This is a genomic window from Candidatus Pantoea symbiotica (assembly GCF_056491525.1).
Map to the genome: position 1 here is coordinate 2,295,622 of NZ_JBSZHR010000002.1, position 112,484 is coordinate 2,408,105.

The window sequence follows — 112,484 nt, forward strand, 5'->3', positions numbered from 1 at the left end:
CAGCGAAGTGGAGAAACGTCTGGCGCGCATTGCGCACTACGGCGAGCAGATCGCCAAAGACCGTCAAACCTGGCAGCAGCTGGCGTTTGATGCGCAAACCAAACCGCTCAGCCAGCAATTCATCACCCATCTCGACGGCTGGCAAAGCGCGCTGAAAGATGCCGGTGAATTGCTGAAGGGCGGCAACCCATCCGGCGCGCTGGTGGTGATTGAAACCCGTCTGCGCAGCGGCAGTCAGCTGCTCCAACAGGATATCGATCAACTTGATGCGCTGATGCGTCAGCATGCGGAACTCACCTATCAGCAAAGCAATAGCGATTATCAGTTGGCGCGTAACAGCCTGATTATCATTTTGCTGGCCGGGCTGAGCGTGGCGCTGGTTTTCGGCTGGCTGTTGATCCGCTCAATCAACCGTTCAATTGGTCAGGCACGCGAACTGGCCGAATCGATTGCAGCCGGTGAACTGAATCATGATATTGGCAGCGTTTCGCGCGATGAGATGGGCGAACTGATGCAGTCGCTATTGCGCATGGATGTGCGTCTGGCGGAGATCGTGCGTGAAGTGGGCGAAAGCGCCAGCGCGCTGAGTGATGCGGCGCGTCAGATGGCCGACGGCAATGACGATCTCTCTGAACGCACCCATTCGCAGGCCAGCTCGCTGGAGCAAACCGCTGCCAGCATGGAGCAGATGACCGCCACGGTGAAACACAACGCCGATAACGCCGCGCAGGCCAACGAACTGGCCACCGATGTGCGTCATCAGGCCGAACGCGGCAGCAGCGTATTGCGTGATGCGGTCAGTGCGATGGAGGAGATCGAATCCTCCAGCAAACGCATCGCCGATATCAACCGGGTGATTGATGAGATCGCCTTCCAGACTAACCTGCTGGCGCTCAACGCGGCTGTAGAAGCGGCACGCGCAGGCGAACAGGGACGCGGCTTTGCCGTGGTGGCGTCCGAAGTGCGCCAGTTGGCACAGCGATCCGCCGGGGCCGCGCACGAGATCAAAGCGTTGATTGATGCCAGCGTCGGTAAAGTGGAAGCCGGCAGCGCGCTGGTGCAGCGTTCTGGCGCGATGCTCAATGACATCAATCTGGGCGTGGCGCGCGTGGTGGATATTGTCGGTGAAATCGCCGTGGCTAGCCGCCAGCAATCCAGTGGCATTGAACAGGTCAACACCGCAGTAATTCAGATGGATGGCGCGACGCAGCAAAACGCCTCGCTGGTGCAGGAAGCCAGCGCCGCCAGCCAGACCGTCAGCGAACATGCCGGATTGCTGGTGGAGAAGATGGCCTTCTTCCGCCTGCAACAGCGCTAAGGAGCGACATGATGCGTAAACTTCTCGCGATGTTACTTGCCACGCCGCTGCTGAGCCACGCTGCGACCACGCTGAATATCGCCACCATCGCCAACGGCGATATGACCATCATGCAGCAGCTCGCCACGCGCTACGAACAGGAGCATCCGGACGTCAAACTGCAATGGCATGTGATGGATGATGGCGCACTGCGTCAGGCGGTGCTGTCGGCGATGAACAGCGGCCAGGCGCAGTTCGATGTCATCACCGTCGGCACCTATGAAGCGCCGCTGTGGGGCGAAAAAGGCTGGCTGGCGCCGCTGAATAAGCTGCCTGCCGATTACGACAGCGATGATCTCATCGCGCCGGTGCGCAAAGCCCTATCGTTCCAGCAAACGCTCTACGCCCTGCCGTTCTACGGTGAAAGCAGCATGACCTACTACCGCAAAGATCTGTTTGCGCAGAAAGGGTTAACCATGCCCGATAATCCCGACTGGACCGACATCAAAAACTTCGCCGCCAAACTCACCGATGCGCAAAAAGGGATTTACGGCCTGTGCCTGCGCGGCCAGCCTGGCTGGGGCGATAACGTGGCGTTCATGACCACCATGGCGAATGCTTATGGCGCGCAGTGGTTCGATGAAAACTGGCAGCCCACGCTCAATTCGCCGGAGTGGCGTGAAGCGTTGGGTGATTATCTGCAGGTGGTGAAGCAGGATGGCCCGCCGGATACGGTGAAAAACAGTTTCGGCCAGATTCTGCGCCTGACCGCGCAAGGCAAGTGCGCGATGTGGATCGACAGCACGGTAGCAGCCGGTTTGCTGGTTAATCCGCAGATCTCATTAGTCGCCGATAAGCTGGCCTTTGCGCCTGCGCCGGGCGGCATCACGCGTAATGGTTCGAACTGGTTATGGTCGTGGGCGCTGGCGGTACCGGCCAACACGCCGAATCGCGAGGAGGCGATAGCTTTTATTAGCTGGGCGACATCCAAACAGTACATCCAGCAAGTGGCCGATACCGTCGGCTGGGGCGCGGTGCCGCCGGGCAGCCGCAACTCCACTTATCAGCAGGCGAGCTATCAGCGTCTGGCGCCCTATGCCGCGCAGGTACGTGCGGCGATTGATTCCGCTACCGTCGAGCAGCCCACGCTCAATCCGGTGCCTTATCAGGGCGTGCAGTACGTGAGCATTCCTGGATTTGATCAGATGGGTAACGCCGTCGGGCAGAATCTGGCGGATATGCTGAGCGGCAAATTGACGCTGGATGAAACGCTGGCGAAGAATCAGCAAGACGTCGCGCGGATTTATCAGCAGTTGCATTGATGTTGTGGTCGCCATAAATGGCGACCCTACGAAACCTGTAGGGTGCGCATTAATGCGCACCTGGTTGCCACGAATATCGATCCAACAGCTGAATCCTGACAACACAGCTTGCGCGCGTTACACTAGCGCGCAAGTTGATATGCAGGAACACCGAATGAAAACCCCAGAAGAGTATTACGCTCAGGCACGCACGATGTTTTTCGCCGCCCACCCCGATTTACAATCCGCATTGGATGAACTGACCGAAAGCGATGCACGCCAGGCGAATTTGTCATTAGCGCAGTTACGGGCCTGGCATGCTGAACGTATTTATGCCGCGTTTTTACGTCAAAAGAAGCTGGACGGCATGCTGTTTTCCATTCAGCTGGCAGAACCCGACAAAGCCGTCGCTGCCGATGCCATTGAAAAGTATCTGAAATCTCACGCGGAAGCGTTAGGAATGACGTGGGAAGAGTTCTGCATCAAGAACGAGCTTTAAGTGCAACGCATTGAAAATGCATCAAAGATACATCTCCAACCACACAAATTGTTCAGGAAAAAGTTGTACAAGTCGATCGAACTTGTATAACTTACTCATCACGACGTAAGTCGTAGATTGTCCTTGAACGAATGGTGCTGTTGCACCGCCTCTGGAAGTGTTGCTGGATTTCCACTTCCAGAGGTCATATTTTTTCTACCCTTCTCGCTCGATCCCTTTCACTTCGATATAACTTGCCACCGCCAGCAGACGATTGACGTGGGTAAGCAGCAGATCCACATCCGACTGTAGAAATTCCTGCGATGCGCGTGAAGCGGTCACAATCGCCTCCTGCACCGTATCGGAAATGGTCAACGAGTTGTTCTCTTTCGCCTGAATCAGCAGCGCCGCAATCAATAATGACTGCGCCTCAACCTGCGCCACCAACTCCTTTGCTTCCACATCCATTTTTGCCATTTTCAATAAGATATCGATAACCAGTTGGCGCATATTTACCCCTGTTTTTATTTACAGTACTATATCGCACCCGATCCAATGAATGGAACGACCCTGATGTTTGTGGAGTTGATTTACGATAAGCGTAACGTGGCCGGATTACCGGGTGCACGTGAGATGATTTTGCAGGAGTTGGAAAAGCGTGTACAGCGCGTCTTTCCCGATATTGAGGTGCGCGTCAAACCAATGGAACGTAACGCGATAGATACCGATTTGAGTAAGAACGATAAAGCGACGGTTGCGCGGATTGTAGAAGAGATGTTCGATGAGGCAGAAATGTGGCTGGTGGCCGATTAGGCCACCAGTGCGTTGAACGCTTAGCTTTCCTGCTCAGCATGGTTGATGGCGATTTCCAGATCCTGAATCGCCTCATCAATGTCATCCAGCAGCTTGCCCTGTTTATTCAGCAAGGTATCGAAGCGTCCCGCATATTCTGTGTCTTTATACTCACCCGCATCAAAAGCCAGCCAGTGGGCAGACAGCGTCTCAGTGTTGGTCTGCGCGTAGTGGCGCATCTCTTTAAGCTGGGAGGTGACATCACGCAGGTAGTCAGTTTTGGTTTTTACAGTTTCTGTATCACTCATGCTATCTTCCTTTTCGCTTAATAAGACGATTTAAATAACGCTTGAATGATTAAAGGTAGTGCAAAATATCGAAGCTGCCTTAGGAATAATCGGAAGTGACTAAAACCTGTGAGTAAACAGGGGACATCCCGGTCCCCAATGGTGCGTCGTCAGGCACTACAGATATTTCCTCGCCAGCTCAATCAGCTCATCCTTCGCGGCATCACCCAGTTTGATCACGCCCTGCTCGACAAAGTTAAACGCGCGTCCGAAATCCTTCACGCCTTCTGAGAATGCCTGACTGGCGTCATGGCTCTGCGCCGCTGCGGCGGCTGGCGGCGCTTCGGCTGCAATGGGAGCAGCGGCTTCCGGTACGCTGGGCGGCGCAACCTCGGCTGCAGCAACGGGCGCAACCTCCACAAGCGCTGGTGTTATCGCCTCAGATGTAACAGCCGGTGCCGCTTCAGGTACCGCTGCGACTGCGACTGGCGTAGCCACTTCGTTGGCGAAATCTTCCGCAGGTGACGATGCGATGGTAGTGGTTGGATTGATAACAGTTTGATCGCTCATAATGCTCTCCTTCTTACTGAATAAAGACCGCAGTCGGGTAAGAGTGGCTGCAATCCACGTGGTAATTCGCATGCTGACCTCCTTAACGCTTGGGTTGAGGTGGCGATTTATCTCCTTCAGCCGGTTTCCCCTTATCAGCCGGATTGCTGATTGGGTGCTTCGCTATCCCATCGAGTTTGTTCTGCAGCGCCACCAACTGGCTGGTGAGTTCCGCCACGCGCGCTTCACGTCGTTCTGAGATCGTTCGATATTGCTGTCGAATCTCTTCAACGCGCTGATTGGCGCTGTTACTCACAAACAAAAACAACACCGTCATCGCCACGCACATCAGCGACAGCATCAGCAGAAAGCCGCCGAAGAACAGTTGGCGTCGATGGTTTTTCACTACGTACTCACTGTTTATCTGCATCATCACGACTCTCCTCCAGAGTGGTAATCAGTTGATTCACTTGGCTGCGAAACTTATCGCTATGTTCGGTTTCGGTGGTCGCCAGTAAAATACTCAGGGCGTTTTTGATCAGCCGCAGATCGGTTTCCAGCGAAGAGATTCGCCGCAGGTTTTTGTCATGTCGGACGCGTAACTCATCGTTTTCCTGACGCATCAAGGCATGACCTTCTTTGAGCAGCATCACCTGTTCTTTGTAGCTGGTGATGATCTCCCCGCCGGCACGATTGCTGGTGACGATAGCGGCGATACCCGCCATTAACGGTTTCCAGAACACAGCTGCTGCGCCGCCGCCGAGAAGCAACGCACCTACGCTGGTGACTAAACTACTTTCCATGCTTTACCTCTCACCCCTGGCAAGGGTTGTGCCCCATAAGCACGCTGACCACCCTTGCCAGCTTCGCGGTCAACGCCTGAATTTAAGTTTACTTTAACTTATGAATTTAAGTATACTTAAGTCGTTCCTTCAGGAGATGTCAAGATGATGAAAAAAGAATCTTCCGGTGAGCGCATCCGGGCACGACGTAAAGCACTACAGTTAACGCAGCAGGCGCTGGCGAAGAGCATCGGTGTATCGCATGTGGCTGTATCGCAATGGGAAAAAGAGGAAACCGTTCCGCGCGGCGAGAACTTACTGCGGCTGGCGGAGTGGCTGCAATGCACAGCGGCGTGGATTATTGATGGGGACGGCGAAGTGTTTGCCACCCACGCCAAAGCCGCGCCGGTTATGGCGGTTCCATTGATTAGCCTGGCGCAAGCGTCAATGTGGTTGGGCGAGCAGCGGTTGTTACTGAAACAGCAGGCAACACGCTTTCTCTACAGTGAAAGTCAATTGGGCGATGGCGCGCTGGCGGTCACGGTGGAAGACCATGCGATGCAGCCCGATTACCGGCCCGGAGACAGTGTGATCTTTGATCCAGACGTTCAGCCACAGCCTGGCGATGTGGTTTTGGCGCTGGTCGATGGCGTGGCGCTGGTGCGAATTTATCGTCTGCAAACGCAGCAGCAGGATGAGAAAATCTTCACATTGCGCGCGCTCAATGATGATTTTCCTCAGCTGCATTCTGAGGAAATTTCTCTGCAAATCATCGGCACGTTAATGGAGTTGAGGCGTTACCGAGGCGGCTAGCCGCTTCGCTTAAGCCATTATTTTAAAAAAAGTTTAGGCTGAGCGCGGGAAGCTATGGACAGACCCCGCTGTAAGCCTGTTAATCTAGCCGCAAAATAATAATTTAGCCGGACAATCGCCATGCTCACCACCATCCTTTATCGCAGCCATCTGCACGACCACGTGCCGATTAAAACGCTCGAAGATATGGTTGCTAAAGCCAATCGCAAAAACAAAAACTCGGATGTCACCGGCATCCTGCTGTTCGACGGCCTGCACTTCTTCCAACTGCTGGAAGGCCCGCGCGACGCGGTGCAAGGCATCTATCAGCGTATTTGTCAGGACGCACGCCACCACAATCTGGTGGAGTTAATGCACGACTTCGCGCCAGAACGCCGTTTTGGCAAAGTCGGCATGGAGCTGTTCGATCTGCGCGAGCATGACAAAGACACTGTGCTGCAAGCGGTACTGGATAAAGGCACCTCGCGTTATCAGCTCACCTACAAAGATCGTGCGCTGCAGTTTTTGCGTACTTTCGTGGTGGCGCGCGACAAAGAGAACTACTTTGAGATCCCACCCGCCAGCACCTGGGAATTTATTCCCGACGATGAATGGCTGAATGAGCTGGATGACCTTGATCAGAGCGTGCAGGATTGCCGCTTTGCCTTTCAGCCGATCATCGATCCCTTCGCACGCCGCGTGACCTCACTTGAAGCGCTGATTCGTACGCCGAACGGCGGCTCGCCGGAAGAGTATTTCTCTGCGTTTGGTGGTGAGGCGATTTATCACGCGGATATTCAGTCGAAACGCCTGGCGTTTAACGTGGCGAGCAAACTGGGGATTGGCGAGCATCGCCTGTCGATCAACCTGCTACCGATGTCGCTGGTGACGGTGCCAAACGCGGTGGATTTCCTGCTGGCCGAGATCAAAGCCAGCGGGCTGGTGCCGCAGCAGGTGATCGTCGAAGTGACCGAAAATGAGATCATTTCGCGCTCAGATGAATTTGCTGCCGAAGTGAGAAAGTTGAAAGCGGCGGGTATCAGCCTGGCGCTGGACGATTTTGGTGCCGGTTTTGCTGGCTTGTCGCTGTTATCGAAATTCCAGCCGGACAAAATCAAAATCGATCGCGAGATTATCCGCGATGTGCATAAAAGCGGCCCGAAGCAGGCGATCATGCACGCCATCATTAAATGCTGCGCATCGCTGGAAATCGCGGTGATTGCCGAAGGTGTGGAACAAGCCGAAGAGTGGATGTGGCTGGAAGCGGCGGGCATTAGCCAGTTCCAGGGTTTCCTGTTTGCGCATCCGCTGTTGAATGGATTCCCGGCGGTGGCGTGGCCTGAGATTAAATAGTGTGGCGGTCGCCATAAATGGCGACCCTGCAACTAATAATACGTAACCTCGATATTGCCATACTGCTTATCAACCACCTCGCCCGCCGCGTCGGTGGTAATAATGTCGCAATAATAAGGAACAGCGTTTTTATATTTGCAGACATTGCTGACGGTTTTAATTTGGTCATTACGCTTCACCGTGGTGACCACGTCAGAAATCTTTTTCTTATCTTCTGCCCGCACTGCTGTAGCACGCGACACTTCCGTTCCGGCCTGAGTAATACTCAATACCGCCATTTCACCCGCGCTGTTATAGGCGAGGTGAAACGCTGCATCGGAAGCAGGCGATGAGATCTGCTCCACCAAACCCTGTTTGTTGTAGGCAATATCTACCGTCATGCTCGGCGTGACTTTCTTCACCATGGCGCAGTTTTTATCCAGCGTCACCACCACGTCCTGACCGTTTTCGCTGCCTTTTAATGCGTCGCCGTCGCGCGCAACCTCAATCACTTCGCCCTCTTTGCCCACCGACTTAACATGCGTTGGACAGCCGTTGCGGTCGAAATCGACGTTCACTTCGAAGATTTGCTGACCGTCGGCGGTAAACAGCGTTTGATGGGTATTTTTGACTTTTCCAGGCAGCGCTTCGAATTGATACAGATAGGCAAAGTTTTTCATTTGCGGGTAATACGTCGCTTCATCCTTGTCACATCCTGCAAGCAGAACGATGGCGATTAAAAACAGCAGGGTTTTCTTCACGTGAGAATCCTCTTCTCAAAATAAGGCAGCGCGTTGGGCGGTGTATTCACTGTGATGCAGCAACCTTCCCGCCTGAGATAAAACCATCACCGCGCTGAACTATACTCGAAAGAAATACCCGAAAGAAAGCCGAAAGAAACTACACCTGCATACTCATAATATCGGTATACGCCGACACCAGTTTGTTACGCACCTGCACGCCCATCTGCATGGAAATAGAGGATTTTTGCAGATCGACCATCACATCGTTTAACTGGATGCCCGGTTTACCCATTTCAAAATCCTGCGCTTGCGCGCGCGCCGTTGTCTGGGTTTCGCTGATCTTGTCGAGTGCTGCTTTCATGGTGGCACTAAAATCGACCTGATTGGTGGATTCCGCCTGCTTACCGCTGGCCTGCAGAGACGTCATCTGCAGCTGCTGCAGCACACCCTCAATCGCCTGAATTGACATTGCCTGACCCCTAATGAAGAAGTGATTAAATTTTCACGATGAGAAAGTTAACACACTGTCAATAGGACAAAGGCGCTAAATGACCGCAAAAAACCCGGCTTATCCACCCATCGATGTGACCCGAATCATCAAATAATGCCTGCCAATAAGTGGAATTTAATTTTCCTCCCCCCTGAATTTGGGGGAAGTCTTCAGGGAGTTCGTTTTGTCACCACTAATAATTTCAGGCAGGAATCGGTCATGAATGCGAGTGCAGCCGCTACACCAGAGACAGCAAAGAAAGGCTTCAGTGACCTTCTCGCCCGCCTGCGCGCCAATCCGCGAATTCCTTTAATTATTGCTGCCGCTGCGGTTATCGCAGTGGTGTTTGCGTTGGTGCTGTGGGCAAAAGCGCCAGACTATCGCGTCCTCTATAACAACCTCTCCGATGAGGACGGCGGTGCGATTGTCACGCAGCTGACGCAAATGAACATCCCTTACCAGTTCGCCGATAACGGTGGAGCACTGATGGTGCCCGCCGATAAAGTGCATGAGCTGCGTCTGCGTCTGGCGCAACAAGGTCTGCCGAAAGGCGGCAACGTTGGCTTCGAACTGATGGACAAAGAGAAGTTCGGTATCAGCCAGTTCAGCGAACAGATCAACTATCAGCGTGCGCTGGAAGGTGAACTGTCGCGCACCATCGAAACGCTCGGTCCGGTAAAGAGCGTGCGCGTGCATCTGGCGATGCCAAAACCAACCTTGTTCGTGCGTGAGCAGAAAGCCCCTTCCGCTTCGGTAACGCTGAATCTGCAACCTGGCCGCGCGTTAGATGAAGGCCAGATTCAGGCTATTCAGCATATGGTCTCCAGCAGCGTGGCCGGTTTACCGCCGGGCAACGTTACCGTTGTCGATCAGGCCGGTCGTCTGTTGACCCGCTCCGATAGCGAAGGTCGCGACCTGAATGATGCGCAACTGAAATATGCCTCTGAAGTGGAAGCCCGCTTCCAGCAGCGCATCGAAGCGATCCTCAATCCAATTGTTGGTCAGGGCAATGTGCATGCGCAGGTGACGGCGCAGATCAACTTTGACCGCAGCGAGCAGACCGACGAGAAATACCAGCCGAACGCCAATCCAGGCAATACCGCCGTGCGTTCTCGCCAGACCAGCAACTCCGAACAAAATGGCAGCCCATATCCTGGCGGCGTGCCGGGTGCGTTGTCGAATCAGCCTGCGCCAGCCAACACCGCGCCGGTGACCAATCCGCCAGCTAATAACAACAATAATGCCAATGGTCAGAACGCTAACGCGCAAAACGCCAATGCGCAGAATAACGGCAGCACCACCAGCACCGCACAACCTTCTGGCCCGAGCAGCTCGACGCGCAACGACACGGTTAACTACGAGCTGGATCGTACCATTCGTCATACCAAGCTCAACGTCGGCGATGTGCAGCGCCTGTCGGTTGCCGTGGTGGTGAACTACCGCGACGACGGCAAAGGCAAAGCGGTGGCGCTGAATGATCAGCAGATCAAGCAGATTGAAGATTTAACCCGCGAAGCGATGGGCTATTCGCAGACCCGTGGCGACAGCGTCAATGTGGTGAACTCGCAGTTCAACATGACCGAGCCAGCCGGTGGCGACCTGCCATTCTGGCAGCAGCAATCGTTCTTCGATCAGATGATGACTGCTGGTCGCTGGCTGCTGGTGGCGTTGGTTGGCTTCATCCTCTATCGCAAGCTGGTACGTCCACAGCTGATGCGTAAGAAAGAGCAGGAGAAAGCAGCAGCGGAAGCGCTGGCGGCACGTGCTGCGGCAATGGAAGAGGAAGAAGCCTTTAGCGTTCAGCTCAGCAAAGACGAGCTGGATCAGGAGCGTAAATCTACTAACCGCATGAGCGCCGAGGTGATGAGCCAGCGTATCCGCGACATGTCTGAAAACGATCCGCGCGTCGTCGCGCTGGTTATCCGCGAATGGATGAGTAAAGAACTATGAGTCTGACCGGTACAGAAAAAAGCGCCATTCTGATGATGACCATCGGCGAAGAGCGCGCGGCGGAGGTGTTCAAACACCTCAACCAGCGTGAAGTTCAGCACCTGAGTGGCGCCATGGCCAACATGCGCCAGGTTTCACACAAACAGCTGACCGAAGTGTTGCGTGAGTTCGAAATCGATGCGGAACAGTTTGCGGCGCTGAGCCTCAACTCCAACGATTACCTGCGTTCAGTGCTGATCAAAGCGCTGGGCGAGGAGCGCGCCTCAAGCCTGCTGGAAGATATTCTCGAGAAAAACGAGACCACCAGCGGCATGGAAACGCTCAACTTCATGGAACCACAGGCCGCCGCCGACCTTATTCGCGACGAGCATCCGCAGATTATCGCCACCATTTTGGTGCACCTCAAACGTTCCCAGGCGGCAGATATTCTGGCGCTGTTCGACGAGCGTCTGCGTCACGATGTGATGCTGCGTATCGCGACGTTCGGTGGTGTCCAGCCGGCGGCGCTGGCGGAACTGACCGAAGTGCTCAACGGCCTGTTGGATGGTACCAACCTCAAGCGCGCGAAGATGGGCGGCGTGAGAACCGCAGCAGAAATTATCAACCTGATGAAAACCCAGCAGGAAGAAGCGGTTATCGAAGCGGTACGCGACTTCGATGGCGAGCTGGCACAGAAGATCATCGACGAGATGTTCCTGTTCGAAAACCTGGTGGAAGTGGACGACCGCAGCATCCAGCGCCTGTTGCAGGAAGTGGAATCCGAGCAGTTGCTGGTGGCATTGAAAGGTGCCGAGCAGCCGCTGCGCGAGAAGTTCCTCAAAAACATGTCCGCTCGTGCGGCCGATATCCTGCGCGACGATCTGGCCAACCGTGGTCCGGTACGTATGTCGGCGGTGGAGAACGAACAGAAGGCCATTCTTCTGGTGGTGCGCCGCTTAGCAGAATCCGGCGAGATGGTAATTGGTGGTGGCGAGGAAACCTATGTCTGATGCCTTTTCCGCCCGCGCGTGGCAGCGCTGGCAGCCTGATGATTTAGGCAGCCCGTTTGGTGCCGAACCGGAGCCTCAGTTAGAGGAGCCGGAGATCGATGTTGAACTGAGCGCCGAAGCGGAACAGCAGCAACAGCTGGAACGCATGCAGCAGCAGATGCGCAAAGATGCGCAGACGCAGGGCTACAGCGAAGGCTATCAAAAGGGTTTTGCCGAAGCGCAACAGAACGGTTATGACGCCGGATTCCAGCAAGGTTTAGCCGATGCACAGCAGCAGCAAGCGCCGCTGCAGGCACGTATGCAGCAGCTGGTGACCGAGTTCCATCACACGCTGGAAGCGCTCGACAGCGTGATCGCTTCACGTCTGATGCAGCTGGCACTGGAAGCCGCGCGCACGGTGATTGGCCAGGCCACGCAGGTGGATGGCACCGCCCTGCTGCGTCAAATCCAGCAGCTGATTCAGCAGGAGCCGATGTTCAGCGGCAAGCCGCAGCTGCGCGTCCATCCGGATGATTTGCAGCGCATTGAGCAGACGCTCGGTCCCACGCTCGATCTGCACGGCTGGCGTTTGCTGGCCGACAGCACGCTGCATCCCGGCGGCTGTAAGCTCAGTGCGGAAGATGGCGATCTTGATGCGAGCGTGGCAACGCGCTGGCAGGAGCTGTGCCGCCTGGCCGCTCCGGGGACACTGTAATGACCTCCTCACGCCTTTCACGCTGGCTCGGCGCACTCGATGCCTTCGAAGAGCGTATTTCGCAGGTGCAAACCGTGCGTCGCTACGGACGCCTGACGCGCGCCACCGGCTTAGTGCTGGAAGCCACCGGCCTGCAACTGCCGCTCGGTGCTACCTGCATTATTGAACGTACCGATGGCAGCAAGATCACTGAAGTGGAAAGTGAAGTGGTCGGCTTCAACGGCCAGAAATTGTTAATGATGCCGCTGGAAGAAGTGGACGGCATTTTACCGGGCGCACGCGTTTATGCGCGCGTCAGTGGCGACAGCGGGCACAGCGGCAAACAGATGCTGCTGGGCCCGGAACTGTTAGGCCGCGTACTCGACGGCAGCGGCAAACCACTGGATGGTTTGCCGGCACCGGAAACCGGCTATCGCGCCCCGCTGATCACCGCACCGTTTAACCCGCTGCAACGTACGCCGATAGAAGATGTGCTGGATACCGGCGTGCGCGCCATCAATGCCCTGCTCACCGTGGGTCGCGGTCAACGTATGGGCCTGTTCGCCGGTTCCGGCGTGGGTAAAAGCGTGCTGCTCGGCATGATGGCGCGTTACACCAAAGCCGATGTGATTGTGGTGGGCTTGATTGGTGAACGTGGTCGTGAAGTAAAAGAGTTCATTGAAAACATTCTCGGTGCCGAAGGCCGCGCGCGTTCGGTAGTGATCGCCGCACCCGCTGACGTCTCGCCGCTGCTGCGTATGCAGGGCGCGGCGTATGCCACGCGTATCGCCGAAGATTTCCGCGATCGCGGCCAGCACGTGCTGCTGATTATGGATTCCCTCACCCGCTACGCCATGGCGCAACGTGAAATCGCGCTGGCCATCGGTGAGCCGCCAGCCACCAAAGGTTATCCGCCTTCGGTGTTCGCCAAACTGCCCGCGCTGGTGGAACGCGCCGGTAACGGTACGCACGGCGGCGGTTCGATCACCGCGTTTTATACCGTATTGACCGAAGGCGACGATCAGCAAGACCCGATTGCCGACTCGGCGCGTGCGATTCTCGACGGCCACATTGTGCTGTCGCGCCGTCTGGCGGAAGCCGGTCACTATCCGGCGATTGATATTGAAGCATCGATCAGCCGCGCCATGACCTCATTAATTGATGAGACGCATTATGCGCGCGTGCGCCAGTTCAAACAGTTGCTCTCCAGCTTCCAGCGTAACCGCGATCTGGTGAGTGTGGGTGCGTATGCCGCAGGCAGCGATCCGATGCTGGACCGCGCCATCAAGCTCTATCCCGAGATGGAAGCTTTCCTGCATCAGGGCATTTTCGAACGCAGCGACTACGACGATGCCTGTTTGCATCTGCAGGCGATGTTCGGTTAACGCCAAACGAGGTTAAGTCATGAAAACGGCCAGTGCGATCAACAAGCTGCGCGATATGGCGGAGCAGGAACTGGAGAGTGCGGTAATTCACCTCGGCGATATGCGTCGTGGTGTGCAGCAGGCCGACGAACAGCTCAGCATGCTGCTGGATTATCAGGATGAGTATCGCAACAAGCTCAATCAGGATATGTCCGGCGGCATCGCCAGCACGCGCTGGACCAATTATCACCAGTTTATTCAGACGCTGGAAAAAGCCATCGAACAGCATCGCCAACAGCTTTCCCAGTGGAATCAGCGCCTCGACACCGCGCTGAGCAACTGGCGTGAAAAGCATAAGCGACTCAATGCTTATCAAACGCTGATCACGCGCGCTGAGGAAAACGCATTACGACAAGAAAACCGTCTCGATCAGAAACGGATGGATGAATTTGCCCAACGGGCCGCATTGAGGAAAGGCGAATGATTACGCTGCCAACAGTTGCTACGCAAACCTCGGTTTTGGGAGACGCTGACAGTTCAATTTCATCAGATCTTTTGCAGGGCGCAGATAGTCTGCCGCAGGGATTTATTACTGAACTCGGCAACCGCTTGCTGACGCTGGTAAAGCAACAAGCTGTTAACACGCAATCGACTGATCTGACAACAGAAGTTGATGAAAAAGACGTCAGCAAGGCCTCTTTAAGCGCGTTATTGCAGGCGCTGGATAAACCAGATGCGTTAAACGCACTTTTACAGCCGGAAAACACTAAAGCCACGCTGAAATCAGCCGATGATAAAGACAAGAGTGAGGCAAGTTCGTTAACTGCCAGCGACTTACAGAATGTGCAGGCGTTATTCGCCATGTTGCCGGTGGCGGTTGAGAACCGCACCAGCACAGCCACGGTAAGTAGCGGCACAGGCGAAGGCAAAACCGACACTCGCGCTTCGCTTAATTCAGCATTGTTAAGCGGTTCGCTTGAAGGTGCAGTAAAAGAAGAAACAGCACAGCCGGGTAGCACAGCGAAGAAATCCAGCGATGCTGGAACGCTCTTAACGCAAACGGCTGCCAGCACGCAGACCAGCAGCAGCGTCAACACCAGCGCCAGTAACAGCAGCGGCTTGACGCTGGATGAGAGTTTTAAGCAGGTGCTGAATGCGCTGAGTAAGCCGGAAGAGCGCACCGCCGCGCAGAGCAGTGATGACCCGGTGACGCCATTAACCAGCGCACCGCTCAGCGCCACCAGTTCGCTGGTGAGCAGCACTGCTTCGACCAGCACCACGCCGTCGACGCCCATGCTGAATGCGCAGCTCGGCAGCAGCGAGTGGCAGCAGGCGCTGAGTCAGCAGATTGTGATGTTTAGCCGCAACGGGCAGCAGAACGCCGAATTGCGTTTACATCCGCAGGATCTGGGCGCTATCCAGATCAGCCTGACGCTTGATAAGGATCAGGCACAGTTAAGTATGGTTTCCAGCCACAGCCAAGTGAGGGCCGCGCTGGAAGCGGCTCTCCCTCAGCTGCGTACAGCGCTGGCGGAGAGCGGAATAAACCTGGGACAGAGTAACGTCAGCAGCGACGCCTTCGCACAGGGCCAGAGTTATCAGGGCCAGCAGGAAGGACGTCGTGACGGACAGCACGGCAGCTTTACCCTCTCCCAGGACAGTGACAACGAGATAACGCCTATTGCCGTCCCGGCAGCCCTTCAAGCGCGCGCGGCCGGTAACGGCGCTGTCGATATCTTTGCCTGACAGCCGCTAAACGCTGAAGGTAAGCGTAAAACCCGCGTCTTTTCTTCCCATTGTTTGACTTAAGACGCGGGATAATCTGTCCAGGTAAGCCGAGAGGCTTGCCCATAATTCACAGGAAGTAACTGCAAGATGTCTGATAACGCGAAAGCTAAAGGCCGCAAACGTTCATTACTACTACCGGTGTTACTGATTGTAACGCTGGCCGCTTGCAGCGTGGCAGGCTATGCAGTCTGGCGAATGATGAATAAACACGAAGGCAGCCAACCGGACGCGGCGAAAGTCGAGCCACCGGCTGCTCCCGTATTTTTTGCAATGGATACGTTTACAGTAAACCTGGTCAATCCTGACAACGATCCCGACCGTGTGTTGTACGTGGGTTTCACCCTGCGTCTGCCCGATGAGGATACCCGTCGTCGGATGAACGATTACCTGCCGGAAGTGCGCAGCCGTCTGCTGTTACTGCTTTCGCGTCAAAGCGCGACGGCACTGGCAACAGAGCAAGGCAAACAGGCCCTGGTTGAGCAGATCAAACAGGCACTGGCGCCGCCGCTGGTAAAAGGTCAACCGGCTCAGGTTGTCAATGACGTGCTGTTTACCGCCTTCATTTTGAGGTGATTTAATGGGCGATAGCATTCTCTCCCAGGCTGAGATTGACGCGCTGCTTAATGGCGACAGTGACAGCGCGGAAGTAGAGAACAGTTCCAAAGGGACCGATGGCGACATCCGTCCCTATGATCCCAATACTCAGCGTCGCGTCGTACGTGAGCGTCTGCAGGCGCTGGAGATCATCAACGAGCGCTTTGCCCGTCATTTCCGTATGGCGCTGTTCAACCTGCTGCGCCGTAGCCCCGATATTAGTGTGGGTGCGATCAAGATTCAGCCGTACCACGAGTTCGCCCGCAACCTGCCGGTGCCAACCAACCTGAACCTGATCCACCTGAAGCCGCTGCGCGGCACGGCGCTGGTGGTGTTTTCACCGAGCCTGGTATTTATTGCTGTCGATAACCTGTTTGGCGGCGACGGTCGTTTTCCGACCAAAGTTGAAGGCCGTGAATTTACCCATACCGAACAGCGCGTGATTCGTCGCATGCTGAAACTGGCGCTGGATGGTTATAGCGACGCATGGAAAGCGATTTACCCGCTGGAAGTCGAGTATGTGCGTTCTGAGATGCAGGTGAAGTTCACCAACATCACCACTTCACCGAACGACATCGTGGTTAACACGCCGTTCCAGGTGGAGATTGGTAACCTGGTCGGTGAATTCAATATCTGTATTCCGTTTTCAATGATTGAGCCGCTGCGCGAGCTGCTGGTCAATCCGCCACTGGAAAACTCACGCCGTGAAGATAATCACTGGCGCGACAATCTGGTGAAACAGGTGCAGCACTCGGAGCTGGAGCTGATTGCCCACTTCGCCGAAACATCGCTGCGCCTGTCACGTATTTTGCAGCTGAAACCTGGTGACGTCCTGCCCATTGAGAAGCCGGACCGCATCATTGCTCACGTCGATGGCGTGCCGGTGCTGACCAGCCAATACGGCACCATCAATGGCCAGTATGCCCTGCGTGTAGAACATTTGATTAACCCGATTTTGAATTCGCTGAACGAGGAACAGCCCGATGAGTGACAGCAAGAAACCGTCCGACGACGACATCTCCGCGGACGATCTGTGGGCTGCAGCTATGAACGAACAAACCACCACCAGCGCGCCAGATCCGACTGAGAATGTGTTCAAATCGCTGGAGAATCCTGGCATCAGCGGTTCGCTGCAGGATATTGATCTGATTATGGATATCCCGGTCAAACTGACTGTGGAACTGGGTCGTACCAAGATGACCATCAAAGAGCTGCTGCGTCTGACGCAAGGTTCTGTGGTGGCGCTGGATGGCCTGGCCGGTGAACCGCTGGATATTCTGATCAACGGTTATCTGATCGCGCAGGGTGAAGTGGTGGTAGTGAACGACAAATATGGCGTGCGCATCACCGACATCATTACCCCGTCTGAACGTATGCGTCGTCTGAGCCGTTAAGCATGTTAAAGCACACGCAAGCGGAACAACCGGTAGCGAGCCAGCCGGTGGTCTCGACCGGTTCGGTGATTGGCCAGGTCAGCAGCGTGCTGGCGGTGATTGTTCTGCTGATTCTCGGCTGCGGCTGGCTGGCGAAACGTCTCGGCTTTGCCCCGAAAACGGTGACCGGCCAGGCGCTGAAAGTCAGCGCCACCGTGCAGGTGGGTCAGCGCGAGCGTGTGGTGATTGTCGATACCGCCGATGCGCGTCTGGTGTTGGGCGTTACCGCCCAGCAGATTACGCATCTGCACTCGTTACCGCCGCTGCCGCCGGAAGAACTGGCGAATAGCAGCGCTGCCCCGCAGGATTTTCGTCAGCTGTTCCAGAATCTGGTTAAACGTCCCGGAAAACCACAATGATGCGTCGATTACTTGCTCTTCTGCCGCTGCTGTTGCTGGCACCGGTTGCCCATGCGCAGCTGCCAGGTTTAATCAGCCAGCCGCTGGCCAATGGCGGCCAGAGCTGGTCGCTGCCGGTGCAGACGCTGGTTTTCATCACCTCGCTGACCTTTATTCCGGCCGTGCTTCTGATGATGACCAGCTTCACGCGCATCATCATTGTGTTTGGTTTACTGCGTAACGCCCTCGGCACGCCATCGGCGCCGCCAAACCAGGTGCTGCTCGGTCTGGCGCTGTTTCTGACCTTCTTTATTATGGCGCCGACGTTCGACAAGATTTATTCCGACGCCTATCTGCCGTTCAGCCAGGACAAAATCAGCATGGCGGACGCGATTGATAAAGGTGCGCAGCCGCTGCGTGAATTTATGCTGCGTCAAACGCGCGAAGCCGATTTAGCGCTGTTTGCCCGTCTGGCCAACACTGCACCGATTCAGGGTCCGGAAGCGGTACCGATGCGCATTCTGCTGCCGGCGTATGTCACCAGCGAACTGAAAACCGCCTTCCAGATTGGTTTCACCGTGTTTATCCCGTTCCTGATCATCGATCTGGTGGTCGCCAGCGTGCTGATGGCGCTGGGGATGATGATGGTGCCGCCAGCAACGATTTCCCTGCCGTTCAAGCTGATGCTGTTCGTGCTGGTGGATGGCTGGCAACTGCTGGTGGGTTCACTGGCGCAAAGTTTCTACTCGTAACCCGACATTTCCCGAGGAGTGCAACATGACACCTGAATCAGTAATGGTTATGGGCCAGGAAGCAATGCGCGTCGCGCTGCTAATGGCCGCACCGATGTTGCTGGTGGCGTTGATCAGCGGTTTGATCATCAGCGTGCTGCAAGCTGCGACCCAGATTAACGAACAAACGCTCTCCTTTATCCCGAAGATTCTGGCCGTTGCCGCTACGGCGGTGATCGCCGGTCCGTGGATGCTGAATCTGATGCTGGATTACATTCGCACGCTGTTTAGCAATCTGCCGTACATCATTGGCTAATGATTAACCTCGACAGCAGCCAGCTGATCCATTGGGTCGCACAATTCTTCTGGCCGATGGCGCGTTTGCTGGCGCTGTTTGCCAGCGCGCCGGTGCTGAGCGAAAAATCGATTCCCAAACGCGTGAAAATTGGCCTGGCGGTATTAATCACCTGGATCATTCTTCCCGTTCTGCCGCCGGTTGAAGCCACGTTATTTACACCCGCTGGATTTTGGTTGCTGCTGCAACAGTTGCTGATTGGCGTTAGCCTTGGCCTGACCATGCAGTTCGCCTTTGCCGCGGTGCGCATGGCGGGTGAAGTGATTGGTTTGCAGATGGGTTTGTCCTTCGCCACCTTCTTCGATCCGGGCAGCCGCCTGAACATGCCGGTGCTGGCACGTTTTCTCGATATGCTGGCGATGCTGCTGTTTCTTACCTTCAACGGACACCTGTGGCTGATCTCGCTTTTGGTGGACAGTTTTCACACCTTGCCGATCAGCGACCAGCCGCTCAACGCCAATGCCTTTATGGCGTTAGTCAAAGCCGCCGGATTAATTTTCCTTAATGGCATGATGTTAGCGCTGCCCTTAATAGTTCTACTCCTCACGCTAAACATGGCACTAGGTTTGTTAAACCGTGTTTCACCACAGCTCTCAATTTTCGCGGTTGGCTTCCCGATTACCTTAACGGTGGGCATCCTCAGCGTTGGGTTGATGATGCCGCTGCTTGCTCCCTTCTGCGAACATCTGTTCAGCGAAGTCTTTGATTTACTCGCCCAGTTTATGTCAGAACTTTCCCGCGCGAGTTGATTAACTATTCTGTAGACGTTCTTAAGTAATAGTTAAGCAACCAGAAACAGTCTGTGCATTTTTCGAACCATTTTTTCCAGAAATCAACTGAGGAAATTCTGATAAATGCGCATTTTAGGTGAAAATTATTCTTATTAAACCGCGCTTCGCGTATTTTAGTCAGACGATTCCTAAGGGGCTAAACCTTGAGAATTGGTTGATGAAATGCTCAAAGGGCTGTTTTTAAACAAAAAAAATTTCAAAGCGATTTTTCTTGTCTAAATCCCTTTTTTCCGGCATTGTCAACGCTCGCTGAAGCGTCATACTTTCGCTAAACAAATGTTTTTAAGATTTGTCCTATCAGATTTGTCTGTGATCTGCGCGATAGTGACAGGGCTCTCAAAACAGAGCGAATTAAACACTTAATGCAAATCCTCAGCCATCCCTACTATGGCTGGGCTGAGAGTGACGTGGATGTACTAAAAAAAATAACTTCGCAGCACGGTTCAGGGAAGAGTCATGATGGCGCATGGATTTCTATCGCCAATCTGCCGAGCAGAATAAAAAAGTGTCTTTGGAAATTTCTCTCGTACCGCAAACGCGTATTCATCGTTGATTTAAACGGATAACAAATTGGTGAGGGTCGCTATAATGCCAACGATTATTATGGATTCATGTAATTACACACGCCTGGGTTTGTCTGACTATATGTCTGCGAAAGGAGTTAAAAAGAAAAATATTACTCCTGTCTCTGACATCGACCAATTGCAACAAAGATGTGAGCAAATAAAGCCGGGCGTCGTGTTTATCAACGAAGAGTGCTTTATTCACGAATCTGATTCCAGCGATCGTATTCGTGCTATTATTATGCAGCATCCTGATACCTTATTCTTTATTTTCATGGCGATCTCGAATATCCATTTTGAGGAATACCTCTACGTTCGTAAGAACCTGATTATTACGTCAAAATCGATAAAAACTTCGACGCTGGATTCTTTGTTAGGCACCTACCTGCAAAAGAAACTCAACGCTTCGCCACGTATTTCTGCTGGGCTCGACGTGCATCCACTGACATTAAGTCAGACTGAATCAAATATGCTGAAAATGTGGATGTCAGGTCATGACACCATTCAGATATCTGAGAATATGCAAATTAAAGCCAAAACTGTTTCGTCACATAAAGGTAATATTAAACGTAAAATTAAAACCCATAATAAGCAGGTTATTTATCATGTCGTACGTTTGACTGATAATGTTACCTCAGGGATTTATGTTAACGTGCGATAATTTCCTTCAGTGAATAAAGGGGCCAATCCAGCGATTGGCCCCTTTCTCGTTTTGCGAGTTTGATCTCACTTTCCTGCCTAATCCTTTCCCCTCGCCTGCCGATGCTTATTCTCATAACACCTACCTACATGAGAGCAAGGATATGAAAACAGCATCGATTGATGAGCAATATAAGCTCAGCATCTGGCAGAACCTGCGCCTGATGCCTTTGTTCAGTATGATCTTTGGTGGCATTCTGCTGCTTTTTGCCCTGTGCATTGGACTCGCCAGCTACTTTTTGATTCAGAGTAATAACTCACTCAATGATGCCACGGAAGAAATTCAAATCCGCATGGGCATCTCCAACAGTTCTAACCATCTGCGCACTGCACGACTGAATGTGCTGCAATCCGGTGCCGCCGCGCGTATTGGCGAAATGGATGGTTATCGTGCCGATTTAGCACGCACCGAGACGCGTATTAAACAAGCGCGCGAAGGCTTTAAACTCTATATGGATCGCAAGGCGAAAACGCCAGCGGATATTGCCCTCGACGAACCGCTGACCGCCAGCTTCAATGCCTATATTGATAAAGGCCTTAAGCCGATGATTGAATCGGCTAAGCAAGGCAGCTTTGAAGGCATTGTGGCGCAGGAAACTGACGTCACGCGTAAGCTGGATGACGCCTATAACGCCGTGCTGTTGAAGGCGATTAAAATCCGTACCGACCGAGCCGAAGCGATTAATGCCGCAGCGGCACATCAATCGCGCGTCGGTTTTATTGCTATGGCTATCGCATTTGTCGCCGCATTAGTGTTAGTGCTGCTGACCTTCGTATTCCTGCGTCGCGTGGTGATGAACCCGCTGCGCCAATCTGTTGACCGCATCGAACGTATTGCGCAAGGCGATTTGACTGCGCCGGAGCAAGCCTATGGCCGCAGCGAGATTGGTAGCTTGCTGCATAACCTGCAACTGATGCAGGCGTCGCTGGTGCGTACTGTAGGAACGGTGCGTGAAGGTGCGGTGGCGATTTATCAGGGTTCCAGCGAGATTTCCGCCGGTAACACCGACCTCTCATCGCGTACTGAAGAGCAGGCTTCCGCGCTGGAGCAAACTGCCGCCAGCATGGAGCAGCTTACCGCAACGGTGAAACAGAACGCCGAGAACGCGCATCACGCCAGTCAGCTGGCCGCCGATGCCTCTGGTAAAGCGCGCAGCGGCGGCGATCTGGTGAGCGGCGTGGTGCAAACCATGAACAACATTTCTGGCAGCTCGAAGAAGATTGCCGAGATCACCAACGTCATTAACAGCATCGCCTTCCAGACCAATATTTTGGCGCTGAACGCTGCCGTCGAAGCGGCGCGTGCCGGTGAGCAAGGCCGTGGTTTTGCGGTGGTAGCCAGCGAAGTGCGCAATCTGGCACAGCGCAGTGCGCAGGCGGCGAAAGAGATTGAAACGCTGATCGCGGAATCGGTAGGTTTGATTACCAACGGTTCACGCCAGGTCGGTGAAGCCGGTAATACCATGGGCGAGATTGTTGAGGCGGTGCGTCGCGTGACGGACATTATGGCGGAAATTGCTGCCGCGTCGGATGAGCAGAGCCGTGGCATCCAGCAGGTTAGCCTGGCGGTGACCGAGATGGATAACGTGACGCAGCAGAACGCCTCGCTGGTTGAGGAAGCCTCTTCGGCAGCGGCTTCGCTGGAAGACCAGGCTGGCCGATTGACGCAGGCGGTAGCGGTGTTCCGTTTGAATGATGCGCCGGTTGCGCAAGTGGCTAAAGCCGCGCAGTCCGCGTTGCGTACGCCGAATCTGGCGCCGCGTCCGGCATTGGCGACGTCGGGTAATGATAACTGGGAAACGTTTTAAGCGTTGAATTTGCAGAGGTCGCCATGAATGGCGCCCCTACAACTCAGGTGCGCATTTATGCGCACCTGGCATCAAGCCCCTTCATACGGCTCAACAAACACGCCTTCGGCATGATCGCTTTCGTTAAAGAACCAAATTCCCAGCGGGTAATCTTCCAACGCCACCAGATACATGGTGCCCTCATTGAATGCTTCCACAGCCAGCACCGTACCCACACGACGCGGGCCGCCATCGGTTTTAACCGTAACGCGATCGTTAACCTTCATTGATTACTCTCCACAAATTGTCCTGCGACACAGTTTAACGGAAGATAATCAACACTGCCTGATCGCGATCAGCGTCGGGCGATAACCCACACCGCATGAACGATACCGGGAATGTAGCCGCACAGCGTCAGCAGAATATTAAGCCAGAACGCCCCGCCGAACCCGACCTGCAAGAACACGCCCAGTGGCGGTACCAAAATGGCGATGACAATACGTAAAAAGTCCATATTCACTCCCTGATATCACTTAACAATCAATCGCTAAGCATAGACGCTGTTACGCACTGTGCACTTAAAGGCAGGTAAAACTCTGTCAAGATGCGCTTTTTCGCTTTCTTAACGTTTCATAGAGAGACTTTTGACGCGGGCTGCTCGTACACTTCTCCTCACTGCACCAACCCCAAAGGCGCAGTCAACCTAAAAGTAACAAGGATTTTTGCCCGCGCAGCGCGGGCTTTTTTTTGTCTGCAATTTGCCCGCGACGCCCTCTTTTCAGCACCGTCTATACTGTTAATTCATCCAATCGCCTCTGGGAGGGCGCTATGACGACGGCAAAAGAGTACAGCGAGAATGTGCAGCGCGAAGTCAATATTGATGTCGATGCGCTGCTGGAGGCGATTCAGAAAAGAACGTCGGGCGAGATACAAGAGTTTATGGAAGCCGAAAACGCCCATCGCGTCAAAGTGAACGGCGAGGCTTATGACTCTTATACCGATTTAGCGGAAGCTTTCGAACTCGACATTCGCGACTTCGCCATCAGTGAAGTAAACCGTTGAAATCGATTCTAAAAAAATACCCGGCGGGATGGCCGGGTAAAATAAATCAGTAAATTCGTTACACCAGGGAATTCTTAACACCCGGTCAGATTACGCCTTAGTCCGATTAAGACAAGTCTTATCCCTGCATGTAAATCGAACAATTTTGTATAACCATTCATACGAATCGCCCCACGCACCGCGTCACAGCTGGTTTCAGCTGTGCACGAAATGTGCATCGCGCATCCTGTCACCTCTGCTGTTTAAGAATTATCCTGGATGTCGCTGGTCGGGTCGCCGGAAAAAGTGTGATCGCGATTCCGCTATTATACTGATTACTCTTCGCTTTACGGATGCCACTGGCGTAAGGAGTGTGATGATGCTGAGTCCTAACTCTTCCCTGATGATCGTTACCGATCTTGATGGCTCATTACTTGATCATCATGACTACAACTGGGATGCGGCCAGTGAATGGCTGGCGCGTCTGAAACAACATCAGATTCCGCTGGTGATTTGTTCCAGCAAAACGGCGGCAGAGATTATTCCACTGCAAAAGAAGTTGGGCATTGTTGGCGCACCCTTTATTGCTGAAAACGGTGCGCGCGTGATGCTGGGCGGCGAACAGACGCCGCCGACCGAAACCAGCGCCGGCTATCACGCGCTGTGCAAGACGCTACACGCGTTGCAGGCGCGATTCCGCTTTAACGGTTTTCATGAATTTAGCGATGCCGAAGTGGCACGCTTCACCGGTTTAACGCTCACCGAAGCCAGCCAAAGCCGCCTGCGCGAAGCGTCGGAAGTGGTGCTGTGGCGCGATGATGAACACCGTTTGCAGGAATTTCGTGAGGCGCTTGCCGAGCAACATCTGGCGTTAACTCAGGGCGGACGCTTCTGGCATGTGATGCCCGTCGGCACCGGCAAAGGTATCGCGCTGGCGGAAATCCAGCAGCATCTTGCCGCGCAAGAACGAGAATCGCGCATCACCATCGGCCTGGGCGATGGCCCCAACGATGTGCCGATGCTGGAGCGCGTTGATTATGCCGTGGTGATAAAAGGCTTCAGCAAAACGCCGGTTGAACTGCAACGCACCGATACCGAGAACGTTTACCACACCGCGCACGTCGGTCCGCAGGGCTGGCGTGAAGGTCTGGACTATTTTCTTGCGCCGAACGAGTAACGGCCTTTAACCAGAAGGATGAGACGATGAGTGATTTTTACCAGAATGGTGTCATTACTAATTTCCATAATCTCACCCACCGCAGCGTCGAATCGCTGGAAAAGGAGATGGTGCGCTTCTCGCGCAAACGCAAAATGGGGCTGATTTTGCCGTCGCTGTTTTCGGAACTGGAAGGCCCGGCGCTGGATAACATTGTTAACGAACTGGCGAAAGTGCCCTATCTGGATGAGATCGTGATTGGCCTTGACCGCGCCGATCGCGACCAGTTTCTCTTTGCGCGCGAGTTCTTCTCTCGCCTGCCGCAGCGCCATCGCATCTTGTGGAACGACGGGCCGCGTCTGAAAGCGCTGGACGCCGAACTGGATAAAGAGGGTTTGTCACCGAGCCAACCCGGTAAAGGCCGCAATGTGTGGTTCTGTACCGGCTACACGTTGGCTTCCGATCGCACCCAATGCGTGGCGCTGCACGACTGCGATATCGTCACCTACGAACGCGGCATGCTGGCACGTTTGCTCTATCCGCTGGCCAATCCATCATTTCAGTATGAGTTCTGCAAAGGCTTCTACGCGCGCGTGGCCGATGGCAAATTGAATGGCCGTGTTGGACGTTTGCTGGTCGGTCCGCTGCTGCGTTCACTGCAGAAAGTCTACGGCCACTCGGAATATCTCGATTACCTCACCAGCTTCCGCTATCCGCTCTCTGGCGAGTTTGCCATGCGCACGCACGTGCTCAACGGCATCAAGATTCCGGGCGATTGGGGATTAGAGATTGGCGTGCTGTCGGAGATTTATCGTAACTACACCACGCGCCAGACCTGTCAGGTGGAGATTGCCGATAACTACGACCACAAACATCAGCCGCTGGCGGAAGATGATGGCACCGGCGGTTTGAAGCGCATGAGTAATGACATCGTGCAGTCGCTATTGCGTAAGCTGGCGACCATGGGCGTGCCGCTCACCAGCGATTCGTTCCGTGTATTGAAAGCTACTTACTACCGCAATGCGCTGGATATGATGGAGATCTACAACCACGAAGCCACCATGAACGGCCTCAAGTTTGATCAGCATATTGAAGAAGCGGCGGTAGAAATGTTCACCCAGGCGATTCTCGATGCCGGACAAGCTTTTATTGAGCGTCCGAACGAGAAACCGTTTATTCCCAGCTGGAGCCGGGTGCAATCCGCGTTCCCGGATATTCTGCAGCGTATTTATCAGGCCGTCGAAGAGGATAACGACGGCAAGGTTTAATCCGCTGCGCAGACGCGATTGCGCCCGCCGGTCTTCGCCAGATAGAGCCTGCTGTCCGCGCTGGCCTGCAGGCTCTCAGCCTCATAATCGCCCTGCTCTTCGCTGCCGCTGACGCCCGCCGAAAGCGTAATGCCAAAGGTGGTGCTGGCGTTGACCAGGATGGTTTTCGCCTCCAGCCGCACGCGAATCCGCTCCGCCACTGCCTGCGCCTCTGCCAATGTGGTTTCTGGCAGCACAATGCAGAACTCTTCCCCGCCGACGCGTCCAGCGACATCGTATTTGCGTAGCGTGTGGCTGATCACGCTCGCCACGCGGATAATGGCCTGATCGCCCGCCTGATGTCCCCAGGTATCATTAACCTTTTTGAAATGATCGATATCCAGCTGAATCACCGCCAGCGGCGTTTGTTGCTGCTGCCCACGCGCCGCCAGCGCATCAAATTGCTCGAAGAAGGCACTGCGATTGAGCAGGCGCGTCAAACCATCATAATTTGCCCGCCACACCAATTTGGCCGACATATCATTCAGGCGCCGCACCAAACGGAATATCACCTGATGCGCCGCCACCAGCAGCAAGACAAACACCAGCCACATGCCCACCATAAACAGCGCCACGCGGCCTAACTCTTGTGAAAAGCCTTGCTTCAGACTTTGAACATTGGCGATGTAGGCATCAACGTTCCTGAGTTTGCTCCAGGTAATAAATTGCGTTCCGAGGCGCGACACGCCAGCTGGACTCTGCAGAATTTGCTGCTCTAACAAAGCCTTTTGTTCTGCGGTTAATGGCTGGTCGTTGGGTGCAGTCAATCGGGTAATTTCATGCAGTGAGCGATCCAGCAATACCATTTTGCCCTGCAATGAGCTGTTGCGCGCGGATGCAAGCAAGGCATGGATACGCGACTGAGTGAAATCCATCGACAGCACGCCGTACCAATAACCTTCGCTGATAATCGGCGTGCTGACCGTCATCATCAGCCCTTCATCAAATAAGCCCTGATAACCTTCGGTCCAGCGCAGGCGTGCATGCAGCGGATTGTGCGGATCCTGGTCGCGGAAATAGGGGCGCTGAATCATGGTGGCGTAACTCTCTTCCAGCTCCTGCGCATTTTGCGGCGGACGCGAACTGATGTAGAAACCGGCTCGCGAGATGTACCAGAAGCGGGAATGGAAATCCTGTTTGGTATCGCCAAACTGCAGGATAAAGCTGAACTCCAGCGCCGCACGCAGCTCATGATCTATATGGGTATCGTCACGCGATAACAGCGGGTCGCGCGTTAGCCAGCTATCGCCGACGCCGTTTATCGGCATGCTGCGCGGGCTGGATAGCTGTAGCTGCCAGGGATTCTGCTGACGCAGCTGCTGAAAGCGCGCCACCGTTTCGCGCGCGTGATCGGAATCGAGCGGATGAGTCAGCGCGTAGTTGAGCATTTGCTGGTAATAGAGCAGCTCGTCCAGGCTCTCCTGGAACTGGCTGTCGAGGTTTTTCTGCACGTCGGATAACTGCGCGCGTTGACGTTGTTCGTAATTGTTTTTCAGCTCAAAGGCTTCATGCACGGTGAGAAAAGCGGAGAAGAGAAAGACCGCCAGAAAGCAGAGATGAACCGGTATAAATGGACTTTTCCAACGCGATAACTGAGCTGAGTTTGGCATGTGCATCCCTGCTTCGAAAAGAGGCGAATGCGCAAAGTGTAGTCAGTTTGGAAAAAAATTTATAGGCAGGGATCAAAGGTAAATCATTGAGCTACAACTCCATTCGGGACGGCAAAAACCGTCCCGAATGGATTCAACTGGCCAGCTGTTGCGCGCTCGATAAGTGACTGAGTTCGTCACTGTGGAACGCCTCACGTCGCACGCTGTAACCATCATACCAACGACACTCTACCATTCCGCTGGCATAGCCGGTGACCACCATAGTGGGTCCGCCCTGTTTGTGCTGAACTTCGTCACTGATTGCAAAGATCATACCGCACCTCCCTCTTTCATCGTTAAATGACCGAGTTTAGGTATAGCAGCTGTGACCGATTTTTTCCTATACGATAAATCTATTACTTCTACTAAATCAGAATAAGCAGTTAAAAACTCTGTAAATAAAAAAAGCCGACAAGATTTATTGTCGGCTTTGATAGCACTTCCCGAACAGGAAAATTAGATTTTGCAGCCTTCGCAGTCCGCTTCGTCGCTGATATCAGCAGGGACTTCGTTGGCTTTCTCTGCCGCTTTGGCTTCAGCCTGTTCCAGCTGTGCATCGATATCAAATTCAAACATATCGTCGTTCATCATCGTTCTCCTGACCGTGATTAGAAATTTACAGCGCTTTATAACTGCTAGCCGCGCAGCTTAGCAATCAGATTTACGCCTAACAGCACGATCGACCCAATGATAAAGCCGATCACCAGATTGGCGCCGTTGCTCAGCAGCGCCGAGACCAAACCGTTGAATCCGGCGCTGTATTCGCTGATGGCGTGATGTAACGGCGTAATGCCGTGCACCACAATGCCGCCACCGACCAAAAACATCGCGAGGGTACCGACCAACGTTAAGGCTTTCATTAACCAGGGCGCAAAGGCCAGTAACACGCCGCCAATCGCCTGCGCGACGGTAGAGGATTTCTCTTTAAGCCAGAATCCCAAATCATCGATTTTGACAATCATCGCCACGATGCCGTACACGCCGATGGTCACCAGAATGGCGACGCCCGCCAGAATCAACACCTGATTCAGCAGCGGCGCCTCTGAAACGATGCCCAGCGTGATGGCGACAATTTCTGCCGAGAGGATAAAGTCGGTGCGCACCGCGCCTTTGACTTTATCTTTTTCGAACGCACGCGGATCCTGCTGCGCCAGTTTATCGAGACGCTGTTGACGCGCTTCCGGACTCTGCTCAGCCTTATCGTGATTCAGGCTGTGCAGCACCTTCTCCACGCCCTCGTAACAGAGATACGCGCCGCCAATCATCAGCAGCGGCGTAATCAACCAGGGCGCAAAAGCCGAGATCAATAACGCCAGCGGCACCAGAATTAATTTATTGAGAAAGGAGCCTTTTGCCACGCTCCATACAACCGGCAATTCACGGTTGGCTTTGACACCGCTAACCTGCTGCGCATTCAGCGACAGATCGTCACCCAATACGCCTGCGGTCTTCTTTGCCGCAACTTTGCCCATTACCGAGATATCGTCGAGCAGTGTTGCAATATCATCCAGAAGTGTAAGTAAACTGGTTCCTGCCAAAGTGGTATTCCTTATTATTCCGGTTCGTGATCCTGACAACAGGGGCAACGCTCAATCGCCGTCACTGACATATCGGCGATGCCCGCACAGTCCCATTCAACGCGTAATGGCCCCGTCAAATCCCCGGCGTGCAAATACTTGCTCACCGGACTTTCCGTCATGCCGCTGATCTCTTCGGTGGCGACCAGCCGATCGCCAAGATAAATGCGCGCCGTGGCTTGGGTTGTCACCATCCGCTCATCGCGGAGTTGATACAGGCGCTTAACGGTAAGTTTGATGCTGCTCATGGCTCATTCCGCGTCCCAGAGAAAAGGGAGATCTAAACTGTTATGGCGGCTAAAAGCAACAATCTCGCACTATTCAACGCGATAGTGATGCAAGCCCTGATGGTCGATTTCGCTGCTGTCGGTTGCCGCCAGCAGCCACTCTTCTAAACGTTCAATCAGCGCGCTGTCCTCCAGCTGCAGTTTGCCGCGCAGCGCGCACTCCCAAACAATCAGTACTTTCCAGCCTCCTTCGCGTAGTTGTTCGACGTAACGCCGGTCGCGCTCAACGTTACTGTTAATTTTGCCACTCCAGAATTCGGTACGCGTGGCGGGCATCTTAAATAAGTAGCAGTGATGACGATGCCAGAAGCAGCCGTGAACAAAAATAATCGCTTTCTCGGCGGGCAGGACAAAATCCGGGCGGCCCGGTAGCGCTTTATCCTGCACGCGATAGGTGAAGCCGCGATCTTTAAGAATCAACGCAATACGCTGTTCAATCGCGGTATCCTGATTGCGAATGGCGCGCATGTTTTTGCTGCGAATGGCTTGCGAGTGAACGTCTGCCATAGCGTCTCCTTGTATTAGCGCTTCTTCAACTTTAGCGGCTTAGGCCAAAAGCGAAAGCACACCGCACGCCAATTTCCTCGTTGCGTGATGAGTGTTAGCATAGCCGCTTCACTGTTAAGGAAAAACGCATGCTCGCTATCGACCCCGTCTCGCCCTCCCCGTTTACCGCCAATCAGGATGACGCGACGTCGCTGTTACTGCAGGTGCTCGATATCTATGCCGCACGCGATGTGGTTATTACCTTAACCGAAGCCGGTGGCCGCGACTGGAGCGTGCCGCGTTTGAATCGTATTCGCGCCGGTAAAAGTGCCGCGCCGGCGCTCTCCAGCCGCGAAGTCGCCAGCCTGCAGGCCTTGCTGCCGCAGCGTCCGGCGCATTATGACGACGCCAAATTCCAGTTTGTTGATCTGTTTGCCGGTATCGGCGGCATTCGCCGTGGCTTTGAGCAAATTGGCGGACAGTGCGTGTTCACCAGCGAATGGAATAAAGAAGCGGTGCGCACCTACAAAGCTAACCTGTATAGCGATCCGCAGTTGCACCACTTCAACAGTGATATTCGTCTGGTGACGCAGCCGGCAGGCATTAGCGATGAGCAGGAAATTTATCAGCATATCGATCGCACCATTCCCGATCATCAGGTGCTGCTGGCCGGTTTTCCTTGCCAGCCCTTCTCGCTGGCGGGCGTGAGCAAGAAGAATGCGCTGGGTCGCGCGCACGGTTTTGAGTGTGAAGCGCAAGGTACGCTGTTCTTCGATGTGGCGCGCATTCTCGCTGCTAAAAAGCCGCCGTTCTTCGTGCTGGAGAACGTGAAAAACCTCAAGAGCCACGACAAAGGCCGCACCTTCGCCATTATCATGGCCACGCTGGATGAGCTCGGTTATGACGTGGCGGATGCCAACGACAGCAGTTTGCCGGATGCCAAGGTTATCGATGCGCGCCATTTTCTGCCGCAGCATCGCGAGCGCATTGTGCTGGTGGGCATTCGTCGCGACAGCGGGCTCAGCAAAGGTTTCTCGTTGCGCGCCCTGCCCGCGCTCTATCCGCAAAATGTGCCGTCACTTCACAGCCTGCTGGAAACCCAGCCGGAAGCGAAATACACGCTGTCGCCAACGTTGTGGAATTATCTCTATCAATACGCGAAAAAGCATAAAGCCAAAGGCAACGGCTTCGGCTTTGGCCTAAACGATCCGCGTAATCTGAACATTTGTGTGCGTACCTTATCGGCGCGCTATTACAAAGATGGTTCGGAAATCCTCATCGATCGCGGCTGGGATCACGCGTTAGGCGAAACTGATTTCCAGCAGGCTGAGAATATGGCGCGCCGTCCGCGTCGTTTAACTCCGCGCGAATGTGCCCGCCTGATGGGTTTTGAAGCGCCGGGAGAAGCCAAACTGCGCATTCCGGTGTCCGATACGCAAGCCTACAAGCAGTTCGGCAACTCGGTGGTGGTGCCGGTATTTGCTGCGGTGGCGCAATTGTTATTACCGTTGATTGAACAGTACGCCGCGCAAAAGGCGTAGCTATTCAGGACCACAATTTTATTTAGGGCCGCGCTTTATGCTGTTTTCCGCCTAATCGCGCCCGCTGTCACCAAACTGTCACGCGTGCTGCCAATACTCCTGTTTTATTTTTTGGAGGCGTGTGATGTCACTCCTGTCCGTTATCTCTCTGCCGCTGCGGCTGCGCGCGCGGTTATCCCTGAAAATTCCGTTGTGGCTCACCAGTTTGCGTAGCCAGTTTTTGCTGTTTATCGTGCTGTTCTGCGCGCTGCAGTTTGCCGGTGTGCTGCTGCTGAATACCCACGTCAATCAGACGCAAACTTCGCTGCAGCAGGCGAATCAACTGCGTGAACGTCTGGCCCTGCTGGATAAAGCACGTATCGAACTGCTCACCGCCAGCGATAACAGCCATCGCGCCGGCATCTATCTGATGCAGGATCAGCAAAGTGGCTCAGTCGATAGCTGGAAAAGTCTGGCTGCAGCGGCCGATGACTCTTTAAAAAATGCACAGCAACAGTTCGCCGCCTACCACGCCAATGCAGATAGCCCGCTGGCGCAAGGTTTCGCCATGCTGGCGGAAGGATTGCAGGAGCAGCTGAAAGGATTGGCGGCCAATGACATTAACGCCTTTTTTATGGTGCCGATGCAGGCGTTTCAGCAACAGTTTAATGATGCCTGGTTCAGTGAAATCGAGCAGGCTAATCATCAGCTCAGCAGCGTGAATCAGAACACGCTTAGCACCTTGAAGCTGAGCCGCAATATGTCGCTGATTGTCAGCGCGGTGCTGATGGCGCTGTTAGTGCTGGCCTCCAGCCTGCTGATGCGCGGCGTGCTGTTGCCGCTGCGTCGCGCTAACGCGCAGCTGGAACAGATCGCCACCGGTGATCTGGTCGATGCGCAAAACCATCCGCGTCGCCAGTCCCTGGAAACGCGCCAGCTGTTCCAGTCGATTGATACCATGCGGCTCGGCTTGCAACAGATTGTGCGCGACATCAACACGGTGGCAGTCAGCGTCGCCGCCGGTGCCGAGGATATGCAGCAGCACAACGAAAAAGTGATGCAGCAACATCAGAAGCAAAATGCCAGCTTCCATCACTTGTCGCAGCGCCTGGATCGCGTTTCGGAAGAGGTGGAGATCGGTGCACAGTTCTCGCAGCAGGCAACGCAGGAAGCACAATCAGCCGATGCGTTGATGCGTAACTGCGCGGTAGAGGTCGATAAGATGGAAACCCAGATGCAGCAAATTGTCACCGCATCGGATGATATCGCCGGGATTGTGGGCATGCTGGATGACTTGTCGATGCAGACGCGGTTGTTATCGCTGAACGCCGCAATTGAGTCGGCACATGCGGGCGCTTATGGGCGGAGCTTCTCGGTGGTCGCCAAAGAGATGGGCTTGCTCTCGCAGCAAAGCGGTACTTCCACGCGCCAGATTGATGGCTTGATTCAGCATACACAGCAACATGTGCATGATGGCTTCGATAAGGTGAAAGCGCTGGAAGTGTTGTTCGCGCAGATCAGCGCTGCGGTGTCTGGCGTGGTAACGCAGCTGAACGAGCTGCAGCAAAACAGTGCTGCGCAAAGCCATCGGGTGAAAAAGATTGCGCTGGAAGTGGTGGAGATGAGCGGACAGCTACAGCAAAACGAAGTGCTGAACGCCCATCAGGTGCAATCGGCGGTGCAATTGCGCGAGTTATCGGACCGCCTGGCGCAGCGCGCGCAGCAGTTCCGTATTTAATCTGCAGGCATAAAAAAACCCGTCAATGACGGGTTTTTTCGCTTATTTCTTCTTCTTACTTTTCTTCAGCAGCGCACGAATCTGCTTCAATTCTGCGGCGGAGAGCTGATCTTCCACGGCTTCCTGGGTATCCAGACTATCAATGGCCGGTTGCGCACCCGCATCTAAACTGGCCTGCAAGCGATTAACGATCTCCTGACTCATGGAGATTTGGTTATCAGCGGCTAACTGTTTGATGTGCTCTTTCAGTGCCGGGTCAATTTTAATGGTTAAGTTAACGGTCTCGGTCATTTTCATACTCCCTTTTGATTTACAACAACGTAGCGGAAGCAGATGAAAGTTAACAGACTGTCATAAAAATTTAATATTACGAGTGTATAGGGCTGAAATCCCTTAACACCGATTCATCAACCGACGTCAGATTGCCCTGCAACTCAGCGCACAGTTTGCCCATATAGTGCACGAGAAAATCCGCGTTATGTTCCGCTAACAGGCGCCCGGCTTCGGTTTGCATGGTTTGCGGTAAACCCAGCAGTTTTTTCTGGAAGTGATCCAACGTCCACTTCACGTCATCCAGTTCACGCTCTTTTCCTAACGGATCTTCGCTGTCGAACAGCGGACGACCTAACGCGCCTGCCGTGTAGAAAACCCGCGCCAGGCCGATAGCACCTAATGATTCGAGACGATCGGCGTCCTGCACAATTTTCGCTTCCAGCGTTTGTGGCGCGATACGCGCGCTAAAGCTGTGAGCCTGCACCGCGTGAGCGACGGCATCCAGCAGTTCGAACGGGAAGTCCGGGAAATCCTGCTGCAGAATGCGGCGCGTCTCTTCCGCAGCATAGGTTGAGGCTAAATGACGTTCAGGATGGTTTTTCGGCAGGTTAACCACATCGTGAAAGTAGCAGGCGGTCATAACGATCATAGGATCGGCGTCGCTGTGCTGCATGATGCGCTTTGCACTCATCCAGACGCGGCGCAGGTGCGCGATATCGTGGGCTTTGTCGTCATGCAGCCAATTGAGCTGCAGCCAGTTCTCGTAGCGTTGTTGCCAGTGAGTAAGTGACATCGTGCTTCTCCTGTTATTGCTGTTATCTAAGTTCCTGCGGACATCATAGCGGCCTGGTCATGACACTTTTTTTACATCCTTCCAGGATGTGCAAAGCGTAAAAATGAGATCCCGATCTTGTTATAGCGCTGTTAACGTCACTTGCACAGCAGCCATTACGATTTCGGCATTTCCTTAGCGCGTTTTAGTTAAATAACTCTGTTCAACAGGCTTAATATATTCGCGTCATCAACAAATTTCGCTTTAGCGCTAAATTCCAGTTATATGCGCTGATATATGCGGCTTCTTAAGGGCAGATCAACACGGCATTATCTGAAAAGGTTCCCATTCTGGGCTTTATAACGTACTGTATCTGGAAAAATTCTGGCTTCGGATCCCTTGCGAAGTCCTTTTCAGCACACATTTTGCTTATGAACCATTTTTAAAATCTAAAATTGCCAGATTAGCCTGATACTAAGGCGACAAATTATTAAGCAAACTGATTCAAACCCATTATGCTAGCTCTCACATCTACGGATGTTGGGGGATTCTTCGCAGTTTCCGGGTTTGTGACACAATAAGAGGTATGCAATGAAAGAACGGCCGATTCTTTTTTCCGAACAGCGGGTGCGCGCCCTGCTGGTTGGCCAGCAAACGCAGACCCGGCGCATTATGAAAACTCAAGCTTTCGGTCCGGGTCAGGATCACCATGAAGGCGTACACGCGTTTGACGTCAGCGCCAATCATCTGCACGGCTATAAATTGATGTCGATGACCGATGTCAGTTCGCACTGCCCATTTGGTCAGGCGGGCGATGGTTTGTGGGTGCGTGAAACCTGGCGCGGCCCGATTGTGCCGGAAAACTTACTGGCGGATTACGAACGCGATCCCCTGCCGTTCCGCAATGCGGCGTATTGCCAATATCGCGCTGACAGCAATGAGTTGGGACAGCTGGATGAGAATTTGCAGAATGCCGAGCAGTTTGGCTGGCAGACCGCCATTCATATGCCGCGCTGGGCCAGCCGCATCGATCTGCAAATTACCTCGGTACGTGCCGAGAAGATTCAGGACATTAGTGAAGATGACATTATGGCGGAAGGCGTGCAGACCGATTCTCACTTCCTGAATAACTTCTTCACCATGAATATGAATTCTGAATCGCCGAAAGAAGCGTACCGCAAAGCGTGGCAGAAACAGTACGGCGCCACCAGCTGGGAAGTGAACCCGTGGGTTTGGGTGATCGCGTTTCAGCGGGTTGAACGCTAAAGATAAACGCTGCGAAGCATGCAAACGTAGGGTCGTCATTCATGACGACCTTTTTTATTTCCTCACCATGACTTTCCCGCTTTGCCACGCCAATCACAGACAAATCCTCGGCTAACTGGTTGAATAGCCGGCTTTGATTACGCGCTGGTAATTCCTCCTTTGCCGCGCCAGGATACTGTTTTCGTCTGAAGAGTGAGTGACGCAATGTTCAAATGGCCGTGGCATGCGCAAATAGAGACTTCAGTACTGGCGCTTCCCTGGCAACAGGCGCTGGCGCAGCCAATCTTTTCACTGCTCGATCCTGATGAAAAAACCGCACTGGTTACGCTGGCACAACGCTTCCTGCAGCAGAAAAAAATCTCGCCGCTGCAAGGCCTGCAGCTCGACGAACTGTTGCTGACACGTCTGGCGCTGCTGTTTTGTTTGCCGGTGTTGAAGCTTGGACTCGAATGGCTCGATGGCTTCCATGAAGTGCTGATCTATCCCGAGCCGTTCAACGTCGACGATCGCTGGGAAGATGATAACGGTCTGGTGCACCACGCGCCGGCAGTGCACGCCGGACAAAGCTGGACGCAAGGTCCGGTAGTGTTAAACGCGTTGGATATTCAGGATTCACTCGATCTTTCCGGCTTTAACCTGGTGATCCACGAAGTGGCGCATAAACTCGATGCGCGCGGCAGCGGTTACACCAGCGGCATTCCGGTGATGGCGCTACGTGATGTCGCCAGCTGGGAGAAAGATTTGCAGCAGGCGATGGCAGAAATTGAAGCTGAAGTTGAATTAGTCGGTGAACAGGCGGCAACCATCGATCCCTACGCCGCCAGCGATGCAGCAGAGTGTTTCGCGGTGCTGTCAGAGTATTTCTTCAGCGCACCGGATTTACTGGCTAACCGCTTCCCGGTGATGTATCGCCATCTGCAGCAGTTCTATCGTCAGGATCCACTGGCGCGATTGGCGATGCTAACAGCAGAACCTGCTTAAATCGCGATCGCTTTGTACTAATGCTAGCCAGTTGAATACAAATGTGTTTTAAGCTGTTGACACCTGCAAGGGGCGCCATTAATATTCGCCTCGTTCACACGATTCCTCTGTAGTTCAGTCGGTAGAACGGCGGACTGTTAATCCGTATGTCACTGGTTCGAGTCCAGTCAGAGGAGCCATATTTAGAGAAGCCCGCTTAGGAAACTAAGCGGGCTTTTTGCTTTTCTTATATCCTTCCCTACCGTTCATTTTTGAACCTTTTTGGCATAATTTTGCTTGTCTGAGGGTAAAAGAATTACCAATCAATGCAAAAGTATCAAAAATGATACTTTACACTTCTTGATTCCATTTTTTTAGTCGAAATTGCATGAAAACGCGCTAAAGGTTCAAAAATGAACTTTTTAGTATTATATTCAGGAAATGTAGATGCATGCTGCTTAAAAAAATGGGGAAAGTGTCATAAATGAACCTTGACGAAATTAGGTCTCTGCTTAAAAGCCTCTCTCATGCAGACAAGAAGAAATTGCTCGATGAGTGGACATTTGATGTTCAACGTTCCACTGAATTCGCAGCATCCGATAAGCCTACTTTGACTGCCCTTGAGCTTTTATTACTGCCACCCATACTGATCAATGAGTTGAAGCGGCAAAATATCACCTATGAAGAGATGGCGATGCAAATTGGCGTGTCTATCTCAACCTTCAAAAGAATGATCGCCAATCCTGCTGCCGCAAAGGCAATGAATCTTCATGCCTTGCTTAAGGAACTCGGAATAAAAGTATGGCTCGAAAAATAGAGGTGTGGCTCTATGACAAGTCTGTCGGTACCTTGACAGAGGAAGACGTCGGTTTCACTTTCTGTTACCGGGACGATTATAGCGGTCGCGCGATTTCATTAAGTATGCCGGTAAGGCGAGAACCTTATTTTAATGAAGAGCTCCATCCTTTCTTCAAAGGGTTGGCACCAGAAGGTTGGTTACGCAAACGATATTCAGAAATTCAAAAAATTGATGATAAAGATCTATTTGGATTACTCATGCAGAACGGTAACGACTTGCTTGGTGCAGTAGTACTCAAGGAGATAACATCATGAATTCAGCATGCTGCCTGATAAATTTAGCTCAACTCAAAGAATCCGAGCTTGAAACGAACTATTCCCTTAAAGGCATTAAGCATCTGTTTGGTAGTGTAAAAGTTGCCCTTAGATTGCCCTTCACGCGTCGTCAGTTTATTCAGGAACTGCCTGAACGTCAGAAAGGCATGAGTATTTCCGGCTATCAACCCAAGCTGTCACTGCGTCTTGAAAAGGGGGAACTGCAGGTTGTTAGTAATAATGGCACTTATATTCTTAAACCTTCGCCTGAAGAGTATCCACATCTGGCGGAAAATGAGCATGCCACAATGTGCGTCATGCAACGTCTAAAATTTAACGTACCTCCCTTTGGCTTAATCCCCTTTCAGCCTGAAAAAGGCCGACCAGATGAGTTGGCCTTTGTGATCAAAAGATATGATCGCTTAGATGAAGATCTGACCCGATTGCATCAGGAGCAATTGGACGGCGCGATGGGACTCGATGATAAATATGGCAAAATTGATAATAAAAAAGCCATCAGTTATGAGAGAGCTGCCAAATTTTTGAATAGCGCAGTCAGCAATAGTTTAAACAGTAAGCGCGACCTTTTTTTACGCATCGTCTATGCCTATGTGCTCGGGAATAATGATTTTCATCTGCGTAATATCGGGATCATACTTCCCGAAACAGGACCCGCTTACCTTGCGCCGGTGTATGATTTTATCAGCGTGGTACCCTATCCTGCTGCATTTGGCGAGTACTTAGCGCTGCCTCTGCTCGAATGTGAAGAAAATGATGCCGGGAGTGCGCCAGGAATTGATTCATGCTATGGGGAATATGTCGGTGCGGACTTTATCCTGCTTGCTCAGGGTATGGATATTCAACCCGCGCTGGCCCGCAAATGGTTGGTCGATGTGGTGAAAAGTCACTCGCTGATCATTGCTACCTACGCTGAAAGCCATATGCCTGAAGAACAGCGTAACCTCGTACTTGATTATGTCGCACGCAGAATGACGTTATTGGCCGTAACCGAACTGTAACGCGTCTTGCTCGCCTAATCACAGACATAAAAAAACCCGCTGGCCTGGAGCGGGTTCTTTATTCATCAGCGCACAGTTCATTCCAGTAGCTGTAGCGGATCACATGGTGCAGGCGCCTATCTCTCATAATAGCGATACACCGAAGGATGGAACTCAACGCCGTACAGTTGGCTAATGGGAATCAACAGGTCGATATGGTTGCTGAGATCGAATTCGCGTTCTTCTGCGGGTCCAGTCTCGCCATTGATCAGTTGGTTAAACCACTGCTGCAAGAGGTTTTTCATTGTCAGCTGCTCCACAAATGATTGAGGCTGACAGTAAACCGCATGCGCCCCTATAACCAAAACGATTAGTTGTGCGCTTCTTTGCCAAAAATTGCATAAAAGCGTCGCCATTTATGGCGACCTGGCCAATGCGTTATCCCCGACTCTTCGCCATCATCTTGCGATAATTGTTTAGCCATTTGCCGCTGTTGAGTCGCCACCAGAAAAATACGCCGCGCACCGTCCAGTCGAGGAACATGCCGAGCCACACGCCAATCACGCCCATTCCCAGCACAATCCCGAGGAAATAGCCGGCTACCACGCGTGCGCCCCACATGCTGAACATCGACACATACATGGTGTAACGTGCATCGCGCGCGCCTTTCAGGCTGGCGGGCAGCACCCAAGACGCAGTCCAGATCGGCATAAAGGCGGCATTAAGCCAAATCAAATGCTTAGTAACTGAGATGACTTCCGGATCGCGGCTGTAAAACTGCGCAAGCGTGCCGGCGAGCGGCACGGTGATTAGCGCCAGCGAACACAATCCAATCATCGCCAGCCAGAACACGTGTTTGATTTGCCGTTCCGCCTGCATCACCTGATTCAGCCCCAGCCTGCGCCCGGTAATAATGGTCGATGCCGATCCCAACGCGTTACCCGGCAGGTTAATCAGCGAAGCAATTGAGAAGGCGATAAAGTTACCGGCGATCTCATTGGTGCCCATGCCAGCGACAAAAATCTGCGTCAGCAATTTGCCGCCGTTAAACAGCACCGATTCAATACTGGCGGGCACGCCAATGCCCAACACTTCCATCAGAATGTTGCGGTCCCAGCGCCGGAAATAGCTGGCGATGGAGATTTTCAGTGCGGGCGTAATACCGCGATACAGCACGTATATCGCCGCTGCCGCACCGATATAACGCGAGATGGTTAAACCCAATCCGGCACCGACAAAGCCCAGCCCTTCCCAACCCATGCAGCCGTAAATCAGCACGCTACTGATCACGATGTTGAGAATGTTCATGCCGCCGTTGATCAGCATCGGGATTTTGGTATTACCCGCGCCGCGCAGCGCGCCACTGCCAATCAGCGCAATCGCCGCTGCAGGATAGCTCCACGCAGAGGTTTGCAGATAGCTCAGCGCCAGCTCTTTCACTTTGGGATCGGCGCTACCGGCAATCACATCAATGATCAGATGTCCCCAAAACTCGATGGCGATCACCAGCACAAACGCCAGCGCGGTCATCAATCCCAGCGACTGTCGCGTGGCGGCTCGCGCACGTTTGCCGTTGCGTTTTGCCAGGCTGAACGCCACCACCACCGTGGTGCCGAGATCGATGGCGGCAAAGAAGGAGATGATCACCATGTTGAAGCTGTCGGCCAGACCAACGCCAGCCATCGCTTCTTTACCCAGCCAGCTCACCAGGAAGGTACTGAGGACGCCCATCAGCATCACGCAAAGGTTTTCGATAAAGATGGGCACGGCTAATGGGGTGATTTCTCGCCAGAACAACGTACGGTAAGAGCGGCGTTTGGGATACCACGCCGTGTTTCTGACCGCCCGCATCACTGCTACGCCAGGATTTTGCAAGGGATTACCAAATCACTTTGGAGAGGAAGAAGAGTAATAATGATGATAGGCCACTGAGAATTATGCAAAGTGTTTCCCATCACCATTTAATCATTATTACAAACTTTTTGTCGCCACCACCGCAGGATCGGCTGCGCCCCCCAAATAGGCGCTGCGCACTTCATCATTGTTGAGTAGCTCGGCACCGCTACCGCTCAGGCGAATCTCGCCGTTCACCATCACATAACCGCGATCCGCCAGCTGCAATGCATGGCGGGCATTCTGCTCCACCAGAAACAGCGTCATGCCTTGCTGGGTCAACTCGCGCAGGATGCCAAAGATCTGCTTCACCACGATCGGCGCGAGGCCAAGGCTGGGTTCGTCGAGCAGCAATAACTTCGGTCGACTCATCAGCGCGCGAGCAATCGCCAGCATCTGCTGCTCGCCGCCGGAGAGCGTCATGGCGCGCTGCTTGCGCCGCTCCAGCAGGCGAGGAAACAGCTGATACATACGCTCTTTGTCCTCTTTGACAAACCGTTCACCGATGGCGATGGTACCCATCAGCAGGTTCTCTTCCACCGTCATATCCGGAAAGATGCGCCGCCCTTCCGGTGCCTGCGCAATGCCGCTGGCAGCGATGAAGTGTGGCGAGCGCTGGCTGATGGCTTCACCGCGCAAACGAATCTCGCCGCTGGCAATGCGCGGCTGACCAAAGATTGACATCAGCAGCGTGGATTTTCCCGCACCGTTAGCGCCAATCAGCGCCACGGTTTCGCCCTGATTCACCGTCAGCGATACCTGCTTTAGCGCCTGCAAAGGACCGTAAAATACATCGACCTGCTCAAAAGCCAGCATCGGTTCAGCCATGATCGCTCTCCTCTTCCGCGCCGAGATAGGCGGCAATCACTTTGGGATCGTGACGAATCTGCTGCGGCGTGCCCTGAGCAATCACATCGCCATGATCGAGCACCACGATGTGATCGGAAATGCGCATCACCATCGGCATATCGTGTTCAATCAGCAACACGCTGATGCGATGATCGGCGCGCAAACGATGCAGAATTTCGCTCAACGCCTCGGTTTCCACCGGATTCAGCCCGGCCGCCGGTTCATCCAGACAAATCAGCTCCGGGCGCGTACACATGGCGCGCGCGATCTCCAGCCGCCGTTGCTGACCGTAAGAGAGCGTACCGGCCAGGCGGTTGGCGCTGGCGACTAAATCGACGTTTTCCAGCCAGTAGAAAGCGCGATCCAGCGCGCGATTCTCCGCTTCACGGTAGCCGCGCGTGTTCAGCACGCCCGCCAGCAGCTGACGATTGACCTGCATATGCTGCGCCACCAGCAGGTTCTCAATCACCGACATCTCGCGGAACAGCCGAATATTTTGGAAAGTACGCGCCAGCCCGGCGCGGTTCACCAGATGCGCGCCGCCAAACATCTTGTACCAGAGCCGCGAGCCGAGCCGGGTGGGATTGATCCAGTCGCCCGCATGGATTTTCTGCCCCAGCACCTGAATCACATCGGTGCTGCGCTGGTTGGCGTTGAGCACAATGCGACCGCCGGTGGCGCGATAGAAGCCGGTCAGACAGTTAAACACCGTGGTTTTACCCGCGCCGTTGGGGCCAATCAGCGAGGTCACCGAACCGCGCTCCACCGCCAGGCTGACATCATTTAGCGCTTTGATGCCGCCAAAGCGCATCATCAGGTTGTTTACTTGCAGAATGGCATCACTCATGGCGCACTCCTTTTCGCAGCGGCACGCCGACGCGTGCGGTGCGCACCAGCCCGCGCGGCCGCCAAATCATCATCAGCACCATTAACATGCCGAACAGCAGCACGCGGTATTCGGCAAAGCTGCGCAGTAGCTCCGGCGCTACCGTCAGCACAAATGCCGCCAGCACCACGCCAAGCGTCGATCCCATGCCGCCGAGCACCACGATAGCGAGAATCAGCGCCGACTCAAAAAAGGTGAACGAGGTGGGATTGACGAAGCCCTGATAGCTGGCGAAAAACACCCCAGCAATCCCCGCCGTTGACGCGCCCAACATAAAGGCCGAAAGCTTAACCAGCACATGATTGAGCCCCATTGCGCGGCAGGCAATCTCATCTTCACGCAGCGCTTCCCAGGCACGACCAATCGGCATGCGCGTCAGGCGATGCTTGATCCACAGCACCAGCAATACCACCAGAACCAGCACCACATAGATGAAGATAAACTTCATATTTGGGTTGTAAGTGACATGCAAAAACTCGTGATACGGCACGCCGCCATCGCGCGCGCGGCGGGAAAACTCAAGGCCAAAGAAAGTCGGCGACGGCACAGAAACCCCGTTCGGACCGCCAGTAAAGGCCACCCAATTGGTCAGCACCAGACGAATGATTTCACCAAAGCCGAGCGTGACAATTGCCAGATAATCACCGTGCATACGCAGTACCGGGAACCCAAGCAGCGCACCGGCAAACGCCGCCAGCAGCGCCGCCAGCGGCAGCATGCTCCAGAAACCCAATCCGAGATATTGATAGCCCAGCGCCAGGCCGTACGCACCGATTGCATAAAAGGCGACGTAGCCGAGATCGAGTAATCCGGCGAGGCCAACCACAATGTTCAAACCCAGCCCGAGCAGCACATATATCAGGCCGAGAATCGCCACCGTCAGCAGGTATTTGCTGGAGAGGAACGGAAAGGCCAGCGCCACGATCAGCAGCAACGGCAATATCCAGCGCAAACGCGAACGATAGCCGGGCTCACGCACGTAAACACCGTCATCGCTGCTGGCAAACTTGCGCATAATGCGCTGACCAAAAGGCGCGTGCAGAAACACGCTGAACAGCAAGCGCCCCGCCATCACCACCGCCACCAGCAGCGCCACGCGCTGTGGCGACAGTTTGAAGCTGTAACCGTCGAGCACCACGCCAACAATCGGACCAAATACCACCAGCGCCACCAATCCCGCCAGCAGCGTGTCGAGCAGCGCCTGGCGCACAGGACTTTGCGTCATTGCATTCATCGGGGCTTCCTCACACTTTAGCGACCAGCGGTCGTCCCAGCAGTCCTTGCGGGCGGAAGATCAAAATCACCACCAGCAGCGAAAACGAGAACACATCTTTGTAGTCAGAATTCACCATGCCAGCAAACTGCGCTTCCGCGACGCCCAGCAATAATCCTCCGAGCATCGCGCCCGGCAGCGAACCAATGCCGCCGAGCACTGCCGCAGTAAAGGCTTTGATGCCAATGATAAATCCAGCGTAAAAATCAAAGGTGCCGTAATTCATGGTCACCAGCACGCCAGCCAATCCGGCCATCGCCGCACCAATCACGAACACCAGCGAGATAACGCGATCGGTATTGATACCGAGAATCGAGGCCATACGCCGATCCTGCTGCACCGCGCGGCAAATACGCCCGAGTTTGGTGTACTGGATAATCCAGGTCAGCAGCGCCATACCGCAAAATGCGGCGATCAGGATGAAGATTTTGGTCCAGGTGATTTGCACCACGCCACCATCAAACTCCATGCGCAACACGCCGGTGAGCAGCGTGGGAATACCCTGTTGATACGGTCCCTGACTAAGCTGCACATAGTTCTGCAGAATCAGCGACATGCCGATCGCCGAAATCAGCGGTGCGAGGCGCGTCGAGTTGCGCAGCGGCCGATAGGCGATACGTTCAATCGCCCAGCCGTAAGCCGAAGTGACAATGATGGTGAAGATTAAGGTGCCGAAAATCAGTAGCGGGAAGGAGTGAATGCCGAAAAAGCTGAGTAGCGATAAGCCAATGGCACACAGATAGGCGGAGATCATATACACCTCGCCGTGGGCGAAGTTGATCATGCCGATGATGCCGTAAACCATGGTGTAACCGATGGCAATCAGGCCATACACGGCACCGAGCGTTAAACCGTTGATCAGCTGCTGTAAGAAGAAGGCGTCCATAATGTCGTCTCGTACTCAATGGGAGCGCACACCTCGCGCTCAATCGCGAATGGCCCCGCACTGCGCGGGGCCGCGTGGCACATTACAGCTGGTGATACTTGCCTTTGTCGTCCCATTGGTACACGACGTAATCCGACACTTTGAGATCGCCTTTACTGTCCCAGGCTTTTTTGCCCATCACGGTATCGACGCTGTTGGCTTTCAGCCAGTCGCTGGCCTTGGCGTTGTCTTTGCCTGCCGCTTTGTAAGCAGCGGCCAGCGTTTGCACGGAGGCGTAGGCATACAAGGTGTAACCTTCTGGCTCAAATCCACTGGCGCGGAATTTGTCGATCACCGCTTTGCCATCGGCAATGGTGCGCGGGTCATTGCCGAAGGTCATGTAGACGCCTTTGGTGTATTGCGGGCCGCCTGCTGCCGTCACCATCTCTTCAGTCACGATGCAGTCGCCAGAGAAGAAGGCGGCATTAACGCCCTGCTCACGCATCTGGCGCACCAGCGGACCGGCCTCCGGATGACAGCCACCGAAATAGACCACGTCCGGTTTCAGCGCGCCGATCTTGGTTACCAGCGCATTGAAATCTTTCTCGCCGCGCGACAGCCCTTCATACAGCACTTCTTTCACGCCACGCTTCTCAAGCGAGGCTTTGGTGGCATCCGCTAACCCCTGGCCGTAAGTGTCTTTGTCATGAATAATGACCACGTTCTTGGCTTTGAGCTTATCGATGATGTAATCCGCAGCGATAGCGCCCTGCTGGTCATCACGACCACACATGCGGAACATGGTTTTCATGCTGCGTTCGGTAATTTTCGGATTGGTTGATCCGGGGGTGATCGCCAATACGCCGGCCTCATCATAGACTTCCGAAGCGGGCATGGTGGATGAGGAGCAGAAGTGGCCGACCACCGCCATCACCTTATCCTGATCAACCAGACGGTTAGCGACGGATACCGCCTGTTTCGGTTCACAAGCATCATCGCCCTGCACCAGCACGATTTTCTCGCCGTTGATGCCGCCCGCCGCGTTGATATCCTCTGCAGCCTGGCTCGCGCCTTTCCAGTATTGCGCGCCGTACGTCGCATTAGGCCCAGAGAACGGACCGGCCACACCAATTTTAATATCTGCCTGAGCGTAAAAGGCCACGCTTAAACAACCTGCAATCGCCACCTTCATTGGGTGTTTTATGAATTTCAAAGACATGCTTTCAATCCTCAACGGGTCAGGAACGGAGCCATACCACGGCATGGGAGAAATCAATTTCTGAAACTTTGGCAAAACAGCATGCGGCCCACAAACCCGTAGGGTCGCCATTCATGGCGACCTACTTTGAGTTACGGCATCGATTCATTAAGGCCACGGTTGAAAACTAAGCAATAAGCTCGCCAATACCGCGAAGGTAGACGATTTATTACTCGGGCATCGCTCCAGAACAGGAGACACGCGATGTAACATCCCTGCTGATCATAAACATAGCTGTGGTTACGCCACACACCAGCACCGTGATGGTGCAGAATGCGGTCGATCACAGATTCTTCATCGTCACGCAGGGTTTATCCGCTATGCTCTGGTGAAAACGGTCCACGTTTCCTGAAGGAGAACCCATGAATACACAACGGAACGGATTGAGCAGCCAGCAAGCGCTGGACGAATTAGAACGCCTGTACGATGCAGCCGTTGACGCGCTGCGCAACGCCATCCGCGATTTCACCGCCAGCGGGCAATTGCCGGATGAAGCCGCTCGTCAGCAAGGGCTGTTTGTCTATCCGCAGCTGCGCATCACCTGGCTGGGCGAAGGCCCGCAGAAAAATCGTACCCGCGCATGGGGACGTTTTACCCATACCGGCAGCTACAGCACCACCATCACGCGCCCGGCGCTGCTGCGTCACTATCTCAGCGAGCAGCTGCAGATGCTGGAGAAAGAGTACGACGTGCTGATTGAGGTCGCGCCGTCACAGCAGGAAATTCCTTATCCTTATGTGATTGACGGTTTGTCACTGGACCGCTCAATGAGCGCCAGCATCGCACGCCATTTCCCGACCACCGAACTGTCGCAAATCGGTGATGAAACCGCCGACGGCTTGTTCCACGCCAATGCGATTTTCCCGCTGTCGCACTTTGACGCGCTGCGCACCGATTTCTCACTGGCACGCCTGCGCCACTACACCGGCACCGGCGTAGAGCACTTCCAGCCGTTCGTGCTGTTCACCAACTACACTCGTTACGTTGATGAGTTCGTGCGCTGGGCAATTGAGCAAGTGCAGGATCCCAACACGCCTTACGACAGCCTGGCCTGCGCCGGTGAAGTGGTGATCACTGCAGATACTCAAGACCCGACGGCGATGATGTCCGATCTGGCGTGGAAGAAGCACCAAATGCCGGCCTGGCACCTGACATCACCGAATCGTCGCGGCATTACGCTGGTGAACATCGGCGTTGGCCCGTCCAATGCCAAAACCATCTGTGACCATCTGGCGGTGATTCGCCCGCACGCCTGGCTGATGATTGGCCACTGCGGCGGTCTGCGCGAAAGCCAGACCATCGGTGACTATGTACTGGCGCATGCCTACCTGCGCGACGACCACGTACTGGATAGCGTACTGCCGCCAGATATCCCAATCCCCAGCATCGCCGAAGTGCAGCGCGCACTGTATGACGCCACCAAAGCGGTGAGCGGCATGCCCGGTGAAGAAGTTAAACAGCGCCTGCGCACCGGCACCGTGGTCACCACCGATGACCGTAACTGGGAGCTGCGCTACTCCGCTTCAGCGCTGCGCTTCAACCTGAGCCGCGCCGTTGCGGTTGATATGGAGAGCGCCACCATCGCCGCACAGGGTTACCGCTTCCGTGTGCCCTACGGCACCTTGCTGTGCGTATCCGATAAACCGCTGCATGGCGAGATCAAGCTACCGGGCCAGGCAAACCGCTTTTATGAAGGCGCAATCTCCGAACACCTGCAAATTGGCATCTGCGCGGTAGAACTGCTGCGAGCTGAAGGCGACAAGCTGCATTCCAGGAAGCTGAGAACCTTTAACGAGCCGCCATTTAGGTAATCATAATGGGTTCCGGCCCGTAAAGGGCCGGAACAGTGCAGTAAAGCGCGTCATGACATTTTCAAAACGATATTCTGAACAAACCACGCCAGCACCAGAAGGCCGGTCGGTATCATGATTTTCCAGGTTATGCTGTTATTGAAAGCAGCTATTTTATCCTCCAGCTGATTAAATCTTTGGTCAACTCTTTCGAATCTTTCGTCAACTCTTTCAAATCTTTCGTCAACTCTTTCAAATCTTTCGTCAACTCTTTCAAATCTTTGCTCAATTCTTTCAAATATTAGATCAATTTTGTCGAACTTCGGGTTGAGTTGATCCTCCATCCGCTCAAACTTTTTATCGATACGTTGTTCAAGCGCCCCCAGCTCGCCCATAATCTCTACCCGCATTACGCCCTGCTCGGCTCTAACCTTTTCGATATCCGCTTTGGTGGCAAAATGTTCTGAACGCGCCGTTAGCACCGCAACATCTGTCTGAATCTGCTGCGTGGTTTTTTCCAGCTGTTCAACCCGTTTGGTTAATTGTTCCATTTGATGATCTCCTTTGTTTCCAACGTCAAAAATAAGCGGTGGGAACACACGAGTTGTATTGCTAATGGGGTAATCCATCACCGAATCCTCTTCCATCGCGTTGCTCATCTTTCCACCACACCGTTAGTGAAACAGATTTGCGCAGCGTTAACATTCCACGATCCCGCCATTCGCAGCACATTTTTTGCGGGCAGGTTTAAACAACACTCACAGCCTGGGCCGTTTTGAGATTGAAGGAAAGTGAGCATCAAAAAGGATTGCGAGGTGACACGCAGAAAATCAACGAAGGGATGCAACAGCAGACACGGAAGCCCGAGCGGGCTTCCGTTAAGCAAGATTTACGCGCTCAGCCAGCCCAGTTTGATGACAAACAGAATCGACAGAATGATCAGCGCCGGATTGACCTCTTTGGTGCGACCGCTCAGCAGTTTCACCACTGTCCAGGTGATGAATCCGAACGCAATACCGTTGGCAATTGAGTAGGTCAGCGGCATGGTCAGCGCAGTCACGGTTACCGGCGCGGCGGTGGTGATGTCTTTCCAGTCAATATCTGCCAAACCAGATGCCATCAGCACCGCAACAAACAGCAGCGCTGGCGCGGTGGCATAAACCGGTACGCTGCCCGCCAGCGGCGAGAAGAACAGGCTCAGCAGGAACAGAATCGCCACCACAATTGCCGTCAAACCGGTACGGCCACCGGCGCTGACGCCCGCAGCCGATTCCACATAGCTGGTGGTGGTTGACGTACCGAGCAGCGAGCCAAACAGCGCAGCGGCGCTATCTGCGATCAACGCACGGCCCATTTTCGGCACGTTGCCCTGCTCATCCGCCAGACCAGCGCGCTTGGTCACACCCAACAAGGTGCCAGTGTTATCGAACACGTCCACGAACAGGAAGGCGAAGATCACGCTGACCAGGCCAACGTTAAAGGCTCCCGCAATATCCAGCTGCATAAAGGTTGGCGCGATAGAAGGCGGAGCAGAGAACACGCCGCCAAATGGCGTCAGGCCAATGCCCATGGAGATGAAAGTCACCACTAAAATGCCGATCAGCACCGCGCCGGTAACGCGACGCGCTTCCAGCACCACAATGATGAAGAAGCCGAGCAGCGCCAGCAGCGGGCCCGGTTTGGTCAGGTCGCCCAGGCCAACCAGCGTAGCTGGGTTATCCACCACGATACCCGCGCCTTCCAGCGCGATGATCGCCAGGAACAGGCCGATACCGGCACCAATACCGGCACGCAGCGGCAGCGGAATGCTGTTAATAATCCACTCACGAATCTTGAAAAGCGACATGGCAAAGAAGATTACCGCCGACAAGAACACCGCGCCCAGCGCGACTTGCCACGTGTAACCCATATGCAGAACCACGGTATAGGTAAAGAAGGCGTTGAGGCCCATGCCCGGTGCGAGTGCAATCGGATAGTTAGCGATCAGGCCCATTAACACACAGCCAATCGCCGCTGCCAGACAGGTCGCCACGAAGACCGCACCTTTGTCCATGCCGGTTGCACCGAGAATGCTCGGGTTAACAAACAGGATGTAAGCCATTGCCAGGAAGGTGGTGATCCCCGCAATAATTTCTGTGCGAACCGTTGTGTTGTGCGCTTTTAGTTTGAAGAGTTTTTCTAACATCATCATCTCTCATGAGCGGAGTCGGCACGAATGCGCGCGCTCCTTGCCAATGTGGTTTACAGACTTATTGTTGTATTGGACGCAAGGCGTTTAACCTTCCCCTGTCCACATAGCAATAGCTATGCCATCACCCTACGCAATCGATTACGTTTCCGAATAATGCTTCGCTTAGGATAATTCCGAACCAGAATGAGGCGCGATTATGGTGCATTGCACCAGCGCTGCGCAATCGTTTTCCCTCGTTGCGATTGTTTGGCAAAAAGAGTGCGGCACTGCACGCTTCCACACTCTGCCAGGCGATGGCGCTCACGTTTCTGTTGCCGGAATCAGCAGGTAAAAAACATCGGGTTACACTGCTTTTAACCCTTTCGTAACAAAAGAGGCACATCCATGAAGCCCGCGATTTTGGTGGTTGATGATGATCGTGCAGTGTGCGAATTGCTGCACGATGTGTTGAATGAACATGTGTTTACCGTTTATTGCTGCCATCAGGGTAAAGATGCGCTGGCCCTGCTGGCGCTGCACCCGGAAATTTCGCTGGTGATGCTGGATATGATGCTGCCAGACACCAACGGCTTGCTGGTGCTGCAACAGATGCAGCGTCAACGCCCCGACCTGCTGGTGATCATGTTGACCGGCATGGGTTCGGAAGCGGATATGGTGGTGGGACTGGAGATGGGCGCGGATGATTACATCGCCAAGCCTTTCAATCCGCGTGTGGTGGTGGCACGGGCGCGCGCGGCGCTGCGGCGCTGCGGACGACTGGCGCAGCCTGAAGCGTTGCCGGACGAAGGCTGGCAATTTAACGGCTGGCGGCTGGACGATGCGCGCTGTCAGCTGTTCAATCCGCAGCGCGAAAGCGTGCCGCTAACGCAAGGTGAATATACGCTGCTGCGCGCGCTGGTGGCGCATGCGCGCAAAGTATTAACCCGCGATCAACTGCTCGAACTGACGCACAGCGAAAGCCTCGAGGTGTTTGATCGCACCATTGATGTACTGATTATGCGGCTACGACGCAAGATCGAAAGCAATCCGCATCAACCGAGCCTGATCCGCACCATTCGCGGTCTCGGCTATGTTTTTTCCGCAGACGTGATGCGCCCGGCCTCTTCGGCGCGTGAAACACAAATCGCCTGATCCATCCAGCGCTGCATCTCGGCTAATGGCCGCGTGCCGTCCAGCGCGTTGGCGGCATGCAGATTAAAACAGGCGCAGGTGTGCGCCAGCTTCAGCGTTTCCGTCAGCGACCAGCCTTCGTGGCTGGCATAAAGTACACCGGCGCAAAACGCATCGCCCGCGCCAACGCTGCCGACGATCTCTTCCGGCGCTAAGCACCATGCCGGTTGCCAGCGCCCTTCGCCATCATCTTGCTGGCCCCACGCGCCTTCCGGTGCGTGAATCACCACTCGCTGACGTACGCCTTGCTGCATTAGCCAGGTCGCTGCTTCGGCAAAGGCTGCGGGTGCGGCAAGCCCGTGCGGCGTACGCAAACTAACTCCGGTAAGCGATTGCGCCTCCAGTTCGTTAATCACCAGATAATCGAGCCAGCGCAGCGCAGGCACCACCAACGGGCGATATTCGCCCACGCGTGAGACCAAATCGAGTGAGGTGAGATAGCCGCGCTGCTGCATCTGCGCCAGCAACCGGGCGCTGCGCATGCCGTATTCCTCATCCGGCACATCGAGGCTATCCAGCAGCAGCAAATACCCGAGATGGAAGATGCGATGTGCAGTGGAGACGTCGGCGAAATGCGCCAAATCAAGCTTGCCATTGGCACCGCGAGCATGGAAGAAGGTGCGCTGGCCGTCCGGCGTGGTCATCACCTGCGTCATCGCCGTGTTGATGCCTGCGGTGCGCTGCACAAACTGGCGGTCGATGTGATGATCGTCCAGCAGTTGCAGGATGTAGTCGCCGTCGCTGTCCTCGCCCACCATGCCAACGCCCGCCAACGGCAGATTCAGCTGCATGCGCGCCAGTGTAAACAGCACATTGAGCGCCGCGCCGCCGCTGCACTTCTCGCTGTGCTGAATTTCCGTCAGCCAGCCCTGTTCCGGCCAGTGGCTGATGCGCTGCACGTGATCCACCAGCATGCTGCCGGCACCGATGATTCCGTTACGCACCATCCTGTCAGGCCCTCCCGGTGCTGCCAAATACCTGCATCTGCTGCGCCACCACGTTGGCGATGTCGCGCTCCACCGCCATCAGCAATTCGGCAAAGGAGTCGTAGCGCGCATCGCGCTGGGTAATCTGCGCTTCAATCGCGCCGAGCGCCGCCTGCGACATGCCGGTGTAGAAGTTTATTTTGTTGATGCCGAGGCTAACGGCGCGGCGGAAGTCCGCATCGCTAATGCCGGAACCGCCATGCAGCACCAGCGGAATGCCAGCCGTCGAGCGAATCGCCGCCAGCCGGTCGAAGTCGAGTTTGGGTTCGCCTTTGTATTTCCCGTGCGCATTGCCAATTGCCACCGCGAGGCAATCAATGCCGGTAGATTGCACAAAATCAGCGGCCTGCGCCGGATCGGTGAATTTATCGCTGTCGGCCTCGCCAAACAGCGCCCCGCCTTCATCGCCGCCCACCGCACCGAGTTCGGCTTCCACCGAAACGCCAAGCGCGTGACACATCTTCACCACTTCGCGCGTCTGGCGTACGTTTTCTTCGTAGCTGAGCGTCGAGCCATCGAACATGACTGAGGTGAAACCAAGGCGAATCGCCTGCATCACCGCCTCAAAGTGCAGGCCGTGATCGAGATGCAGCACCACCGGAATATCGTGCAGCGCCGCTTCGGTGCGCACGGCGGCGACCAGATGTTCGAGGCTGACATACTTAAAATGCACTTCGGCGATGCTGATGATAAATGGCGAGCGCTGCCGCTCAGCCGCCTGATAGAGCGCGCGCAGAAAATGGGTGTCGAGGACGTTAAACGCGCCGAGCGCGTAGCCGTTCTGTTGCGCATGGGCCAAACCCTGCGCCAGGGAAATCAGTGCCATATCAGGCTCCTTTAGGCCAGCCAGCGGTGATATTCGTTACACAGCAGCCAGCGCGGTTCTTCATCTTCATCAAGCGGATTAAAGCGCGCCAGCGGGGTGAGAAACACGTTGTCATGTTCGTCGTCGTTGGGCATCGAGACTTCGCCCACCAGCACATCGCCGTAGCCCTCTTCGCCCCAAAAGCTGTGCCAGATGCCCGGCAGCAAAGTGACGCTTTCGCCCGGCGATAAACGCAGCTGTGAACCGGCGGCGTGGGTTTGGCGGATGCCATCCAGCGTGACGTTGACGGCCGTCTCGGCCAGCTGATTGCCCGCGCGGTTATGTAGCGTGACGATCAGATTGCCGCCGCCGCGATTGATAATGTCTTCCATCTTTTGCGGGTGATAATGCATCGGCGTGACTTGCCCTTCGCGCACGTGCATGATCTTTTCGGCGTAAGGTTTGGCCCACGGCTGGCCACCGCGCGAACCGTTGCGCAATGTGAACAGGGTTAAACCGGTTTGGTTGAAATCGTCAGCGCCAAAGCTGGTGACATCCCAGCCGAGGTGCAGCGCCAGCAGTTCATCGGCGTCATGTTTATCGAGCGCGCGCCACTGGCTGAGGCCGTAATCGGCCCACGGCGGCAGATGCACATCCTGGCGCATAAAGAATTCGCGGGTGCGTTGTAAGATCGCATTCACTTCAGAGCGTTGCATGAAAGCTCCTCACGTTATGGGGTTCAGGTCGCCATGAATGGCGACCCTACATCTGTGTGGGCTTACTTCACCGTCCAGCCCTTGTAACTGCTAACGCTGTTACGATCGATCATCGTCACCGGAATCAGCACCGGTTTATCTGGCGCGGGTTTGCCCTGCAGGATGTCGTAGCCAATCTCCACCGCTTTCGCCGCCATCACCTGCGGGTCTTGCGCTGGCGTTGCCACGAACAGCGAGCCTTTGCGCTTCAGCGCCTCTTCACCGTCTGGCGATCCATCGACGCCGACAATAAAGAATTCATTGCGCTGCGCCTGTTTCGCCGCCAGATCGGCACCAATCGCGGTTGGGTCGTTAATCGCGAACACGGCATCAATCTTCGGATTAGCCGACAGCAGGCCGGTCATCACTTCCAGGCCACCTTCGCGGCTGCCTTTGGCGTTCTGGTTGTAGGAGAGCAGCTTGATGTCCGGATGGGTTTTCAGCTCGTTCATGCAGCCTTCCACACGGTTCTGTACCGCAGAAACCGGCGGTCCGTTGATGATCACTACGTTGCCTTTGGCTTTCAGGCGATCGGAGATGTATTTGCACGCCATGGCACCGGCGGCGGTGTTATCGGAGGTGATAGTCGCGTTAGCGCCGTCTGCCGCCACGTCGACCGCCACCACTACAATCCCGGCATCACGCGCACGTTTTACCGCGGGCGCGATGCCTTTGGAATCGGCGGCGTTGAGGATGATCATGTCTACTTTGGCGGCGATGAAGTTATCAATCTGCCCCACCTGCTGGCCGAGATCGTAGCCGCTGGAGACCAGCGTTACGTTGACTTTGTCACCTGCCAGCTCGCGCGCCTTCAGCTCCGCACCTTTAGTGATCTGCACGAAGAACGGGTTGGCGAGATCGCCGACGGTCACACCAATGGATTTCAGCTCTTTGGCCTGCACCAATGGCGCGCTCAGAAGCGTAGCCGCCAGCAGTCCGGTTAGAATCGGATTAAAACGCATAGTCGATGTTCTCCTGCTTTTTGGTTTTTATGGTCGCCATAACTGACGCCCCTGCTTACTTGTAGGGTCGGCATTCATGCCGACCTGGTAACAACTCAACCCACGTGATGCCGCGTCCGGTACTTATCGATTAACACCGCGATAATGATCACCGCGCCCTTAATCACTAACTGCCAGAAATAGGAGACGCCCATCAGCGTCATGCCGTTATTCAGCGTGGCGATGATCAGCGCACCAATCAGCGTGCCGGTAATGGTGCCGATACCGCCGACAAAGCTGGTGCCGCCAAGGATCACCGCTGCTATCGCGTCCAGCTCATAGCCAACGCCGAGGTTACCGTTGGCGCTGTAGAGCCGCGAGGCGCTCATCAATCCGGCCAGCCCCGACAGCAAACCGCTCATGGCGTAGACAAACAGCAGCACCACACTGACTTTGATGCCGGTCAGGCGCGCCGCCTGCACGTTGCCGCCGACCGCATAAATGTGCACGCCTAAGGTGGTGCGACGCAGAATGAACCAGCACAGCGCAATCACCGCAAAGGCGATGATGATCAGCCACGGCACCGGCCCGAGATAGCCGTTGCCTATCCACTCAAAGTTGATGTCGGAGTTGATCACCGTGGTGCCGTTCGCCAGCAGATAAGCCGCGCCGCGCATCGCGGTGTAGGTGCCGAGGGTGACAATAAAGGGCGGCAGCCCTGCCCATGCCACCAGAATGCCGTTGAACAACCCCATAATCAGCCCGGCACCTAACGCCGCCGGAATCGTCAGTGAAGCAAACGCCGGATCGAGCGACACCACCATCGCCACCACCGCTGTGGTACCGAGCATCGATCCCACCGACAAATCGATACCGCCGGTGAGAATGACAAAGGTCATGCCCGCCGCCAGCACGATGTTGATCGAAGCCTGACGCGTAATGTTGAGCAGATTGCCCTCGGTGAAGAAGTTCGGCGTGACAAAGCCGAACACCGCCACGATCAGGATCAGAATCGGCAGGATGCCGACGGTTTGCAGCAGGTCACTCATTAACGCGCGCTTTAGCGTTGGACTTTTTACGCGTGCGGATTCACTGGTCATTGCGCTCTCCTCAGGCCTGAACCGGCTGCGCGCCGGTGGCCAGTGTCATAATGTTTTCCTGGCTAATCTCTGCCCCACTCAACTCACCGGCGATGGCGCCTTCACGCATCACATAGACGCGGTCGCTCATGCCGACCACTTCCGGTAACTCGCTGGAGATCATTAAAATCGCCACGCCCTGCTGCGCCATCTGCTGCATCATGCGGTAGATTTCGCTCTTGGCGCCGACATCAACGCCGCGCGTCGGCTCATCGAGAATCAGGATGCGCGGCGCTATCGCCACCCAGCGTGAAATCAGTAGCTTCTGCTGATTGCCGCCGGATAAGCCGCCCGCGCGCACCTGCGCATGCGGCACGCGGATGTTGAGCGCATCAATCGCCTCGCTGGCGATCTTTTGCCCTTTGCGCCGATTTAGCAGGCCGTAGCTGGCATCGCGCTCCAGCGTCGCCATCACAATGTTGTCCTGCGCCGCCAGTTCAAGAAACAAGCCCTGCTCTTTGCGGTTCTCGGTGAGAAACCCGATGCCGCGCGCAATGGCATCGCGCGGCGAGTGAATCTGCACTTTTTCCCCGTCGATCCAGATCTCGCCGCCGCTCGGTTGATGCACGCCAAAAATCAGCTGCGCCAGCTCGCTGCGCCCGGCGCCGACAAGCCCCGCCAGCCCGACGATCTCACCGGCCCGCACCGACAGGCTGCTGGGATGCACTTTGTGTTTGTCGCACAGGTGATTGACGGCGAGACGGATGTCGCCGAGTGGAATGTTGCGATCTTTATTGAACAGATCGCTGAGCGGACGCCCGACCATCATGCGCACCAGCTCACTGGCATTGAGCTGCTCGCGCGTCAGGCTGCCGACGTACTGCCCGTCGCGCAGCACGCTAACGCGATCCGACAGCTCATACACTTCCGCCATGCGATGGCTGATGTAGATGATCGCCATCCCTTCGCTGCGCAGACGTTTGATCAGCGCAAACAGCTGCTCGGTTTCACGGTTCGAGAGTGCGGCAGTCGGCTCATCCATCACCAGAATGCGGCTGTTGCGATGCAGCGCGCGGGCGATTTCCACCTGCTGCTGCTCGGCAATGCTCAGGCGACTAACCAGATCGGTGGCGCTGAACTGTGCGCCCAAACGATCAATCACTCGCTGCGCCTCTTCCGCCATCTGGCGACGCTTCACCAGACCCGCGCGGGTGATTTCACTGCCGAGAAAGATGTTCTCCGCCACCGTCAGATTGGGTGCCAGATTGATCTCCTGATAAATCAAGGTAATGCCCGCCGCCAACGCCTCTTTTGGGCCTTTAATGGTGTACGGCTGGCCGTCGATAAGAATTTCCCCGCTGCTGGCGGTATAAGCACCGGCCAGAATTTTCATCAATGTACTTTTTCCCGCGCCGTTTTCGCCCATCAGCGCATGCACTTCACCGGGCCAGACCGTGAGATCCACCCCTTTTAACGCATAGAAACTGCCGAAGCGTCTGGTGATCGCGCGCATTTCTAATATCGGTGCTGTCGCCATAACGAGGCTCCTGCTGGCAAAGGTTGCAGCGAGTAAAGCCTCCTTAGATAAATGGAAAATGTCAGCGGCCATTCACATTTGTCATATTTCGCCCCGATCGCGCTTCTATACTCGCCAGCAGTTGAGCGGTAAGGAGTGGCAGCCATGAGTCACAGTCTGCACTGGCACGCGGGCGCGCGCAGTCGCCTGCTGCTGTTTAACCTGCTGGTGATGTCGGTGACGCTGGCGGTGAGCCTGGTAGCAATTTTTGGATTTCGCCACGCAGGTCACATTCAGGAACAGGCGCAAGCACAAACGCTGGCCGATATGAACGGCAGCCTGGCGCTGGCGCGCGATACCGCCAATGTGGCAATCGCGGCGGTGCGTTTATCGCAGGTGGTCGGCGCGCTGGAGTATCAGAGCGAATCGGCGCGCCTGCAGCAAACGCAGCAGGAGCTGCAACGGTCGCTGAGCTTGCTGGCGAATGCGCCACTGGCGTCGCAACAGCCGCAGCTGCTGACGCGTATTCGCGAGCGCAGCCAGATGCTGGAACAGACCATCAACCAATTGTTGCGCGCCGGACATCAGCGCCATCTGCAGCGCAACGTGATGCTGAGCGGCTTGTGGCAATCACAGTTGTTACTCAATCGCATTGACCTGCTAACGCGCACCGATGCCCCTTCCGCCGCGCTGCGCCAGCAAACCCACAGCTTATTCAGCGTGGCGATTCAATCCAGCGCGCCGCAGGCCGCAGTGCAGCAGCTGCAATCGGTGCTCAGCCAGTGGCAAGCGTTGAGGCTCAACGGCGTGCTGAATACCCAAGTGCAGCGGCTGATCGCCACCAGCACTGATTTGCAGCCGGTGGCGCAGCAGCTGGAGCAGAGCGATATTGCCATCGCCTACGCCACCTATCGCATCAAAGCGCTGGTGGCGATGCTCAACGACGACATCACCCATTACGTGCAGCTGGTGGCGCAGCAGAGCGACGCACGCAGCGCGGTAACCCATGAAGAGCTGGATTCGATCATCGGCTTTATCGGCCTGTTTATGCTGCTGGCGCTGCTGATCACCGGTTACGCCGGTTACTACATCTACCGCAACCTCGGTTCGAGTCTGACCGCCATCGCCCATGCTATGACGCGGCTGGCGCAGGGAGAAAAGAGCGTCAACGTGCCCGGTCTGGCGCGACGTGATGAGCTGGGCGATCTGGCGCGTGCCTTCAACGTGTTTGCGCGTAATACTGCGTCGCTGGCGCACACCTCGCGCTTGCTAAAAGAGAAAAGCAACCAGCTGGAATCGACCTTTCTCGCGATGCGCGATGGCTTTGCGCTGTTCGATAACAGCGGCCAGCTGGTGGTGTGGAATGCGCAATATGCCGAGCTGCTCGGAATTGCGCCGCGCGAACTGCATCGCGGTTTGCACTATCAGCAGCTTCTGAAACGCGTCGATGTTGAGCTCAACGGCTTAGCCGATGCGCAGGAAGTGCGGCTGGCGGATGGACGGACGCTGGAGCTGCGTTTCAGCCCGGTACCACGGCGCGGCATGGTGAATACCGTGCTGGAACGCACCATGCGCAAGGCACTGGAAGAGGCGCTGCTGCACAGCCAGAAGATGAAAGCGGTGGGACAGCTGACCGGCGGACTGGCGCACGACTTCAATAATCTGCTGGCGGTGATCATCGGCAGCCTGGCGTTAACCGTCGATCAGCTGCCGCCCGGCACGCTCGCCAGCCGTATCGATCGTGCGCGTCAGGCCGCCGATCGCGCGGCGCAGCTGACGCAGCGCTTGCTGGCCTTCTCACGCAAGCAGGCGCTCTATCCGCGCGCGGTGTCGGTGGTGGAGTTGGTGGATAATCTGCATTCGCTGCTGCAACACGCACTTTTGCCCGGCCAGCAGCTGGTGATCGATGCGCAGCGTCCCGGCTGGCCAGCATGGATCGATGCCGGACAGCTGGAGAATGCGCTGATCAATCTGGTGGTCAACGCGCGCGATGCGATGGCGCAACAGAGCGGCGAAATCCGTCTGCGAATCTGGAATCAGCGCAAACAGGAAGCTGACGGCAAGCGCGATCGCGTCACCATTGAAGTGATCGATCACGGCTGCGGTATGTCGGCCGAGGTACGCGAACAAGTGTTTGAACCGTTCTTCACCACCAAAGCGATTGGCAGCGGCAGCGGTTTGGGCTTATCAATGGTGTATGGTTTTGTGCGCCAGTCCGGTGGCCAGATCGAGCTGGAAACCGCGCCCGGCCAAGGCACCACCGTGCGGCTGTTATTGCCGCGCGCGCCAGAAGCGGCACAACCGCTCAGCGTGCCGCCGCCGCTGGTGCCGCAGGCCAGCAACGATCGGCTGGTGTTGGTGCTGGATGATGAACCGACGGTGCGACAAACGATGTGCGAACATCTGCATCAGCTGGGTTATCTGACGCTGGAGTGTGGCGATGGCGAAAGCGCGCTGACCCTGCTGCGCCAGACGCCGGATATCGAGTTGCTAATCAGTGATTTGATGCTGCCGGGCGGCATTAACGGCGCGGATGTGATTCGTCAGGCGCAGGCGCAGTGGCCGCATCTGGCAACGGTGTTGATCAGCGGTCAGGATCTGCGCCAGACGCAGGTAACGCTGCCGCTGTGTGAGCGGCTGGCGAAACCCTGGCATCAGGCGCAGCTGGTGCAGGCGCTGGAGCGCGCCTGGCAGCGCAGTGAACGGCTTAGTCGCGCGCGGCAGGCTGCCACAACGGCACCCCTTTCCCCGTGATGTAACGTTTACGCAGCTTACTGGAGACCATGTCCATGATCATCACCACCGCCACCAGAATTAGAGTCAGGAACATCACCACATCCCAGTTCCATAAACGCATGTTCTCGGCATACACCAAGCCAACGCCGCCCGCGCCGACGAAGCCCAGCACCGCCGCTGAGCGGGTGTTGGACTCAATCTGATACAGGCTGAGCGCGAGGAAGGTCGGGAACGACTGGGTGAAAATGCCGTAACGATGTTTCTGCAGGCTGTTCGCGCCGACCGCGCTGAGGCCACGACTCGGCGAACGCTCCACCGCTTCGTGCCCTTCGGCGTAGAGTTTGCCGAGCAAGCCGACATCCTGCATCACAATCGCCAGCACGCCAGCCAGCGGCCCCATGCCGACGGCGCGCACGAAGATCAGCCCCCAAATCGCCATGTCGATACCGCGCAGCACATCCAGCACGCGGCGTACCACCAGCGAAATCGGTCGCGTAACCGGATCGTGCATCACGTTGCGCGCCGCCAGGAACGAGACCGGCAAGGCAATTAGTGATGCGGTTAGTGTGCCGGAGAACACAATCGCCAGCGTAATCCCGACCTGAGTGAAGTAGTAACCAAACGGCCAGTTGAGAAAATCCTGCCAGACAAACATACGCAGGAAATAGCGGCTGAGCTGCTGGCAGCCAATGAGAAAACGGCTCCACTCAATGCCAAAGAATTCGAAGAAGAACAGATAATAGAGCGCGATGGCAAGCGCCACCAGCGCAACGCGGCGCAGATAGCGGTTCTGCGCGGCAAACAGGGCGGCATGCTCCTGTTTGAGTTTGGCGACATCCGGCGCTAAGGCGATCATGCTGTGTCTCCTTCCACTACGCGGCGACGCAGCCAGCCGGACAGCGTATCCAGCAGCGACACCACCACAATGATCAGCAACAGCGTGATGCTGACCTGATCGTAACGATCGAGTTTGATATTGGTCATCAGCTCTTGCCCGATACCGCCCGCGCCAACCAATCCGAGAATGGTTGAGGAGCGGAAGTTGATTTCCAGACGCATAAAGCTGTAGGAGAGAAACGTTGGTTTGACCTGCGGCCAGAAGGCAAAGCGCATGCGCTGCAGTTTGCTGGCGCCGCACGCCGCGAGGCCGCGCACCGGTTTATCTGAGGCGCTCTCAATCGCTTCGTAAAACAGTTTGGTCAGGCTGCCGACGGTATGCAGCGCCAGCGCGAGGAAGCCGGGAATAGCGCCAATGCCGAACGCCATCACGAACATCACCGCCCACGCCAGTTCCGGCATAGTACGTAGGAAGGCGACAAAGGCGCGGATCGCCACCCGCAGGCTGCGCGGCGTTTGGGTGTTATCGGCGGCGAAAAACGCCAGCACACCGGCAACGGCCACCGCCACGATGGTGGACGACAGCGCCAGCTGCAAGGTTTCCCAGATCAGCGGCAGCTGGAAGTGCAGGCGATAGCCCCAATAGGCCAGCGAGCCTTCAGTTTTGCCGTCGGCGAACAGCAGTGAAAGATGCAGCACCGGCAGAGTTTCACCGATGTAGTCAAAAAAGTGTGGCAGCGACTGCCAAACGGTAAGCAGGTTAAATTCCGCCATCTTGCCCGCGGCCAGATAGAGCGCCAGCAACAGCAGCGACCACAGCAGCGAGTCGCGCTTTTGCTGGCGGCGGATGCGTTGGTAGTAGTGTTCGAAATCGGTCAAGGGGGGGATTCCTGTGTAACCAGGTCGCCATGAATGGCGACCCTACAATGTAGGGTGCGCATTAATGCGCACCGTTTTAAAGGCTTAGCCGCGCGTACCCTTCATCAAATCACGCTTCATATCGATGATGTTCTGATAATCCGCCACGGTCGCTGGACCGATGTGCTGGGTACCGCCAACCGCTTTAACAAAGCAGCCGTGATCTTCTTTATCCAGTTTCTTGATGGTGGCCACCACCTTCGCTTTGAAGTCAGCGGGCAGGTTGTTGCTCACCAGAATCGGGCCATTCGGGATCAGCGGCGACTGCCAGATGATGCGAATCTGTTTCATCAAGTCAGGATGATCCATGCGAATCAAACGGCCAAAGGCACCCGAGGTATAACCGGTTTCGCGGTCACCAATCAGTGAGGTCCAGGTTACCGCGCCTTCGAACTGACCGTTCAGCACACCAAGGATGTCCTGCTCGTGGCCGCCGGAGAAGGTGACGCTGGAGAAGGTGTTGTTGTACTTATCGTCAACCGTGCCGCCGAACTCTTTCTTGAACGCCTGGTTCGGCATCAGGAAGCCAGAAGTTGAATCGGGATCGGCCATGCCGAACGATTTGCCTTTCAGGTCTTCCAGCTTTTTGTACGGGCTGTCAGCTTTAACGATCACCACCGAGTGATAACCCTGTGAACCGTCTTTGTCGTCCACCACAATGCCCACCACGTCCACCGCTTTCGGGTTTTGCAGGTAAACCGAGGCAAATGAAGCCGGTGACATGCTCAGTACCAGGTCGATTTTGTTGCCCAGCAAGCCCTGAATTACGCCTGAATAGTCAGACGAGTTGCGCAGTTTGGTATCCACCTGCAACTCTTTGTCGAAGAAGTCTTTCACACATTGGTTGTCACCAATCTGCTGCGTGGCGTTCTGGCCGCCAAGAATCCCGAGGTTCAACTCTTTTGGTGCATCCGCTGCGTTTGCGCCAAATGCCATCGCAATAGTCAGTAAAGCTAAAGAAGTCAGTTTCATTCTTAGGTTTTCTCTTGCTGTGGGAGTTAGTGGAGCTGGTTAATTTCGTCGCCGTACAGCTCATGCATCAGGCCGTCGGTCAACTGGGAAGGATGTCCATCGAACAGGATTTTGCCGCGCTGAATGCCAATCACGCGGGTGCAGTAGCTTTTAACCAGTTCGATGGAGTGCAGGTTCACCATCACGCTGATGCCCTGCTCGCTCACCTGACGCAGCACATCCATGATGCGTTTGGTGTTTTTCGGATCGAGTGACGCCACCGGTTCATCCGCCAGCAAAATGCGCGGGTTTTGCATCAGCGCCCGGCAAATCGCCACGCGCTGCATCTGGCCGCCGGAGAGGTTCTCTGCGCGCTGTAGCGCCTGCGGCAACATGTTCATCCACTGCAGCAGTTCGATGGCGCGAGCACGGTCGGTTTCGGAGAAGACTTTGAAGAACGATTTCAGCGTCGAGGTCTGGCTCAAACGACCGAGCAGCACGTTGGTCAGCACATCAAGACGTGGCACCAGACAGAAGTCCTGGAAGATCATGCCGCATTCGGTGCGCCACTCGCGCATCTGGCGGCTATTCAGCGTCACCACATCACGATCCACTTCGCCGTGGCGATTGCTGAGGATGGCGCCCTGCGACGCGCTGATGGTGCCGTTCAGCATGTGTAACAGTGTCGATTTGCCTGCGCCTGAGCGGCCAATCACCGCTACCAACTCGCCCGCATGCAGATCGAATCTGACGTTATCCAGCACCTGGTTGGCGCCGTAGGTTTTGCACAATCCCTGCACCGACAACACATTGTTGCCCTGCCCTGTCACGTGCGGGTAAGGGTTGTCGACGACGGTTTTCAGTAATGCCTGTGCCATGTTGCACTCCATCTCTTCTGAGGTGTTGATTGCCCGCTATTACGGGCAAAACGGATGAAAGCTTGATGACAGTAAAATGATTAAACGGTGACAGCGTAGGGTCGCCATTTATGGCGACCTCAATACCGCGATGAACCAGGTCGCCATGAATGGCGACCCTACGGGGTAATCAGCTGGCGCAGATGCTCGAGGGTGTCGCTCAACGCGCCATCGTTATTCAACGCATGACAATACGCGGGCAGCGGTTCGGCGGCGCGCGCCAACCGTTTTTCGATTTCCGCTTGCGGCTCGCGCCCGCGCTGCCGCAAACGCGCTTCCAGCACCGCAGGAGAAACCTGCAACACCAGCGGCAGCAGCTGCGTGCCGTAATGCTGCTGCACAATCGGCAGATGCAGGCGCGAACCGTTAACCAGCACGTTCAGCCCGCGCGCCAGCCACAGATCGATCTCCTCGCCCAGCCCGTAATGCATGCCGTGCGCCTGCCAGCTCACGGCGAACAAGCCCAGCGCCTCGCGCCGTCGGAATTCCGCCTCGCTCAGCGCCACATGGTTCTCGCCACCCGCATCGGCGGCGCGCGTGATGTAGCGATGGGCGATCAGCAGATTCTCCGGCGGCGCTTCCCGCAGCGCGTTCAGCAGGCTGTCTTTTCCCGAGCCCGAAGGCCCGGTAAGCCAGATCAGGCGCGCCATTAGAACACCAGCTTGCCTTGCGACCAGACGTGACGAATGTGCGAATGACCATGTTCGGTATGCGCCAGCACTAAATCGGCACGTAGTCCTTCGGCGATGCGACCGCGATCGTGCCGACCAATCGCCCGCGCCGGATTGCTGGTCACCAGCGCAGCCGCCTGCGGCAGCGTCAGCGTGTTGCGTTCATCGGCCACCAGGCGGAACACCGCATCGAGCAAGCTGGCCGGATAGTAGTCGGAGGAGAGAATATCCAGCAGGCCGTGGCTGGCGAGATCCGCCGCCGCCACGTTGCCGGAGTGCGAACCGCCGCGCACGATGTTGGGCGCGCCCATCAGCACCTGCATGCCGCACTCACGCGAGGCGCGTGCTGCCTCCAGCGTGGTAGGGAATTCGGCGATGGCGCTGCCGACGTCGTGGGATTCAGCAACGTGCGCCGCCGTAGCGTCGTCGTGGCTGGCGATCGGAATACCGCGCGAACGGCACAAACTGGAGATGGCGTTGCGATTCGGCGTGGAGAACTCGGCGGCCAGCGCCAGCTGCTCACGCTCAAACTGATCCATCTGCTCATCGTTGAGCTGATATTTGCCCTGATAATAGGTGCGATACATCTCCAGCGAGGCGTACTGGCGCTGACCCGGCGAGTGATCCATCAGCGACACCAGCGACAGTTCTGGCGTGTTCATCAGCTTTTCAAACAATGGCAGCGTGGTGTGATGCGGCAGCTCACAGCGCAGATGCAAATGGTGATCGGCGCGGTTAATGCCTTTGCGATTGCTGTCCTGAATCGCCTCAATCATCTTATTGAGGTTTTCGATGCGATGCCCGCCATCGCGCACGTCGCCGACGCCAATCGCATCCAGCACCGTGGTGATGCCGCTGGCGACCATCAGCGCATCGTGGCTGCTCATCGCCGAGTGCGCCGGCCAATCCACTTTGGGGCGTGGCGTGAAGAACTTGTCGAGATTATCGGTGTGTAGCTCCACCAAACCCGGCAGCAGGAAGGCGTTTTCGCCATCCAGCGCGCCCGGCAACTGGCTGACGCTATCGCTGAAACTGGCGATGCGTCCGTCGCGGATCTCCAGTGAACCCGCCACCACGTCATGCTCCAGCACCAGCCGGACGTTATTAATGATCATGCTTCTGCTCCTGCTTTCATTGGCTGCATGACGTGCAGGCGATCGGCTACGCGTTCGCGCACCGCTTCGTCATGAAAAATTCCGACAATGGCGGCACCACGGGCGCGCGCCTGTTCAATCAGTTCAACTACTGCGGCGCTGTTGGCGCTGTCGAGCGAGGCGGTCGGCTCATCCAGCAGCAGCACCGGATAGTCGGCGATAAAGCCCCGCGCGATGTTGACGCGCTGCTGCTCGCCGCCCGAGAAGGTCGACGGTGCCAGCGACCACAAACGCTCCGGCACATTGAGGCGCGTCAGCAGCTCTTTGGCACGCTTTTCGCAGAAGGCGCGCTCGGTGCCGCGCTCCAGCAGCGGCTGCATGACGATCTCCAGCGTCGGCACGCGCGGAATGACGCGCAAAAACTGGCTGACCCAGCCAACGGTGTGACAGCGAATCGCCAGAATCTGCCGCGCGGGCGCGTTAGCCATGTCGATCCATTCGCCCTGATGTTGCAGCCAGATGTGGCCGCTGTTGGCCTGATAGTTGCCGTACAGCGCACGCAGCAGCGTGGATTTTCCGCTGCCGGAGCGGCCATGCAGCACCACACATTCGCCGCCGCTGACTTCAAGATTAGCGTCCTGCAATACCGGCAGCGCGGCGCTGCTTTGGTTGTGCAGCACAAAGGTTTTGCTCAGATGCTCTACGCGCAGTAAAGGTTGCATAGTGATGTCCTGATGATTTTGATAGTTGTGCTGGTCTTCGAGAAGGTCGCCATAAATGGCGACCCTACGGGGCGATACGGTTGCATTGGGCACGTCGTAGGGTCGCCATTTATGGCGACCTTGTTCATCTCAACTCAGCACCGATGAAACCAGCAACTGGGTATACGGATGATGCGGATCGTCCAGCACCCGATCGGTCAACCCGCTCTCCACCACGCGGCCCTGCTTCATCACCAGCAGGCGATGCGCCAGCAACCGCGCCACGCCGAGATCGTGCGTCACAATCACCACCGCCAGATTCAGCTCGCGCACCAGCGTGCGCAGCAGATCCAGCAGGCGCGCCTGCACCGACACATCCAGCCCGCCGGTCGGTTCATCCATAAATACCAGCGTCGGCTGCGTCACCAGGTTGCGCGCAATCTGTAAACGCTGCTGCATGCCGCCCGAGAACGTGGTGGGCAGATCGTCGATGCGATTAGCGGAGATCTCCACATCCTGCAGCCAGCGCATCGCTTCTTTACGGATATCGCCGTAATGACGATGACCTACCGCCATCAAGCGCTCACCGATATTGCCGCCCGCTGTCACCTGCGGACGCAAACCGTCAAGTGGATGCTGATGCACCACGCCCCATTCGGTGCGCAGCAAGCGGCGGCGATCGCTCTCACTCAGCTGATAGAGATCCTGCGCGCGATAGAGAATGTTGCCCTGCTGCGGCGTTAAGCGTGCCGACAGGCTGCGCAGCAAGGTGGTTTTACCGGATCCGGATTCCCCAACAATGCCCAACACTTCGCCGGGATAGAGCTCAAAACTCACCTCTTCAAAGCCTTTGCCGGGCGCATAAAGGTGGGTGAGATTGTTGACCGCAAGCAGCGGCTGTTCACTGTGCATGCTGTTGTTCCTGCTGCTGGTGGCAAAAATCGGTATCGGAGCAGACAAACATGCGCGTACCGGCGTCATCCATCACCACCTCGTCGAGGTAGCTGTGGCGCGAACCGCACAACGCGCAGGGTTCTTCCCATTGCTGCACGCTAAACGGGTGATCGTCGAAGTCGAGGCTTTCCACTTTGGTGTACGGCGGCAGCGCATAGATGCGTTTCTCACGCCCGGCACCAAACAGCTGCAGCGCCGGCATCATGTGCATCTTCGGGTTGTCGAATTTGGGGATTGGCGACGGATCCATCACGTAGCGATTGTTGACCTTCACCGGATAAGCGTAAGTGGTGGCGATGTGGCCGTAGCGGGCGATATCTTCATACAGTTTCACCTGCATGATGCCGTACTCTTCCAGCGCGTGCATGGTGCGGGTTTCGGTCTCGCGCGGCTCGATAAAGCGCAGCGGCTCGGGGATCGGCACCTGGAAAATCAGAATCTGGTCTTCTTCGAGCGGCGTTTCCGGAATGCGGTGACGCGTCTGGATCAGCGTGGCGTCACGGGTAGCTTCGGTGGTAGCCGCGCCGCTGACGCGCTGGAAGAAGCGACGAATCGATACCGCGTTGGTGGTGTCATCCGCGCCCTGATCGATCACCTTCAGCACATCGGCATCGCCAATGATGCTGGCGGTGATCTGAATGCCGCCGGTGCCCCAGCCGTAAGGCATCGGCATTTCGCGTCCGGCAAACGGCACCTGATAACCAGGAATTGCCACCGCTTTCAGAATCGCGCGGCGGATGGTGCGTTTGGTCTGCTCATCCAGATAACCGTTGTTGTAGCCGGTTAACTCACTCATGGTTCTGCTCCTGATGCTGTTGGCGCAGCCGTTTCAGCAGCTCAAGCTCCGCCTGGAAATCGACGTAGTGCGGCAGTTTCAGATGCGAGACAAAGCCCGCCGCTTCCACGTTGTCGGCATGCGACAGCACAAACTCTTCGTCCTGCGCCGGACCGGCAATGCGTTCGTGGTACTCTGGCGCCTGCAGCGCGCGGTCCACCAGCGCCATCGCCATCGCTTTGCGTTCGGAGCGACCAAACACCAGGCCGTAACCGCGCGTAAAGTGCGGCGCACTGTCGGTTTCGGTGGTGAAGCCGTTCACCATCTCGCATTCGGTCAGCAGGATTTCGCCAATCTCAATCTCAAAGCCCAGCTCTTCCGGGCAGATCGAGACGCTGAGATAGCCGGTACGAATTTCGCCGGCGAACGGATGGTTGCGGCCGTAGCCGCGCTGCGTCGAGTAGCCCAGCGCCAGCAAGAAACCTTCGTCGCCGCGCACCAGCTGTTGCAGGCGTGCGGCGCGCGTGGCCGGGTAACCTGGCGGTTCGCGGGTGATGTCGCACGGCTCGCTACCGTCATCCTCTTCACGTGCCGCTAATCCTTCTGCCGTCATCATGCTGAACACGTGCGGACAGCGTTCGGGCAGCGCCTGATCGTCACGCGGTGCAGCGGGCGTTTCGCCGTTTGCCAGCAGCGTAAAGTCGAGCAGACGATGGCTGTAATCGTAAGTTGGGCCGAGAACCTGGCCGCCCGGCAAATCTTTGTAGACGGCGGAGATACGACGTTCGAGGCGCATCTCGGCGGTTGTCAGCGCCAGGCTGTCGGCGAGACGCGGCAGCGTGGTGCGATAGGCGCGCAGCAGGAAGATCGCTTCCACCAAATCGCCGCTTGCCTGTTTAATCGCTAAGGCCGCCAGCTGTGGATCGTAGATGCCGCCTTCGGTCATCACGCGATCGACCGCTAAACCCAACTGTTGCGCGACCTGATCGCAGCCCAATTCGGCAACGTCGCGATCGCCACGACGCAGATCGGCCTGCAGCTCATGGGCGCTGGCAATCGCCTTTTCGCCCCCTTTTACCGCAACGTACATCAGCACACCTCCACGTCGGTGGTGCGTGGCAGCGCCATCATCGCTTCACCGCAGGTGAAAATCAGATCCACGCCCTGTGGGAACGGATGCGGACGCTCACGCAGATAATGCAAGATCGCTTCTGGCAGCTGCGGCGCAATGGCACGCGATTCACGTAAGCCGGGACCGGAAAGGCGCAGCGTTAACCCGCCGCTCAGTGACGGCACTTCCACAATCAGCGTGGTGCTCTTCTCCGGTGACATGTTATCGCCAGAGGCGAACAGCGCCGGATCGGGATTGGCCGCCGCGTGCGTTAGCGCAAAAGGTGCATCGCGCTCATCAACAATCGGCACGCCGGTATGGAAACGCAGGTTGCTGCGCACCACTTCATTATCAATGCGATTATCCAGCCACAATGCGCTCTCCTGATCGACCAGCGTCAGCAGCACCGCCGTGGCCGCTGGCGAGAGATCGCCCCAGCCCTGTTGCAGCGGCAGCGACACCATCACGCCCGGCTCGCTCATCGCTTTTAAAATGCGGCGAAAGGCCCGTTGGGCATCAGCCACCGGATGGTTAAAACTTGCCAGTAAAGTCATCAGTTATCTCCGCGAACCAGCGTAAAGAAATCCACTTTGGAGCTGGCGATTTCACGCGCGCGCAGCTGACGCTGCTCTTCACGCAGTGCCGCCAGCGGGGCAATCAATTTTTTCTGTAACAGCGCCTGGGTTTCCGGCTGTTGCAGCAGCGCATCAATCAGCGCGCAGCGTTCGGCGTGCGCTTTGTCGCGCCCCAGCACGTAGCTAAAGCCGAGCGTGCCGTCGTGCAGTTTCACCACCGCGCGCGTTACTGTGGCATCGCCCATCACGAAGCGTTTGCCGCTGCCGCCCATGCGCGCCTGCAAACGGGTTAAGCCGGTTTCTGCCGGGCGGATGCGTTCAAAATCGGCGTTGAGGCGTAACGGCTGCCAGTGCGCCTCAAGCTGGTTGGCATCGCTGTGCGCCAGCACCGAGAGCCAATGCTGGCGGGCTGTTTGCTGTGTCATTCGTGCTCCAGGGTCAGTTCAATCATGTCGCCACGCGTCAGGCTGACGGAGTATTCCGCTACCTGACCGTCGCTGTGTTTATTCAGGGTGCGCACGCACAGTAGCGGCGACTGCAGCGCAATCTCCAGCTGCTTGCACTCTTTGGCCTGCGCGCGACGGGTGCTGATACGGGTTTGGCTGCGCGTCAGGCTCAGGCCGAGCTGCTGCTGCATAAAATCGTGCAGCGAACCGCTGTGGAACTGTTGCAGCGCTGGCCACCAGCTGAGTTCCGCCAGGAAGTGGTTGATGACGCACACCGCCACGCCATTGACGCGGCGCAGCGTGCGCAAGTGAATGACGTTGTCGCCTTCATTCACGCCCAGCGCGCTCGCCACATCGCTGCTCGCCGGGCGCAGCACCGCCAGCAGACGCTCGCTGGTGGGATGACTGCCCTGCTCCATCAGGTTCTGGCTGAAGCGCGCTTGCGCATGCAGCGGATAATCGTAAGGACGCATCAGCACCAAAATGCCGACGCCGTGACGCCGTTGCAGCAGGCCTTTATTGACCAGCTCATCGACTGCGCGGCGCAAGGTGTGACGATTCACTTCGTAGTGATCGGCCAGTTGCTGCTCGGAAGGCAGATAGTCGCCGCAGCGATAGCGCTCCTGCAGCGCCTGCTCCAGTTGGGCGGCAACGGCCTGATACACAGTGGTCGGATGTCTGGATATCTCCATCACGCTCAATACCTCATTCGCATTGGTTGAGGAACGCAGCGGGCTTGCTGCGGGATGGCGATTACATTGCGCATGTCAGATGACAGCGCCGTGACGGCTCAATGACGGGCGGATGAATTTGCTTTAGGGCAGCAGAATCACAGCGAAACGGTAGCGGTTTTAATAAATTATTTTTAACTGTTCTCTTTGTGACAGTGTTCAAAAATTTACCACTTATTTACATCACGCTTTCAACGACCTTACAGGATACAGCCTGCCGATGTTCTGCTAAGTTAAAAGATGAATCCTTCTTGTCAGGCCAACCTTAAAATGATTAACGCAATAAAACTATCGGATGGTTTTCGCCGCAACTTTGTTCGTGAAGTAATTTTGCCACTGATGGCAATTTTGCTGCTTACCTTTGTCGGCGCGGGCGTGGGTCTGTTCTGGGGGACATCATTAACCAATAACGAAGCGCGCGATCAGCAACAGCGCATGATCGAGGCTTCCTTTACTCAGAGCCTGACGGAACACTTGCGCCAATTGCGCAGCCTGACGCGCTGGTCACCGCTCGCCGATCAGCTGGCGTCGCCGCATCCCGACCAAAGCTGGCTGACGCAAAATGTCGGCGGTTGGCTGTATGACATGTTTGATCATCAGCTGGTGGTGCTGCTGGATCGCGATAACCAGCTGATCAACGTGTGGCGCAATGGCCAGCCGGTGCCGGACAAGCGCATCGGCCCGTATCTGCAGGACATGCTGAACAGCCCGCTGGTGCAAAACAGCGATGTGGTGGCGGGCCCAACCGATCACGCCGATTTCGTGCGCATTGGCCAACGCGCTGCCGCGCTGGCGGTGGGCGATATCAGCAGCACCAAACAGGCCGGGCGCTATCGTCTGGTGAGCATTAAGTTTCTCGATGATGGCTATCTGCGCAACCTCGCCGATCGCAGCCAGCTGCGCCAGCTGCACTTCAGCGACAGCGAACCGGCAGGACAAACCAAAGCGCGCTTTATGTTGAATTCACAACAGGGCGATCCGGTCGGCTATCTCAGCTGGAATCCGGACAAACCGGGCGCACAGATGATGCGCACCATTGGCCCTTCTACTTTGTTGTCGGTGCTGCTGATTACCGTGCTGTGTTTGGTGATGGTGCGGCGCATCTGGACCTCGTCACTCAAGCTGTCGCAGTCGCTCTTAAAGCTCGGTGCCAGTGAAGCGCAGGCACAGCATCTGGCCTTTCATGATGTGTTAACCGGTTTGCCGAATCGTTCACTGGTGGAAGATCGCTTAACCCAGGCGCTGGCGGTAGCCGGACGCCACGATCAGCGCGTGGCGCTGCTGCTGCTGGATCTGGATCGCTTCAAAAATATCAACGATACCTACGGCCATCACGCTGGCGATGAGCTGATTATTGAGGTGGCGCGTCGACTCAACGAGATTGTGCGCGCCAGCGACACTGTCGGTCGTATTGGCGGCGACGAGTTCATCATTGTGATGCCGGATGTGGAGAATATTGGTCAGGTGCAATCGCTGGCGAAACGCATCATCAGCCGTCTGAGCGAGCCTTATCAGCTGGTCGGCAGCGAACTGTGGGTTGGCGTGAGCGTTGGACTGGCGCTGGCACCGAAGGATGGCATCGACCGGATGGAGCTGATGCGCAAAGCGGATATCGCGCTTTATGACGCCAAGAATCACGGGCGCGGCCAGTATCGCCAGTTCGAAAAAGTGATGGATGAATCGCTGCGCACCCGCCAGCAGATGGCGGCGGATTTACGTCAGGCGCTGGTGAAATTTGAGGGATTAGCGGTGTGGTATCAGCCGTTGATGGATATCAGCGGCCAGCATGTGGTGGGACTGGAAGCGCTGTTACGCTGGCATCACGCCATGCGCGGCGACGTTTCGCCGGGTGATTTCATCGCCATCGCCGAAGAGACCGGCATGATCATTCCGCTCGGCGAATGGGTGCTGCGCGAAGCCTGCAAAACCGCACTGAAGCTGCCGGATATTGTGGTGGCGGTGAACGTCTCGCCGGTGCAGTTCCGCGCGGTGAATTTTGTCGAACGCATCATTCATATCGTGCAGGAAGAAGGTGCCGATCCTAGACGCATGGAGCTGGAGATCACCGAAGGCGTGCTGATTGAGGATGAACACGAGGCGCGCAACAGCATCATCGCGCTGCGTGAGGCCGGTTTCCGCATCGCGCTGGATGATTTTGGTACCGGCTATTCGAGCCTTAATTACCTCAGCACCTTCCCGGTGGACAAAATCAAAATCGACCGTTCGTTCACCCAGTCGCTGGGCGTGGCGCAGAACTCTACCGCGATTGTTGAATCGGTGGTGCGGCTGGGCCACGCGATGGGCTTAACGGTGACCGCCGAAGGTGTCGAAACCGAAGGCCAGAAAAACGCGCTGGCCGATGCGGGCTGCAATCAGCTGCAAGGGTATTTGTTTAGCCACGCGGTGCCGTTTAGTGAGATTGAGAAGATGATGTGATCGAACACACGTTGCGGTACCGCGCCCATCCCCGCATTGCGCAATGAATACGTGCACGCTTCCGTAGCGGCGCGATTCATCGCGCGGTTTTGACATTCAATTAATAATCTGGAATCCAGCTCGGGCTAATAAAACCTGAAACTGACAGAAAGATCACGATGAATGATTCTCTGCAAAAAGGAGAATCCAATGAATCGACGGAAAAATACACGCCTACAAAATTATGATTATTCTTCACCAGGCGCATATTTCATTACGCTGGTCACTCGCTCACGGGCACCCCTTTTCGGCCGGATTAATCATGGGCAGATAATTGATTCACAGATTGGCAGCGTTGCAAGGAAAGAATGGCAAGCATTACCAAAAAGAATTCCGGGGATAAAATTAGACCTTTTCATTCTGATGCCTAACCACCTTCATGGGATTATATGGTTAACCGATGGAAACTCACTTCCGCTTTCACGGATTATTGCTTTTTATAAAGCGGGTGTGAGTCGAATATGTCATCAATCCATCTGGCAATATAATTTTCACGAACGCGTTATTCGTGATGAGCGGGAGTTGTATTTTGCCAGACAATATATTGAGCAAAATCCATTACGTTGGGAGTTAGATCGTTATTATCCAGCAGGCTAAACGCACCTTACCGTAGCGGCGCGATTCATCGCGCGGTTTTGAATTATCCTGGAGACATCGCGCCCATCCCGGCATTGCGCAATAAATTGCGCCGCTACGGTATGTGCCAATGTTGGGTTCATTACTTACAAACCGCACATATTTATCGCGCATGTTAATGGTGGCAGCGCGCCTGTCCGGGCATTGCGCAATAAATTGCGCCGCTACAGTATGTGCGAATGTTGGGTTAATACCTACAACTGCATCGCCGGATAACGCTGCTTAAGCTGGTCAAAGATCGTCTGCATCTGCGTGTCCAGCGGCTGCGCATCGCGCTCGGCGGCCACCGCCGTAAACACCTGCTGCTTAAGAAAATGACGCCAGCTTACCGGCGCGGCGGCCAGAAATGCCGTCAGCATGCGATAGCGCTCCGGCGTCCAAATCGCTTCAAACGCAGTACGCGCCATACCGTGATCAAAATGCTGCGCCGCCGAAGATAGCATCTCAGCCCGCAGCCGCGCGGTTTCCACCTCATCAATCTCACCGTCGCGCAGTGCCACGCCGTAGCTGTCACGCGCCACTTGCTCAGAGACAAATCCACAGCGCACATCCTGCACTACCTGCTGCACATTGCGTTCCACCGGCAAACCGTAACCGCCCGCGCCGGGTCCGCGCACCTCGACGATATCGCCCGGCTGGCAGTGAATGACGTCGGTGTTACCGTGTTCAATCGCGGTGCCGTTACGCAGCGTGCGGAAGTGCGACAGGCCGCCGGATTCGCCGCCCAGCACGCCCGCCGAGGCGAACACCGAACGGTTGCGGTTGCGCGCTGTCACCGTGGTATTCGGTGCAAAAACCTCAAACGCCATCTCGGTGGCTAAACCGCCGCGATAGCGTCCGGCTCCGGCGCTGTCGACGGCTAAGCCGTAGCGATGGAAATGGATTGGCACTTCCGCTTCATTGATCTCAATCGGCGTGTTTTTCAGGAACGCCGATAACCCGCCGGATCCGTCCGGGCCATCGTGGCGCGGCGTGCCACCTGCCCCGCCGCCGACTGGACCGAGCGAGGCCACCACGCTGCGGTTGGCGCTATCGGTGGTGCGGATGTTCATGATCGAATTACCGCCCGGCGAATTGGCCGGTAAGCGATCGGGGATCGCCTGCGAAAATACGCCGAGCGTGGCGATTTGCGACAGCGCGCAAGTCAGCGAGCGCATGCCGACCGCCGCCGGTGCTTCGCAGTTCATCACCGTGCCCGGCGGCAGAATGGCGCGCGTCGGCCGCAAAGTGCCGGCGTTGAGCAGTAGATTACGATCCAGCGTCGACAGCACATACGTCACGCCGACCAGCGCCAGCGGATGACGTTCGCGTCCGCCGGTCGGCATGTTCAGCGACGAAGCCAGCTGCGGATCGCTGCCGGTGTAATCCAGCTCCAGCGTGTCGCCGCTGACGCGCAAGGTGATCGCCACGCGGCACGGGAAACCGCCTTCGCCATCTTCATCGGCGAAATCAGCATAGAAATATTCGCCATCCGGAATGGTGTTGATAATGCTGCGCGCCTGCGCTTCGGCGTAATCAAGAATCCCTTCGATACCTTGCAGAAAATCGGTGACGCCAAAACGCGCGATGATGTCGTGGATTTTGCGTTCGCCGACGTTGACCGAGGCGATCTGCGCTTTGAAGTCGCCCCAGTTCTGCTCCGGCGCGCGCACGTTGAGGCGCATGATGCGCGCCACTTCCTCATTCAGTTCGCCGTTGCGCACGATTTTCAGCGGCGGGATACGAATCCCTTCCTGCACGATATCGGTGAGCGAGCGCGATAAAGACGCGGGCACCGCGCCGCCGACGTCGGTGTTGTGGATGTGTCCCACCACAAAGCAGACAATTTCGCCGCCATGAAACACCGGTTTCCAGATATGGATATCCGGCGAGTGCGTGGCGACATTACCGGCGTAGGAATCGTTGGTGATGCAGATATCGCCCTCTTCGTAGCTGTCGATCAGCGCCAAAACCGGGCCGTAATCGATGCCGCTGTACCAGGGCGCGCCAAAGCTGCGCGGTGAGGCGAACGCCAGGCCGTCGCGGCTGACGATCTGGCAGGAAAAATCTTCCGTCTCTTTGACGAAAGTGGAGTGCGCGGTGCGCATCAGCGTAAAGCCCATCGCATCAGCGGCGGCCGCGCAGTAGTTGGCCAGAATTTGCAGGTTACGTCCGTCAATCGCCATGTTAGTTCGCCTCCACTGGCGTGATCAGCAGGTTGCCAAAGCTATCCACATCCACTTTCATGTTGGGCGGCACGCAGGTGGTGCAGTCATCCTGCGCGACAATCACCGGGCCAATCAGCTGATGTCCGGCGCGCAGCGTGGCGCGCAACACCACATCCACCTGATGCGCCGCGCCATCGATCCACGCGCTAACCTGCTGCGCTACTTCAACTGGCGCGTCGGCGGCAGCCAGCTGATTGAGCGTCGGTTTCGGCGTGGGCGAGGCGATCACTAAGCGCAAATTGATGATTTGCACCGGCGCGCCGGCATCAAAGTGACCAAACAGCTGCTGATGCTGGCGATCAAAGGCATCATGCAACGCCGTGACGTCGGCCTGCGTCAGCCAGTGCGGCTCGAGCGCCACTTCGATTTCAAATGACTGGCCGCGATAGCGCATGTCGGCGCTGTAGTGCAGCGTGAACGGCATATGCGCGCCATGCTGGCTGCTGAGCCAGTCACGCGCGCGCTGGCTCAGCGCCTCGGCTTCGGTCGCCAGACGATCCGCCAGCGAAGCATCAAGATCGCTATACAGCGTGCGGATAAAGTCGTTACGGATATCCGCCACTAAACCACCTAGCGCCGACAGCACGCCCGGCGTCGGCGGCACGATCACCCCTTTCATATTCAGCTCGCGCGCGAGGAAGCAGCCCATCATCGGACCCGCACCGCCAAAGGCGAGGAACCAGAATTCACGCGGATCGAGGCCGAAGCGCGACAGCAAACCGCTGGTGTCGCCATACATGCTGGAGATCGCCAGCTCGATGGCAGTTTCGGCGGTCTCTTCAATGCTGATGCCGAGCGAATCCGCCAGCGGCTGCCACGCGGCGCGCGCGGCGGCGACATCCACCTGCACCGCGTTGTAGCCGAGATCGCCGTGACCAATCATGCCGCAGGCAGCAAAAGCATCGGTGGCGGTCGGCTGCGTGCCGCCGCGCTGAAAGCACACCGGGCCCGGCAGCGAACCGGCGCTGTCCGGCCCCATTTGCAGCACGCCCTGATTATCAATCCACGCCAGCGAGCCGCCGCCCTGCCCAACGGACGTCACCGCCACCGACGGAATATAGATTGGGAAATCACCGATGATTTCGCCGTTGCCCTGCGCGACCTGGCCATCAACGATCACCGCCACGTCGGCGCTGGTGCCGCCAATATCGAGGCTGAGGATTTTGTCGAAGCCGCAGGCGCTGGCGAGGAAGCTGGCACCGATCACGCCCGATGCGGTACCGGACAGCACCATCTGCACGCACTCGCTTTTCGCCTGCTCGACGCCCATCACACCGCCGTTAGATTTGGTAATACGCGGCGGCGGTTTAACGCCCATGGTTTTTAGCGCGCGTTCAAAGGATTCGAGGTAGTTGATCACCATCGGCTGCACGTAGGCGTTGATGGTGGCAGTAATGGTGCGTTCGTATTCGCGGATGATCGGCCAGATATCGGCGGAGCAGGAGGTCAGTAAATCGGGCGCATGCTGATTAATGATGGCTTTCACCGCCGCTTCGTTGTGGCGGTTGCGATAGCTGTGCAGCAGCGATACCACAATCCCCTGACAACCAGCTTCGCGCGCGGCGTCGATCGCATCCAGCACGCTTTGCTTATCAACCTCGGTTAACACGTTGCCGTGGCGATCGGTGCGCTCTTTAATGGCAAACACCCGGTCGCGCGAAATCAGCGGTGCCGGGCGGCGTGAAAAAAGGTCATGTATGTGCGGGATCTTCAGGCGCGCCAGCTCCAGCACATCGCAAAAACCTTCGGTGGCGAACAGCGCCAGCTTTACGCCGCGTCGTTGGATCACCGCATTGATACCAACGGTGGTGCCGTGGGTGAAGTAGTCAATTTGTTGCGGATCGATACCATCGCGCTGCTGCAGCTGGGTTAACCCGGTGAGGATTTCACTGCCGGGTTGATCCGGTCGCGACAGCACTTTCAACGTGTGGATCTGATTGGTGTGTTCATCCAGCACGGCGAAATCGGTGAACGATCCGCCAATATCGACGCCAACGCGGTAAGCCATGTGAAAACTCCAGTGTCAGGAGGGAGGAAATTCCATCAATTTGTTTGCATCCTGCACCACGCGCCAGCCGAGGCGCTGATAGAGCGGATGCGCATCATTGGTCGAGAGCATCCAGCGGTGCACCGTCGCCAGCTCTGGATGCGCACGCACGCACGTTGCCAGCCAGCTGCCTAATCCGTGACCGCGCCAGTTCTCATCAATCATCACATCGCACAGCCAGCCGAAACGGGTGTAATCCGTTACTAATCTTGCAAATCCAATTTGCTGATTTTGGTGATACAGGCCGAACGGCAATGAACCAGCAAAGGCGCGCTCGGTTTTGGCGCGCGGCTGGTCTTGTGCCCAGTAGGATTTTTCCGTCAGCTGCTGATGGATATAATCAAAATCCAGCCTGGCGCGTTCGGTGGAGAGCGTGAAGGCATCGCGCTGCCAGATGTGATCGGGAATGGTGAGTGCGCTCATAACAACTCCTTGTATCGGTGGGAATCAGTGTAAGAGGGTTGGTTTAACCGTGAAAACCGAAGCACGGCCGCTAACGCGCAGGATGCAGCGATTTTGCCACCGGAATGAAATTTTATGCTGTGGTGCTGGCGCATCACTGGTCAGCTTCATTATATGGCTGCGATAGCCCATACCTAATCCGCTTTGAGACCTTTCTCGTCAGCCTAATTAACAACTTCAATTAACCTCCCTCGCAGCCTCACGGTAACCAGTGCACGCCTGAGCGCGTGGCTGAACACGCAAATAAATACCTTTAACGTAAGTGATTAAAAGAAGGACCTTTATCGATGAATATTCTTGACTACACCGGAACCAAATATATTGAGAGAGCAACCTCTCTTCCCACCATTCCAGGCGATTCCGGCGAGAAAGGCAAAACCGGCATCGTCGCGCTGGTCTCCGTTGGCGGTAAATTTTTCGAACTGCCGGTTGATCCGGTAACCGGCAAGTTTACCTGGGTCGCGACCGAAGCGATGCCGGATGGTGATTACAGCGTCTCGATTGCCATCAAAGATCGCGCCGGTAACGTTGGCCAGCCGACCTTACGCACCCTGCGCATTGATACCACGCCGCCGGAAGCCCCTGTTCTGATTAATCTGTATGACGACCAGGGTACAGAACAGCGCAGCTTCGATCCTGGCTCAACGACTGATGACAAACGCCCGACGCTGACCGGCGTGGCTCAAAAAGGCACCACGGTTTACCTGCTCAATGATAAAGGCGACAAAATCGGCAGCGCGGTAGCAGATAAAGATACCGGCGTGTGGAAGATGGAGCCGGCACAGGATCTTGCAGATGGCACCAATGCGCTGCGTCTGGTCGCTGAAGAGAAATTTGCGGATGTGACCCGTGCGGGCTCACCTTCTGCGCCGTTTACCATTGTGATTGGCGAAGACGCGTCCGTTCTGCCGCCAAACACCATCACCATTAAAGAAGCCATCGACGACGTCGGCGCTTACATGGGCAAACTCAGCAGCGGTGCGCTGACCGACGACACCACACCAACCCTGCGCGGCGACGTTTCGGCCGGCAACGCGGTCACCGTCTACTATCGTCTCGCGGGCAGCAGCACCTGGACCGGCAGCGCCACCGCGACGGTGAACGGCACCGAATGGAGCTGGACGCCGGACAGCGCGCTGGCTTACGGCGAATATGAGTTCCAGGCCAGCATCGGCGGCTTCAGCAGCAGCCTGTTCACGCTGGATATCGCCACCGCCGCAGATATCGCCAGCAAAACCCGCATCGAAATGGTGAAGGATGATTTTGGTGCCTGGCAGGGTGAGCTGAGCAGCGGCGCGATAACCGACGACGCCACGCCATCGTTCAGCGGTCGCGGTGAAGCCAACGGCAAAGTGGTACTGCGATTCGCACAGGTTGGGCAGCTCGCGAATACCGTTGTGGTCGATGTGGACAGCAGCGGTAAATGGACGTGGACGCCAGCATCAGGCCTGCCAGCCGGTAACTGGAGTTTCGAGGTTCAGCCGCAGGGACACAACGCCTGGTCAGACACCTTCTCACTGAGCATCACCGGCAGCGACGGTTTTAACCCGGTTATCACCGACGGTTACGACGACATGGGCACGCCTAAGGCGCTGGCAAACGGTGACAGCACCGACGACACCACGCCAACCCTGAACGGCCATGCCGAAGCCAACAGCATCGTTTATCTGCGTGCGACCAGCGGTACAAACGCCACCGTTTACAGCGTCACCGCTGATACCGCTGGCAACTGGACCTGGACGCCACCGGGCACACTGGCCTACGGCAAGTGGGATTTCCAGGCGAGCAAAACGTCAACGGGGGGATGGAGTAACGCCTTCACGCTAAATCTGGAAGTTGAGAAGGTGGGAACTTCAGGTGAGGATGATTTTGACTGGGTTGACCGTTATAATTATGAATATTATGGCTCACAGAGCCCATATGGCGATAGGTCCCCAGTACCAGAAAACACCTTACTGGCTAGTGGACTCAGAGTACTCAAGACAGCTGAAGTCATATGGCGACCTGATACCCAATGGATATCTATAAACCCAAGCGACAATAGATTAGGTGTTACGAATGGCATGTCCGTGGGTTGGGATGATGGTACAACAGACATTGAACTTAGTTTCAGTGGAGGATCACCAGGAACAAAAGTATTTATCGCTTATATAAAAATTTATGACACTAATGGTAAGTTCATCACTCAGGAAAATTATGGTGCAGAGGCAGAAAGATACAGTTCAACAGTTTTCATATATACCGCACCAGACGATAGATTAATTGGAAAAATTGAAGTCACGAAGAACTCAGGCTCCCTCGCCGTTGCCATTAATAACATCCGCTGGGGAACCAAATCCCTGAATTCATTTGCTATAGATGAAGAATCTCAGTCGACATTATTGCATGATGACAGCATCCATCAGTTATACAGTGCAGATGATTTAGCGAGTCAGAAAATCACCGGTAGTGAAGATGAAATCGACACCCTGCAACTTACCGGTTCGGGACAGCTTCTCGATTTGACCGTGCAGAATAGCTCAATTGAATCTATTGAAATTATCGACATTACCGGTAGCGGCGATAATATTCTTAAACTGGATCTTAACGCCCTGCTGCAGCACGGTGAAAAAGATCTGTTTATTGAAGACGGTAAAACGCAGCTGCTGGTAAAAGGCGACGAAGGCGATGTGGTTCAGTTGGTCGATATTCTGCCGGAAGGCAGCGATATCAGCGAATGGCAGCATCAGGAGGGCACGGTTACCGTTGCGGGTGTGGAATATAACGTGTATAGCCACGGCGATGATGCTGAATTACTGGTGCAGCAAGGTGTGAAAACTGAACTGGTTTAATGTTTAAATCATTAATCCGTTCTGTGATTTAAATTCAGGCCACCGTGTTATTGCGGTGGCTTTTTTGTGTCCGAATAACAAACCGCACATTCCGTAGCGGCGCGATTAATCGCGCGGTTTGGATTTAATGGTTTACATATCGTGCCCGCAGATGAAGTGCGCCGTTACGGGATGTGCGGGGGAATAGTTCAGTGCTGCTCTTACGCCAGGTCGCCATAAATGGCGACCCTACAAAAACGCGTAAATAACATTCGTAGGGTCGCCATTTATGGCGACCTCTATTGCAGACACATTAATAACTCAACCAAACTCCACCGAATTCTGTTTCGAAATTAACGATCTCAACGGCACGCTACTTTTCATAATCGGTGATTTAATCACGATATAACTGAAATATTTGTCGATGCCGATCTGCGCATCCAGCATCTTCTCAATCACTTCCTGGTAATGTTCAATGCTGCGGGTAATAAAGCGCAACAAATAGTCATAACCGCCGGTAATTAAATGGCACTCCATTAACTCATCCACCTCACGCACCGCATTTTCGAATTTCATAAAATCTTCGCGGCGATGGCCAGAGAGCGTGACTTCGGTAAATACCGTCACGGAATCGGTGATTTTGGTCAGATTGATGTGGGCTTCATAACCGTTGATAAATCCGGCCTGTTCAAGACGCTTGACGCGTTGCAGGCACGGACTGGGCGAAAGCCCAACGGCATCGGCGAGATTGACGTTGCTGATACGGCCATCTTTCTGGAGTTGCACCAGAATATTGATGTCGATGCGGTCGAGTTTCATTAAGCCGTTCATAGCACCCCTCATTGCCAACCGATTAGGTTTAACCTCCCGAAGATATAACACGCTTTAAGGTAAATGTGCTATCTCGTTAACTGGTTATACCAGCGGGAGGTTTTCAAATTACTGCAATAATTTCAATGAGGAAGCGCTTTTTAACCCAGTCGACCGCTGGCGCGCGCCAGCGCGATATCAAAGATATGCAGCGCTTCTTCCAGTTGCGAATCGGTGGTGACCAGCGGCGCGAGGAAGCGCACGGTGTTGCGATGAATGCCGCACTTTATCAGCAGCAAACCTTCCTGACAGGCGCAGTCGAGAATTTTCTGCGTCATCGCCGCATCCGGCTTTTTGGTCTCGAAATCAATGATCTCAACCGCCTGCATAAAGCCAATGCCGCGCACATCGCCGATGCAGGCATACTTCTCGGCCAGCTGTTGCAGGCGCGCGTTAAGCTGCTCGCCGAGCTGATTGGATCGCGCCAGCAGATTGTCATTTTCCAATAGATCCAGCACCGCCAGCGCCGCCGCACAGGCCAGCGCGTTGCCGCCATAAGTGCCGCCTAAACCGCCCGGCTGTGGCGCATCCATGATCGCCGCTTTACCGACCACGCCAGAGATCGGCAAACCGCCGCCGATACTTTTCGCCACCGTCACCAGATCCGGCGTGATGCCGAGATGCTGGAAAGCGAACATCTTGCCGGTGCGACCAAAGCCGGTTTGCACTTCATCGAGAATCAGCACAATGCCGTGCTTCTCGGTGATACGGCGCAGCGCCTGCATGAAGTTAGCGCCAGCCTGCAGGAAGCCGCCATCGCCCTGCACCGGTTCGATGATGATCGCCGCCACGCGTTCTGGCGCGATTTGCACCGCGAACAGCTGATCCAGTGCTTTCAGGCAGTCATCATCGCTCACGCCGTGGAAGGCATTCGGGAACGGTAAACGATAGATATCGGATGGGAACGGACCGAAGTTCTGTTTGTAAGGCGCGGACATGCCGGTCAGCGTGGTGCCGAGCAGTGTGCGGCCATGAAACGCACCGTCGAAGGCGATGATGCCGCTGCGTTTGGTGTGGGCGCGCGCAATCTTCACGGCATTTTCTACTGCTTCCGCGCCGCTGGTGAAGAACACGCTTTTGAAATCTTCACCGCCGCCGACCAGCGCATTGAGGCGCTTAGCCAGCTCGATGTAGCCCGGATACGCCACCACCTGGAAACAGGCGTGCGATACCAAACCGAGTTGTTTGGTGACCGCGTTGACCACCGCCGGATGGTTGTGCCCGACGTTCAGCACGCCGATACCGCCGACGAAATCGAGATAGCGATTGCCCTCCACGTCCCACACTTCGCTGCCTTTCGCCCGCTCGATCACCAACTGATGCGCAGTGATTACGCCACGTGGCACATGCTGCTCACGCGCGTCCAGTAACAGGCTGTTATCGGAATATGTTTGCTGCTCCGCCATGACATTCTGCATTTTAAAACCCCTTTCCACGTAACGTTCGGATGGCTCAAGTATCGCAACCTGTTGGTTTCTCACGCTGCCGTAATCCAGCGGGCAGCGGCATTTCCTGTCAAAATCTACCGCCAATCAGCAGGGAAATTCTGCACCCAGCGCATGCCGCGCCAGCGCCGTCAGCGTCTGGATGCCGTGCGGGATCAGTGCATCGTTAAAGTCGTAGGCCGAATGATGCAGCGGCTGGCTCGGCGCAGAGCCAATCCACAGATATGCGCCGGGACACGCCTGCAACATAAAGGCGAAATCTTCGGAGGTGAGCGCCGGCTGTTTGGCCTGTTGTGCCTGAATACCGGCCTGATCCAGCGCGTCTAACGCCAGCTGCGCCATCGCCGCGTTATTCACCGTGGCCGGGTAATAACGCAGGTAGTTCACATCCGCCTGCAAGCCGTGTGCGGCGGTGACGTGCAGCGCCATTTCCCGCAGGCGATTTTCGATGATGTCCTGCGCTGCCGGGCTGAAGGTGCGCACCGTGCCGGTGATGCTGGCTTCGGCCGGAATCATGTTGTGCGAGAAGCCGCCCTGCATGCGCGTCACGCTAAGCAAGCCAGGTTCGCAGGGATCGAGCGCGCGCGCCACCAGCGTGTTGAGCTGCACCACCAGCTCGCTGGTCGCCAGCAACGTATCGCGCGTCAAATGCGGCTGCGCGGCATGTCCGCCGCCGCCTTTGACGGTGATATCGAAGCGATCCGCCGCCGCCATGATCGCGCCGGGCCGCGTCTGCACTTCGCCGAGCGGTAGCTCCGGCCAGTTGTGTAGAGCAAACACCGCATCGCAGGGAAACTGCTGGAATAGGCCGTCATCGATCATCTCTTTCGCACCCGCCAATCCCTCTTCGGCAGGCTGGAAGATAAACACCAGCGTGCCGTCGAAATCGCCCTGCTCTGCCAGCTCAATCGCCGCGCCCAGCAGCATCACAGTGTGACCATCGTGGCCGCAGGCGTGGCACACGTTATCGTGCACGCTTTTCCACGGCTGATTGCCGTTATCCTGCATCGGCAGCGCATCCATATCGGCGCGCAGGCCAATCATGCGCGTGCTGTTGCCGCGTTTCAGCACGCCGACCACACCGGTTTTACCCAGCCCGCGATGCACCTCAATACTGTGCTCATTTAACAGCTGCGCCACGATGTCGCTGGTGCGCTGCTCCTGATAACCCAGCTCGGGATGGGCGTGCAGATCCCGTCGCAGCGCGACTAATTGTTCCAGTTGCATCTCAGTATCCCCGGTTGCGATCGATCAGGCCGACCATCGGTTCGCCACGCTGATAGCGGCGCAGATTGTCGAGCAGCGCGGCGACGGCGCTGTCGGTTTGTGTTGCGCTGGCGATGTGCGGCGTGAGCCAAATGGCCGGATGCTGCCAGAACGGATGTCCGGCGGGCAGCGGCTCAGGATCGGTGACATCAATCACCGCCGCGCTGAGTTTGCCGCTTCCCAGCGCTGCCAGTAAATCCGTTTCATTGAGCTGAGGACCGCGTCCCACCTGCACCAGCGCTGCGCCGTCAGGTAGCTGCGCGAATAATTGCGCATTGAGCAAGCCGCGCGTGCTGTCGGTGAGCGGCAGCAGGCACACCAGAATGTCGCTGTGAGCAAGGAAATCACCCAGTTGATCGCTGCCGTGCCAGCAATGCACGCCGCTGATTTCACGCGGGGTGCGGCTCCAGCCAGCGCAGTCAAAACCCAGCGACACCAGTTGTTTTAAGCAAGCCTGACCGAGTTCGCCCAGCCCCATCACGCCCACACGGCGCTGGCTGGCGGTGCTAATTGGGTGAGTTTGCCACTGCTCATCACGCTGCTGCTGAAAGTAGCGTGGCATATCGCGATGTAAGCCAAGTACCGAGAAAGTGACGTACTCAACCATGCCTTGCGTCAGGCCCGGTTCGATCATGCGTACTACCGGCAAATCGGGTGGCAGTTGGCTGAGATCAAACTGATCCGCGCCCGCGCCGACCGATAACAGCGCTTTGAGATTGGGAAAGGTGCTCATCAGGTTTTCCGGCGGCTGCCACGCCACCAGCAGTTCAACCTGATCCGCCTCACCGATATCCGGCCAGATGTGCAGCTGAATATCCGGCGCATGTTGCGCCAGCCAGCGCTGCCAGTGCGCACCACGCGTGGCTTCTGATTTGTAGACGATATGCATCAGGCCATCGCCTGGGTCATCAACCCGAACGCCTGCATCTCACCTTGTTGCGGTGACCACGGCGTTCCCCGAATCATGGTGGTCGGCGCATCCACCTGCGCCAGACCCAGGGTTTCCAGCCAGGCCGCCAGCGGCAGCGCGCCATCGGTATCAATACGTACGAACTCGCCGCGCAGGCCTTGCATCAAGGCGGAAATCAACGTTTGCGCGATGTCGACATTCAGCGCGATCACCGGACCAATCGCCCAGCCGTGACCGAAGCGGCGCAGGCTGGCAAAACCGTGCACGCGCTGTTTGGCATCCTGCAGCAGCACGGTTTGGTAATCGGTAATCAGGCTGTTGATCAGAGCTGGACGCCACATGCCGTGCGCCTGATGATCGAGTTCGATCAGCAGATCGGCGTCTGCGGCTTGTGCGTTACGCAGCGTTAAACCGGCTGGAATAGTGACGGTTGGCACCGCCGCCAGCTCGCGCGTTTGATGCTGCTGAATGTGGCCAGTGACCTCAAAGCCGAGCTTCTGGTACAGCCCTTTGCCCATTTCGGTGGCGTGCAGGCGAATGTTGTAGTCAGGGAATTTTTCCAGCAGCGCAAGCATCAGCTGTTTGCCTGTGCCGCGGCCTTGAAACTGCGGGTTGACCACCACCAAACCGATGGTTGCCGCCTGCTCGCCCCAGCGCCAGCCAAAAGCGCTGCCGACGAAGTCGCCGTTTTCTTCAGCGACCACGCCTTCACCCAGCGCCAGCGCCTGCTGCCAGTCTTCCCGGCGGTGCGGCCATTTGAGCTGTTGGGTGATGGCGTAGCCGTGTTCGATGTCGTTTTGCGTCATTGCGCGTAGTGTGATCATGGTTGTTCCTTCAAATGAGGTCGCCATAAATGGCGACCCTACGGGTTCTGTGTATGGCGACCTGGCATTCACTCCGCCTTCAACACCTCTTCGTGCTCATCCAGCCAACCTTGCCGCAACTCTGGCACGGCGCGTTTCAGGCGTTCGAAATAGAGTTCGCTGGTCGGCTTATCGTAATCGGCGCGGGCAATCTGCGTAACGATTTTGCCGGATTTCATCACCACGATATCGTCGCACACCGCGCGCACCGCATGCATGTCGTGGCTGATAAACAGCACCGACAATCCCAGCTCGCGGCGCAACTCGCTGATCAAATCCAGCACCGCTGCAGCCACCACGGTATCCAACGCAGATGTCACTTCGTCGCACAGAATCAAATCTGGCTCGGCCGCCAGCGCGCGCGCCAGATTCACACGCTGCTTTTGTCCGCCAGACAGCGCCCACGGACGTCGCCATAGCACGGTGCGCGGCAGCTTCACCAGATCCAGCAGCTGATGCAGCCGAGCTTTCAGCGCCGCACCTTTCAAGCCATGGAACAACACCAGCGGGCGCGTCAGAATCTGCTCGACGCTGTGCGCCGGATTCAGTGCGGTATCGGCCATCTGGAACACGTATTGAATACGGCGCAGCTCATTGTCCGGGCGCTTATGCATGTCGCCGTTAATGTAGTGGCCGTTAAACAGAATATGGCCGTGACTTGGCGCGTTGAGTCCGGCAATGGCGTGCGCCAGCGTGGTTTTACCTGAACCGGATTCGCCAATAATGCCAATCGCCTGGCCTTTCCACAGCTTCAGATTGATGTCTTCGAGAATACGGATTTTCTGCTGACCGTTGCTGTCGCGCGGGCCGTAACCGGCGCTGAGATCGCGCACTTCCATCAGCGGCTGCATATCTGCTTCGGCGCAGGTCCAGCTGCTTGGGCGCTCTTTTTGCCGCGCCGCATCCATCAGCAGTTTGGTGTACTCCGCCTGCGGTGCGCCAATCAGCCGTTCAGTAGTGCCGTATTCCGCCATCTGACCGCGCAGCAGCACCAGAATGCGGTCGGCCATCTGCGCCACCACCGCCAAATCGTGGCTGACGTAGATCGCCGTCACGCCGCGCTGCGCCACCACGCGACGAAATGCTTTAAGCACTTCCACCTGCGTCGTCACGTCGAGTGCGGTGGTCGGTTCGTCGAGGATCACCACATCCGGATCGCCAATCAGCGCCATCGCCGTCATCAGACGTTGCAGCTGACCGCCTGAAACCTGATGCGGAAAGCGGTCGCCGATGGTGTCGGGATTGGGCAGCGCCAGCTCACGGAACAGCGCGATCGCCTTTTGCCTGGCGTCTTTGCGCTTCATGGTGCCGTGAATCACCACCGGCTCAATCACCTGATCGAGAATGCGCATGCCAGGATTAAACGATGCCGCCGCACTCTGCGCGATGTACGCCACTTTGTTGCCGCGAAACTCACGCAGTTGGCCCGGCGACAGGCTGCGCACATCGGTGCCGGCCATGTGAATATTGCCGTCGGCGATGCGACAGCCGTGGCGCGCATAGCCCATCAGCGCCATCGCAATGGTGGTTTTGCCGGAGCCAGATTCACCAATCAGCGCCAGCACTTCGCCCTTCTGCACCGTGAAACGAATATCGGAAACCAGATCGATCTCTTCACCTTTGTCGGTCTGCGCCGTTACGCGCAGGTTCTCCACCGAGATCACCGGCATGGCGGTATGTGGCGTCACGTTCATGCTCCCTCCTTCGCCAGCGTCAACGGACGCATCTGCTGCAGGCTGTCGATAAACAGATTCGCGCCAATGGTCAGGCTGGCGATAGCCACCGCCGGCATCAGCACCGCTGGCGAACCGTTGAACAAGCCCTGAATGTTTTCACGCACCAGCGTGCCCCAATCGGCATACGGCGGCTGCACGCCGAGGCCAAGGAAACTCAAGCCGCTCAACAGCAGCACGATATAGACAAAGCGCAGGCCGAAGTCAGTGAGCATTGGGTGCACCATGTTTGGCAGGATGTCGTGGATCGCCACATACCAGCGGCTTTCCCCGCGCAGACGCGAGGCACGCACGTAATCCATATTGCGCAGGCTGCTGGCCATGGCGAAGGCGATACGGAACGCGCCCGGCCAGTAGGTAAAGATGGCGGTGAGGATCAGCATCGGCAGCGATGAACCGAACACCGCGACAATCATCAGCGACAGCACTTTGCCCGGCAGCACCAGCAGCGCATCGTTAACGCGCCCAAGCACCTCTTCCAGCCAGCGCCCGGCGACCGCCGCCAGCAGCGCCAGTAAGGTGCCGATGATGCTGGCACACAGCGCGGCGGTGAGCGCCAGGCCAATGGAGAATTTCGCGCCGTAGAGAATGCGGCTGAGGATGTCGCGCCCCAGATAATCGGTACCGAGCAGGTTGGCAGACGTCATGCCACCGAGCATCGGCCCGCCGCCAATGTCTTCGACGTTATGCGGCGCCAGTTGGTTACCAAACAGCGCCATCAGCAGCCAAAACAGCGAGATCAGCAGTCCGATGCGGCCCGAAAGCGACAGCGACTGAAACAGACGTACAGGCAGCAGTAACGTATTCATCAGCTTCTCCATTTCGGATTAAAGGCGATGGTGAGGATATCGGCCGCCAGTAGCAGCACCAGATAACAGGCGGCGAACAGCATGACGCACAGCTGCACCACCGGCAGATCGCGGTTACTCACCGCATCCACCAGCGCACTCGCCAGACCGGGATAGCTAAAGATCGATTCGATGATGATCACGCCACCAAACAGATACGACAGGCTGAGCGAGATGGCGTTAGCAATCGGCCCGACCGCATTCGGCAGTGCGTGGCGCAGCACCGCACGCAGCGGCGAAACGCCTTTCAGCAGCGCCATCTCCAGATAGGGGCTGTCGAGCTGGTTGATGATGGCGGAGCGCGTCATGCGCGCCATCTGCGCCACCAGCACGCAACACAGGGTTAACACCGGTAGCGCGTAGGCTTTGAGATAGCTGATGACGTCCATGTCCGGGCTGCCAAACGACATCGCCGACACCCAATGCAGTTTTACTGCGAAGATCAGCACCGCCACCGTGGCCACCAGAAACTCCGGCACCGCGACGGTTGCCATAGTGCTGATCACCAGAAAACGGTCCAGCGCCGAACCGCGATTCATCGCCGCCACAATGCCGATAATCAGCGCCAGCGGCACGCAGATCACCGTGGTGATGCCGGCTAACTCCAGCGTGGCGGGAATACGCTGCTCGACCAGCTGCAATACCGGCAGATGGCTGGCGAACGAGGTGCCAAAATCACCCTGCAACATGCCGGTAAGCCAGGTGAAGTAGCGCACCAGTAGCGGCTGATCGAGTCCCAGCTGCTGGCGCAACGCCGCCACCGTTTCCGGCGTGGCGTTTTGCCCGAGAATCATCTGCGCTGCGTCGCCGGGCAGCAGGCTGGTGATAAAGAACACCACCGCCGAGACGATAAGCAAGGTCAGGATGCCTGCGCCTGCGCGCCGGGCAATCAGGAACAACATGTATCGGTTCATCGGCGATCTCCTTGTACAGAAATATCAGGCACAGGGTAAACGGTCGCCATGAATGGCGACCCTACGATGCGGTTTTGTAGGGTGCGCATTCATGCGCACCGGGATAAATAGGCACGTCGAACAATCAGGCATTCAGCCAGGCGAACTCATGGAAGCGATAACCCATCATCATGCCGCTTGGCCAGGCTTCTACGCCGCCCACTTTCTTGCTGTAACCGTCGGTGGAGCTGATAAAGGTTGGGATGATGGTGCCGCAGTGATCGTAAATCAGCTTCTGCATGTCACCGTACATCTGCTTGCGTTTGGTCTGCTCGCGCTCGCCGCGCGCCGCTACCACCAGCTGATCAAACTGTTCATTCTTCCAGCCCGATTCGTTGTTGGAGGCGGTGGAGAGATAGAACTGCGAGAACAGCATATCCAGCGTCGGGCGCGGGTTGATTGAGCCGTAGCCGACCGGATCTTTGGTCCAGTGCGTTGACCAGTAACCGTCATACGGCACGCGGCGCACTTTGATGTTCAGACCGGTGCTGCGCGAGACTTGCTGGATCAGCTGGCCGCCCTCCACCGAGCCTTCAATGTTTGGCGTGGTGATAATCTCCACCGTCGCGCCTTTCATCCCGGCTTTCTCGATGTGGAACTTGGCTTTCTCGGCATCGAGCGGACGCGGTTTGAGATCGGCGTTATACAGCGGATGCCACGGTGGTACAGGCGTATCGTTACTGACGTCGCCGTAACCCTGCAGCACGGTTTTCACCAGGATGTCGCGCGGCTGCAGGTACTTCATCGCCAGCACGAAATCTTCGTTGCTGCCCGGTTTCACGTCAGTACGAATGATTAGGTTGGTGTACATGCCGGATTTACTCTCCAGCACGCCGAAATCGGAGGTGGCTTTGATGCGGTTGCAGTCGGCGGCGCTCAGGGTGGAGACGATGTGCAGATCGCCCGACATCAGCGCATTGACGCGCGCCGCCTGATCGGTGACGCCCAGCAGCTCGACTTCATCCAGATGCGGCAGGCCTGGCTTGAAGTAGTTCGGGTTTTTCGCGCCAACCGAACGCACGCCCGGCGTGAACTCTTTCAGCTTGAACGGGCCGGTGCCGATGCCTTTGCTGAAGTCTTTGGTGCCGTCCTGCACGATCAGGAATGGCGCGCTGGCCAGCATAAACGGCACGTCGAAGTTGGCCTGCGCCAGCTCCAGCGTCACTTCGTTGTCGTTAACGGCGGTGAAGGTTTTGAACTGATCGGCCAGCTTGAAGGCGTTGGACGCCACCGCCGGATCTTTGTGGCGGCTCAGCGAGTAGATGACATCTTTGGCAGTCAGCGGTTTGCCGTCGTGGAAGGTGACGCCTTTGCGCAGTTTGATCTGCCAGGTGATGCCGTCGCTGGAGTCGATGGATTCCGCCAGCGCCGGTTGCACCGCGAGGCTTTTATCCAGTTCGGTCAGACCGCTGTAGACCATGAATTGACGGGTGTAATCGCCGCTGTTGTTGCCTTTGGCCGGATCGAGTGTGTCGGTGGCGGAGGCGTTAGACATGGCAGCGCGCAGTTTGCCGCCTTTCACTGGCGTGGTTGCCGCAAAACCCATTTGCGGGAAAGCGATTAAACCGCTGCTCATCACGGCACCGGCAGACAACAACTTCATCAGGCCACGGCGCGACATCGACCCTTCGGTCAACATGCGGGTTAAGGCCGGATTTACAGCGTCAGACTCTTTATCGAATTTACTCATCTGCACACCCTCAATATGAATTGTTGTTGATTTCGTTGTTCGTCTTTTAGGCGGTCGCCATAAATGGCGACCCTACGGCGAGAATGCGGGTGTTGTAGGGTCGCCATAAATGGCGACCGTTTCGATAACCGCACGACCTGGATTTCACGACAACCGATCCTTGGCTTTGTAATACAAACCCGCCAGGGGCAAAAACCACGGTTTCCCGTGATAACCGGGCAGCGCAGGCCAGGTTTCGCGCTGCCAGGGATTTTCGTTGCGTTTCTCCGCCAGCAGGTCGGCCATCACGCGGCCCATCCATACCGACATCTGCGTACCGTGGCCGCTATAGCCCATCGAATAAAACACGCCATCCTGTTCACCGGCATGCGGCAAGCGGTCGGCGGTCATATCCACCATGCCGCCCCAGCAGTAATCGATGCGCGATTTGCCCAGCTGCGGGAACAACGCGGTCATCGCCGCACGCAGCACGTCGCCGCTGCGTGTATCTGAGGTTGGATTGCTCACCGCAAAACGCGCGCGGCCGCCAAACACCAATCGACGATCCGACGTGGTACGGAAGTAGTTGCCGATATTCAGCGAGGTTACGTAGGTGCGGTCTTTCGGCAGCACCTGATTAATCAGTTCGTCGCCGAGCGGTTCCGTCACCACAATAAAACTGCCGACCGGCACGATGCGGCGCTGGAACCACGGAAATGGTCCTTCGTTGGAGACACCGGTTGCCATCATCACTTTGTCGGCGATGATCTCGCCCTGCGCGGTGCTGACGCGGTGGCGATAGCCGTCGAGGCGCGTTAAGCCGGTCACCGCGTGATGCGGGTAGATTTTCGCCCCGCTACGCGCCGCCGCTTCCGCCAGCCCGATACCAAACTTGCCCATATGCATTTGGCCGCCACGCTTCTGCAGCAGCCCACCGTGAAAGGCATCGCTGCCCACTTCGCGGCGAATCTCATCTTTGCCGATCAGCTCGATTTCCGGATCAACGGTGTCGCGCATCAACTGCCACGCGCTGCGCAGGCCGGGAAAATGCGAAGCTTTGCTGGCGAGTTTCAGCTTGCCGCACAGGCGGAAATCGCAATCAATCTGCTCTTCGCGCACCAGCTGTTCGACGTAGCTCACCGCATCGTCATAGGCACGATAGAAGCGGCTGGCCTGCTCGATTCCCTGACTCTCCACCAGCGAGGCAAAGTTCTGCGCCACGCCGGTATTGCAGTGTCCACCGTTACGCGCCGACGCCTGGCTCATTACCTCGCCGCTCTCCAGCAGCACCACGTTGATGCCGCTGCGCGCCAGGTTGAGCGCCGTCGAGACGCCGGTAAAACCGCCGCCAATCACCACCACCTCAGCGGTGCTCGGCAGTGCGCCAGTGGCTGCGCCGCTAAAGGTCGGTGCTGTGGCTTGCCAGAATGATTCGAGTTTCATCGCCGCCTCCGGGCTTAGAGTCCAACCACAGCGGCCAGACCGCCGATATCGTTGATTTCGGTGTATTGATACGCCGGATTGGCCGGATCGTGACCGCGATTGACCCAAACCTTGTTTTTGATGCCCATGTCGTAGCAGGTCATCAGGTCATAACGCAGGCTGGAGGAGACATGCAGAATCTCTTCCGGACCGCAGTTCAGCTTGTCGAGCATGTACTCGAAGCCTTTCATCTGCGGCTTGTAGGCACCCACTTCTTCGGCGGTGATGGTCATATGGATCGGCGCGCCAAGACGCGGCACGTGATGCGGGATCAAATCGTTCATCGAGTTAGTGAGCAGCACCAGCGGGAACTCTTTGGCCACTTTGGCTAAACCGGCGGGCACGTCAGGATGCGGGCCCCACGTGGCGCAATCGGTGTAGATAAAGTCGCTGTCCGCCTGGCTCCATTTCACGCCCCACTTTGTACAGGTGCGCTGAATGGCATCGCTGACCACGTCGTAATACGGCTTCCACGCGCCAAGCACTTCATCAAAACGGTAGCGGGCGAAATCGGTGGTGAACGCCAGCATCTCCTGCGCAGAAACACGATCTTTGAAGCAGCGTTCGGCTGCGCCTGCCATGTCAAAATTGATCAGGGTGCCGTAGCAATCAAAAGTGATGAATTTCGGTTTAAACAGTGCCATGAAGCGACCTCGCGGTTGAGAACACAAAATTAGAAATCGATTAACACGCTTTTCTGGCGCTGACAGGCCTGGAATGCCTGACGTCCCAGATCCTTGCCAATGCCCGAGCCGAGGAAGCCGCCGGTCGGGATAATGAAATCGCCGGAGCGGCCATAGCGATTGACCCACACGGTGCCGGATTCCAGCGCGCGCACCGCACGCAGCGCACGCGGCAGACTCAGCGTATGCACGCCGGCGCACAGGCCGTAGGTTTCGTGTGCCGCCAGTGCCAGCCCTTCTTCCTCGTCATCAAACTGTTGCACGGTAAGCACCGGACCAAAAATTTCCTGCTGCACCGCCGGATTATCGTGGGCAACGCCGCACAGCAGCGTTGGCTGCCAGAACCAGCCTTCTGCGGTGTCGGCAAAGCGTTCGCCGCCCACCAGCACTTCCGCGCCCTGTGCTTTGGCATCGGCGATTACTGACGCCACTTTTTTACCCTGACGCTCATCGATCAGCGGCGCATAGCGGCTGCTCTCCTGCCAGGTTACGCCTGGACGCGGCTGCTGACAGAGCGCCACCAATCTCTCCAGCAACGGCTGCGCAATGCCGCGCTGCACAATCAAACGGGTTCCGGCGACACACGCCTGGCCGCCGTTGGCGGTGAAGCCGCGCAGAATACGCTGCGCTAATACATCGATATCACCGGCATCGTCGAACACCAGCTGCGGACTTTTACCGCCCAGCTCCAGCGTGACCGGTTTCATGCCGTGCTGCGCGATGTCGCCCATGATGCGAGCGCCGGTAAGCGTGGAACCGGTAAAGGAGACTTTGCGCACCAGCGGATGAGTGACCAGCGCGTTGCCAGTTACCGCGCCGCTGCCCTGCACGATATTCAGTACGCCTGCCGGTAAACCGGCCTGCACCGCCAGTTCGGCCATGCGCACGGTAGAGAACGGCGTCAGCTCAGAAGGTTTCAGCACCACAGCATTTCCTGCTGCCAGCGCCGGACCGCACTTCCACGACGCCATCGACAGCGGGAAATTCCACGGCGTAATTGCACCGATCACGCCGTATGGCTCAGCAATCAGCATGCCGAGGCTGCTTTCCTGGGTGGGGAACAGGTCGCCGCTGTATTTGTCGGCGCACTCGGCGTAGAAGCGAATGGCTTCGGCGGTGAAGGGAATTTCGTGCTGCATTACGTCGCTGATTGGGCGCGTAGAGCCCAGCGATTCAAGTTGCGCCAGTAACGGATCGCTCTCGATCAGATCGGCCCAGCGACGCAGAATTTTACCTCTGGCACGTGGAGCACAGCTGCGCCAGCCGCTGGTTTTCAGCGCCTGATGCGCGGTGGTGACGGCGCGATCAACATCTTCAATCGTGGCTTCGCTGAGTTCGGCATAGACTTTGCCATCGGACGGACGTTTAACGGCAAAACGCGCGCCCGCCGTTTTAAGATGTTGCCCGCCAATATAATGACCGGCAGGAAGTAAAACTTTTTCAGGGTCGAAACTTAACATGGAAAATTCCTTATTTGTTACACCCATCACAGACGCGCTAATTAACGATTTGCACTGCGTTTTTCTGTTACGCTAATAAGCTAATGCAGAAAGTATGCCAGCCCAGTGAAAAATAAAAATGCGTAAAAAACAGCGCAAAAAAATTTTCTGCCGTATTGGTGAGCGAAATTTTGCGGAATTGCCGAAGGAATAAACAGATGATTTACTTCACAAAATATGTGCGTCGCGACGGTGCAATGCGCATGAAACTTGCACTAAAACGGGGATGGGAGGCAAAGTATGACGCGACGCACAAAATAAACAGCGCCGCGAACCTGAGGGTTGCGGCGCTGTTTTTGTTGGTCGCCATTAATGGCGACCCTACGAATAGTGTGACCGTTATTTATAAACTGCCAATATGAAACGTCTTCTGCTCTAAATACTCTTCGATACCGTAACGCGATCCTTCACGACCTAAGCCGGATAATTTAATTCCGCCAAAGGGTGCGGCATCTAATGAAATTGCACCGGTATTAAATCCGACCATGCCAAATTCTAATGATTCTGCCACGCGCCATGCCCGGCGAATATTCTCAGTAAAGAAATAAGCCCCGAGTCCATAAGGCGTGTCATTCGCCATGCGGATCGCCTCTTCTTCTGTGTCGAAGACAAACAGCGGTGCCACCGGGCCGAAGGTTTCTTCATGTGCAATACGCATGCTGCTGGTGACGTTGCCCAACACCGTGGGCTCAACAAAGGTGCCGTTTGGCGCGCTGATGCCGCCGCGCAGCAAGGTCGCGCCCTGGCTGAGCGCATCGTCGATATGGCTGTTAACTTTCTCGACGGCGCGGTCGTTGATCAGTGGCCCGATGGTGCTGTCCGGCGCAAAACCGTCACCGACTTTCAGCGCAGATACCGCTTCCAGCAAGCGCTCGCTGAAGCGCTCATAGATGCCGCGCTGCACCAGAATGCGGTTGGCGCAGACGCAGGTTTGTCCGGCGTTGCGGAATTTACTCGCCATCACGCCGGGAATGGTCACATCGAGATCGGCATCATCAAAGACAATCAGCGGCGCGTTGCCGCCCAGTTCCAGGCTCAGGCGCTTGATGCTATCGGCGCTCTGCTGCATCAACAGCTGGCCGACGCGGGTGGAACCGGTAAAGGAGATTTTGCGCACCGTGCGGCTGGCGGTCAGCGTGCTGCCAATTTCGGTTGGCAAGCCGGTTAACACTTGCAACACGCCGCTGGGGAAACCGGCGCGTTCGGCTAACACTGCCAGCGCTAATGCCGACAGCGGCGTTAACTCCGACGGCTTAACGATAATCGGGCAACCTGCGGCCAGCGCGGGCGCGACTTTGCGGGTGATCATCGCAATCGGGAAGTTCCACGGCGTGATCGCTGCCGCCACGCCAACCGGCTGCTTGAGTACCAGAATGCGGCGATCGTCGCTTGGTGCGGGAATGGTGTCACCGTAGATACGCCGCGCCTCTTCCGCGAACCACTTCACGAAGCTGGCGCCGTACAGCACTTCGCCTTTGGCTTCCGCCAGCGGCTTGCCCTGCTCGGCGGTCATGATGATCGCCAGATCGTCGGCATTATCGATGATCAGCTGATGCCATTTTTCCAGCAGCGCGGCGCGCGTGGCGTTGGGGGTTTTGCCCCAGCTGACGCGCACCGACTCAGCATAATCTATCGCCTGCTCGGTTTCCGCCGCACCCAATGCCGGAATGGTGGCAATCGGCTGCTGCGTGCCGGGATCGATCACCTCAAGCGTTGCGCCCTGATGCGCATCCTGCCAGCGACCGCCAAACAGCGCCTGCTGGCGCAGTAATTCCGTATCTTTCAATTGAATTCGCGACATGACAATCCCCTGTATCTTCGTCATTTCACTGTAACGTGACGCGACAGCGCAGGATGTTTTTCTGGTGGAGGGAATTTGTGTCGGTGTCTGTTTTGCGGCGGGAAAAGAAATTTTATGCTGTGTGGGGGAAGGTCGCCATAAATGGCGACCCTACGAAGGATCGGTACGGTTTTTCCCAACGAATCAAATCTGGAAATCGATGGCCGGTTCGTTCTCGGTTTCGTAAGAGAGCGCCTGACGTTTGATCTCCTCCAGCGACAGATTGGCATTACACAACTCAAGGAACTGCCACACGTAATTGCGCTGCAGCTGACCGCGCTTCAGGCCGAGCCACACGGTATTGGCATCGAACAGATGATGCGTGTCGATTTTTACCAGGTCTTCCCCTTCGTAAATATCACACGCCTGATCGGCCAGAATGCCCACCCCAAGACCAAGTTCAACGTAGGTTTTCACCACGTCAGAATCCTGCGCGCTGAGCACGATATCCGGTCTGAGTCCTGCCGCCTGGAAAGCACGATCGACCCGAGAACGGCCGGTAATGCCCTGACGATAGGTGATCAGCGGATAGCGGCTGAGGCTGGCGAGCGTGACCGGCTGATGCTGCAACAGCTCATGATCGTGCGGCACTAAAAGTGAGTGATGCCAGCTGAACCACGGAAATGCCGCTAGGCTGCTGTTATTCACTAACTGCTCGGAGGCGATGCCGATATCGGCTTCACCCGCCAGCAGCATGGCGACGATCTCCTGCGGCGATCCCTGATTTAGCTCAAGACGCACATTAGGATAGAGCTGACGAAACGCTTTGATCACGCGCGGCAGGCTGTAACGCGCCTGAGTGTGCGTGGTGGCGATAGTCAGCACGCCGCTGGTTTCATTGGTAAACACATCCGCTAAGCGGCGAACTTTGCCCGCTTCATCAAGGATGCGCTCAGCAATGGTCAGCAGCGCCTTGCCCGGTTCGGTCATGCCTAAGAGTCGCTTGCCACGACGAATAAAAATTTCCACGCCCAGTTCATCTTCCAGATCGCGAATATGGCGGCTTACTCCTGATTGGGAGGTAAACAATGTATTCGCCACTTCGGTCAGGTTGAACTCGCAACGGGCTGCTTCACGTATAATTTTAAGTTGCTGGAAATTCACGCCCTTTTCTCCTGATTCCTGCCCCTGTTTCATCCATGTTATGAAGTTGGCGTCATCGCAACAAATAATAAAAAACGGTGTGTTATGCGGAATAGTAATAAGGGAGGTTTTGCGAGGAAGATAAAAAAGGTCGCCATGAATGACGACCCTATGGGATTAACCCACTAACATCAATTCACGATCCTCTACCGCTGGCTTATTCAGCAGCGACAGCAGAATATTCTTCACCGCCTGCGCTGATGGCGACAGCGGCAGACGCGCCGAGATGTTCAGCGACAGCGGCAGATTCAGCGATGGACTGTTAATCCGCGCCATCCACGCATGGGTTGAACTCACCAGCGCACGCGCCGCAGATTCTGGCAGCACCGTGACGCCCATGCCGCTGGACACCGCCGCAGTCAGCGTGGAGATCGATTCGATTTCGCCGATGATGCGCGCGCTCAGACGACGCAGCGAGAACGCTTCATCAACACGTTTACGCACCGCGCTGTAGTCGCGTGGCAGGAACAGGCTCATCTGCGCCACGTCCGCCAGATCGACAGTCGCACCCGGACACGCCGTTGCGCCCACCAGATAGAGCTCTTCTTTCATTAATGGAATGCTGTTGATGCCCGCCGTTGGCGCACGATCGTACAGCACCGCCATGTCCAACTGGCCGTTCATCACTTTTTCGTTCAGCGAGGTGCCGCTGTTTTCATGCAGATACACCAGCACATCCGGGAACTGCTCACGCACCGTCTGCAGCAGCGGCATGGTGAGCGAGGATGCGGCGGTGCCCGGCGCTAAACCGATGGAAACCTGGCCGTTGAGTGCCTGGCCGGCGTTGATCACTGCCGTTTGCGCCTGTTCACACTGACGCAGAATGGTGCGGGCGTGGGCATACAGAATTTTACCGGCTTCAGTTGGCGTCACGCCGCGCTTGGTGCGTATCAGCAATTGCTGATCGAGTTCATTTTCCAGCGTAGCGACCTGCTGGCTAAGCGCAGGCTGCGCGATGTGCAGCACTTCTGCTGCCTGAGTCAGGCTGCCGATATCGACGATTTTTACAAAATACTTGAGTCGTCTTAAATTCATGTTGCCTCCGTCAATCCCCGAATACCCAGGTTGGGCGTCTCAGCCTGCTGGCTTGTGGAAATGAAGTTGCAATATGCAGGCCAGGTTTGTTCGCGATGCAAAATTGCATCGCCAGATTTTTCCTAAAGGCACGGAAAATAAGCGTTTGTGATTACCTCGAAGGAGTTAATAAGCGCGAGCGATGACGCAAAAAGAGTAAGAACTAAACGAATTGCACTGCAATGGGGCAGGAAATGCGAGTCAGGCGTGCAAAAAAGTGATGACCGGATGAGCTGGTTTGGTGCAGATAACGCAGAAAATGAGCAGAAATGGCGGGAATGAAACCAAATGAGCAGAAAAGAACGGATTCAACCAGTTGGAAAACTTATTCCCGAATCACTGCGGCCAATTAAAAGGTGCGCATAAATGCGCACCTTTTGTAGGGTCGCCATTTATGGCGACCACACTATCAGCGCTTCTTACGGTTGCGATGCATATCAATCGAAACTGCCGCAACAATGATGATGCCCTTAATAATGTCCTGCACGTAAGCATCCACACCGACAAAGGTGAAGCCGCTCTTAATCAGGCCAAGAATCACCGCACCAATCAGCGTACCGGTAATGCGTCCAACGCCGCCCATCAGGCTGCTGCCGCCGATAACGGCTGCGGCGATGGCATCCAGTTCGTACGCCATACCCATGCTTGACTGGCCGCTACTCACACGCGCTGCCAGCACCACGCCCGCCAGCCCTGAGAGCGCACCGGCGATGGTGTAGACGATGATCAGATACTTATTAACGTTGATACCGGACACTTTGGCGGAGGTCATGTTGCCGCCAATCGCGTAGACATATTTACCGTAACGGGTATGTTTCAGCGCGATGTGGAACAGGAACGCCACCACCAGGAAGATAATCACCGGCATTGCGCCCTGGCCGATGGAGGTGAAGCCATCTGACAGGAAGCTGATTGGGTTACCCTGCGTGTAGTACTGCGCCAGACCGCGTGCCGACACCATCATACCGAGCGTGGCGATGAATGGAGGAATACCGGTTTTGGTGATTAACACGCCGTTCATCACGCCGCACAACAGCCCAACCCCGATCCCAGCAACAATCGGTATCACCGCCGGCAAGTTAACCAGCGACGGATACATTGGCGACAGGCTGTCTGAGGTTTGCGCCAGACTGGCCGCCACTACCGCGGTTAAAGCGATAACCGAACCGGATGACAGGTCGATACCGGTGGTGATAATGACCTGGGTCACACCCACTGCGATGATACCGATGATCGCGACCTGCAGAATAATCAGTACTAAGCGGTTGGTGTTCATCAGGAAAGATTGATCACGTACGTACCAACCGGCAATTTCAAAAATCAGGGCAATGCCCACCATCACGACAAAAATCCCGGTGTCTTTTGGCAGCTTGTGACGCAAGTTGCTAAAGAAAGAACTCTGATCTGCGGCCTGCGGGGCCGTAATTTTTACGTTACTCATAGATGTCTCACGCCTCACTCGGATGCCAACGACAAAATGGATTCCTGATTGGCCTCTTCTTTATCGAGGATGCCGGTTATACGTCCGCCGTGCATAACCATCACGCGGTCGCTCATGCCGAGAATTTCTGGCAACTCGGACGACACCATGATGATGGCCACGCCGCGATTCGCCAGTTCACTGATTAAGCGATAAATCTCTGCTTTTGCACCAACGTCGATACCGCGCGTTGGTTCGTCGAGAATCAGGATCTTCGGTTGCGCCAGCAGCCAGCGAGCAATCAGCACCTTCTGCTGGTTACCGCCGCTGAGGTTATTGATGATCTGATCCATGGTTGGGGTTTTGATGTTCAGCTTGCGAATCTGATCCATACAGTCCTGCGCCATTTTGATGTGGCTGACAAAACCGCTTTTATGGGTGTAATCGGGCATGTTGACGATGCTCATGTTCTCCATCACCGACAACACCAGGAACAGCCCAGACTTTTTACGGTCTTCGGTCAGGAACGCCATGCCCTTCTCAATCGCCGTCGAAGGCGAATCGATCTTGACCGGCACGCCATCAATCAGGATTTCACCGCTGTCGAAACTCTCCATGCCGAACAGGCTTTCCATCACTTCGCTGCGTCCGGCACCCACCAATCCCGCCACGCCGAGGATTTCGCCTTTGCGCACCGAAAAGTTGATGTCGGTGAAGCGATCTTTGCAGGTCAGATTGCGCACCGTCAGCACATCTTCACCAATTTCACCGTTGAATTTCGGGAACAGCTGGGTCAATTCACGGCCTACCATCTGCGTAATCAGTGACTGGCGGGTGTATTCACTGGTGTTGTTGCTGCCCACCCACGCACCGTCACGGAAAATGCTGATTTCATCGGTTATCGCAAAAATCTCATCCATCTTGTGGCTGATATAGATGATGGCTTTGCCCTGCTCGCGCAGGTCGCGGATGATGGTGAACAGATGCGCCACTTCGGTTTCCGTCAGTGCCGAGGTCGGTTCATCCATAATCACGATGTCCGAATTCCAGGAGACCGCTTTGGCGATTTCCACCATCTGCTGCGAGGCGATACTTAGCTCGCCCACCATGCGATCGGCTTTCAGACGGATGTTTAGTCTGTTCAGCAGTTCCTGCGTCTGTTTGTTCAGCTTGCCGTGGTCAACAAAGCCGTACTTCATCGGTTCGCGACCGAGCCAAATGTTTTCGGCTACGGTCATGTAAGGCACCAGATTGAGTTCCTGGTGAATCATGGAGATGCCGGAACGCAGCGCATCCATGGTGTCCTGAAACTGCACTGGCTCCCCTTTAATGCGAATGGTGCCCTTATCGGGACGATACATCCCGATAAGGCATTTCATTAAAGTGGATTTGCCCGCGCCATTTTCACCCATCAGGGCATGTACCGACCCCGGTTTAATACGCAGTGAGACATTGTCGAGTGCCTTCACTCCGGGGAAGAACTTGCTGATGCCTTCGGCTTCAAGCGCAAAAGCGGTCATACATCACCTCCGTACGGCTGAGTCGGTTACGGTTTATTTCTGGTTCTGACTGGCGAATTTTTCGTAGTTATCTTTGGTGATCAGCTGGAACGGGATATCGACCACTTTCTGCACTTTCTCGCCGTTAATCAGTTTGACCGCCGTTTGCACAGCGCCTTCACCCTGACCTTTCGCATCCTGGAACACGGTAGCGACCATCTTGTCGTTCTTGATCATCTGCAGTGCATCCGGCGTACCATCCACACCTGCGACCAGGATGTGATTCGGGTTTTTACCCAGCGCCTGCAGTGCACCAATCGCCATTTCATCGTTGTTGGAGGCGATTGCCTGAATGTCATCGCCCGCCGTCAGCCAGTTGCTCACCACATCTACCGCATCGTTACGGGTGAATTTGGCCGTCTGTTTCTGCACGACTTTGATATCCGGGTATTTTGCGACCACCGCTTCCACACCTTTGGTGCGTTCACGCGTTGATTCGTTAGCCAGGTCGCCCAGCAGAATCGCCACGTTGCCTTTGCCGTTCATCTTTTTAGCCAGCGCTTCCATCTGCAGACGGCCCGCCAGTTCAGAATCGGAACCCACAAACGCCATTTTGTCTTTCAACTCGCCAGCCGGTTTACGGTTAACGAACACCAGCGGCACGCCGGCTTTCGCTGCGGCATCCACTAGCGGTTTCACGGCGTTGGTATCCACCGGGTTAACGATGATGGCGTCAACGCCCTGACCAATGAAGTTCTGTACCTGCTGCAGCTGCTGAGCCACGTCGCCTTTGGCGTCTTCAACCTGGCCCTTAATGTTGTCTTTTTGCATCTCTTTCTGCATCGCGGTGCGCAGAATGGTGAGGAAGTTGTCATCAAACAGCGCCATAGAAACGCCTACCTGAAGGTCTTTTGCCATCACTGCGGCAGGTAACATGCAAACTAACAGGGAAGTTAATAACGCTTTTTTGAATTTCATAGGGAACCCTTCTTTATCGTTAACATGCTCAGGTTGGCTGATACTGCGAATGAAAAATATCTTTTACATTCACTCAACGTCACTGGCGCTTTTTTTGTGGTTGTAGAGGTAAGGCTTCTGGTCTAACGCTATCGGTTTACAGCATCTGCTTCTTCTAAGTCATTCCTTATCAATCAGTTATTTTCAAAATGCCGTTTTAGATGAAGGAACTCGTTTCGCCGGTGATGATTAGCAGTTCATTTATTTCATCTAACTTGCATTTGAAACTTTCATCATAAAAGCACTGAAATGATTGTTTTAAAATCGGCAAATAACAAAACTTTGACATGCCTCTAACATCTCAAAGGAATTGGTTTTAAAGTGAGATCTTGCTGGCAGTTTAGAATCTGATCATTCAAGGCAGAAAAGCAGCATTCCGCTGCTTTTACGCGCACTTAAACCAGAAGTGTGCAGTAGAGCTTTGACAACGGGGATCGGCATCGCTAATATGCGCCTCGTTCACACGATTCCTCTGTAGTTCAGTCGGTAGAACGGCGGACTGTTAATCCGTATGTCACTGGTTCGAGTCCAGTCAGAGGAGCCAAATTCAAAAAGCCCGCTCAGGGAAACCTGAGCGGGCTTTTGTGTATTGGGGGTTTTGCAAGGTCGCCATAAATGGCGCCCCTACATTGTTCCGGTGCATTTCGTAGGGTCGCCATTTATGGCGACCAGCAGGATTCTTACACTACGAATTCGAAATGCGAACCATCCGGCAACTCGATATCCAGACGCAATTTTCCCCCCGCCGCTTCGATGTAACGCTTGAGCGTTGAAAGCTTAAGATCGCGTCCCGGCTTTTCCATACCCGCAACTGTAGGTTGTTTGATATTGAGCGCCTGTGCCATTTCCACCTGAGTTTTCTGCACTTTCTCACGCAGTTCGGCAAGGTGGATATTAAGCAGCATCTCTTCCGCCATCGCTTGAGCGTTAGCAACAACTTCAGGCTTCTCATCAGCAAGAATCTGTTCAAGCGTTCTCCCCATCGCGTTACTCCTTTTCATCTCTTTTTCTCTAAGTACTCGGTAAATTCACGATCGGCCAGCGGGATCATCTCGGCATAAAAGCGCTTTTCATTTCCCACCTTACTGCCTGCACAAAGCACAATTCCTGTTCGCCAAGGGTCGAAGGCGAAAAATGCCCGTATTGGATCGCCTTTACTCTGCACACGCAATTCTTTCATATTGCTGAAACGTGATCCTTTAATCGAATCGGCATATGGCCTGCTTAATCCCGGCCCTTTCTGGCGTAAAACGATCAATCCTGCCAGCACACAAGCTCGATCTGTGTCATCAAGCGACATCAACCAGCGATCAAATCGCTCCGTCGTTTCAATCTGCCACACACTAACCCCCATTAATATAGGTCTAAAGCTATATAGGTGTAAAGCGATAATCGGAGTGTGGCGTGATGTGAGAAGAGATGCAGCAACCGTGCGTGGAAGTGTGGAGATAGGTTCCAATTTGTAGGGTCACCATTTATGGCGACCACCAACCAGGTGCGCATTGATGCGCACCTGGCTTAAGTTAGTCGATGGCGGATGGCAACGCAGCCAGCTCCAGGCTGCTGCGGAAATCGCTCCCTACATAATCAGTATCGATCAGTTGGCGGCGCCGCAGTTCTGGCAACAGGCCGTTGAGCAGCAAATCCTGTTGATCGGGCTGGCCGAGTCCATGCAGTGAAATCACATCCAGCACGCCAGCGCGATAGCGCTGTTCAATCGCATCGGCCAGGGTTTCTGGCGTTCCGGCAACAAACCAGTGGCCGGTCTCTTCAGCTTTGATGATCAGCTCACGCAAGGTTAATCCCTCCAGCGCATAACCACGGAAAATGGCGGCGCGTCCCTGACGACGATGCACCTGCGCCAGCTCGGGAATAAACACAGCAGGCAGCGGTTGATCCAGCGGCAAATCGCGCAGATCCACCTCGCCACCCAACATATCGGCCACGCGCAATCTGCCCTGCTCAAAGTTGATGCGTTCATGTTTATCGCGCAAACGGCGTGCCACGTCGGCATCGCTGTCGCCAATGATGGAGTGGAACGAGTTCATGATTAGCGGCGGATTGTGTTCGCGGCCAAAACGTCGCGCCCGCTGCTGCACATCAGCCACGAAGGTTTGTGCCGCCTCAAATGTGGGCTGCGAGGTGTAAATCACTTCGGCATAACGTGCACCGAGCGTTACGCCCGCCTCAGATTGTCCCGCCTGAAACTGCACCGGACGGCGCTGTGGCGGCGGCGGTACGTTGAGCGGACCCGCCACCTGGAAATAGTCACCGCGATAGTTAATCGGATGCAGTTTAGTGTGGTCGAGTTTAATGCCACCGCTGACGGTGCGCTGCACTGCTGCGCGTTCGTTGGCGTCATACAACGCGTTCATCACTTCGATAAATTCGGTGGCGCGCGCGTAGCGCTCCTGCGGCGGCGGCAGCTGGCTTTCACCAAAGTTCTCCTCGCCAACCGATGAGGTCACCGCGTTCCAGCCCGCGCGACCGCCGCTGATGTGATCGAGCGTGCCAACCTGACGCGCCAGATTATAGGGATGCAGCCAGCTGGTGCTGACGGTGGCGATCAAGCCGATATGCGAGGTCACCTGGCTCAATGCCGCCAGCGCAATCAGCGGATCTTGCGTGCCGGTGGTGCCGGCTAATCCGGCCGGATCGGCCTGCAGCAAATCGGCGGTAAACAGCCCGGTAATCTTTTCACGCTCGGCAATTTTCGCCAGTTCATTGGCGCGCGTGATGCCCACGCCCGGCTGGCTATCATTGGCGGCGGAAATCACGCTGCTGGCGCCGACCAGCGTTTTCAATTTTCTGCGATACGTTTGCGACACATCACTCTCCTTTATAGTTGTCGCGCGAAATCCGCTTTGACATGGTTTAAGGCGTCCGCATCGGTCAGCAGACGTAAGCCGGTGCGCGCCAGCACGCGCGCGCCAATCAGCAGCGCCTGATAACCACGCTCAGAGTTGGCCGCTTCACGGAATGGCACGGTATGGAAAATCAGATCGTCGGGGCCGATTTTCAGCCACGGATGCGCCGTCGGCACCGCATGGCTGATGTCGCCGGCATCGGTCGAAACTTTGTTTTTCTGCGGCGACAGATCGACGGTTTCGCCCGCCGCCGTGAATTCTTCCAGCAGCAAGGCATCCAGCGCTGAGTTCAGTTTGAAATCGCGTGGGCCAATTTGATGATCAATCTCGACGCGTGCGCCGGTCGCCAGCGCCACGCCTTCAGCGATGGCACGCAGACGCGGCTCAAGAGATTCCACCACTTCGCGGCTGTCCGCGCGGATGTAGTAATGCGCCGAGGCGTATTCCGGGATCACGTTCGGGGCCTGGCCGCCGTTGGTGATAATGCCGTGCACGCGCACGCCATCCGGCAGTTGCTGCCGCAGCACGCTGATACCGTTGTAGAACAGCACCAGCGCATCCAGCGCGTTGATACCTTCATGTGGCGCGCTGGCGGCGTGCGACGGCTTGCCATAGAAGTGGAAATAGAGATGATTATTGGCCAGCGTGGATTCGGTCAGCCGGGTTTTGCCCGCGGGATGCACCATCAACGCCACGTCGACGTCCTTGAGTAATCCGGCTTCGACAAAGCGCTTTTTCACGTTGCCTTTCGGGCCGCCCGGTCCGGCTAATCCGCCCTCTTCTGCTGGCGTGCCTAGCACAACCACGCGCCCACCGGTTTGATCCAGCACCTGCGCCAGCGTGATGGCTGCCGCCACGCTGGTGGTGCCGATCAGGTTGTGACCGCAGGCGTGGCCGATGCCGATCAGCGCATCATATTCTGCGAGAAAAGCGATGGTTGGGCCCGGTTTGTCGCTGGACTTGACCGCGTAGAACGCCGTTTCATGGCCGGCGACGTTGCGCGTGACGGCAAAACCCTGTGCCGTGAGTAGCTTGGTAAGCTGCTCGCTGGCGAAATATTCGTTGTTGCCGGTTTCGGGGTTTTGAAATATCGCCTGCGATACCTTGAGGTAAGTGGCGCTGTGTTGTTCGAGGTTGTTTTCCAGCGTGAGCTGAAGGGCGTTCAGCGACATGAGTATTTTCCTTGTTGCGTTTAGGTCGCCATAAATGGCGACCCTACAAAGGCCACCACCGTTCACATGGCCACGGCAAATCAATGACGTTTATCGATGTGCTGCACCAACCGATCGCCAACCCACTGAATGCCGCACACCAGCACAATCAGCACCGCAATCACCGCGATCATCACTGAGGTTTCAAAGCGCTGATAGCCGTAACGGATCGCCAGATCGCCGAGGCCACCTGCGCCAATTGCGCCGGCCATCGCCGAAGCGCCAATCAGCGCGACGAGCGTGACGACAAAACCAGACAGAATGCCGGGCAGCGCTTCCGGGATCAGCACATCCCAGACAATGCGCAGCTTGCTGGCGCCCATGGCGCGCACCGCATCAATCAATCCGCGATCGACATCGCGCAGCGACACTTCCGCCACGCGCGCGAAGTACGGTGTTGCGGTGATCGACAGCGGCACAATCGCTGCCCAGGTACCGAGCGAGGTGCCGACCAAAAAACGGGTAAAGGGAATCAGCGCCACCAGCAGAATAATGAACGGCAGCGAGCGGAAGCTGTTGATGATTAAGCCCAGCACGCGATTAACGCCGCGATGTTCGGCGATGCCGCCGGGACTGGTCATCACCAGAATCAGACCGAGCGGCAAGCCCGCCACCAGCGAAAACAGGCCGGAAATCACCGTCATTAATACCGTTTCGCCTAACGCATTAAGTAAAAGATCAATCATCACTGGCGACATAACCCACCAACTCCACTTGAGCCTGCTGCGCGTGCAGCCAGCTGAGAATCTGTTGCTCGTCGGCCGCGTTCGCCGCCGGGAGCGCAATAAAGAAACGCACGACTGCGTAGTGCTGGATGTGATCGATGCCGCCCTGCAGCAGGCGGAATTTGCCCGGCAGCGCGCCGGCAAAGCGGGTTAACAAATCGCCCTGCGCATCGTCACCGGCAAAGTGCACGCTGTAGATGGCATCGCCCTGCTTCTCATCGCTGAGGCGCGCGGCAATATTTTCCGGCAGCTGCGGCAGCAAACCGCGCAGCAGCGTGCGCGTCAATTGCGACCTGGGATGCGCAAACACCTGCCACACCGGACCTTGTTCAATGATTTCACCGGCATCAATCACCGCCACGCGATGCGCGACAGATTTGATCACTTCCATCTCATGGGTGATCAGCAGAATGGTGATGCCGAGTTTTTGATTCAGGGATTTGAGTAGCGCCAGAATCGAGCGCGTGGTTTCCGGATCGAGCGCGGAGGTGGCTTCGTCGCACAGCAGCAGCGCCGGGCTGGCCGCCAGCGCGCGGGCAATGCCAACGCGCTGTTTTTGGCCGCCAGATAACGCCGCCGGATAGCTTTGTGCTTTGTCAGCCAGCCCCACCAGCTCGAGCAATTCCGCCACGCGCTGCTGGCGCTGCGCTTTATCCATGCCGGCGATTTTCAGCGGCAGCGCCACGTTCTGCGCCACCGTTTTGGCCGATAACAGATTGAAGTGCTGAAACACCATGCCAACGCGGCTGCGCACCGTTTGCAGCTGTTTTTCCGACAGGCCGGTGATGTTGCGACCTTCGATTTCGATGACGCCTTCATCAGGTTGTTCCAGGCCGTTGAGACAGCGGATCAGCGTGGATTTTCCCGCGCCGCTGCGTCCAATCAGGCCAAGAATTTCGCCTTTCTGCACCGTCAACGAGATGTCGCGCAGCGCCTGGGTTGGTCCAAAGCGACGTGACACACCTTGCAGGCGCACCACGCTGCCGCTGTCGCGAAACTTCACCTGCGCCTCGTCATGAGTGCTTTCCGCCACGCCGCGTTTGACGGCGGTAAAGGGCGTTTCGGCTGCTGAGAATAGCGTCATCTTTTTCGTTCCTTACCAGGCCGTTTCGCCCGTGCCTTTGTAGACTTTGTCAAACACGGTCTTCACGGCATCGTTCTGATAAGAAGCCACCAGCGTTTTCACCCACGGCGCGCTGACATTCTCTTTCTTCACCGCAATAAAGTTGTTGTACGGGTTATCTTTTACCGGCTCCTGCGCAATGCGATCTTCTGTGGTCAGGCCACTTTTCAGCGCCCAATCGGTGTTGACCACGGCGGCATCCAGATCCGGAACGGAACGGCCGATGATGCCGGAATCCAGCTCTTTGATTTTCAGATGATGCGGATTCGAAGTGATATCGGCGGTAGTGGCCGCAATGCCGACGCCCGGCTTCAGTTTGATCAGACCTTGTTGCTCGAGCAGCACCAGACCGCGCGCTTCGTTAGAAGGATCGTTAGGCACGCCAATCACCGCGCCCTCTTTCAGTTCTTTGGCGCTTTTCACTTTCTTCGAGTAGAGACCAATCGGCCACACGGCGGTATCGCCAACGCGCACGATGTCGTAGTGATTCACCTTGATTTGGTTATTGAGGAACGGCTGATGCTGGAAGGCGTTGGCATCCACTTCGCCGTTTTGCAGCGCTTCGTTCGGCTGGTTGTAATCATTGAAGATCACGGTTTTCACCGTTAAGCCTTTTGCCGCCGCCTGTTTGATCACTTCGCGCCAGACATCTTCATCTTCGCCGCTGATGATGCCGACTTTTACCGAGGTTTTATCCGCTGCATGCGCGATGGACAACGGCGACAGCGCCGCGCTAGCCAGCAGCAAAGCACCAGCACTTAACAAGAATTTATTTTTTACTGAGACAAAACGTGTGTGCATAAAGTGTTTCCCGATCGTTATAATTGCGCGAGTCAAAATAAGCTGTCGTGACGACAGATGACCGCAGTATACGCAGTTGCTTATTCCCGCATTATGATTTATTCAGGAAAGCTATTCCTGAAAAGCATAAAGCCGCGCGCCGCTCGCATCGCCACAAGCGAGAAAATGGCTGTGTTATCCTTCCCCTTTTGATGGACTTGTTACTGAGCGCTATGTCGGACACCACAACTAAACGAAAAAATGACCCCGAAGGGCTGAAGAAACGCATCCTTGCCGGTGCGCTGAAAATGTTCGCCGAGTTCGGCATGCAGGGCGCGCGGCTGGAGCAGATTGCTGAACACGCACAAACCACCAAACGCATGGTGGTGTATCACTTCAGCAACAAAGAGCAGCTCTATATTGAGGTGCTGGAGCAGGTGTATCAGGCGATTCGCGAGCACGAAACTGGCCTCAATCTCGCCGAGATGGAGCCGGAACTGGCAATGACCAAATTGGTGGAAGCCAGCTTCGATTACCACGTTTCCCACCCGGATTTTATGCGGCTGGTGTGTACTGAAAACCTGCTGCGCGGGCGCTACATCATGCAATCCGAACGCATCAAGGCACTCAACAAGAGTGCGCTCGATTTGCTGGATGACATTCTGACACGCGGCCAGCAGCAAGGGCTGTTTATTGATGGGCTGGATACCGTCGATGTGCACCGCTTGCTCAGCAGCATTTGTGTGCACCACGTCTCCAATCGTTACACCTTTCACACGCTGTTCACGCCGAACGATAGCGAAGAAGACAGCATCCGCCGTAACCGCCAGCTTGCCGTCACCGCCACGCTGCGATATGTGCGCAAAGCCCCGTAGGCTGTGGCTGCGCGGTGATGGTCTACGCTTTAAATCCTGGGACCGTCACAGACCTCAATTTAAGGAACGCCGTAGTGAACAAAGACCCCCACCTTTATCCCTTACGCCATACGCACAATACTGACCAGGACAGCGCACTGTGGAACTGGGCGCAAAACACGGTGGTTGGTCAGCGTAGTCAGTTACAACAGCCGCAAACGGAAGCGGAGTTACAACAACTGCTGCGCGCCGCCAGCGGCAAAGTGCGCGTGCTGGGCAGCCGCTTGTCGCCGGGCCGTATGCTGGGCGTGAATGAGCAGGATTTGCTGCTGGACCTCAGCGCGTTCAACGGCGTGATTGCGCAAGACGCCGACAGCGTCACCTTTGCCGCCGGTACGCCACTGGAACAGGTTTACGGCACCTTAACCGGGATGGATCGCATGCTGGCCTCGTCGCCGGGCGTGATTGCAGTGCAAACGCTGGCGGGCGCGATGGCCACTGGCACGCACGGCCAGGGTTTAGCACAAAGCTCAATCGCCGATGAAGCGTTGCGCATCCGCATGGTGTTGGCCGACGGCAGCGTGCGTGAATTTGTGCGCGGTGAGCCCGATTTCGCCGCCGCGCAGGTTTCGCTCGGCACGTTAGGCATTGTTACCGCCGTGACGCTGCGCACCCGCCCTTTCCGCCTGTTTACCTGCCACAAGTTTGCCGTCTCCGCCGATACGCTGGAAAAGGATCTGGTTGAGTGGAATCAGCAGTATGAGATGAGCAAAGCCTGGTGGTTTGTCGATGACAACCTGATGCACGTATGGAACGCGCATGAAGCCAGCGATGAAGAGGCTGAAGCCTGGCACGCCAATCAGCGCGAGGTGATTGAGCATGGCGATGACACCGACAGCAGCCTGAATGACACCATCGATCAGACGCTGGCGCAGATGCATCGTGATACGCAGATTCACGGCAAAGGCGGCAAGCAGTTCCGCACCGTGACGCGCTTCCGCGATTTCACCGACATCAGCGGCGATATCTATCAGCTGTTTTGTCGCGGTATTGCCGTGCCGCAGATCAATGTCGAGATCGGCGTGCCGCTGGAGAAAACGCCGCAGATTATCAGCAAGATCAAAGCGTGGTATGCCGAGAATCATCCGCATATGCACTATCCGATCATTCTGCGTTGCACCGGCGCGTCTGAAGCCTGGCTCAGTCCGGCGTATCAGCACGCTACCTGCTTCTTCGGCTTCGTGGTCTATTACGCCGATGACGGTTCGCTATCGCAGGATGGCCTGCATTTTCTCACCGAAGTGGAGAAGCTGCTGGCAGCCGAGGGCGGACGTCCGCACTGGGGAAAATATTACGAT

General features: G+C 56.0%; 113 protein-coding genes and 2 tRNA genes (2 of these 115 only partly in view). 42 read left to right on the forward strand and 73 right to left on the reverse strand.

Going from position 1 to position 112,484, the window contains the following annotated elements; genetic code table 11:
• From ACXIZX_RS11275 to ACXIZX_RS11285, 3 genes are all read left to right on the forward strand, one after another.
• Nucleotides 1-1,318, forward strand: partial view of a methyl-accepting chemotaxis protein gene (locus ACXIZX_RS11275; RefSeq protein WP_479404179.1) — the 3' portion only. The gene continues 227 nt to the left of window position 1, outside the view; 1,318 of the gene's 1,545 nt are visible here — the last part of the coding sequence; the start codon falls outside the window, past its left edge; the stop codon is at nt 1,316-1,318.
• An 8-nt stretch (nt 1,319-1,326) separates the two neighbouring features.
• The gene (locus ACXIZX_RS11280; protein ID WP_479404180.1) at nt 1,327-2,619 is read left to right on the forward strand and encodes an ABC transporter substrate-binding protein; all 1,293 of its coding nucleotides are present in this window, start codon (nt 1,327-1,329) and stop codon (nt 2,617-2,619) included.
• Between the two features lie 154 nt (nt 2,620-2,773).
• On the forward strand, nt 2,774-3,097 hold the full coding sequence (locus tag ACXIZX_RS11285; protein ID WP_179450306.1) for a DUF6388 family protein: 324 nt from the start codon (nt 2,774-2,776) through the stop codon (nt 3,095-3,097).
• 195 nt (nt 3,098-3,292) lie between these two features.
• Here the strand turns inward: ACXIZX_RS11285 and iraP are convergent, their stop codons facing one another.
• On the reverse strand, nt 3,293-3,586 hold the full coding sequence (gene iraP / locus ACXIZX_RS11290) for an anti-adapter protein IraP (protein ID WP_061717593.1): 294 nt from the start codon (nt 3,584-3,586) through the stop codon (nt 3,293-3,295).
• Nucleotides 3,587-3,649: 63 nt separating this feature from the next.
• Here iraP and ACXIZX_RS11295 point away from each other — a divergent pair, with 63 nt between their 5' ends.
• Nucleotides 3,650-3,889 (forward strand): DinI-like family protein, encoded by a 240-nt coding sequence (locus tag ACXIZX_RS11295; RefSeq protein ID WP_008105373.1) that lies wholly within the window; start codon nt 3,650-3,652, stop codon nt 3,887-3,889.
• Nucleotides 3,890-3,909: 20 nt separating this feature from the next.
• On the opposite strand, the gene ACXIZX_RS11300 is transcribed toward ACXIZX_RS11295, so the two are convergent.
• From ACXIZX_RS11300 to ACXIZX_RS11315, 4 genes are all read right to left on the reverse strand, one after another.
• A complete protein-coding gene (locus ACXIZX_RS11300; RefSeq protein WP_008105375.1) occupies nt 3,910-4,176 on the reverse strand; it encodes a hypothetical protein in 267 nt (88 codons plus the stop codon).
• 156 nt (nt 4,177-4,332) lie between these two features.
• Entirely contained in the window at nt 4,333-4,725 is a 393-nt protein-coding gene (locus ACXIZX_RS11305; protein WP_179450304.1) for a hypothetical protein, read from the reverse strand.
• An 82-nt stretch (nt 4,726-4,807) separates the two neighbouring features.
• The gene (locus ACXIZX_RS11310; protein WP_179450302.1) at nt 4,808-5,137 is read right to left on the reverse strand and encodes a hypothetical protein; all 330 of its coding nucleotides are present in this window, start codon (nt 5,135-5,137) and stop codon (nt 4,808-4,810) included.
• Nucleotides 5,118-5,507, reverse strand: coding sequence for a hypothetical protein (locus ACXIZX_RS11315; RefSeq protein ID WP_008105381.1), 390 nt, complete (start codon nt 5,505-5,507; stop codon nt 5,118-5,120). The genes ACXIZX_RS11310 and ACXIZX_RS11315 overlap by 20 nt, the downstream gene beginning before the upstream one ends.
• Before the next feature lie 144 nt (nt 5,508-5,651).
• Between ACXIZX_RS11315 and ACXIZX_RS11320 the strand changes: the two genes are divergently transcribed.
• Nucleotides 5,652-6,299: a S24 family peptidase gene (locus ACXIZX_RS11320; RefSeq protein ID WP_179450300.1), complete on the forward strand. Its 648-nt coding sequence runs from the start codon at nt 5,652-5,654 to the stop codon at nt 6,297-6,299.
• Nucleotides 6,300-6,419: 120 nt separating this feature from the next.
• Nucleotides 6,420-7,631, forward strand: coding sequence for a diguanylate phosphodiesterase (locus ACXIZX_RS11325; protein ID WP_008105386.1), 1,212 nt, complete (start codon nt 6,420-6,422; stop codon nt 7,629-7,631).
• 32 nt (nt 7,632-7,663) lie between these two features.
• Here ACXIZX_RS11325 and ACXIZX_RS11330 read toward each other — a convergent pair whose 3' ends face one another.
• A complete protein-coding gene (locus tag ACXIZX_RS11330) occupies nt 7,664-8,371 on the reverse strand; it encodes a YnfC family lipoprotein (RefSeq protein WP_179450297.1) in 708 nt (235 codons plus the stop codon).
• Nucleotides 8,372-8,510: 139 nt separating this feature from the next.
• Nucleotides 8,511-8,822 (reverse strand): flagellar hook-basal body complex protein FliE, encoded by a 312-nt coding sequence (fliE, locus tag ACXIZX_RS11335; RefSeq protein ID WP_008105389.1) that lies wholly within the window; start codon nt 8,820-8,822, stop codon nt 8,511-8,513.
• 240 nt (nt 8,823-9,062) lie between these two features.
• Between fliE and fliF the strand changes: the two genes are divergently transcribed.
• The 15 genes from fliF to ACXIZX_RS11410 all read left to right on the forward strand — a co-directional run bounded on the left by fliF (nt 9,063) and on the right by ACXIZX_RS11410 (nt 22,919).
• A complete protein-coding gene (gene fliF / locus ACXIZX_RS11340; RefSeq protein ID WP_479404181.1) occupies nt 9,063-10,793 on the forward strand; it encodes a flagellar basal-body MS-ring/collar protein FliF in 1,731 nt (576 codons plus the stop codon).
• Entirely contained in the window at nt 10,790-11,782 is a 993-nt protein-coding gene (gene fliG / locus ACXIZX_RS11345; RefSeq protein ID WP_008105392.1) for a flagellar motor switch protein FliG, read from the forward strand. Before fliF ends, fliG begins: the two co-directional genes overlap by 4 nt.
• Nucleotides 11,775-12,476 carry a flagellar assembly protein FliH gene (gene fliH / locus ACXIZX_RS11350; RefSeq protein ID WP_137386041.1) on the forward strand — a complete coding sequence of 234 codons (702 nt, stop codon included), beginning with the start codon at nt 11,775-11,777 and terminating at the stop codon, nt 12,474-12,476. Before fliG ends, fliH begins: the two co-directional genes overlap by 8 nt.
• Nucleotides 12,476-13,840: a flagellar protein export ATPase FliI gene (gene fliI / locus ACXIZX_RS11355; RefSeq protein ID WP_008105395.1), complete on the forward strand. Its 1,365-nt coding sequence runs from the start codon at nt 12,476-12,478 to the stop codon at nt 13,838-13,840. Before fliH ends, fliI begins: the two co-directional genes overlap by 1 nt.
• 19 nt (nt 13,841-13,859) lie before the next feature.
• Nucleotides 13,860-14,303 (forward strand): flagellar export protein FliJ, encoded by a 444-nt coding sequence (gene fliJ / locus ACXIZX_RS11360; protein ID WP_008105396.1) that lies wholly within the window; start codon nt 13,860-13,862, stop codon nt 14,301-14,303.
• The gene (locus tag ACXIZX_RS11365; protein WP_479404182.1) at nt 14,300-15,565 is read left to right on the forward strand and encodes a flagellar hook-length control protein FliK; all 1,266 of its coding nucleotides are present in this window, start codon (nt 14,300-14,302) and stop codon (nt 15,563-15,565) included. Before fliJ ends, ACXIZX_RS11365 begins: the two co-directional genes overlap by 4 nt.
• Nucleotides 15,566-15,694: 129 nt before the next feature.
• Nucleotides 15,695-16,180, forward strand: coding sequence for a flagellar basal body-associated protein FliL (gene fliL / locus ACXIZX_RS11370; RefSeq protein ID WP_008105400.1), 486 nt, complete (start codon nt 15,695-15,697; stop codon nt 16,178-16,180).
• A gap of 4 nt (nt 16,181-16,184) precedes the next feature.
• On the forward strand, nt 16,185-17,192 hold the full coding sequence (fliM, locus tag ACXIZX_RS11375; RefSeq protein ID WP_008105401.1) for a flagellar motor switch protein FliM: 1,008 nt from the start codon (nt 16,185-16,187) through the stop codon (nt 17,190-17,192).
• Nucleotides 17,185-17,595: a flagellar motor switch protein FliN gene (gene fliN, locus ACXIZX_RS11380; RefSeq protein ID WP_008105402.1), complete on the forward strand. Its 411-nt coding sequence runs from the start codon at nt 17,185-17,187 to the stop codon at nt 17,593-17,595. The genes fliM and fliN overlap by 8 nt, the downstream gene beginning before the upstream one ends.
• Before the next feature lie 2 nt (nt 17,596-17,597).
• Nucleotides 17,598-17,993, forward strand: a complete 396-nt coding sequence (gene fliO / locus ACXIZX_RS11385; protein ID WP_061717608.1) for a flagellar biosynthetic protein FliO — start codon at nt 17,598-17,600, stop codon at nt 17,991-17,993.
• Entirely contained in the window at nt 17,993-18,724 is a 732-nt protein-coding gene (gene fliP / locus ACXIZX_RS11390) for a flagellar type III secretion system pore protein FliP (RefSeq protein ID WP_036648594.1), read from the forward strand. Before fliO ends, fliP begins: the two co-directional genes overlap by 1 nt.
• Before the next feature lie 25 nt (nt 18,725-18,749).
• Nucleotides 18,750-19,019 (forward strand): flagellar biosynthesis protein FliQ, encoded by a 270-nt coding sequence (gene fliQ / locus ACXIZX_RS11395; RefSeq protein WP_008105408.1) that lies wholly within the window; start codon nt 18,750-18,752, stop codon nt 19,017-19,019.
• Nucleotides 19,019-19,807, forward strand: a complete 789-nt coding sequence (fliR, locus tag ACXIZX_RS11400) for a flagellar biosynthetic protein FliR (RefSeq protein ID WP_479404183.1) — start codon at nt 19,019-19,021, stop codon at nt 19,805-19,807. The genes fliQ and fliR overlap by 1 nt, the downstream gene beginning before the upstream one ends.
• A 630-nt stretch (nt 19,808-20,437) precedes the next feature.
• The gene (gene rcsA, locus ACXIZX_RS11405; protein WP_008105413.1) at nt 20,438-21,073 is read left to right on the forward strand and encodes a transcriptional regulator RcsA; all 636 of its coding nucleotides are present in this window, start codon (nt 20,438-20,440) and stop codon (nt 21,071-21,073) included.
• A 142-nt stretch (nt 21,074-21,215) separates the two neighbouring features.
• On the forward strand, nt 21,216-22,919 hold the full coding sequence (locus tag ACXIZX_RS11410) for a methyl-accepting chemotaxis protein (RefSeq protein ID WP_479404184.1): 1,704 nt from the start codon (nt 21,216-21,218) through the stop codon (nt 22,917-22,919).
• Nucleotides 22,920-22,990: 71 nt separating this feature from the next.
• Here the strand turns inward: ACXIZX_RS11410 and dsrB are convergent, their stop codons facing one another.
• Both dsrB and ACXIZX_RS11420 read right to left on the reverse strand, forming a co-directional pair.
• Complete coding sequence (dsrB, locus tag ACXIZX_RS11415; protein WP_008105417.1) at nt 22,991-23,185, reverse strand: protein DsrB; 195 nt, start codon at nt 23,183-23,185, stop codon at nt 22,991-22,993.
• A 68-nt stretch (nt 23,186-23,253) separates the two neighbouring features.
• On the reverse strand, nt 23,254-23,412 hold the full coding sequence (locus ACXIZX_RS11420; protein ID WP_007891469.1) for a YqaE/Pmp3 family membrane protein: 159 nt from the start codon (nt 23,410-23,412) through the stop codon (nt 23,254-23,256).
• Nucleotides 23,413-23,726: 314 nt separating this feature from the next.
• Here ACXIZX_RS11420 and ACXIZX_RS11425 point away from each other — a divergent pair, with 314 nt between their 5' ends.
• The 3 genes from ACXIZX_RS11425 to ACXIZX_RS11435 all read left to right on the forward strand — a co-directional run bounded on the left by ACXIZX_RS11425 (nt 23,727) and on the right by ACXIZX_RS11435 (nt 26,363).
• Nucleotides 23,727-23,960, forward strand: coding sequence for a DUF2525 domain-containing protein (locus ACXIZX_RS11425; protein WP_061717614.1), 234 nt, complete (start codon nt 23,727-23,729; stop codon nt 23,958-23,960).
• A 358-nt stretch (nt 23,961-24,318) separates the two neighbouring features.
• Nucleotides 24,319-25,116, forward strand: a complete 798-nt coding sequence (locus tag ACXIZX_RS11430; RefSeq protein ID WP_479404876.1) for a mannosyl-3-phosphoglycerate phosphatase-related protein — start codon at nt 24,319-24,321, stop codon at nt 25,114-25,116.
• Nucleotides 25,117-25,142: 26 nt separating this feature from the next.
• Entirely contained in the window at nt 25,143-26,363 is a 1,221-nt protein-coding gene (locus tag ACXIZX_RS11435; RefSeq protein ID WP_008105424.1) for a glycosyltransferase family protein, read from the forward strand.
• Here the strand turns inward: ACXIZX_RS11435 and dgcQ are convergent.
• The 6 genes from dgcQ to ACXIZX_RS11465 all read right to left on the reverse strand — a co-directional run bounded on the left by dgcQ (nt 26,360) and on the right by ACXIZX_RS11465 (nt 30,422).
• Nucleotides 26,360-28,012 carry a cellulose biosynthesis regulator diguanylate cyclase DgcQ gene (dgcQ, locus tag ACXIZX_RS11440; protein ID WP_479404185.1) on the reverse strand — a complete coding sequence of 551 codons (1,653 nt, stop codon included), beginning with the start codon at nt 28,010-28,012 and terminating at the stop codon, nt 26,360-26,362. The two genes, ACXIZX_RS11435 and dgcQ, sit on opposite strands and share 4 nt — an antisense overlap.
• 133 nt (nt 28,013-28,145) lie before the next feature.
• On the reverse strand, nt 28,146-28,325 hold the full coding sequence (locus tag ACXIZX_RS11445; protein WP_008105429.1) for a YodC family protein: 180 nt from the start codon (nt 28,323-28,325) through the stop codon (nt 28,146-28,148).
• A 182-nt stretch (nt 28,326-28,507) separates the two neighbouring features.
• On the reverse strand, nt 28,508-28,642 hold the full coding sequence (locus tag ACXIZX_RS11450; protein WP_255253243.1) for a hypothetical protein: 135 nt from the start codon (nt 28,640-28,642) through the stop codon (nt 28,508-28,510).
• A gap of 44 nt (nt 28,643-28,686) precedes the next feature.
• The gene (locus ACXIZX_RS11455) at nt 28,687-29,589 is read right to left on the reverse strand and encodes a DUF808 domain-containing protein (protein WP_008105432.1); all 903 of its coding nucleotides are present in this window, start codon (nt 29,587-29,589) and stop codon (nt 28,687-28,689) included.
• Between the two features lie 14 nt (nt 29,590-29,603).
• Nucleotides 29,604-29,876 carry a hypothetical protein gene (locus tag ACXIZX_RS11460; RefSeq protein WP_008105433.1) on the reverse strand — a complete coding sequence of 91 codons (273 nt, stop codon included), beginning with the start codon at nt 29,874-29,876 and terminating at the stop codon, nt 29,604-29,606.
• A 69-nt stretch (nt 29,877-29,945) separates the two neighbouring features.
• Entirely contained in the window at nt 29,946-30,422 is a 477-nt protein-coding gene (locus ACXIZX_RS11465) for a very short patch repair endonuclease (RefSeq protein WP_008105435.1), read from the reverse strand.
• A 128-nt stretch (nt 30,423-30,550) separates the two neighbouring features.
• On the opposite strand from ACXIZX_RS11465, the gene dcm reads away from it, so the two are divergent.
• A complete protein-coding gene (gene dcm / locus ACXIZX_RS11470) occupies nt 30,551-31,942 on the forward strand; it encodes a DNA (cytosine-5-)-methyltransferase (RefSeq protein WP_479404186.1) in 1,392 nt (463 codons plus the stop codon).
• Nucleotides 31,943-32,066: 124 nt separating this feature from the next.
• Nucleotides 32,067-33,659: a methyl-accepting chemotaxis protein gene (locus ACXIZX_RS11475; protein WP_179450285.1), complete on the forward strand. Its 1,593-nt coding sequence runs from the start codon at nt 32,067-32,069 to the stop codon at nt 33,657-33,659.
• Between the two features lie 42 nt (nt 33,660-33,701).
• On the opposite strand, the gene ACXIZX_RS11480 is transcribed toward ACXIZX_RS11475, so the two are convergent.
• Nucleotides 33,702-33,950, reverse strand: a complete 249-nt coding sequence (locus ACXIZX_RS11480) for a hypothetical protein (RefSeq protein ID WP_008105442.1) — start codon at nt 33,948-33,950, stop codon at nt 33,702-33,704.
• 76 nt (nt 33,951-34,026) lie between these two features.
• Entirely contained in the window at nt 34,027-34,725 is a 699-nt protein-coding gene (locus ACXIZX_RS11485) for a phosphohydrolase (RefSeq protein ID WP_008105444.1), read from the reverse strand.
• Between the two features lie 570 nt (nt 34,726-35,295).
• Here ACXIZX_RS11485 and ACXIZX_RS11490 point away from each other — a divergent pair.
• From ACXIZX_RS11490 to ACXIZX_RS11515, 6 genes are all read left to right on the forward strand, one after another.
• Nucleotides 35,296-35,970 carry an ASCH domain-containing protein gene (locus tag ACXIZX_RS11490; RefSeq protein WP_008105447.1) on the forward strand — a complete coding sequence of 225 codons (675 nt, stop codon included), beginning with the start codon at nt 35,296-35,298 and terminating at the stop codon, nt 35,968-35,970.
• A 204-nt stretch (nt 35,971-36,174) separates the two neighbouring features.
• Nucleotides 36,175-36,951: a DgsA anti-repressor MtfA gene (mtfA, locus tag ACXIZX_RS11495; protein ID WP_008105449.1), complete on the forward strand. Its 777-nt coding sequence runs from the start codon at nt 36,175-36,177 to the stop codon at nt 36,949-36,951.
• Between the two features lie 103 nt (nt 36,952-37,054).
• Nucleotides 37,055-37,130, forward strand: a tRNA-Asn gene (locus ACXIZX_RS11500).
• Between the two features lie 284 nt (nt 37,131-37,414).
• Nucleotides 37,415-37,747, forward strand: coding sequence for an XRE family transcriptional regulator (locus tag ACXIZX_RS11505; protein ID WP_179450283.1), 333 nt, complete (start codon nt 37,415-37,417; stop codon nt 37,745-37,747).
• Nucleotides 37,732-38,043, forward strand: coding sequence for a HipA N-terminal domain-containing protein (locus tag ACXIZX_RS11510; protein WP_179450281.1), 312 nt, complete (start codon nt 37,732-37,734; stop codon nt 38,041-38,043). Before ACXIZX_RS11505 ends, ACXIZX_RS11510 begins: the two co-directional genes overlap by 16 nt.
• Nucleotides 38,040-39,062, forward strand: coding sequence for a type II toxin-antitoxin system HipA family toxin (locus ACXIZX_RS11515; protein ID WP_479404187.1), 1,023 nt, complete (start codon nt 38,040-38,042; stop codon nt 39,060-39,062). Before ACXIZX_RS11510 ends, ACXIZX_RS11515 begins: the two co-directional genes overlap by 4 nt.
• Nucleotides 39,063-39,178: 116 nt before the next feature.
• Here ACXIZX_RS11515 and ACXIZX_RS11520 read toward each other — a convergent pair whose 3' ends face one another.
• From ACXIZX_RS11520 to ACXIZX_RS11550, 7 genes are all read right to left on the reverse strand, one after another.
• The gene (locus ACXIZX_RS11520) at nt 39,179-39,346 is read right to left on the reverse strand and encodes a hypothetical protein (protein ID WP_179450277.1); all 168 of its coding nucleotides are present in this window, start codon (nt 39,344-39,346) and stop codon (nt 39,179-39,181) included.
• Nucleotides 39,347-39,479: 133 nt separating this feature from the next.
• A complete protein-coding gene (locus tag ACXIZX_RS11525; protein ID WP_008105454.1) occupies nt 39,480-40,892 on the reverse strand; it encodes an EmmdR/YeeO family multidrug/toxin efflux MATE transporter in 1,413 nt (470 codons plus the stop codon).
• Nucleotides 40,893-41,012: 120 nt separating this feature from the next.
• Nucleotides 41,013-41,762, reverse strand: a complete 750-nt coding sequence (locus tag ACXIZX_RS11530; protein WP_479404188.1) for an ABC transporter ATP-binding protein — start codon at nt 41,760-41,762, stop codon at nt 41,013-41,015.
• Nucleotides 41,755-42,630 (reverse strand): ABC transporter ATP-binding protein, encoded by an 876-nt coding sequence (locus ACXIZX_RS11535; protein ID WP_008105458.1) that lies wholly within the window; start codon nt 42,628-42,630, stop codon nt 41,755-41,757. The genes ACXIZX_RS11530 and ACXIZX_RS11535 overlap by 8 nt, the downstream gene beginning before the upstream one ends.
• On the reverse strand, nt 42,623-43,903 hold the full coding sequence (gene livM, locus ACXIZX_RS11540) for a high-affinity branched-chain amino acid ABC transporter permease LivM (RefSeq protein ID WP_179450276.1): 1,281 nt from the start codon (nt 43,901-43,903) through the stop codon (nt 42,623-42,625). The genes ACXIZX_RS11535 and livM overlap by 8 nt, the downstream gene beginning before the upstream one ends.
• A gap of 10 nt (nt 43,904-43,913) precedes the next feature.
• Nucleotides 43,914-44,828: an ABC transporter permease subunit gene (locus ACXIZX_RS11545; protein ID WP_479404189.1), complete on the reverse strand. Its 915-nt coding sequence runs from the start codon at nt 44,826-44,828 to the stop codon at nt 43,914-43,916.
• Nucleotides 44,829-44,910: 82 nt separating this feature from the next.
• Complete coding sequence (locus ACXIZX_RS11550) at nt 44,911-46,026, reverse strand: branched-chain amino acid ABC transporter substrate-binding protein (RefSeq protein ID WP_179450275.1); 1,116 nt, start codon at nt 46,024-46,026, stop codon at nt 44,911-44,913.
• A 401-nt stretch (nt 46,027-46,427) separates the two neighbouring features.
• Between ACXIZX_RS11550 and ACXIZX_RS11555 the strand changes: the two genes are divergently transcribed.
• Entirely contained in the window at nt 46,428-47,876 is a 1,449-nt protein-coding gene (locus ACXIZX_RS11555; RefSeq protein WP_179450274.1) for an AMP nucleosidase, read from the forward strand.
• 50 nt (nt 47,877-47,926) lie between these two features.
• Here ACXIZX_RS11555 and ACXIZX_RS11560 read toward each other — a convergent pair whose 3' ends face one another.
• Together ACXIZX_RS11560 and ACXIZX_RS11565 are read right to left on the reverse strand one after the other, a co-directional pair.
• The gene (locus tag ACXIZX_RS11560) at nt 47,927-48,514 is read right to left on the reverse strand and encodes a hypothetical protein (RefSeq protein ID WP_479404190.1); all 588 of its coding nucleotides are present in this window, start codon (nt 48,512-48,514) and stop codon (nt 47,927-47,929) included.
• A 230-nt stretch (nt 48,515-48,744) separates the two neighbouring features.
• Complete coding sequence (locus tag ACXIZX_RS11565; RefSeq protein WP_008105472.1) at nt 48,745-50,043, reverse strand: NCS2 family permease; 1,299 nt, start codon at nt 50,041-50,043, stop codon at nt 48,745-48,747.
• Nucleotides 50,044-50,430: 387 nt separating this feature from the next.
• Between ACXIZX_RS11565 and ACXIZX_RS11570 the strand changes: the two genes are divergently transcribed.
• Nucleotides 50,431-51,177 (forward strand): response regulator, encoded by a 747-nt coding sequence (locus ACXIZX_RS11570; RefSeq protein ID WP_061717630.1) that lies wholly within the window; start codon nt 50,431-50,433, stop codon nt 51,175-51,177.
• Here the strand turns inward: ACXIZX_RS11570 and ACXIZX_RS11575 are convergent.
• From ACXIZX_RS11575 to ACXIZX_RS11600, 6 genes are all read right to left on the reverse strand, one after another.
• Nucleotides 51,114-52,163 (reverse strand): carbohydrate kinase family protein, encoded by a 1,050-nt coding sequence (locus tag ACXIZX_RS11575; RefSeq protein ID WP_479404191.1) that lies wholly within the window; start codon nt 52,161-52,163, stop codon nt 51,114-51,116. The genes ACXIZX_RS11570 and ACXIZX_RS11575 overlap by 64 nt on opposite strands.
• Before the next feature lie 4 nt (nt 52,164-52,167).
• Nucleotides 52,168-53,028 (reverse strand): ketose 1,6-bisphosphate aldolase, encoded by an 861-nt coding sequence (locus tag ACXIZX_RS11580; protein WP_479404192.1) that lies wholly within the window; start codon nt 53,026-53,028, stop codon nt 52,168-52,170.
• Nucleotides 53,029-53,039: 11 nt separating this feature from the next.
• Entirely contained in the window at nt 53,040-53,723 is a 684-nt protein-coding gene (locus ACXIZX_RS11585) for a D-lyxose/D-mannose isomerase (protein WP_061717633.1), read from the reverse strand.
• Between the two features lie 62 nt (nt 53,724-53,785).
• Nucleotides 53,786-54,724, reverse strand: coding sequence for an ABC transporter substrate-binding protein (locus ACXIZX_RS11590; protein WP_008105486.1), 939 nt, complete (start codon nt 54,722-54,724; stop codon nt 53,786-53,788).
• A gap of 95 nt (nt 54,725-54,819) precedes the next feature.
• Entirely contained in the window at nt 54,820-55,803 is a 984-nt protein-coding gene (locus ACXIZX_RS11595) for an ABC transporter permease subunit (RefSeq protein ID WP_008105488.1), read from the reverse strand.
• Between the two features lie 10 nt (nt 55,804-55,813).
• The gene (locus ACXIZX_RS11600; protein ID WP_154190002.1) at nt 55,814-57,319 is read right to left on the reverse strand and encodes a sugar ABC transporter ATP-binding protein; all 1,506 of its coding nucleotides are present in this window, start codon (nt 57,317-57,319) and stop codon (nt 55,814-55,816) included.
• 144 nt (nt 57,320-57,463) lie between these two features.
• On the opposite strand from ACXIZX_RS11600, the gene ACXIZX_RS11605 reads away from it, so the two are divergent.
• The gene (locus tag ACXIZX_RS11605; protein WP_479404193.1) at nt 57,464-60,052 is read left to right on the forward strand and encodes an ATP-binding protein; all 2,589 of its coding nucleotides are present in this window, start codon (nt 57,464-57,466) and stop codon (nt 60,050-60,052) included.
• Here ACXIZX_RS11605 and phnE (ACXIZX_RS11610) read toward each other — a convergent pair.
• From phnE (ACXIZX_RS11610) to phnF, 13 genes are all read right to left on the reverse strand, one after another.
• The gene (gene phnE / locus ACXIZX_RS11610; RefSeq protein WP_154181652.1) at nt 60,006-60,890 is read right to left on the reverse strand and encodes a phosphonate ABC transporter, permease protein PhnE; all 885 of its coding nucleotides are present in this window, start codon (nt 60,888-60,890) and stop codon (nt 60,006-60,008) included. The genes ACXIZX_RS11605 and phnE (ACXIZX_RS11610) overlap by 47 nt on opposite strands.
• Nucleotides 60,887-61,750, reverse strand: a complete 864-nt coding sequence (phnE, locus tag ACXIZX_RS11615; protein WP_036648584.1) for a phosphonate ABC transporter, permease protein PhnE — start codon at nt 61,748-61,750, stop codon at nt 60,887-60,889. The genes phnE (ACXIZX_RS11610) and phnE (ACXIZX_RS11615) overlap by 4 nt, the downstream gene beginning before the upstream one ends.
• 84 nt (nt 61,751-61,834) lie before the next feature.
• Nucleotides 61,835-62,761: a phosphonate ABC transporter substrate-binding protein gene (phnD, locus tag ACXIZX_RS11620; RefSeq protein WP_008105497.1), complete on the reverse strand. Its 927-nt coding sequence runs from the start codon at nt 62,759-62,761 to the stop codon at nt 61,835-61,837.
• Between the two features lie 26 nt (nt 62,762-62,787).
• The gene (phnC, locus tag ACXIZX_RS11625) at nt 62,788-63,618 is read right to left on the reverse strand and encodes a phosphonate ABC transporter ATP-binding protein (RefSeq protein ID WP_479404194.1); all 831 of its coding nucleotides are present in this window, start codon (nt 63,616-63,618) and stop codon (nt 62,788-62,790) included.
• A gap of 158 nt (nt 63,619-63,776) precedes the next feature.
• The gene (phnN, locus tag ACXIZX_RS11630) at nt 63,777-64,307 is read right to left on the reverse strand and encodes a ribose 1,5-bisphosphokinase (protein WP_479404195.1); all 531 of its coding nucleotides are present in this window, start codon (nt 64,305-64,307) and stop codon (nt 63,777-63,779) included.
• A complete protein-coding gene (gene phnM, locus ACXIZX_RS11635; protein ID WP_479404196.1) occupies nt 64,307-65,443 on the reverse strand; it encodes an alpha-D-ribose 1-methylphosphonate 5-triphosphate diphosphatase in 1,137 nt (378 codons plus the stop codon). Before phnM ends, phnN begins: the two co-directional genes overlap by 1 nt.
• The gene (gene phnL, locus ACXIZX_RS11640) at nt 65,440-66,144 is read right to left on the reverse strand and encodes a phosphonate C-P lyase system protein PhnL (protein ID WP_008105503.1); all 705 of its coding nucleotides are present in this window, start codon (nt 66,142-66,144) and stop codon (nt 65,440-65,442) included. Before phnL ends, phnM begins: the two co-directional genes overlap by 4 nt.
• Nucleotides 66,145-66,273: 129 nt before the next feature.
• Nucleotides 66,274-67,035 (reverse strand): phosphonate C-P lyase system protein PhnK, encoded by a 762-nt coding sequence (gene phnK, locus ACXIZX_RS11645; RefSeq protein WP_479404197.1) that lies wholly within the window; start codon nt 67,033-67,035, stop codon nt 66,274-66,276.
• The gene (locus tag ACXIZX_RS11650) at nt 67,025-67,873 is read right to left on the reverse strand and encodes an alpha-D-ribose 1-methylphosphonate 5-phosphate C-P-lyase PhnJ (RefSeq protein ID WP_479404198.1); all 849 of its coding nucleotides are present in this window, start codon (nt 67,871-67,873) and stop codon (nt 67,025-67,027) included. Before ACXIZX_RS11650 ends, phnK begins: the two co-directional genes overlap by 11 nt.
• Nucleotides 67,866-68,942, reverse strand: coding sequence for a carbon-phosphorus lyase complex subunit (locus ACXIZX_RS11655; protein WP_479404199.1), 1,077 nt, complete (start codon nt 68,940-68,942; stop codon nt 67,866-67,868). Before ACXIZX_RS11655 ends, ACXIZX_RS11650 begins: the two co-directional genes overlap by 8 nt.
• Complete coding sequence (gene phnH / locus ACXIZX_RS11660) at nt 68,942-69,517, reverse strand: phosphonate C-P lyase system protein PhnH (RefSeq protein ID WP_008105512.1); 576 nt, start codon at nt 69,515-69,517, stop codon at nt 68,942-68,944. Before phnH ends, ACXIZX_RS11655 begins: the two co-directional genes overlap by 1 nt.
• Nucleotides 69,517-69,963, reverse strand: a complete 447-nt coding sequence (gene phnG / locus ACXIZX_RS11665) for a phosphonate C-P lyase system protein PhnG (RefSeq protein WP_479404200.1) — start codon at nt 69,961-69,963, stop codon at nt 69,517-69,519. The genes phnH and phnG overlap by 1 nt, the downstream gene beginning before the upstream one ends.
• A complete protein-coding gene (phnF, locus tag ACXIZX_RS11670; protein ID WP_008105516.1) occupies nt 69,960-70,676 on the reverse strand; it encodes a phosphonate metabolism transcriptional regulator PhnF in 717 nt (238 codons plus the stop codon). The genes phnG and phnF overlap by 4 nt, the downstream gene beginning before the upstream one ends.
• A 309-nt stretch (nt 70,677-70,985) precedes the next feature.
• On the opposite strand from phnF, the gene ACXIZX_RS11675 reads away from it, so the two are divergent.
• Together ACXIZX_RS11675 and ACXIZX_RS11680 are read left to right on the forward strand one after the other, a co-directional pair.
• Nucleotides 70,986-73,151 carry a bifunctional diguanylate cyclase/phosphodiesterase gene (locus tag ACXIZX_RS11675; RefSeq protein ID WP_277966267.1) on the forward strand — a complete coding sequence of 722 codons (2,166 nt, stop codon included), beginning with the start codon at nt 70,986-70,988 and terminating at the stop codon, nt 73,149-73,151.
• Between the two features lie 189 nt (nt 73,152-73,340).
• A complete protein-coding gene (locus ACXIZX_RS11680) occupies nt 73,341-73,787 on the forward strand; it encodes a transposase (protein WP_479404201.1) in 447 nt (148 codons plus the stop codon).
• A 233-nt stretch (nt 73,788-74,020) separates the two neighbouring features.
• Here ACXIZX_RS11680 and ACXIZX_RS11685 read toward each other — a convergent pair whose 3' ends face one another.
• From ACXIZX_RS11685 to ACXIZX_RS11695, 3 genes are read right to left on the reverse strand one after another with little or no spacing between them, the layout of a single operon-like run.
• The gene (locus ACXIZX_RS11685; RefSeq protein WP_479404202.1) at nt 74,021-75,991 is read right to left on the reverse strand and encodes a hydantoinase B/oxoprolinase family protein; all 1,971 of its coding nucleotides are present in this window, start codon (nt 75,989-75,991) and stop codon (nt 74,021-74,023) included.
• Nucleotide 75,992: 1 nt separating this feature from the next.
• A complete protein-coding gene (locus tag ACXIZX_RS11690) occupies nt 75,993-78,041 on the reverse strand; it encodes a hydantoinase/oxoprolinase family protein (RefSeq protein ID WP_479404203.1) in 2,049 nt (682 codons plus the stop codon).
• Nucleotides 78,042-78,056: 15 nt separating this feature from the next.
• A complete protein-coding gene (locus ACXIZX_RS11695; protein WP_479404204.1) occupies nt 78,057-78,503 on the reverse strand; it encodes a GNAT family N-acetyltransferase in 447 nt (148 codons plus the stop codon).
• Between the two features lie 326 nt (nt 78,504-78,829).
• Between ACXIZX_RS11695 and ACXIZX_RS11700 the strand changes: the two genes are divergently transcribed.
• Nucleotides 78,830-81,373: an Ig-like domain-containing protein gene (locus ACXIZX_RS11700; RefSeq protein WP_479404205.1), complete on the forward strand. Its 2,544-nt coding sequence runs from the start codon at nt 78,830-78,832 to the stop codon at nt 81,371-81,373.
• 300 nt (nt 81,374-81,673) lie between these two features.
• Here ACXIZX_RS11700 and ACXIZX_RS11705 read toward each other — a convergent pair whose 3' ends face one another.
• The 12 genes from ACXIZX_RS11705 to ACXIZX_RS11760 all read right to left on the reverse strand — a co-directional run bounded on the left by ACXIZX_RS11705 (nt 81,674) and on the right by ACXIZX_RS11760 (nt 95,534).
• On the reverse strand, nt 81,674-82,183 hold the full coding sequence (locus ACXIZX_RS11705; protein WP_008109584.1) for an Lrp/AsnC family transcriptional regulator: 510 nt from the start codon (nt 82,181-82,183) through the stop codon (nt 81,674-81,676).
• A 140-nt stretch (nt 82,184-82,323) separates the two neighbouring features.
• Nucleotides 82,324-83,640: a 4-aminobutyrate--2-oxoglutarate transaminase gene (gabT, locus tag ACXIZX_RS11710; RefSeq protein WP_179450244.1), complete on the reverse strand. Its 1,317-nt coding sequence runs from the start codon at nt 83,638-83,640 to the stop codon at nt 82,324-82,326.
• A gap of 114 nt (nt 83,641-83,754) precedes the next feature.
• Entirely contained in the window at nt 83,755-84,888 is a 1,134-nt protein-coding gene (locus ACXIZX_RS11715; RefSeq protein WP_479404877.1) for a M20 aminoacylase family protein, read from the reverse strand.
• 7 nt (nt 84,889-84,895) lie between these two features.
• Nucleotides 84,896-85,822 carry a 2-hydroxyacid dehydrogenase gene (locus ACXIZX_RS11720; protein ID WP_479404206.1) on the reverse strand — a complete coding sequence of 309 codons (927 nt, stop codon included), beginning with the start codon at nt 85,820-85,822 and terminating at the stop codon, nt 84,896-84,898.
• A complete protein-coding gene (locus ACXIZX_RS11725) occupies nt 85,822-86,667 on the reverse strand; it encodes a GNAT family N-acetyltransferase (protein ID WP_479404207.1) in 846 nt (281 codons plus the stop codon). Before ACXIZX_RS11725 ends, ACXIZX_RS11720 begins: the two co-directional genes overlap by 1 nt.
• A 68-nt stretch (nt 86,668-86,735) precedes the next feature.
• Nucleotides 86,736-88,400: an ABC transporter ATP-binding protein gene (locus tag ACXIZX_RS11730; protein WP_179450239.1), complete on the reverse strand. Its 1,665-nt coding sequence runs from the start codon at nt 88,398-88,400 to the stop codon at nt 86,736-86,738.
• The gene (locus ACXIZX_RS11735) at nt 88,397-89,248 is read right to left on the reverse strand and encodes an ABC transporter permease (RefSeq protein WP_008109591.1); all 852 of its coding nucleotides are present in this window, start codon (nt 89,246-89,248) and stop codon (nt 88,397-88,399) included. Before ACXIZX_RS11735 ends, ACXIZX_RS11730 begins: the two co-directional genes overlap by 4 nt.
• Nucleotides 89,248-90,201, reverse strand: coding sequence for an ABC transporter permease (locus ACXIZX_RS11740; RefSeq protein WP_008109594.1), 954 nt, complete (start codon nt 90,199-90,201; stop codon nt 89,248-89,250). The genes ACXIZX_RS11735 and ACXIZX_RS11740 overlap by 1 nt, the downstream gene beginning before the upstream one ends.
• 124 nt (nt 90,202-90,325) lie before the next feature.
• A complete protein-coding gene (locus ACXIZX_RS11745; RefSeq protein WP_479404208.1) occupies nt 90,326-91,930 on the reverse strand; it encodes an ABC transporter substrate-binding protein in 1,605 nt (534 codons plus the stop codon).
• Nucleotides 91,931-92,074: 144 nt separating this feature from the next.
• A complete protein-coding gene (locus ACXIZX_RS11750) occupies nt 92,075-93,352 on the reverse strand; it encodes an NAD(P)/FAD-dependent oxidoreductase (protein WP_479404209.1) in 1,278 nt (425 codons plus the stop codon).
• Between the two features lie 14 nt (nt 93,353-93,366).
• On the reverse strand, nt 93,367-94,035 hold the full coding sequence (locus ACXIZX_RS11755; RefSeq protein ID WP_479404210.1) for a haloacid dehalogenase type II: 669 nt from the start codon (nt 94,033-94,035) through the stop codon (nt 93,367-93,369).
• Between the two features lie 29 nt (nt 94,036-94,064).
• Nucleotides 94,065-95,534, reverse strand: a complete 1,470-nt coding sequence (locus tag ACXIZX_RS11760; RefSeq protein WP_479404211.1) for an aldehyde dehydrogenase family protein — start codon at nt 95,532-95,534, stop codon at nt 94,065-94,067.
• A gap of 197 nt (nt 95,535-95,731) precedes the next feature.
• Here ACXIZX_RS11760 and ACXIZX_RS11765 point away from each other — a divergent pair, with 197 nt between their 5' ends.
• Nucleotides 95,732-95,935 (forward strand): hypothetical protein, encoded by a 204-nt coding sequence (locus tag ACXIZX_RS11765; protein WP_479404212.1) that lies wholly within the window; start codon nt 95,732-95,734, stop codon nt 95,933-95,935.
• Here ACXIZX_RS11765 and ACXIZX_RS11770 read toward each other — a convergent pair.
• The 6 genes from ACXIZX_RS11770 to ACXIZX_RS11795 form a co-directional block, all read right to left on the reverse strand.
• Nucleotides 95,917-97,374: an NAD-dependent succinate-semialdehyde dehydrogenase gene (locus ACXIZX_RS11770; RefSeq protein ID WP_479404213.1), complete on the reverse strand. Its 1,458-nt coding sequence runs from the start codon at nt 97,372-97,374 to the stop codon at nt 95,917-95,919. The two genes, ACXIZX_RS11765 and ACXIZX_RS11770, sit on opposite strands and share 19 nt — an antisense overlap.
• Before the next feature lie 183 nt (nt 97,375-97,557).
• Nucleotides 97,558-98,517 (reverse strand): HTH-type transcriptional regulator Cbl, encoded by a 960-nt coding sequence (gene cbl / locus ACXIZX_RS11775; protein ID WP_008109354.1) that lies wholly within the window; start codon nt 98,515-98,517, stop codon nt 97,558-97,560.
• A gap of 156 nt (nt 98,518-98,673) precedes the next feature.
• Nucleotides 98,674-99,591 (reverse strand): nitrogen assimilation transcriptional regulator NAC, encoded by a 918-nt coding sequence (gene nac / locus ACXIZX_RS11780; protein WP_061717658.1) that lies wholly within the window; start codon nt 99,589-99,591, stop codon nt 98,674-98,676.
• Nucleotides 99,592-100,039: 448 nt separating this feature from the next.
• Entirely contained in the window at nt 100,040-101,071 is a 1,032-nt protein-coding gene (locus ACXIZX_RS11785) for an ABC transporter permease (RefSeq protein ID WP_091003268.1), read from the reverse strand.
• Between the two features lie 14 nt (nt 101,072-101,085).
• Complete coding sequence (locus tag ACXIZX_RS11790) at nt 101,086-102,570, reverse strand: sugar ABC transporter ATP-binding protein (RefSeq protein ID WP_008104783.1); 1,485 nt, start codon at nt 102,568-102,570, stop codon at nt 101,086-101,088.
• A 33-nt stretch (nt 102,571-102,603) separates the two neighbouring features.
• On the reverse strand, nt 102,604-103,527 hold the full coding sequence (locus ACXIZX_RS11795; RefSeq protein ID WP_008104782.1) for a sugar ABC transporter substrate-binding protein: 924 nt from the start codon (nt 103,525-103,527) through the stop codon (nt 102,604-102,606).
• Between the two features lie 507 nt (nt 103,528-104,034).
• Between ACXIZX_RS11795 and ACXIZX_RS11800 the strand changes: the two genes are divergently transcribed.
• Nucleotides 104,035-104,110: transfer RNA gene (locus tag ACXIZX_RS11800), tRNA-Asn, on the forward strand.
• A gap of 136 nt (nt 104,111-104,246) precedes the next feature.
• On the opposite strand, the gene ACXIZX_RS11805 is transcribed toward ACXIZX_RS11800, so the two are convergent.
• The 7 genes from ACXIZX_RS11805 to ACXIZX_RS11835 all read right to left on the reverse strand — a co-directional run bounded on the left by ACXIZX_RS11805 (nt 104,247) and on the right by ACXIZX_RS11835 (nt 110,293).
• A complete protein-coding gene (locus tag ACXIZX_RS11805; protein WP_008104780.1) occupies nt 104,247-104,549 on the reverse strand; it encodes a helix-turn-helix domain-containing protein in 303 nt (100 codons plus the stop codon).
• A gap of 14 nt (nt 104,550-104,563) precedes the next feature.
• On the reverse strand, nt 104,564-104,908 hold the full coding sequence (locus tag ACXIZX_RS11810; RefSeq protein ID WP_179450234.1) for a type II toxin-antitoxin system RelE/ParE family toxin: 345 nt from the start codon (nt 104,906-104,908) through the stop codon (nt 104,564-104,566).
• Between the two features lie 181 nt (nt 104,909-105,089).
• The gene (locus ACXIZX_RS11815) at nt 105,090-106,394 is read right to left on the reverse strand and encodes an NtaA/DmoA family FMN-dependent monooxygenase (RefSeq protein WP_479404214.1); all 1,305 of its coding nucleotides are present in this window, start codon (nt 106,392-106,394) and stop codon (nt 105,090-105,092) included.
• Between the two features lie 11 nt (nt 106,395-106,405).
• Entirely contained in the window at nt 106,406-107,605 is a 1,200-nt protein-coding gene (locus ACXIZX_RS11820) for a M20 family metallopeptidase (RefSeq protein ID WP_479404215.1), read from the reverse strand.
• Between the two features lie 80 nt (nt 107,606-107,685).
• Complete coding sequence (locus tag ACXIZX_RS11825; protein ID WP_008104768.1) at nt 107,686-108,342, reverse strand: methionine ABC transporter permease; 657 nt, start codon at nt 108,340-108,342, stop codon at nt 107,686-107,688.
• On the reverse strand, nt 108,323-109,453 hold the full coding sequence (locus ACXIZX_RS11830; protein WP_479404216.1) for a methionine ABC transporter ATP-binding protein: 1,131 nt from the start codon (nt 109,451-109,453) through the stop codon (nt 108,323-108,325). The genes ACXIZX_RS11825 and ACXIZX_RS11830 overlap by 20 nt, the downstream gene beginning before the upstream one ends.
• A gap of 12 nt (nt 109,454-109,465) precedes the next feature.
• Entirely contained in the window at nt 109,466-110,293 is an 828-nt protein-coding gene (locus tag ACXIZX_RS11835) for a MetQ/NlpA family ABC transporter substrate-binding protein (RefSeq protein ID WP_179450225.1), read from the reverse strand.
• A 212-nt stretch (nt 110,294-110,505) separates the two neighbouring features.
• On the opposite strand from ACXIZX_RS11835, the gene ACXIZX_RS11840 reads away from it, so the two are divergent.
• Together ACXIZX_RS11840 and ACXIZX_RS11845 are read left to right on the forward strand one after the other, a co-directional pair.
• Complete coding sequence (locus ACXIZX_RS11840) at nt 110,506-111,147, forward strand: TetR/AcrR family transcriptional regulator (protein WP_154157341.1); 642 nt, start codon at nt 110,506-110,508, stop codon at nt 111,145-111,147.
• A gap of 74 nt (nt 111,148-111,221) precedes the next feature.
• On the forward strand, nt 111,222-112,484 hold the 5' portion of the coding sequence (locus ACXIZX_RS11845) for a D-arabinono-1,4-lactone oxidase (RefSeq protein ID WP_479404217.1). Its footprint extends 120 nt past the window's final position; 1,263 of the gene's 1,383 nt are visible here — the first part of the coding sequence; the start codon lies at nt 111,222-111,224; its stop codon lies beyond the right edge, outside the window.

What these genes read in the sequence shown, in the direction of transcription:
- ACXIZX_RS11685 (WP_479404202.1), bottom strand. Translation starts at nt 75,991, where the DNA reads ATGGCGATTGACGGACGTAACCTGCAAATTCTGGCCAACTACTGCGCG.
- ACXIZX_RS11535 (WP_008105458.1), bottom strand. Translation starts at nt 42,630, where the DNA reads ATGAGTGATGCCATTCTGCAAGTAAACAACCTGATGATGCGCTTTGGC.
- fliI (WP_008105395.1), top strand. Translation starts at nt 12,476, where the DNA reads ATGACCTCCTCACGCCTTTCACGCTGGCTCGGCGCACTCGATGCCTTC.
- ACXIZX_RS11520 (WP_179450277.1), bottom strand. Translation starts at nt 39,346, where the DNA reads ATGAAAAACCTCTTGCAGCAGTGGTTTAACCAACTGATCAATGGCGAG.
- ACXIZX_RS11465 (WP_008105435.1), bottom strand. Translation starts at nt 30,422, where the DNA reads ATGGCAGACGTTCACTCGCAAGCCATTCGCAGCAAAAACATGCGCGCC.
- fliF (WP_479404181.1), top strand. Translation starts at nt 9,063, where the DNA reads ATGAATGCGAGTGCAGCCGCTACACCAGAGACAGCAAAGAAAGGCTTC.
- ACXIZX_RS11460 (WP_008105433.1), bottom strand. Translation starts at nt 29,876, where the DNA reads ATGAGCAGCATCAAACTTACCGTTAAGCGCCTGTATCAACTCCGCGAT.
- phnH (WP_008105512.1), bottom strand. Translation starts at nt 69,517, where the DNA reads ATGACTTTACTGGCAAGTTTTAACCATCCGGTGGCTGATGCCCAACGG.
- ACXIZX_RS11450 (WP_255253243.1), bottom strand. Translation starts at nt 28,642, where the DNA reads ATGATGAACGACGATATGTTTGAATTTGATATCGATGCACAGCTGGAA.
- ACXIZX_RS11480 (WP_008105442.1), bottom strand. Translation starts at nt 33,950, where the DNA reads ATGACCGAGACCGTTAACTTAACCATTAAAATTGACCCGGCACTGAAA.
- fliP (WP_036648594.1), top strand. Translation starts at nt 17,993, where the DNA reads ATGCGTCGATTACTTGCTCTTCTGCCGCTGCTGTTGCTGGCACCGGTT.
- ACXIZX_RS11565 (WP_008105472.1), bottom strand. Translation starts at nt 50,043, where the DNA reads ATGATGTTAGAAAAACTCTTCAAACTAAAAGCGCACAACACAACGGTT.
- dgcQ (WP_479404185.1), bottom strand. Translation starts at nt 28,012, where the DNA reads ATGCCAAACTCAGCTCAGTTATCGCGTTGGAAAAGTCCATTTATACCG.
- iraP (WP_061717593.1), bottom strand. Translation starts at nt 3,586, where the DNA reads ATGCGCCAACTGGTTATCGATATCTTATTGAAAATGGCAAAAATGGAT.
- ACXIZX_RS11365 (WP_479404182.1), top strand. Translation starts at nt 14,300, where the DNA reads ATGATTACGCTGCCAACAGTTGCTACGCAAACCTCGGTTTTGGGAGAC.
- fliL (WP_008105400.1), top strand. Translation starts at nt 15,695, where the DNA reads ATGTCTGATAACGCGAAAGCTAAAGGCCGCAAACGTTCATTACTACTA.
- ACXIZX_RS11585 (WP_061717633.1), bottom strand. Translation starts at nt 53,723, where the DNA reads ATGCAACGCTCTGAAGTGAATGCGATCTTACAACGCACCCGCGAATTC.
- ACXIZX_RS11795 (WP_008104782.1), bottom strand. Translation starts at nt 103,527, where the DNA reads ATGAAATTCAAAAAAGCGTTATTAACTTCCCTGTTAGTTTGCATGTTA.
- ACXIZX_RS11280 (WP_479404180.1), top strand. Translation starts at nt 1,327, where the DNA reads ATGATGCGTAAACTTCTCGCGATGTTACTTGCCACGCCGCTGCTGAGC.
- gabT (WP_179450244.1), bottom strand. Translation starts at nt 83,640, where the DNA reads ATGCAGAATGTCATGGCGGAGCAGCAAACATATTCCGATAACAGCCTG.
- ACXIZX_RS11515 (WP_479404187.1), top strand. Translation starts at nt 38,040, where the DNA reads ATGAATTCAGCATGCTGCCTGATAAATTTAGCTCAACTCAAAGAATCC.
- ACXIZX_RS11315 (WP_008105381.1), bottom strand. Translation starts at nt 5,507, where the DNA reads ATGGAAAGTAGTTTAGTCACCAGCGTAGGTGCGTTGCTTCTCGGCGGC.
- ACXIZX_RS11835 (WP_179450225.1), bottom strand. Translation starts at nt 110,293, where the DNA reads ATGCACACACGTTTTGTCTCAGTAAAAAATAAATTCTTGTTAAGTGCT.
- ACXIZX_RS11305 (WP_179450304.1), bottom strand. Translation starts at nt 4,725, where the DNA reads ATGAGCGATCAAACTGTTATCAATCCAACCACTACCATCGCATCGTCA.
- fliQ (WP_008105408.1), top strand. Translation starts at nt 18,750, where the DNA reads ATGACACCTGAATCAGTAATGGTTATGGGCCAGGAAGCAATGCGCGTC.
- phnF (WP_008105516.1), bottom strand. Translation starts at nt 70,676, where the DNA reads ATGGAGATATCCAGACATCCGACCACTGTGTATCAGGCCGTTGCCGCC.
- mtfA (WP_008105449.1), top strand. Translation starts at nt 36,175, where the DNA reads ATGTTCAAATGGCCGTGGCATGCGCAAATAGAGACTTCAGTACTGGCG.
- fliN (WP_008105402.1), top strand. Translation starts at nt 17,185, where the DNA reads ATGAGTGACAGCAAGAAACCGTCCGACGACGACATCTCCGCGGACGAT.
- ACXIZX_RS11705 (WP_008109584.1), bottom strand. Translation starts at nt 82,183, where the DNA reads ATGAACGGCTTAATGAAACTCGACCGCATCGACATCAATATTCTGGTG.
- ACXIZX_RS11655 (WP_479404199.1), bottom strand. Translation starts at nt 68,942, where the DNA reads ATGTACGTTGCGGTAAAAGGGGGCGAAAAGGCGATTGCCAGCGCCCAT.
- ACXIZX_RS11575 (WP_479404191.1), bottom strand. Translation starts at nt 52,163, where the DNA reads ATGGTGCGTAACGGAATCATCGGTGCCGGCAGCATGCTGGTGGATCAC.
- dcm (WP_479404186.1), top strand. Translation starts at nt 30,551, where the DNA reads ATGCTCGCTATCGACCCCGTCTCGCCCTCCCCGTTTACCGCCAATCAG.
- ACXIZX_RS11570 (WP_061717630.1), top strand. Translation starts at nt 50,431, where the DNA reads ATGAAGCCCGCGATTTTGGTGGTTGATGATGATCGTGCAGTGTGCGAA.
- fliR (WP_479404183.1), top strand. Translation starts at nt 19,019, where the DNA reads ATGATTAACCTCGACAGCAGCCAGCTGATCCATTGGGTCGCACAATTC.
- ACXIZX_RS11680 (WP_479404201.1), top strand. Translation starts at nt 73,341, where the DNA reads ATGAATCGACGGAAAAATACACGCCTACAAAATTATGATTATTCTTCA.
- ACXIZX_RS11750 (WP_479404209.1), bottom strand. Translation starts at nt 93,352, where the DNA reads ATGAAACTCGAATCATTCTGGCAAGCCACAGCACCGACCTTTAGCGGC.
- ACXIZX_RS11730 (WP_179450239.1), bottom strand. Translation starts at nt 88,400, where the DNA reads ATGAACGTGACGCCACATACCGCCATGCCGGTGATCTCGGTGGAGAAC.
- ACXIZX_RS11820 (WP_479404215.1), bottom strand. Translation starts at nt 107,605, where the DNA reads ATGTCGCTGAACGCCCTTCAGCTCACGCTGGAAAACAACCTCGAACAA.
- ACXIZX_RS11320 (WP_179450300.1), top strand. Translation starts at nt 5,652, where the DNA reads ATGATGAAAAAAGAATCTTCCGGTGAGCGCATCCGGGCACGACGTAAA.
- ACXIZX_RS11690 (WP_479404203.1), bottom strand. Translation starts at nt 78,041, where the DNA reads ATGGCTTACCGCGTTGGCGTCGATATTGGCGGATCGTTCACCGATTTC.
- ACXIZX_RS11785 (WP_091003268.1), bottom strand. Translation starts at nt 101,071, where the DNA reads ATGAGTAACGTAAAAATTACGGCCCCGCAGGCCGCAGATCAGAGTTCT.
- ACXIZX_RS11735 (WP_008109591.1), bottom strand. Translation starts at nt 89,248, where the DNA reads ATGAATACGTTACTGCTGCCTGTACGTCTGTTTCAGTCGCTGTCGCTT.
- ACXIZX_RS11555 (WP_179450274.1), top strand. Translation starts at nt 46,428, where the DNA reads ATGAATACACAACGGAACGGATTGAGCAGCCAGCAAGCGCTGGACGAA.
- ACXIZX_RS11300 (WP_008105375.1), bottom strand. Translation starts at nt 4,176, where the DNA reads ATGAGTGATACAGAAACTGTAAAAACCAAAACTGACTACCTGCGTGAT.
- phnK (WP_479404197.1), bottom strand. Translation starts at nt 67,035, where the DNA reads ATGCACAGTGAACAGCCGCTGCTTGCGGTCAACAATCTCACCCACCTT.
- ACXIZX_RS11695 (WP_479404204.1), bottom strand. Translation starts at nt 78,503, where the DNA reads ATGAGCGCACTCACCATTCCCGATCACATCTGGCAGCGCGATGCCTTC.
- ACXIZX_RS11605 (WP_479404193.1), top strand. Translation starts at nt 57,464, where the DNA reads ATGAGTCACAGTCTGCACTGGCACGCGGGCGCGCGCAGTCGCCTGCTG.
- ACXIZX_RS11490 (WP_008105447.1), top strand. Translation starts at nt 35,296, where the DNA reads ATGAAAGAACGGCCGATTCTTTTTTCCGAACAGCGGGTGCGCGCCCTG.
- ACXIZX_RS11600 (WP_154190002.1), bottom strand. Translation starts at nt 57,319, where the DNA reads ATGGCGACAGCACCGATATTAGAAATGCGCGCGATCACCAGACGCTTC.
- ACXIZX_RS11285 (WP_179450306.1), top strand. Translation starts at nt 2,774, where the DNA reads ATGAAAACCCCAGAAGAGTATTACGCTCAGGCACGCACGATGTTTTTC.
- phnD (WP_008105497.1), bottom strand. Translation starts at nt 62,761, where the DNA reads ATGAAACTGACTTCTTTAGCTTTACTGACTATTGCGATGGCATTTGGC.
- ACXIZX_RS11525 (WP_008105454.1), bottom strand. Translation starts at nt 40,892, where the DNA reads ATGCGGGCGGTCAGAAACACGGCGTGGTATCCCAAACGCCGCTCTTAC.
- ACXIZX_RS11840 (WP_154157341.1), top strand. Translation starts at nt 110,506, where the DNA reads ATGTCGGACACCACAACTAAACGAAAAAATGACCCCGAAGGGCTGAAG.
- ACXIZX_RS11720 (WP_479404206.1), bottom strand. Translation starts at nt 85,822, where the DNA reads ATGCATATCGTCTACAAATCAGAAGCCACGCGTGGTGCGCACTGGCAG.
- ACXIZX_RS11545 (WP_479404189.1), bottom strand. Translation starts at nt 44,828, where the DNA reads ATGGACGCCTTCTTCTTACAGCAGCTGATCAACGGTTTAACGCTCGGT.
- dsrB (WP_008105417.1), bottom strand. Translation starts at nt 23,185, where the DNA reads ATGAAGGTTAACGATCGCGTTACGGTTAAAACCGATGGCGGCCCGCGT.
- ACXIZX_RS11590 (WP_008105486.1), bottom strand. Translation starts at nt 54,724, where the DNA reads ATGCGTTTTAATCCGATTCTAACCGGACTGCTGGCGGCTACGCTTCTG.
- fliJ (WP_008105396.1), top strand. Translation starts at nt 13,860, where the DNA reads ATGAAAACGGCCAGTGCGATCAACAAGCTGCGCGATATGGCGGAGCAG.
- phnL (WP_008105503.1), bottom strand. Translation starts at nt 66,144, where the DNA reads ATGCAACCTTTACTGCGCGTAGAGCATCTGAGCAAAACCTTTGTGCTG.
- phnC (WP_479404194.1), bottom strand. Translation starts at nt 63,618, where the DNA reads ATGGCACAGGCATTACTGAAAACCGTCGTCGACAACCCTTACCCGCAC.
- ACXIZX_RS11770 (WP_479404213.1), bottom strand. Translation starts at nt 97,374, where the DNA reads ATGTCGCGAATTCAATTGAAAGATACGGAATTACTGCGCCAGCAGGCG.
- phnE (WP_154181652.1), bottom strand. Translation starts at nt 60,890, where the DNA reads ATGATCGCCTTAGCGCCGGATGTCGCCAAACTCAAACAGGAGCATGCC.
- rcsA (WP_008105413.1), top strand. Translation starts at nt 20,438, where the DNA reads ATGCCAACGATTATTATGGATTCATGTAATTACACACGCCTGGGTTTG.
- ACXIZX_RS11830 (WP_479404216.1), bottom strand. Translation starts at nt 109,453, where the DNA reads ATGACGCTATTCTCAGCAGCCGAAACGCCCTTTACCGCCGTCAAACGC.
- ACXIZX_RS11755 (WP_479404210.1), bottom strand. Translation starts at nt 94,035, where the DNA reads ATGGCACTGTTTAAACCGAAATTCATCACTTTTGATTGCTACGGCACC.
- ACXIZX_RS11560 (WP_479404190.1), bottom strand. Translation starts at nt 48,514, where the DNA reads ATGAGCAACGCGATGGAAGAGGATTCGGTGATGGATTACCCCATTAGC.
- ACXIZX_RS11425 (WP_061717614.1), top strand. Translation starts at nt 23,727, where the DNA reads ATGACGACGGCAAAAGAGTACAGCGAGAATGTGCAGCGCGAAGTCAAT.
- ACXIZX_RS11420 (WP_007891469.1), bottom strand. Translation starts at nt 23,412, where the DNA reads ATGGACTTTTTACGTATTGTCATCGCCATTTTGGTACCGCCACTGGGC.
- ACXIZX_RS11825 (WP_008104768.1), bottom strand. Translation starts at nt 108,342, where the DNA reads ATGTCGCCAGTGATGATTGATCTTTTACTTAATGCGTTAGGCGAAACG.
- ACXIZX_RS11725 (WP_479404207.1), bottom strand. Translation starts at nt 86,667, where the DNA reads ATGATCACACTACGCGCAATGACGCAAAACGACATCGAACACGGCTAC.
- ACXIZX_RS11325 (WP_008105386.1), top strand. Translation starts at nt 6,420, where the DNA reads ATGCTCACCACCATCCTTTATCGCAGCCATCTGCACGACCACGTGCCG.
- ACXIZX_RS11745 (WP_479404208.1), bottom strand. Translation starts at nt 91,930, where the DNA reads ATGAGTAAATTCGATAAAGAGTCTGACGCTGTAAATCCGGCCTTAACC.
- ACXIZX_RS11510 (WP_179450281.1), top strand. Translation starts at nt 37,732, where the DNA reads ATGGCTCGAAAAATAGAGGTGTGGCTCTATGACAAGTCTGTCGGTACC.
- ACXIZX_RS11760 (WP_479404211.1), bottom strand. Translation starts at nt 95,534, where the DNA reads ATGTTAAGTTTCGACCCTGAAAAAGTTTTACTTCCTGCCGGTCATTAT.
- fliM (WP_008105401.1), top strand. Translation starts at nt 16,185, where the DNA reads ATGGGCGATAGCATTCTCTCCCAGGCTGAGATTGACGCGCTGCTTAAT.
- phnM (WP_479404196.1), bottom strand. Translation starts at nt 65,443, where the DNA reads ATGATCATTAATAACGTCCGGCTGGTGCTGGAGCATGACGTGGTGGCG.
- ACXIZX_RS11505 (WP_179450283.1), top strand. Translation starts at nt 37,415, where the DNA reads ATGAACCTTGACGAAATTAGGTCTCTGCTTAAAAGCCTCTCTCATGCA.
- livM (WP_179450276.1), bottom strand. Translation starts at nt 43,903, where the DNA reads ATGAATGCAATGACGCAAAGTCCTGTGCGCCAGGCGCTGCTCGACACG.
- ACXIZX_RS11485 (WP_008105444.1), bottom strand. Translation starts at nt 34,725, where the DNA reads ATGTCACTTACTCACTGGCAACAACGCTACGAGAACTGGCTGCAGCTC.
- ACXIZX_RS11445 (WP_008105429.1), bottom strand. Translation starts at nt 28,325, where the DNA reads ATGATCTTTGCAATCAGTGACGAAGTTCAGCACAAACAGGGCGGACCC.
- fliO (WP_061717608.1), top strand. Translation starts at nt 17,598, where the DNA reads ATGTTAAAGCACACGCAAGCGGAACAACCGGTAGCGAGCCAGCCGGTG.
- ACXIZX_RS11310 (WP_179450302.1), bottom strand. Translation starts at nt 5,137, where the DNA reads ATGATGCAGATAAACAGTGAGTACGTAGTGAAAAACCATCGACGCCAA.
- nac (WP_061717658.1), bottom strand. Translation starts at nt 99,591, where the DNA reads ATGAATTTAAGACGACTCAAGTATTTTGTAAAAATCGTCGATATCGGC.
- fliE (WP_008105389.1), bottom strand. Translation starts at nt 8,822, where the DNA reads ATGTCAATTCAGGCGATTGAGGGTGTGCTGCAGCAGCTGCAGATGACG.
- ACXIZX_RS11765 (WP_479404212.1), top strand. Translation starts at nt 95,732, where the DNA reads ATGATTTACTTCACAAAATATGTGCGTCGCGACGGTGCAATGCGCATG.
- ACXIZX_RS11435 (WP_008105424.1), top strand. Translation starts at nt 25,143, where the DNA reads ATGAGTGATTTTTACCAGAATGGTGTCATTACTAATTTCCATAATCTC.
- ACXIZX_RS11650 (WP_479404198.1), bottom strand. Translation starts at nt 67,873, where the DNA reads ATGAGTGAGTTAACCGGCTACAACAACGGTTATCTGGATGAGCAGACC.
- ACXIZX_RS11790 (WP_008104783.1), bottom strand. Translation starts at nt 102,570, where the DNA reads ATGACCGCTTTTGCGCTTGAAGCCGAAGGCATCAGCAAGTTCTTCCCC.
- ACXIZX_RS11430 (WP_479404876.1), top strand. Translation starts at nt 24,319, where the DNA reads ATGCTGAGTCCTAACTCTTCCCTGATGATCGTTACCGATCTTGATGGC.
- ACXIZX_RS11740 (WP_008109594.1), bottom strand. Translation starts at nt 90,201, where the DNA reads ATGAACCGATACATGTTGTTCCTGATTGCCCGGCGCGCAGGCGCAGGC.
- ACXIZX_RS11530 (WP_479404188.1), bottom strand. Translation starts at nt 41,762, where the DNA reads ATGGCTGAACCGATGCTGGCTTTTGAGCAGGTCGATGTATTTTACGGT.
- phnG (WP_479404200.1), bottom strand. Translation starts at nt 69,963, where the DNA reads ATGACACAGCAAACAGCCCGCCAGCATTGGCTCTCGGTGCTGGCGCAC.
- ACXIZX_RS11475 (WP_179450285.1), top strand. Translation starts at nt 32,067, where the DNA reads ATGTCACTCCTGTCCGTTATCTCTCTGCCGCTGCGGCTGCGCGCGCGG.
- ACXIZX_RS11805 (WP_008104780.1), bottom strand. Translation starts at nt 104,549, where the DNA reads ATGGGGAGAACGCTTGAACAGATTCTTGCTGATGAGAAGCCTGAAGTT.
- ACXIZX_RS11410 (WP_479404184.1), top strand. Translation starts at nt 21,216, where the DNA reads ATGAAAACAGCATCGATTGATGAGCAATATAAGCTCAGCATCTGGCAG.
- fliG (WP_008105392.1), top strand. Translation starts at nt 10,790, where the DNA reads ATGAGTCTGACCGGTACAGAAAAAAGCGCCATTCTGATGATGACCATC.
- ACXIZX_RS11580 (WP_479404192.1), bottom strand. Translation starts at nt 53,028, where the DNA reads ATGGCACTGATTTCCCTGGCGCAGGGTTTGGCCCATGCGCAACAGAAC.
- phnN (WP_479404195.1), bottom strand. Translation starts at nt 64,307, where the DNA reads ATGGCGCGCCTGATCTGGCTTACCGGGCCTTCGGGCTCGGGAAAAGAC.
- ACXIZX_RS11550 (WP_179450275.1), bottom strand. Translation starts at nt 46,026, where the DNA reads ATGTCTTTGAAATTCATAAAACACCCAATGAAGGTGGCGATTGCAGGT.
- ACXIZX_RS11700 (WP_479404205.1), top strand. Translation starts at nt 78,830, where the DNA reads ATGAATATTCTTGACTACACCGGAACCAAATATATTGAGAGAGCAACC.
- ACXIZX_RS11595 (WP_008105488.1), bottom strand. Translation starts at nt 55,803, where the DNA reads ATGACCAGTGAATCCGCACGCGTAAAAAGTCCAACGCTAAAGCGCGCG.
- ACXIZX_RS11675 (WP_277966267.1), top strand. Translation starts at nt 70,986, where the DNA reads ATGATTAACGCAATAAAACTATCGGATGGTTTTCGCCGCAACTTTGTT.
- ACXIZX_RS11295 (WP_008105373.1), top strand. Translation starts at nt 3,650, where the DNA reads ATGTTTGTGGAGTTGATTTACGATAAGCGTAACGTGGCCGGATTACCG.
- fliH (WP_137386041.1), top strand. Translation starts at nt 11,775, where the DNA reads ATGTCTGATGCCTTTTCCGCCCGCGCGTGGCAGCGCTGGCAGCCTGAT.